Origin of the sequence: Bradyrhizobium liaoningense (assembly GCF_018130785.1) — a bacterium.
GTDB lineage: Bacteria > Pseudomonadota > Alphaproteobacteria > Rhizobiales > Xanthobacteraceae > Bradyrhizobium > Bradyrhizobium liaoningense_A.
Window position 1 is genome coordinate 56,709 of the sequence record NZ_JAFCJT010000018.1, and the last position, 102,048, is coordinate 158,756.

Consider the following 102,048-nt stretch of genomic DNA (forward strand, 5'->3'; position numbering starts at 1 on the left):
GCGCCGAAAGATCCTGCCGCATGCCTATCTCGCGGCCGAGGAGAAGATCGTGCTCGAGCCGGGCGCGCTCGACGCGCAGCTCGCCGAGTGGAAGAGGCAGGGCCTGCGCGTCGGCTTCACCAATGGCTGCTTCGACATCCTGCATCCCGGCCACGTCAAGGTGCTGACCGCGGCGCGCGCGGCCTGCGATCGTCTGATCGTCGGCCTCAACAGCGATGCCTCGGTGCGCCGGCTGAAGGGCGCCGATCGCCCGGTTCAGGACGAGCGGGCGCGTGCGGAAGTGCTCGCGGCGCTCGAAGCTGTCGATCTCGTCGTCCTCTTCGAGGAGGACACGCCGATCGAGCTGATCACCCGGATCAAGCCGAGCGCGCTGATCAAGGGCGGTGACTACACCCGCGAGCAGGTGGTCGGCCACGAGGTCGTCGAGGCCGCCGGCGGAACGGTCGTTCTGGTCGACATCCTCCAGGGCTTCAGCACGACCGCACTGGTTCATCGCGCGCGGGGAGGTGGCAAGTGACGACGCTCGCAGGCGAGACGACTGTCCAGATGCTGCGGCGGCGCTTTCGGAGCCCGGCGGCGTGGTGTGAGGCGGTCGACCTGTTTGCGATCCTGACCGTGGCGTCACTGCCCTGGTCGACCTCGCTCGCGGCGATCTTCAACGTTGCGTTCCTGCTCTGCATGGTGCCGTTTCTCGACGTCCGCGCATTCCTGCAATCGCTGAAGCGCCCGATTGCAGCCGCGCCGATCGCACTGGTCCTGCTCGCACTGGCGGGAACGCTGTGGTCGGATGCGGCCTGGGGCGCGCGCCTCTATGCGGTCAACCCGACCGTCAAGCTGCTCGTGCTGCCGGTCTTCCTCTATCATTTCGAGCGCTCGCCGCGCGGGCACTGGATATTCATCGCGTTCCTGGCGTCCTGCGCGCTATTGTCGGTGATGTCGTGGCTGGTCGCCTTCTATCCTGGCTTGTCGCTGAAACCCTATGATCCCCTCGAGCGCGGTATCTTCGTCAAGAACTACATCGACCAAAGTCAGGAATTTACGCTGTGTGCAGTCGCGCTCGCTTATCCGATCGTGATGCTGCTGCGCGAGAAGCGTGTCTGGCTCGCCGGGTTGCTGACCGCGCTTGCGCTCAGCTTCTTCGTCAACATGGCTTTCGTGGTGGTGTCGCGCACCGCGCTCGTGACCGTACCCATCATGCTCGGCGTGTTCGCGATGCTTCACCTCAAGTGGCGCGGCATCGCGATCATCACCGCGGCCCTCCTTGCCGGGGCAGTTCTCGCGTGGCAGGCCTCGCCGCAATTGCGCAAGACTGCCGATACCTTCGCCAGCGACTATACGCGTTATAAAGAGAAAGGCGAGGCAACCTCACTCGGCCTGCGGCTTGAATTCTGGCGGAAATCGCTCGGCTTCTTCGCGGAGGCGCCGATCAAGGGGCACGGCACCGGCTCGACGCGCGGATTGTTCGAAGCGGTCGCGACGCCCAGCGGCCACTACCAGGCCTCCGCCGAGGTGATCGGCAATCCACATAACCAGACGCTGAACGTCGCCGTGCAATGGGGCGTCATTGGCATTGCCGTTCTCTACGCGATCTGGATCCTGCATCTCCTGTTGTTCCGCGGCGACGGACTGGCCTATTGGGTCGGCCTGCTGGTTGTGGTGCAGAACGTCTTCACCTCGCTGTTCAACTCCCATCTGTTCGACTTCCACGAGGGCTGGATGTATGTCATTGGCGTCGGCGTCGCCGGCGGCATGGTGATCCGGGCACAACAGGCCGAGGCGAAGGTAGGGGAAGCCGGTTCTTGAACGGCCGAGCGGCTGGCAACTCCTGCAGAGATGGGCTATCAGCGCGGTCAGGTTGCAATCACTGGATTATCATCGGTCGGCGGATGACGCGTCTTTCGCATCTCACTTTGCGCAATTTCATAATTGCGATCCACGACCTGCTGGCGACCACGGCGGCGCTGTTCGTCGCTTTCTATCTGCGATTCGAGGGCGGCGAGGGATTCTTCGACCGCCTGCCGCTGCTGTTCCTGATCCTGCCCTACTTCCTCGCTTTCAGCATGGTCGTGTTCTTCGTGTTCAACCTGACCACGACGAAATGGCGCTTCATTTCGCTGCCCGACGCGATGAACATCATCCGCGTCACAACCGTGCTGACGGTTGCCCTCCTGGCGCTCGACTACATCTTCGTCGCCCCCAACGTCCGCGGCGCCTTCTTCCTCGGCAAGGTGACCATCGTCCTCTACTGGTTCCTTGAGATCGCCTTTCTCAGCGCGCCGCGCATAACCTATCGCTATTTTCGCTATACGCGGGTGCGTCGGCATGCGCGGGGCGAGGATGCCGCGCCGACGCTGCTGATCGGCCGCGCCGCGGACGCCGAGGTGCTTTTGCGCGGCATCGAAAGCGGGGCGATCAAGCGCATCTGGCCGGTTGGCGTCTTGTCGCCGTCGAGTTCCGATCGCGGTCAATTCATCCGCAACGTACCGGTGCTGGGCGGGCTTGACGATGTCGAGGACGTCATCGCCGACTTCGCCAAGCGCACCAAGCCGATCGCGCGCCTCATCATGACGCCGTCGGCGTTCGAGCCGGAGGCGCATCCGGAATCGATCCTGATGCGAGCGCGCAAGTTAGGGGTGATCGTCAACCGCATGCCATCGCTGGAGAGCGGCGATACGCCGCGACTCACGGCCGTCGCGGTCGAGGACCTCCTGTTGCGGCCGAGCGAGACAATCGACCATGCGCGCCTCGAAGCCCTGATCAGGGGCAGAGCGGTGATCGTGACCGGCGGTGGCGGCTCGATCGGTTCCGAGATCTGCGAGCGGGTCGTCGCCTTCGGCGCCGCGCGTCTTCTGATTGTGGAGAATTCCGAACCCGCGCTCTATGCGGTCACGGAAGCGCTCGCTGCGCACAGCGCTGCGGCAGAGATCGAAGGGCGGATTGCCGACATTCGCGACCGCGAGCGCATCATGCGCCTGATGGCCGAGTTCAAGCCGGACATTGTATTTCACGCTGCCGCGCTCAAGCATGTGCCGATCCTCGAGCGCGACTGGAGCGAGGGTATCAAGACAAACATCTTCGGCTCAATCAACGTCGCGGATGCGGCCCTTGCCGCCGGCGCCATGGCAATGGTGATGATCTCGACCGACAAGGCGATCGAGCCGGTGTCGATGCTCGGCCTGACCAAGCGCTTCGCCGAGATGTACTGCCAGGCGCTCGATCACGATCTTGCCGCAGGCAGCGGCGGCGCCAGGCGGCCGATGCGGCTGATCTCGGTTCGGTTCGGCAACGTGTTGGCGTCGAACGGTTCGGTGGTGCCGAAGTTCAAGGCCCAGATCGAAGCCGGCGGTCCCGTGACTGTGACGCATCCCGACATGGTCCGCTACTTCATGACCATCCGCGAGGCCTGCGATCTCGTCATCACGGCGGCAACGCATGCGCTCGGCGCCGCGCGTTCGGACGTTTCGGTTTACGTGCTCAACATGGGCCAGCCGGTGAAGATCGTCGATCTCGCCGAGCGCATGATCCGTCTCTCCGGTTTGCAACCGGGCTACGACATCGAGATCATGTTCACGGGCATGCGGCCGGGCGAACGCTTGCATGAGATTCTGTTCGCCTCCGAAGAGCCGACCCGCGAGATCGGTGTCGCCGGCATCATGGCCGCGCAGCCGAATGAGCCGCCGATGCACACCTTGCGCAAATGGATCGCAGCGCTGGAGCAGGCGATTATGCGCGACGATAGCGCCACCATCCGCGCCATCCTAAAGGATGCGATCCCGGAATTCGGGTCGACTGCGGCTTGACCATGCAGTCTCAAGGCAAGATCGTCGTCGCGAGCCAGCATTACCCGCTGATCCGCGCACGACCGCGGCGATCATGGCTGAGATCGCCTGCCGCGTTGCCGTCGACCACGAGGTCGTCGTGCTGTCGGGCTCGCCCGGCGAATTGCCGGCGTCGCAAACTGGCCCAGGCAAGCCGCGCGTGATTGCCATCAAGAACCGGAGGGGAAAGGCCGCGCTGGTGCGGCGTGGATTGTCCGAGCTGCTGTTCGCGGCGCGCACATTCTTCGCACTGATCCGGGAATTTAAGGCAGGGGACGTCGTGCTCACCGTCACCGCACCGTTCATGCTGCCTTATGCGGTGGCGGCGGCAGCAAGATACAGGGGCGCGCGCTCAGCGCTGATCATGCACGACCTCTTCCCCGACGTGCTGGTGATGGCGGAAATCCTGAAGCCCGGCTCGTTCGTGACGCGGACGATGCGTGCGGCCAACAGCCTGATGTTTCGCGCGCTCAATGCCGTCATCACCATCGGCCGCGATGCGGAGCGGCGGCTCTTGAGCTATTCCGGCATGACGCGAAACAAGATCCGCTTCATCCCGAACTGGGCGACGCTCGTACCTGCGGCAGGTCCCCTGTCGCAGGACAATCCGTTCCGCAAAGCGCTTTCCGCGCACTTCGTTGTCGGCCTGTCGGGCAATCTCGGCTTCACCCATGATCCAGACATCGTGTTCGAGGCGGCACGCCTTTTGAAGGACGAGCCGGACATCCACTTCCTGCTGTCCGGATGGGGCATCGGCTTCGAGCGGCTGAAGCAGTTGCAGGCCGAAGCGAACTTGCCGAATGTGTCCTTCGTGGCGCGGGTCGAGGTTGCCGAGCTTGAGGCCTTCCTGGCGGCTGCCAATCTCTGGATCATTCCGTACCGGAAGGACGCGGCGGGGGTGTCGGTGCCGAGCCGGTTCTACAATCTGCTGGCGGTCGGCCGTCCCGTGGCGCTGATCTCCGAGCCGGAGGCCGAGGCTGCGTTGACGGTGGTGGAGAACGGGCTCGGCTGGGTCGCGACGCCGGGCCGCGCCGATCAGCTCGCAGACGCAATCCGCGCGGCATCCCGTTGCGACGCCGCCGCCATGGCCGAACGCGCGGTGAAGGCGGCAGCGAGATTCGACCGGACGACTGCGATGAATGCCTATGCCGGGCTGGTCGACGAATTGCTGCGCAACCCCGATCTGGCGGAGCAACGATGAGCGAACGAAAAGCCGGTCGTGTTGGTGACAGGGGCGAGCGGCTTCGTCGGCCGTCATGTCGCGCCTGAGCTGGCGCGCTAAGGATGGTCGGTCCACCGTGCCGTCCGCAGCCCTTAGGGTATCGTATCGACGACGAGGTCGTGATCGAATCGATCGGTCCGATACCGATTGGCGGGCCGCGCTCGAAGGCGTCGACGCGGTGGTCCATCTCGCCGCGCGCGCGTGCATCACAAGCACGAGGAGCACGCGGTCCAGCTGTACCGCAACGTCAACATCGCTGGAACTCTGCACCTCGCGCGCCCGGCGGCGACGGCGGGCGTGCGCCAGTGCATGTTCGTCAGCACCGTTCTCGTGCACGGCCGCAGCAATGAAGGCCGCGCGCCGTTCAGCGAGGAGGACATCCTCACGCCGCGCGGCCTCTACGGCATGTCCAAGGCCGCCGCCGAGGCGGGCTTGAGGACGCTGGCGCGCGACGGCGACATGAAGATCTCGGTGATCAGGCCGCCGCTGGTCTATGGCGCCGGCGCCAAGGGCAGTTTCGCGCTGCTGACGCGTGCGGTGAATCTGGGACTGCCGCTGCCCTTTGGCGCGATCCGCAATCAGCGCGCGTTCCTGGCCGTGCAGAATCTGTCGTCGTTCATCCCGCGCCGGCTGGCTCATCCCGATCCCGCGAGCAATTTCGAGATCTTCCTGGTCGCGGACAGGGAATAGGTCTTGACGCCCGAATTCATCGAGCGCTGGCCAAGGCGGCCGGCAAGAACTCGCGGCTGTTCGGCATGCCGCCGGACCTGCTCTCAACGCTGCTCAGCGTGATGGGCCGGCAGGATAACCATGACAGCCTGATCGGCTCGCTCGAGCTCAACCTCGCCAAGGCAATCGCGACCGGCTGGCAGCCGGCGGTCTCCCTCGACGAGGCCTGCGGCTCGCGCTGTCGGTTCAGGACGCCTGAGGGCGAGCGAAGCGGCGCAGCACGAATGCGCTCGCGACCGCGCCTGCGACGAGCGCGAGCAGCGTGATCGCCGTCGAGCCGGCGTGAACGGTGACGACGGCAAGCACTGCCAGCGCCAGATTGAGCGCGAACACCTCGCCGATCACGCGGCGGACCGAGAACCCGTTGTCGGTGGCGCGCTGGTAGAAGTGCGAGCGGTGCGCCGACCAGAATTGTTCGCGTCGCGCGATGCGCCGAAACAGCGTGATGGTGGAATCCACGAGGTAATAGGCCGGCAGCAGCAGCGCCGCAGCTGGCTGCCCATGCCAGGCGAGCTCCAGCAGGCACCAGCCGAGCAGAAGGCCGATCGGCAGGCTGCCGACATCGCCCAAGAATACCTTTGCGACCGGCTTGTTGAACGGCGCAAAACCGAGCATGGCGCCGCACAGCGCCGTGGCGATCAGCGCGGCCGGCCACGAGAGATCACCGAGCAGTCCCAGCAGCAGCAGCGCCGCGGTGACCGGCACGACTTCCGCAACCGTCATCAGGTCCAGCCCGTCCATGAAGTTGACGAGGTTCACGAACCAGACGCCTGCGAGCAGGATGAGGCCGCGCTCGAGCGGAAGCGGCAGCGCCGGCACGATGCGCGCGGTCTCGGGCGCGGTGAACACGATCGCGCCGACGCAGGCAGCTTGCAGCGCGAGCCGCACCAGCACGGGCAGCGACACGATGTCGTCGGCGAATCCGACCAGCGCGATCACGATCGTTGCAATGACCAGCGCCGGCGGGATCGCAACGTTCGCCCAGGCGGCCCAGGCGGATGCGACCAGCAGCGTGGTGGTGATCACCGCGATGCCGGCGCCCTGCGGGGTCGGGATCCGATGCGAGGACCGCGCATTGGGCCGCGCCAGGGCGTAGCGCTGGAGCAGGGGACGGCTGGTCCAGGTGATGAGGGCCGACATCAGCGCAGCGACCGCGACGGCAAGCAGCGAGGGCATGGCGGCAACAGCATCGATGGCAGGGCTCACTCCGGCACTCCGAGCGGCGCCGACCCTTGCGCGGCCTTCTCCGCGCTGAGGATCCAGACCAGGCCGCCGATCGCGCCGACGATGAAGAGCACGGCGCCGAACAGCAGCGAGACGTTGACGCCTTCATTGGCGGAAAGCCCGGCGAAACCGAAGGCCAGGCCCATCGTCGCCTCGCGCACGCCCCAGCCGGCGATCGAGATCGGCATCAGGGTGATCAGCATGATCGGCGGAATGAGGAGGAATGTCTGACCGAAGCTGACCGGCGCGGCGATCGACTGCACCACGCACCACGCAATGACGACGGCGAGCACGTGAACCAGGAGCGACAGGATCGCGACGATCGGTCCGCGCTTGGCGTTGAAGATCACGCGATTGGCGATCACGGCGCAGGCGTGGATGTGATGGGTGGCCCACCAGGTCTTCAGCCACGACCATTTCAGCGCGCCGAAGATCAGGAAACCGAGCCCGCCTGCGAGCGCCGCGAGGTCGACGAACAACAGCGCCGAGCGTCCGTGCGGATCGGTGATGAGCTCGTAGCTCCAGGGCAGGCTCGCGACGACGACGATCGCCAGCGCGACGAGGCCGATCGCGCGGTCGACGAAGATCGAGTAGGTGGCCGCGCGCCATCCGGCGCCGGCGCGCGCGACCAGCCACAACCGGACCGCATCGCCGCCGATCGCAGACGGCAGCGTCTGGTTGAAGAACGCGCCGATCACGTTGTAGCGCATGGCGCGGCCGAGCTCGAGCGGCGCGCCGCATTCGGCGCTGATCTCGCGCCAGCGCAACACGCCGACGAAGATTTGCAGGAACGTGACCGCGATCGCCATGGCGATCCAGAACAGGCTGGTCGCGGTGAGGCGCGAAAGCAGCTCGGACAGATCGACCTTGCGCAGCGCCAGGTAGAGCAGCGCTCCGGAAATCAGGATTTTGGCCGTCGAAAGCAGGATTCGGCGCATCTCGCCCGCATGAACAGGGTTTGCGAAGATTTGAGGCAACCCGACGCGAGCGCCGAATTCGGCCGCTTTGGTATGGTTTTGGCGCCGATCTTGCAATAGCGGTGATCAAGAGAGGTAATGAACAGCGGCGGAGCTATTGCGACCCCCTCGATACCGCGGCTAAAGAGGCGCCGCGGGACCGGCTTGGGCATCCCGTGGGAACACATCGCTTGGGAACAGGATGACGGATCAGGCGATTTTGGTCACGGGAGCCGCCGGGTTCATCGGCTTTCACGTCGCCCGGCAGCTTCTGGCCGAGGGCCGGCCCGTGGTCGGACTTGACAATCTCAACAGCTATTACGATCCGGCGCTGAAACAGGCACGCTTGGCGCTGCTTCGGAACGATTCCCGCTTCGCCTTCGTCGAGGCGGATCTTGCCGACCGCGAGACTATCGCGGCACTGTTTGCGCGACACCGATTTGCCAAAGTCGTGCATCTCGCGGCGCAGGCGGGCGTGCGCTACTCGATCGACCATCCGCACGCTTACGCCGATTCCAATCTGGCGGGCTTTCTCAACGTGCTGGAGGGCTGCCGCAACAATTCTTGTCGTCATCTCGTCTACGCCTCGTCATCCTCCGTTTATGGCGCCAACACTAAACTGCCATTTGCCGTGCAGGACCGGACCGATCATCCCGTGAGCTTCTATGCCGCGACCAAGAAGGCGAACGAATTGATGGCGCAGTCCTACAGCCATCTCTACCGCCTGCCGGTCACGGGCCTGCGCTTCTTCACCATCTACGGCCCGTGGGGACGGCCGGACATGGCCCTGTTTCTGTTTGTGAACGCCATCGTGGCCGGCAAACCGATCCGGCTCTTTAACCATGGCAAAATGCGCCGCGACTTCACCTATATTGACGACGTCACCCGTGTAGTGTCCAAGCTCATCGATCGGGTGCCCGCGGATGACCCGGCTGCCGCAAATGCGCCGTCTAAGGTCTACAATGTCGGCAACCACCGTCCGGAAGAGCTGATGCATGTCGTCGGACTTCTGGAGCGGGAGCTGGATCGGACGGCGATCAAAGAATTGCTGCCGATGCAGCCGGGAGACGTTTTGGAAACGTTCGCGGATGTCGAGGATCTGATGCGCGACACCGGCTTTGCACCGTCAACGCCGATCGCGCACGGGGTTCGTAATTTTGTCACCTGGTATCGGGACTACTTCAAGGTTTGAAATGACGATGGACAAACGCATTATCCCCCTGATCATGTGCGGCGGTGCCGGCACGCGGCTTTGGCCGGCTTCGCGCGAGGTGCGCCCCAAGCAGTTCCTGCCGCTGTTCGGCACGCGCTCGACCTTCCAGGACACGCTGCTGCGTGTCTCCGACGCTTCGCTGTTCGATCGTCCGATCGTCATCACCAATGCATCCTATCGCTTCATGGTGCTGGAGCAGCTCGCCGAGATCGGCATCGAGGCCGACGTCATCCTCGAGCCGATGCGCCGCGATTCCGGCCCCGCGATCGCCGCGGGCGCGGTGTTCGCGCAGAACCGCTCCAGTGAGGCGATCGTGCTCGCGCTCGCCGCCGACCACGTGGTGCAGGACAGCGCCGCCTTCGTGGCCGCCTGCCGCGAAGGCCTCACCGCCGCGAGCGCCGGACGCATCGTCACCTTCGGCGTCAAGCCGGAGCGGCCGGCGACCGAATACGGCTATATCAGCCCGGGGGAAGTGATCTCCGGCGAGGTGCACGCGGTCGCGCGCTTCGTCGAGAAGCCTGATGCCGTGAAGGCGGCCGACTACGTCAATTCGGGCTATCTCTGGAACAGCGGCAACTTCATGTTCCCGGCGAGCGTCCTGCTCGACGAGTACCGCAAGGTCGACGCGGCGAGCGTGGAGACGATTTCCAATGCTGTCACCAATGCCGGCCGCGACCTCGGCTTCGTGACGCTGGAGCCCGAGGCGTTCGGCGCGGCGAAGGCGATCTCGATCGACTACGCGGTGATGGAGAAGACCTCGCGCGCCGCGGTCGTGCCGGTGTCCTGCGGCTGGTCCGACGTCGGCTCCTGGCGCGCCGTGTGGGAATTGTCCGACAAGGACACGCAAGGCAACTCGGCACATGGCACCGCTGTGTTCGAGGATTCGCGCAACTGCAACGTCACGACGGATCATGCGCTGGTCGCGCTCGAAGGCGTCGACGATCTCGTCGTGGTCGCGACCGCGGATGCAGTGCTGGTGTCGCGCCAGAAGGATGCCAACGGCCTGAAGCGCCTGGTGACCAAGCTCAAGGCGGTCGCGCCGAAGGTCACCGAGGAGCATCTCAAGGTGCACCGGCCCTGGGGCAGCTACCAGTCCGTCGACAATGGCGAGCGCCATCAGGTCAAGCGCATCGTGGTCAAGCCGGGCGGGCGGCTGTCGCTCCAGAAGCACCATCATCGCGCCGAGCACTGGATTGTCGTTCGCGGCGCCGCCCGGGTGACCGTCAACGAGACCGTGAAGACGGTGCACGAGAACGAGTCCATCTACATCCCGATGGGCGCGGTGCACCGAATGGAGAACCCCGGTAAAATCATGCTGGAACTCATCGAGGTCCAGACTGGAAGCTATCTCGGGGAAGACGACATCATCCGGATTGAAGACGACTATCAAAGGTCGTAACCAGCAACCTCTGAATCACGCGACCCGGGCCGAAAAGGCGGTCTCTTTTCCGGTTAAGGCCCGGGGAACGTGTAACTTTTTGAATCAAATCGTGTCCGGACCGTCAGGTCGGCATTCGCCACAAATGTGGCGCCCGTGCTAGAAGCGGCCCGGGGATTTGCGTTGAATCGAGGTTTGCTCAGATGAGTTCCAAAGGGTTTGCACCGGCAAAGGCCGGCTTGCGCGTTGGCGTCATTGGCGCGGGCGTGATGGGCAGCAACCACGCGCGCGTGCTTAGCGGTCTTCCGGGCGTCAGCCTCGTCGGTGTGGTCGATCCGTCGCCCGCGCACCTGGCGCGGACCATCGAGCTTGCCAGCTGCCAGGGTTTCGAGACGCTCGACCAGCTCTTCGCCGAAGGCGTCGACGCCGTCACCATCGCCGCGCCGACCCACCTTCATCACGAGGTCGCGCTCGCCTGCATCGCCAAGAACATCCACGTTCTGGTGGAAAAGCCGATCGCGTCCACGGTTGAAGAGGGCCGCGAGATCGTCGCCGCCGCGCAAAAGGCCGGCGTGACGCTGATGATCGGTCATGTCGAGCGCTTCAATCCGGCGGTCGCCGCCGTCAAGCAGGCGATCGCAGGCGAAGACATCCTCTCCATCGCGATCACCCGCGTCGGCCCGTTCCCGCCGCGCATGTCCAATGTCGGCGTCGTCATCGACCTCGCCGTGCACGACATCGATTTGATCCGCTGGTTCACCGAATCCGACATCGTCGAAGTGCAGCCGCAATTGTCGAGCGCGGTCGCCGAGCGCGAGGACATCGCGCTCTTGCAGTTCCGCACCGCCAACGGCGTGCTCGCGCACATCAACACCAACTGGCTGACGCCGTTCAAGGCGCGCAGCGTCACGGTCGCGACCCGCGGCAAATACGTGATGGGCGATCTGCTCACGCGCCAGGTCACCGAATGCTTCGGCTTCAAGCCGGACGGCAGCTATTCGATGCGGCATCTGCCGGTCGGCCATGATGAGCCGCTCCGCGCCGAGCTGATCGCGTTCCTGCAGGCCGTCCGCAACGGCGAGACGCCGGCGGTCACCGGCGACGAGGGCGTCGCCAGCCTCGAGATCGCCACGCGGTGCCTGGAAACGCCGTCGCGGCCCGCGGCCAAGGCACCCGCCCGCACAGGCCCGCGCCGCGTCGCCGGCTGATCCCTTTCCATGTCGACTTCTCAAACTTCGCAAGGCGCCATGAACCAGCATCTGCGTTCCGAACCCATTCCCTTCATCGACGTCGCCTCGCAGCGGCGCCGGCTCGGCGACTCGCTCGATGCAGCGGTCAAGCGCGTCCTCGACCACTGCCAGTTCGTCAACGGCCCCGAGGTCGTCGAGCTCGAGAAGCAGCTCGCGGCCTATAGCGGCGCCAAGCACGTCATCGGCTGCGCCAGCGGCACCGATGCCATTCTGATGGTCATGATGGCGAAGAATGTCGGCCCCGGCGATGCCGTGCTGTGCCCGTCCTTCACCTTCATCGCAACCGCATCGCCGGTGGCGCGGACCGGCGCGACGCCTGTTTACGTCGATGTCGATGAAGCCACTTTCAACATGAGCCCGGAGTCGCTGAAGCGCGGCATCGCGACCGCCCGCAAGGCCGGCCTCAAGCCGGTCGCGGTGATTCCGGTCGATCTGTTCGGCCAGCCCGCCGATCACGATTCCATCGCCGAGATCGCCAAGGCCGAAGGCCTGTTCGTGCTCGACGACGCCGCACAGGGCTTTGGCGCAAGCTACAAGGGCCGCAAGCTCGGCACCCTCGGGCTCGCCACCGCGACCAGCTTCTTCCCGGCAAAGCCGCTCGGCTGCTTCGGCGACGGCGGCGCAATCTTCACCGATGACGATGAGCTTGCCGCGACGCTGCGCAGCATCCGCGTGCACGGGCAGGGCGTCGACAAATACGACAACGTCCGCCTCGGCCTGACCGGCCGGCTCGACACCATGCAGGCCGCGATCCTGATCGAGAAGCTGAAGATCTTCGACGACGAGATCGTCGCCCGCAACAAGGTCGCGGAGCGCTACGCGCGTGGCCTGTCCAATGTTGTGACTGTGCCGCGCCTCGCACCGGGCAACACCTCGGTCTGGGCGCAGTACACCATCCGTCTTCCGGAGGGCACCGACCGCGAGGGCTTTGCCGCCGCGTTGAAGGCCCAGGGGGTGCCGACCGCGATCTATTACGGCAAGTCGATGCACCAGCAGACCGCCTACAAGCAGTATCCGGTGGCCGACGGCGGCCTGCCGGGCTGTGAGAGCTTGTCGCAGGACGTCATCAGCCTGCCGATGCACGCCTACCTGACCGAAGCCGACCAGGAACGAATCATCGCCGCCGTGCGCGGCGCGATCGCGGGCTGATTTCGCCGTTTTACTGCGCTGGTCGTCATGCCCGGGCTTGTCCCGGGCATCCACGTTCTTTGTGTGCGCGGCAAGGCGTGGATGGCCGGGACAAGCCCGGCCATGACGCTGTGGAGACTGTCGGCACGTCTAGCGCACACCTTGTGTGCGATTACCCTGCCCGCAAGCAGGGGAGGGAGCAAACCTTCCTTGCGGCTAGCACCTAGACCTAATCTCGCCATGCTCTAAAACAGACGCATGCTCGGACGCATCTTCACGGTCGGTGGTTACACCCTGCTCTCGCGGCTGACGGGATTTGCCCGCGACATCATGCTCGCGGCGATCCTGGGCGCCGGCCCCGTGGCCGACGCCTTTTTCGTGGCGCTGCGGCTTCCCAATCATTTCCGCGCGATCTTCGCCGAGGGCGCCTTCAACGCCGCCTGGGTGCCGGCCTATGCCCATGTCCATGGCGAGCGCGGGGAGGGGGCGGCAAAACTGTTCGCCGACCGCATCTTCACGCTGCTGCTGGCCTCGCAAGTTCTGCTGCTGATCGTCGCATGGCTGTTCATGCCGCAGGCCATGAGCATTTTGGCGCCGGGCTTTTCCGAGGATGCCGAGCAGCGCAAGCTCGCGATCGAACTGACCCGGATCACCTTTCCCTATCTGCTGCTGATCACGCTGGTGACGCTCTATGGCGGCATGCTCAACGTGATGCAGCGCTTTGCCAGCGCCGCCGCCGCGTCGATCTTCCTCAACGTCTCCATGATGATGACGCTGGCGCTGGCCGCATGGTTTCCCAGCGCAGGCCACGCCGCGGCGTGGGGCGTCCTGATTTCGGGCTTCCTGCAATATTTCCTGCTGGCGGGCGATCTCGCCCGCCATGGCGGCCTGCCGCGCTTTGCACCGCTCAAGCTCGACGAAGACGTGCGCGGCTTCTTCAAGGCGCTCGGTCCGGCGACGCTGGGCTCGATGGGCACGCAGGTGGCGATGTTCGCCGACACGATCATTGCGACCTTCCTGCCCGCCGGCGCGCTGTCGGCGCTCTATTATGCCGACCGGCTGTATCAGCTGCCGATCGGCGTGATCGGCATCGCGATCGGCACGGTGTTGCTGCCCGAGATGTCGCGGCGGATCACGGCCAACGACCAAGACGGGGCGATGAAAGCGCAGCGCCGGGCGTTCGACTTCACGCTGCTGTTCTCGGTGCCCTTCGTCGCGGCCTTCATCACGGTTCCCGACGCAATCATGCGCGCATTGTTTGCCCACGGCGCCTTCTCGAGGGCGGACGCGGCCGCCGCCGGTGCAACGCTCGCGGCCTATGCGATTGCCTTGATACCGGCTGTGCTGATCCGCAGTGCGGTCGCAACCTTCTACGCGCGCAAGGATACGGCGACGCCGGTCCGCGCGTCGCTGACCGGCATCGCCGTCAACGTCGCGCTGAAGTTCGCGTTGATGGGGACGCTTGCCCAGATCGGCCTTGCGCTTGCGACCGCCGTCGGGATCTGGACCAATCTGCTGCTGGTCCTCTTCTTTGCCGTGCGGCGAGGCTTTCTCGTGCTGGACCGCGCCTGGCTGATGTCGCTCGCCAAATTCCTGCTGACCGGAGTCATTATGGCGGCCGCCTTCTGGCTGATCGCGCACTTTAGCGCTTCGTCTCTGGCTTCGGTGCGCTTCCACGACGAACTGACACTGGCCTTGTTGGCTGTCGGAGGCACGATCGTCTACGCGCTCGCGATCCTCATCCTGTTCGGCCGCCGCTGGCTGGTCTCGCTGGTGCGCGGCTAGACGCGTCCCAAGAGATTAGTCATGTCTGCTCTGCCCACGAAAGGCGAGCCCGCTGTAGACGTCAGTGCGCTTTGGCTAAGGGCTAGCAGTCGACCTTAGCGAGACATCACGAGGCAGTCTCAGTTGGAGAGCCGGAAGCGCGGCAGCAACTTGCCAAGCCCGGTTTTGCGATTCTCGTCGGCTCGCGTTCTCAACGCCGACATCACGGCATCGGCTGGTACAGTCAAAATCGTCAACCTTGGTACTTTTTTATAGCAATGCGCAACGCATCTACTCGCTACGACCATGGATCGGAGCGAGCCCGATCCATGGGGCTTAGCGGAAGTCCCGGTCAGTATCGCTGACACGGAGACAGGAGTTCCACGCTGCCTGGCATTTTGTGGAAAGCCGGCTGGTGCGCGCTTCCTCACATTTCCATCGAAGAGACAAATGACCAAGGAGAAAATTCCATGAAGGCGATCGTTGTGACGGAGCAAGCCGCGGGAACGGCCGGCATGAAGCTGATGCACCGGCCCGAGCCGCAGGCAGCGATAAACGATGTCGTCGTCCAGGTTCATGCGTCGAGATTTATCCCGACTGAGCTTGCGTGGCCCTCGAGCTGGGCCGATCGCCTTGATCGCGACCGAACGCCGTCGATCCCTGGCCACGAACTGGCCGGACTGGTCTCCGCCCTTGGATATGGAACGACGGGGCTGTCGGTGGGACAACGGGTGTTCGGCCTCGCGGACTGGTATCGCGACGGCGCGCTGGCCGAGTACGTGGCAATCGAGGCGCGCAACCTTGCGCCGCTTCCGGGCGACGTCGACTTTACCGTCGGTGCGAGCCTGCCGATCTCGGGCCTCACCGCGTGGCAAGGGCTGTTCCAGCACGGTCGCCTTCAGGCGGGGCAGAGCGTGCTGGCACACGGGGCGGCCGGCGCAGTCGGGTCCATGGTGACGCAACTCGCACGAGCGGCCGGAGCCTACGTCATTGGTACCGGACGTGCCGCCGATCGTCAGACAGTGCTCGACCTCGGGGCGAAGGAGTTCGTCGACCTCGACAACGACGCGCTGGAGGACATCGGTGAAGTCGATCTGGTGTTCGATATCATCGGTGGTGACATCCAGAAGCGATCCGCAGGACTCATTCGAGCCGGGGGAACACTGGTGTCCATCGTCGGGCCGGCGGAGGCGCGGCCTTCCAACGGGCTGGCCATCGACTTCGTCGTCGAGGCTGATCGTGCCCAACTGAGTGAGATCGTCCAGCGGGTGCGGGATGGACGACTGCGGACAAACATCGGCAACGTCTCGACCCTCGACGATGCCGTCGCCGCCTTAAATCCGACCGAGCGACGTAAGGGGAATACGATTATCCGCGTTCGTCCCTGAACGACGCACGTCCGTTGATTCGCGCAGCCGGCCGGCTCGTCCCGATCGGCCGGCTGTTGAGAATGTCCGAGCGGGTCAATGGCCGCCCTCTCAAAGCGGCGCAAAAACATCCGCTTTGCTGCCATCGGCTGACGCTGGACGGCGCGATCAATATGCTTGATGTGGGCCGCAGGGGGAGCGCGCCGAGGACGCCCGCCGGGTCGGGAGCGATCTTTCACTGACAATGCCCGTCTAAACCCGTTTGCCTTGCCACTTTTTCCACGGCAATATGGTCCGCAAAACAACCATAGGACGGGACAAGACCATGGCGGCTCCCATCAAGTTCGGCGTTGGCCAAAGCGTGCTGCGCAAGGAGGATGACGCGCTCATCCGCGGCAAGGGCCGCTATACCGACGATTACGCGCCGCAGGCTGCTCTGCGCTGCCTGATGCTGCGCTCGCCGCACGCGCATGCCAAATTCACCATCGATGCGAGCCGCGCCCGCGGGCTCCCCGGCGTCGCGCTGATCCTGACCGGCGATGATGTCAAAGACCTCGGCAATTTGCCCTGCCTGTTCAATCTCGAGACCGATCCGTTCACCGGCCCGCCTTACCCGATCCTCGCCAGGGACGAGGTGCGGCATGTCGGCGATTCCATCGCCTTCGTCGTCGCCGACACCATCGACCAGGCCCGCGACGCGATCGAGGCGATCGACGTCAAATGGAGCCCGCTGCCGGCGGTGACCGGCGTCGTCAACGCCGTGAAGAAGGGCGCGCCGCAGGTCTGGCCCGACAAGGCCGGCAACGTGCTGTTCGACGTCTCGATCGGCGACAAGGCCGCGACTGAAGTGGCCTTTGCCAAGGCGCATGCGGTGGCCGAGATCGCCATCGTCAATCCGCGCGTGGTCGCGAGCTTCATGGAGGCGCGCGCGGCGGTCTGCGAATACGACGCAAAGCGCGATCATCTGACGCTGACGGTCGGCAGCCAGGGCAGCCATCGCCTGCGCGACATCCTGTGCCAGAACGTGCTCAATATCCCCACCGACAAGATGCGGGTGATCTGCCCCGACGTCGGCGGCGGTTTCGGCACAAAGCTGTTTCCGTACCGCGAATACGCCCTGATGGCGGTCGCTGCGCGGCAGCTGAAGAAGGCGGTGAAATGGGCGGCCGACCGCACCGAGCACTTCATGGGCGATGCGCAGGGCCGCGACAACGTCACCACCGCGAAGATGGCGCTGGCCGAGGATGGCAAATTCCTCGCGATGGATTGCGACCTGATGGGCGACATGGGCGCGTATCTGTCGACCTTCGGGCCCTACATTCCGCATGGTGGCGCCGGCATGCTGCCGGGCCTCTATGACATCCAGGCCTTCCACTGCCGGGTGCGCACCATCTTCACCAACAGCGTGCCGGTCGATGCCTATCGCGGTGCGGGGCGGCCCGAGGCCGCTTACGTCATCGAACGCCTCGTGGACGCGTGCGCGCGAAAACTCGACATGACGCCGGACGCCATCCGCCGCAAGAACTTCATTCCGCCGAAGGCGCTGCCTTACAAGACGGCCACGGGCAAGGTCTATGATTCCGGCGACTTCGCCGCGCATCTCAAGCGCGCGATGGAGATCGGCGAGTGGAAGGAGTTTGGAAAGCGCGCCAAGGCGGCCAAGAAGAATGGTCTGATCCGCGGCATTGGGCTAGCGAGCTATGTCGAGATCTGCGGCGTGATGGGCGAGGAGACCGCCAATGTGCGGCTCGATCCCAGCGGCGACGTCACCGTTCTGATCGGCACACAGTCGAGCGGGCAGGGCCACCAAACGGCCTATGCACAGATCGTTGCCGAACAGTTCGGTCTGCCTCCGGAGCGCGTGCACGTGCGCCAGGGCGACACCGACGAGATCGCCACGGGGCTCGGCACCGGCGGCTCGGCCTCGATCCCGTCAGGCGGCGTCAGCGTCGAGCGCGCAACGCGCGAGCTTGGGCAGAAGCTGAAGGAGATCGCGGCGCAGGCGCTGGAAGCCAGTGCCGGCGACCTCGAACTCTCCGACGGCGTCGTGCGGATTGCCGGCACCGACCGTTCGATGTCGTTCGCCGATCTCGCCAAGCGCGGGAGCGCCGATCCATCGAAGCTCAACGGCAGCGCGACCTTTGCCAGCGCCGACGGCACCTATCCGAACGGCACGCATCTGGCGGAGGTCGAGATCGACCCGGCGACCGGCATCATCAAGATCGTCAACTACGTGATCGTCGACGATTTCGGCAAGACGCTCAATCCGCTGCTTCTGGCGGGCCAGGTGCATGGCGGCGCCATGCAGGGCATCGGCCAGGCGCTGATGGAGCAGGTGGTCTATGGCCCCGGTGACGGCCAGCTCATCACCGCGACCTTCATGGACTACGCGCTGCCGCGCGCGGCGGACGGCCCGGCCTTCGTGTTCGAGACCAGCAACGTTCCCTGCACGACCAATCCGCTGGGCGTGAAGGGGGCAGGCGAGGCCGGCGCGATCGGCTCCTGTCCAGCCGTCGTCAACGCCATCGTCGACGGGCTCTGGCGCGAATACAAGATCGACCACATCGACATGCCGGCGACGCCGGAGCGGGTGTGGATCGCCATCAACGAGCACCACCGCCGTCACAGCCTGTAATTTCAAGCATCAACCAAATAATCCAAAGTGCGACGATTTATCGTCGCGCTTTGGATGGAATGAAATCTGCCAAACGGTGTTGGCCCAGTGTGGGGTCAGCACGATCCTGTCTCAGCGAAAGGGATTTTGCGAATGAAACGAGTTTTGGTTGTCGGGGGCGCGCTTCTGCTCGGCATGGGCGCGGTTTGGGCGCAGCAGGACTCCGTCAAGGAAGTCCAGACCCTCATGAAGGGCAACGGCAAGAACGCCGGCGCGGTCGCCGCGATAGTCAAGGGCGAGAAGCCCTACGATCAGGCCACGGTGGACAGCGCGCTGGCGCAGTTCGCGGACACCGCCAAGAAGCTGCCGAACCTGTTTCCGGCGAGCGCAAAGGGCGTGAAGCCCGAGGGCGATTACAGCGCCTCGCCGAAGATCTGGGAGGACAGGGCCAGCTTCGACGCCAGGATCGCGAGCTTCGCCAAGGTCGTCGGCGAGGCCAAGGGCAAGATCAAGGATCTGGATACGCTCAAGGCGAATTTTCCCGCGGTCGGCAAGGAATGCGGCGGCTGCCACGAGACCTTTCGCGTGAAGAACGGCTGACGCGGAGCCGGCAAAAAGGCGGGGGCGGATGCGCGCAGCATCCGCCCCCTTTTGCCTTGTGTGCAGGCGCCTCGCTTGACCCGTACGCCTCGCTCAGCCGGCTCCCGAAGCTTTGCGAGCGGCGGGCCGGTGGGTCTCTTTTTCGAGTAACCACCCCAAAGCCTTCGCTGGGTTCGACCAGCGCAGCTCATCGATCTGTTCGGCGAGCGCCAGCGCATGAACGGTCAGCACCTCAATGTCCTGAGGATTGGCGTCAGCCTCTTCCAGCACGTGTATGCACCGGTTGATCGCTGCCAGATCGAGCTGAAGTTGCTCGACACTGGAGTGGTGATGTTTGGCCCCCACGACTTTCCATGCTCTCCTTGCGCGCACTTTTTTCTCCCCATACGCGGTCACGCCTTCGTGAGTGCTGTTTGTGGCGGCAACACGAAAATGGATGGACGGAATCGGGGATGTTTGCGGGCGGCCCGTCAAAGGTAGGGCCGCAGCTGGGGAGGCTCGGACGATTGCGTGGAGGCGCCTCGGTTACCGAGACATCGCCTCGTCGAACCACACCAAAGGCAAAATTTGTCTGCGAGGCCTGGCTGATCGCTGTCAGGGCGCCACGTATGAGCTTATCTTCAACCGCAGCCGCTGCGACGTTGACGAGTCGGATGCAGGCGCATCCGAGTCCTGTGCTTCGATCGCGGAGTCCAACACGCGGCGAGGATCTGAATCAAAACAGCGAGACAGGCCATGGTCAAACCGTTCCCGTCGAAGACGCACATCGGCAACCACATGCTGCATCCGGAAACGCTGATGCTGACCTATGGCTATGATCCGCAATTGTCGGAAGGCGCCATCAAGCCGCCGGTTTTCCTGACCTCCACCTTCGTGTTCAAGACGGCCGATGACGGGCAGGACTTCTTCGATTTCGTGGCGGGCCGGCGTGAGCCGCCGGAAGGGATGGGCGCGGGGCTGGTCTATTCGCGCTTCAACCATCCCAACAGCGAAATCGTCGAGGACAGGCTCGCGATCTACGAGCGCACCGAGAGCTGCGCGCTGTTCTCGTCCGGCATGGCGGCCATTGCAACCACGATCCTGGCGTTCGTCCGCCCCGGCGACGTCATTCTGCACTCGCAGCCGCTCTATGGCGGGACGGAAACCCTGCTGACGAACACGCTTGCGCGTCTGTCGATCGGCGCCGTCGGCTTCGCCGATGGCGTTGATGAAGCGGCCGTCAACCAGGCCTCGGAGGAGGCCATGCGCAAGGGTCGGGTTTCGATGATTCTGATCGAAACCCCGGCCAACCCGACCAACGGGCTGGTCGACATCGCAATGATGCGCCGTGTTGCCGACGCCATCGGAAAGGCCCAGGGACATATTCCAATCATCGCCTGCGACAATACGCTGCTCGGACCGGTGTTTCAGCGGCCGATCGAACATGGTGCGGACATTTCCCTGTACTCGCTCACGAAATATGTCGGCGGTCATTCGGACCTGATCGCGGGTGCCGCGCTCGGCGCGAAGCCGATCGTGAAGGGCATCAAAGCGCTCCGGGGCGCCATCGGCACCCAGCTCGATCCGCATTCCTGCTGGATGATCAACCGGTCGCTCGAAACGCTGAGCCTGCGCATGGAGAAGGCTGACAGCAACGCGCGCCTCGTCGCGGACTATTTGCGCGACCACCCCAAGGTGGACAAGGTCCACTACCTCGGCCATCTCGAGCAGGCCTCGCCGGCCGGAATTGTGTTTGCGCGGCAATGCGTAGGGGCGGGCTCCACCTTCTCGTTCGACATCGTCGGCGGCAAGGAAGCGGCGGTGAAATTTCTCAACGCACTGCAAATCCTTAAGCTGGCGGTGAGTCTTGGTGGAACGGAGTCGCTTGCGAGCCTGCCTGCAACCATGACTCATTCCGGCGTTCCCGCCGACATCCGCCGGAAAATCGGGGTCCTCGATTCCACGATCCGGCTGTCGATCGGCATCGAAAACCCGTCGGACCTGATCGCCGATCTCGCGCAGGCGCTGAACGCGGCCTGAAGGCGCAGGCCCGACATTGCCGGAGCGTGCCCAGTCAACGCAATGAGGTCGGCCGTGCCGCCCCGCGCGAATGGCGCACGATGTTTCGTGGGTCGAGATCGCAGTTGGAGGCAACGTAGTCGATCTCGCCGCGCGTCGTGCCGATGTCCATCAGCTCCCGGTCACTCAAGCCGGACAACGTGCCGCGCAATCTCCGGCGATCGCGACGTGCCTGAAGGACATCCCAGCACTTCCGGATCAGGCTGTGGACATGCCGGATCGATACGGACGCCCGTTCCGGCCACATTGTACCTTGGATCATGGTCATGGCAGTGCCTCCGGAGGGTGTTTTTCACCCCGAGAAGGTGCCCGAAGACCGACGCGCGTGCTTGACCGGCAGCTTACATTTTCCCTACCGACAGCTTATTCTTGCGACGTCCAGCGGGCCAAAACGCCCACCCGGGTCGCCCCGGAGGGCTCATCCAAGGGATTCGCATCTTGCGCTATCTCTTTGAGGAGTATGCATTCGACGCCAGTCGGCGAGAGTTGCATCGCGGAGCGGATCGGATCTCCGTTGCGCCGCAGGTGTTCGATCTCCTCGATTACCTGATCCGCAACCGGGAGCGCGTCGTAGGCAAGGATGAACTCATCGATGCCGTTTGGCAGGGGCGCTGCGTGTCCGATGCTGCGCTGACGACCCGCCTCAACAGTGCGCGATGCGCGATCGGGGATTCCGGCGAAGCGCAGCGGCTGATCAGAACACTGCCGCGCAGAGGTTTCCGCTTCGTGGGGCAGGTCCGGGAAACGCTTGCCGCCGAGGGCGCAGCAGTCGCCGACGGCGGCGCCGGGACGCCGAAACCCGCTCTCTCGCTTCCCGACAAACCCTCGATCGCGGTCCTTCCGTTCGCCAACCTGTGCCCGGATCCGGAGCAGGACTATTTTGCCGACGGTATGGTCGAGGACATCATTGCGGGACTGTCGCGTTCGAAGTCTCTCTTCGTCATCGCGCGACATTCGACTCTGGCCTACAAGGGCAGGGCGATCGACGTCAAACAGATCGGTCAGGAGCTGGGCGTTCGCTACGTGCTCGAAGGCAGTGTGCGCAAGGCCGGCAATCGAGTCCGGATCGCCGGTCAGTTGATCGACGCGGCGACCGGCCTGCATCTCTGGACGGACCGGTTTGACAGTGAGATCGAGGATATTTTCGACTTGCAGGATCGGCTGACGAGCAGCGTCATCGGCGCAATCTCCCCGCGACTGGAGCGCGCCGAAATCGAGCGCGCCCAACGCAAGCCCACCGACAACCTGCAGGCCTACGACTATTATCTCCGGGCGTTCGCCGCCTTCTTCAGATTCACGGAGGAGGCAAGCATCGAGGCGATGGAGCTCGCAAAGACGGCCCGCGGCATCGATCCGGAATTTGCACGCGCATATGCGCTCGGCGCCCGTTGCCATGTCCTGAGGAACGTTTTCGACTGGGTCACTGATGCGGCCCACGAATGCAGTGAAGCCCAGCGGCTGGCGAGGCGGGCGGTCGAGCTTGACCCGAATGATCCGTCGGTGCTTGCGATGGCCGGACACGCGCTCTCACAGGTGGCGGGCGAGGTCGAGGAAGGCGATGCTCTTCTCGTGCGCGCGATAAAGCTGGATCCCAATCTCGTTGTCGCACGTCATTGGAACGGTTGGAGCCAACTTTGGCTTGGTCGTGGTGACGCCGCGATCGAGCAATTCGGCACCGCATTGCGTTTGAACCCGCTTCATCCGCATGGGAGCGCCAACGCCCAGACGGGCTTGGCTTACGCGCATTTTCTTGCTGACCGTCATGATGACGCCCTGGCTTGCGCGGCAGCCGCCATCAGGCTGATACCGATCTTTCCGCCTGCGCAATTCATCCTGGCGGCATGCCATGCGGCGTCGAACCAGGTTGAGCAAGCTCGGCGGATTTGCGACCGTGCGATGCAATTATTTCCCAACAAGCGTATCGATGCGTACACGTGGCGATACCGCCGACGGGAAGATGTCGAAAAGCTGACGCAAGCGCTCCGGGTTGCCGGCATGCCGGAATGAGCCTGCGTGGTCACCTCGCGGCGTGCGGAATCGAAAAGGCCGGACGCTCCCTCTCTGCGTCCGGCCTTCGCGTACGAAGCAGCCTTGAGGCTTACTTCGTCACTACTTCGTCACCTGGCCGCGGATTTCACCGCCCGGATTGGCCGCGGTGTGAATGTTGACGTAGAGCTTGCCGGCGAGCAGATCGGCGGCCTGGGCGTCGGTCAGCGTCGCCGAGCCCTCGACCGGGCTCGAGGTCGCGTTCGGGATTGCGACCGCGACGCCGGCGTTCTTGCCGGCCTCGGCCGGCCCGTGGAAGTGGGCGGCCGTTGCCGGGCCGGACAGACCGGAATAGGTGACCTTCCAGGACAGCTTCTTGCTGGCGGCGTCATAGTCCAGATCGGCGGTTCCGGTGCCGCTGGTGGTGGTGGCGGGCACCTCGGACTTGCCGTCGAGCGTTGCTTTCAGCTTTTCGGCGCCGGCGGGGGCTGCAAAAGCTGCGGCGCCCAGCGCGACCATGGCGATAACGGTCTTGTTCATGACATTCTCCCTGAGACCTCGTTGGCCTGCCAAACTTCCAACATTGGCCGTTTCAGTTTATTCCCGTTGCCGGCCGGGGCGGGCTAAATTCTTCGTGGCTGGAGCTGCGTCGACATCGGTCATAAGTTCGCGGCAAGCAATGAATGGATCTACATGTTGCAACGAACAATTCTCGTGGCGCTGCTTGCGGCGGTCACGGCTGCCGGCGTCTATTGGTGGCTCAGCGCGCCGGTGGTGGCGGCCGGTGCCGCCACCACGCCTGCCCATGTCCCCAATCTCGCCAATGGCGAGGTGATGTTCAACGCCGGCGGATGCGCGTCATGCCATGCCGTCCCCGACCAGCCGGATCGCACCAGGCTCGGCGGCGGCGTCGCCATCAAGTCGCCGTTCGGAACGTTCTACGCGCCGAACATCTCCTCCGATCCGACCTACGGCATCGGCAAATGGACCGACGCCGATTTCGTCAACGCGGTCATGCACGGGGTCTCGCCGGACGGACAGCATTATTTCCCGGCCTTTCCCTACACGTCCTATCAGCGCGCCAGGCGCGAGGACGTGCTCGACCTCTTTGCCTATCTGAAGACGCTGCCGCCCGTTGCAGGCAAGGTGCGGGACCACGACGTGCGCTTTCCGTTCGACATCCGGCGCAACATCGGCATCTGGAAATTCCTGTTTATGGACGGAAAGCCCTTCGTCGCCGACGGCACGAAGTCGCCGCAATGGAATCGCGGCGCCTATCTCGTCAACAGTTTCGGCCATTGCGCCGAATGCCATAGCCCGCGCAACGCGCTTGGCGGCATCATCACCGGAGAACGCTTTGCCGGCGGGCCCAATCCGGAAGGCGAGGGCTGGGTGCCCAACATCACACAGAAGCGTCTCGGCGAATGGAGCGCGAAGGATATTGCCTATTTCCTCAAGACCGGCGAATTGCCCGACGGCGACAGTGTCGGCGGCGCGATGACGCGCGTGATCAAGAACACTTCGCAATTGCCGGACGAGGATCTCGCGGCGATAGCGGATTACATCAAATCGCTGCCGCCGGTGGACGGGCCGCCGCGGCCGAAACGCAAGGAAGCCAGCTAGTCTAGGGTATGTAGCGGAAGTACGCGGCTTTTTGGGGAGGCTCAGGGAAGCCCCTGATTTCAATCAGCCGTGGTGGAGGTTTGCCTTCCATCAGTAGTATCGCAAGATCGTTGAGCACATTTCGTGTGGTGGCGAACGTGTTATGATTTAGTCCGAACAGTTCATCTCCAATCAGACTGACATCAATCGTCCAAAGTCCAGGCAAAACAACTGGCCCGGCGTCAGGTACATCTCCTGCGCGCGGGATACCTCCGGCAATACGCTTCGATAGCTGCAAGGCCTTGTCGTTCTTGGATGCGTAAAGTGTAAGCCCCTTAGTGACCTTTGCGACGCCGGAAATGTCTTGAACAAACATGTCTCGGTCCACATCGGGGGCGACCATAATCAACTGCGCGATAGCCGTGGGCGATCGTGTCGCGGCGCTATTTGATAGGGCCTCAACTGCGATCAAGTTCCCCATACTGTGAGCTATCACATCGATGTTGTCATATCCGGCCTTGTAAAGATCGTCGATCACGCGAAGAAAGGCCGTGCGCGAACCTAACGCGCTTTCCTTGTCATAGAGATAGTCCGCGATATCCCCGCGAGACGGCCATGAGAATAAGATTGTGGTGCCTCTGAACTGAAGATCCCAAGTTATCTGCGCTGCCCGGAAGACGGCGTCGCGGAATTTGGTGTTGAAGCCATGGACGAACACGAGAGCCTTTTTCTTCTTCGTCGACGCTAGCGTTCTTATCCATTTCGCTTCGTCTGTTTTCTCGATGCTGCGAATTGTAAACTGCTTCGTTGGGTCAAGTGTGTCTCTTCTCAATTGAAATCCGAAGAGCTTAAGGCTCGGGGGCAATTCTATGTTTCCGATGTGGTGTCCTTCAGGCACCCGGACGCGAACGATCCCGACACTCAGGTCAGGGTTGCGCTCGCCTGTGTAGCCGCTGACAGCAGTCCAGCCGTTCAAGCTGTAGACAGGAGGTCCATCGCTTGTGAATGGGGGCTGGGGATGGCCTTCGACATCGGGGGGAGTGTCCGACTGTTTGCGGTTCGTTGCATAGAAAAACTCAACAATACGTGTGTCGATTCCGGAGTCTTGAATCGCGCCGCCTTGGATATTTGGGTCTATTTTTATGCCGCCGGGTTTAATCGTTGGCCTGATCGGGGCTGCTGTCACATCAAAAGGCGTGCGCCATGGCTCGTCATCTGCCAGCGTGACGGGCCTAAACCTCTCGATAGAAATCCATTGAACTGAGTTGGAATCAGTGAGGAACTTCCAGTAACTCTCATACTGTGTGTTCTGAATCAGAAAAGTCACGCTATTTGCTTCGCGCTCGCGCTCCGATGCCGATAGGCAGCCTCGTAGCCGGTCCGAAAAGCGAGCGTATCTCCCAACGAAATTTTTGGCAGCTTCCGGCTGAACAATTGCCGGCATTCGCTCCGGGGCCTTCCGCGAAAACGCTTCGCAAATTTGAAGAACGTCTCGCTCGGCGACGATCGGTTGCGCGTAGCTGCTCCCGAAGCTCGTTGCGAAAGCAATTGACCAAACAGCCAGGTATTTTAACCAATGCTGGGGCATGGCAATCCCCTCAGAATGAAAATGCAGGAGACCGAGCAGGCGTTCGTCGCGGAGTTTCTCTTCGTCCAGTGGTGGCTCCCCAGCGGCCCCGCTCGGTAGTAGCAGTCGTCGTCGGACATCGGCTGTTGAGAGTTGGGAAGGTCGGGCCTCATTGCCGCGCTCCAGCAAAGGTGTTGCAGCTCTTCACCAATCCAGTTGCGTAACCGACATCGAACCAATGATGGCGCTGCGCAGCGCTGCCATGAGTGAACGAGTCAGGCACTACGTACCCCAAGGCACCTTTCTGCAGGGTGTCGTTGCCTAGTGCTTCCGTCGTTCGAATTGCCGCTGCTATGTCGCTCGCGTTGATCTTCGCTTTCTCTTTGATTTTACGCGCCCAAATGCCGGCGAGACAATCGGCCTGCAACTCGAGAAGAACTTGCAACCGGTTTCTCTCCGCCTCCGTTTCCATGCTCCCTTGAAGCTCGCGCACTTTTGGCATAATTCCCAGCAAGTTCTGAACGTGGTGTCCGATTTCGTGGGCTATCACATAGGCCTGGGGAAGTTGACAGTCGGCGCCGCTCGAATCGCAGGCGTGAAGTTCAGTCTGCATCTCTTGGAAGAACGAAAGGTCGAGGTAGACCTTCTGATCGCCAGGACAATAGAATGGTCCCATGATTTTCTCGGCTAATCCGCAGGCTGCGTAGGTGGCGCTTGTGTACAGGACGAGACGGGGTGGCCGATAAGTCAGGCGATCGGATGCGAAGATCGCCTGCCAGACCTCCTCCGTGCTGCCCAGAACTCGCGAAACGAAGAGATACATCTTGTCGCGCGGTGCACCGGTCTGGTCGCCCGACTTCGCCGGAAGCTCAGCGTAAAGCCACTCGGCTTGCGCGTCATCGCTACTCGTTGTTGCCGTGAGTCCTTCACCGAGGCGAGCCCGCATGAAGCTGCCAACCTCGATCTGTTCAGTTTGAGCCACGCCATGACGTTGGAGCGGCTGGACGGTTGTTGGCTCGTGATAGCCGACCGTCATTTCCGTCGGAGGATTAAAGACAACTGAACCCGGACCAATCTTGTCGACTTGGTTACGGAGGATGGCAGCGGGGTCTATCGGTGCTGGGCGAACTGCCCACGCTAAGCCGCCTGTGCAAAGCACCCAGACAGCAACTGCTATCGAAACAAGCGGTCCTTTGGGCATTGCCGGCCCCTGACGCTCACGATCCGTGCGAAAAGAGCATTCCAGGGTTGTATGTTCAATGAAATTTCTCACACTTTGCGCGCGGCAAAAGTGCACGCGATCGGGCCGCCGAATTGTTCCTCCGCGGACCTAAGCGCGTGGGTTACGAAGCAAAGGCCCCAACCACTTGGAGACTATCCGTCTTTTGACTGGACATTGGCGCGATGTCGACGCGGCCGTCATCGATGAAGCGCGTTGAGCCTTGCAAGGGCGAGAGGGGGGCGAGCGCTGGAGGATGATGCGATGGTCAAAATCCGAAGAACTCACTTTGAGCACAATTGGTCCGCTGCGCTGTCTCGGAAGCGGACTTCCCATCCGGCCCTCTGTGAGTGCACGCCCTAGCTCGCCCCAAACGCCTTGAAGGTGATGATGGTGAGGGTGTCCTGGATGCCCGGCAGCACCTGCACCTTCTCGTTGATGAAGTGGCCGATGTCGGTGTCCTTGTCGACGTAGAACTTCACCAGCAAATCGTAATGGCCGGCCGTGGAGTAGATCTCGGAGGCGATCTCGGCTTCGGCAAGCGCGTTGGCGACCGTGTAGGACTGGCCGAGCTTGCATTTGATCTGGACGAAAAAAGGAACCATTGCAGTCACTCCGAAGCATATCTGGCGGCTAGAGCCATTTCCGTTCCGATGAAATCGGAACGGGACTCTAGATTCTAGTTTTGACGCGTTTTCTTCAGCGAACCGGTATCCACTTCGCTCGAAAACGCTCTAATAGGCCAAAACCGGCCGGATTTAGCAAGCGAACTTGCGGCCCGCCGGGGTGCGCGCTAGGACGGGCGATGGCCTCAAAAACGCGGAAAATCGCCCCATGACGACGCCCGTGGCGCTCACCATCGCCGGCTCCGATTCGAGCGGCGGCGCCGGCATCCAGGCTGACCTCAAGACCTTTGCCGCGCTCGGCGTCTATGGCGCCTCCGCCATCACGGCCCTGACCGCGCAGAACACGCGCGGCGTCACCGGCATCCACGCGGTGCCAGCCGAATTCGTCACCGCGCAGATCGATGCCGTGTTTTCCGATCTCGAGGTCGGTGCGGTGAAGATCGGCATGGTGGCGCAGGCCGCCAGCATCGATGCGATCGCGGCCGCGCTGTCGCGCTGGAAGCCTGGGCACATCGTGCTCGACCCCGTGATGGTGGCAACCTCAGGCGACCGGCTGCTTGCCTCGGAGGCGGTCGATGCCCTGCGCAAGAAACTGATGCCGCTGGCGTCGGTGATTACGCCGAATTTGCCCGAGGCCGCGGCTCTGCTCGACGAGCCCGTTGCGGCGAGCGAGGCGGAGATCGAAAACCAGGGGCGCCGCCTGCTGGCGCTCGGCTGCGGCGCGGTCCTGATCAAGGGCGGGCACGGCGAGGGTGCCGAGAGCACGGACTACCTCGTCGATTCGGAAAAGACGATCGCACTGGCCGCGCCGCGCGTCGCGACCCGCAACACCCATGGCACCGGCTGCTCGCTGTCCTCGGCCGTCGCGGCAGGGCTCGCCAAGGGCGAGACGCTGGAGCTGGCTGTGCGCAACGCCAAGGCCTGGATCAGCGCGGCGATTGCGGCCGCCGACCGCTTCAGCGTCGGCCACGGCCACGGGCCGATCCATCATTTCCACAAGTTTTACTGACGCCGGCTTCGCGCGGCGCGGCCGATCCCGCTGTTAACCAATGAAGCCAGCGGTTCCGCGTCTTTGCGGAGGCCGCTGCGGCGCCATGTCGCCTGATTGTCGCATGCGACTGATATTCGCGGGGAGGGCGAGGCAAGGTCTGATTCGTATCTGAGGGTGCCTCAAGGGTTCAATCTGTCATCCCCCTGTCACGGGACATTTGTTACAGGCTGGCGCATGGGAAGCTACGATGTGAGTGACGAGAGCCCGGAACGGCGCTTTCGCACGTTGTTCATCTCCGACGTTCATCTCGGAGCCCGCGGTTCTCAAGCCGACCTTCTACTGGATTTCCTGCGCTACCACGATGCCGACACGATCTACCTCGTCGGCGATATCGTCGACGGGTGGGCGCTGAAATCGAGCTGGCACTGGCCGCAATCGCATAACGACCTCGTGCAGAAGCTGCTGCGCAAGGCGCGCAAGGGCGCCAAGGTCATCTACATTCCCGGCAATCACGACGAATTCCTGCGCAACTATTACGGCACGCATTTCGGCGGCATCGATGTCGTCGAAAACACTGTCCACACCGGCGTGGACGGCAAGCGCTATCTCGTCATCCACGGCGATATCTTCGATCTCGTGGTGCAGAACGCGCGCTGGCTCGCCCATCTCGGCGACAAGGCCTACGACTTCGCGATCCAGATGAACCGCTTCGTCAACTTCTTCCGGCGCATGTTCGGCGTGCCGTATTGGTCGCTGTCGCAATGGGCCAAGCAGAAGGTGAAGAACGCCGTCAACTATATCGGCGCGTTCGAGCAGGCGCTCGCCGCCGAGGCGCGGCGCCACGACGCCGACGGCGTGATCTGCGGCCACATCCACTACGCCGTGATCCGCGACGAGGGCGGCATCCGTTACATGAATTGCGGTGACTGGGTCGAGAGCTGCACGGCCCTGGTCGAGCATGACGACGGCCATTTCGAGATCATCACCTGGGCGGATCAGGCGCAGAAGCCGGCACAAGTCCCGCAGGTCGCAGCCAGAGCTGCATAACAGAGGCCGCTTGATGCGCATCCTGGTCGCGACCGACGCCTGGCACCCGCAAGTCAACGGTGTGGTTCGGACGCTGACCAAGCTCGCTGATGCCGCCAAAGGGCTCGGTGTCGAGTTCACATTCCTGACGCCGCAATCGTTCCGCACCTTCGCGATGCCGAGCTATCGCGACGTGCGGCTGGCCATGCCGCGACCTGCGCGGATCGCCAAGCTGATCGAGGACGCACGACCCGACAGCATCCACATTGCGACGGAGGGGCCGATCGGCCTGATGGTCCGCCGCTACTGCCGCCAGCGCAAGCTGCCGTTCACGACCAGCTTCCACACCCGCTTCCCCGAATATGTCCGCGCCCGCGTGCCGGTTCCGGGCTCGCTGATCTGGCGGGCGCTGCGCCGCTTCCATGCGCCTAGCCGTGCCGTGTTGGCGGCAACCCCGGCGCTCGCCCGCGAGCTGACCGAGCGCGGCTTCGACAATGTCCTGCTGTGGCCGCGCGGCGTTGACACCGGCCTGTTCCATCCTCGCGCCATCGACCTCTGCCTGCCGGCCCCGGTGTTCCTGTCGGTTGGCCGCGTTGCAGTGGAGAAGAATCTCGAGGCCTTCCTCGAGCTCGATCTGCCCGGCACCAAGGTCATCGTCGGCGACGGCCCGGCGCGCGCCTCGCTCGAAGAAGCCTATCCCGATGCGATCTTCTTAGGGGAGAAGCACGGCGAGGCGCTGGCGGAGATCTATGCGGCCGCCGACGTGTTCGTATTCCCCAGCAAGACTGACACGTTCGGCCTGGTCCTGCTCGAAGCGCTCGCCAGCGGCCTGCCGGTTGCGGCCTTTCCGGTGAAGGGGCCCCGCGACGTGATCGGAGACGCGCCGGTCGGGGCGCTGGATCATGATCTGCGAAACGCCTGCTTCGCGGCGCTCGGCGTCTCACGGCAGGACTGTGTCGAGTTTGCCGCCAGCCACACCTGGGAGGCCTCGGCGAGGACTTTTGTCGACAGCATCGAGGCTGTCGGCGCGGGGTTTTCGGGCCGGAATGGGGCGGAGCCGGTTAGTTTCGTAGCCTGAAAACCACGGTTCATCGCGCGGAGGTGTCTTGCCCGTGCCGAGGCTGCCGCGATAAAGTTCGGCCATGACAGAACAGCTCCTCCCGATCGGCCCTGCCGATATCGATGCCGCTGCGCGCGTGATCGCGCCCTTCGCCATCCGCACTCCGCTGTTGTCCTTTCCCGTGCTCAACGAGCGCGTCGGTGCAAAGGTGTTCCTGAAGCCCGAGATGCTCCAGCGCACCGGCTCGTTCAAGTTCCGCGGCGCCTTCAACAAGGTGTTCTCGATCCCGCAGGACAAGCGCGCCGGCGGCGTCGTTGCGTTCTCGTCCGGCAACCACGCCCAGGGCGTGGCAGCGGCGGCAAAGATCCTCGACATGCAGGCGACCATCGTGATGCCTGCCGATGCGCCGCTGTCGAAGCGCGAGCGCACCAAATCCTACGGCGCCGAGGTCGTGCTGTACGACCGCGACCGCGACGACCGCGAGGCGATCTCGCGCGGCATCGCCGAGAAGCGCGGCGCGACACTGGTCAGGCCCTATGACGATCCCTTCGTGATCGCGGGGCAGGGTACTGCCGGCCGCGAAATCGCCGAGGACATGGCGACCCTTGGCCTTGCGCCCGATATCGTGGTGGCGCCGGCCTCCGGCGGCGGCCTGATCGCGGGCGTCGCCACGGCCGTGAAGGCGCGCTATCCGCAAGCGGAGATCGTTGTGGCCGAGCCCGAGGCGTTCGACGATCACGGCATTTCGCTGAGCGCAGGCCATCGCGAGCCGCACGGGCCTGCGGGCCGCACCATCTGCGATGCGCTGATGGCCCTGATCCCCGGCGAGATGACGTTCGCGATCAACAGCAAGCTGCTAGCGCGCGGCGTGACGGCATCGGACAAGGAAGTCGGGGCTGCCGTTGCCTTTGCTTATCGCGAGTTGAAGCTCGTGGTCGAGCCCGGCGGTGCTGTCGGTCTTGCCGCGCTGCTGGCGGGACGTCTCGACGTCGCCGGCAAGAACGTCGTCATCGTGCTCTCCGGCGGCAATGTCGATGCGGACTTGTTCGCCGAGCTGGTGGCGTAGCCGTCGTTCTTTGGATGCTGACACGACGAAGGGGCAGAGCATTGCCGCTCTGCCCCTTTGTCGTTTCGCTTGTGGCGATCAGTGCATGAAGCCGCCGCGGCGATTGTTGCCGCCATTATTCGTGCTCGGCGCCTGGTTCATCGACTGGCGGAAGTTGTTGCCGCCGTTGTTGACCATGCGGTTCGTTGTGTTGAACTGCGGGCGGTTGTTCTGCTGGTTGTTCTGGACCTGCACTTTGTTCACCGGGTTGTTGTTGAGCTTCACGATGCCGGTGTTGCCGTTGGTGATGCGGATCGGGTTGTTCTGCGTCTGAACCTTGACCGGCTTCGCATCGACGTTCGGGCCGCCCTTGCCGACATTCACCGGCATGCTCACGATCTTGCCAGGAGTGCCGTTGGTCGTGCCGTTGGCAGTGCCGGCATTGTTGCTGCCATTCTTCGTATTGTTGGTCGCGGGCAGCGTCACGATCTTGCCGACGCCGCCATTGCTGTTGGTCGTGTTGGTCGGCGCAGGCAGGGTGACGATCTTGCCCGGGGTCTGCGACGGCGTGCCGTTCTGCGGGTTCGGCTGGTTGTTGCCCGAGGGCAGGTTGACGATCTGGCCGCCATTGCCGGGCTTGCCGATACCGTTGTTGTCGCCCGGCTTCTGCACGATCGGCAGGTTGCCGTTGATCTGACCACCACCATTGCCCTGCTGAAGCGGCATGTACTTCGGCTGGCCGAGATTGCCGATCTTGAAGCTCGGGGTCACGTTCTGCGGAGCCAGGAATTTGGTCGCCTGCATCAGGGGGATCAGCTTCGGCTGCACCTGGAGCTTCAGCGCGGATTGGCCATAGGGGCTGTTGCCGTAGCTATCATAGAAGCTCTTGTAGCCGAGCGGGGAGTTCGCGAGCACCGCCTTGTGCCAGGCCTGCGTGATCAGGAGGTTCGAGAGCAGCCAGCGGATGTGGTCGCACAGCGGGTCGTGCGGGTACATCTGGATGAACTCCTGATAGTACTCCGGCCGCCCCTCGGACACGACGTAGTCATAGGCCTGGCGCGTCGAACGGCTCGGCAGGTTGGAGGCCATCTGCACCACCGGCGCATTCACCGGCGCGCGGTTGGCGGCAATTGCGGTGTCGCCGAAGAAGGTGAAGTCAGACGTCAGCGACGAGCTTTCCCACGGGATCTGCGCGCCGCTGGTGGTCTGGTTCACTTCGAGACGCACGCGCTTGAACAGCTGCTCGATCGGGACGTTGGGCTCGCGCGCGACGTTCAGGAAGGCCTGCGTGTAGGGGCTGTGGCCGCCGGTGCCGTCCTGCGCTTCGGCGCCCGGCGCGGTCGAGTAGCCGACGATCGAGCCGTTCGGCGCATCGACGATGGCGAGGCCGCGGCCGGCGTCGTTGACGGTCGGGAACGGATTGTTGCGGCAGGCATCGAGGATGACGATGCGCATGCGACTCGGGATCGTCTCCAGCGTCGACATCACGTCGACGAGGCGCACCGAGTTATTGACGAGCTCGGTGGGGTTCGAGACCTTGGCATCGACCGGAACGAGGTAGTTCTCGCCGGCGAGCTGCACGCCGTGGCCGGCGTAGTAGACCATGGCGACCGTGTTCGGACCACGCGTGGAAACCTTGGCGGAAAAGTCCTGGACGACGCGGAGCATGTCGTTCTGGGTCAAGTCGGTCGCGGCGACCACCTCGAAGCCGGCCGAGTTCAGGAATTGCGCCATCGATTGCGCGTCATTGTCAGGGTTTTGGAGCTGCGGCGCGTTCCGGTAGTTGGAATTGCCGATCACCAGCGCCACGCGCTGCTCCGGGCCTTGCAACGCGGTCGGGGCCGGTGCGACCGGGGCGACTTGCGCGGAAACAGGGCCGCAGGCGAAGCCGAACAGGCTTCCCAGTAGGCTCGCAGTCATCAGGAAAGGCTTTAGGCGGAACATGGCGTGCTCCTCTGGCACTGATCTCGATGCGAGATTGGTTGCGAGGAAGCTTGGCCGCGTTCGAGCCTGTGGTCCGTGATCGCAATCACCATGGTAGGCTGCGTGATCTGAATCACGCTTGGAACCTGCTATGGTTAGCGCCGGTTGCCAGGCTAGGCCGGTTTTGCCGGCGCAGGACATGGTTTGGGGGGGAATGCCGTCACATGCTGAAATCGATCGATCCGATCCTCACGCCCGATTTGCTCTGGCTGCTGGCTTCGATGGGCCACGGCGACGACCTCGTTTTCGTCGATGCCAATCACCCGGCCACCCGCATCGCGCACAGCACGACGTCGCAGCGCCTGATCCAGCTGCCGGGCATGAGCATGGAGACCGCGATCCGCGCCATCATGTCGGTCTACCCGCTCGATGATTTCGATCCCGATCCGGTGCGTGTGATGGCGCCGGTCGACGATCCCGACCGCGTCCCCGACGTGCAGCGCGCGGTGCTGGCGGAGATCGAGCGCTCGGTCGGCCGGGCCGTTGCGCCCGGCAAGCTCTCGCGCCCGGAATTCTATCGCGCGGCGGCGGCAGGGTTTGGCGTCGTGCAGGTTGGCGACAGCAGGGGGTATGGGTGCTTCCTGATCAGGAAGGGCGTGATCTGAATCGCGATGAGATTGGGGCGAACGGTCATCGCGCTTCAGGCTGCTGTTTGAACATATCTCCGCGCCAGCCCCGCCCGATCAGATGAGCCGCCGAGCGCCAGGCGTGCTGCGACAGGGCTTCGAGGTTTCGCACCGCCTCGACACGAAGCAGGGCGGCGTCGGCGGTCAGGGTTCCATTGGCCACCGCACCGAGCGTCGCACTGCGATGGATGCGTAGCATTTCGGCGAGCTGTGTCGTGCAGCGCTCGAGTTCGGCGATCGCCTCGTCGGGCGGGTCGGCGCGCGGACCGGCCATGGCGTCGCCGGCACGCGAGGCGGGTACGGCGTGCGGCGATCCGTCGACGCGGGGCGGCGCCGTCACGCCGCGCGCAATCGCAGCCGCGCTTCGCATGACTTCGGCACATAGCTCCCGGGCGCGGATGTCCTCCGGTCCGCCTGCCACCGAAGCGAAATTGTTTCCTCCACTTGCGAGGTCCGTCAGCCGAGACGCGTGGTCGAGGGCGTGCAGCGTGCTCGTCAGACGCCGTTGCTCGTCGTCGGTCTCAGGCGGTCCAGCTACATCCGACAGGAATATTTGTGTCTGGCGCACGGCATCGGCCGCCTGCTCTACGGATACAGCGTCCTTCCCCAGGCGTATCGATCCCGCGCGGCCGGCAAGTTTCGCCTCGACCGAACTGCACACCGTCAAGAGCACGCGCGCGATCGTACGCCGTACCGCTTCCACCGCCACGATCGGGGTCTCAAGCGCCGAAGGATCGAGACATCGCGTCAGCGGCGAGCCGCGCTCGGGCAGAATCCGCTCGACCAGTCGCGTGAACGGGTTGATCAGGGGCAGCAGGACCGCGACGCCGACGACGTTGAAGGCCGTGTGGTAGCCGGCCAGCAGCGTGACGCCGTCGATCGTGTCAGAGGCGTGCAGCAGCAAGGGCGTTACTATGGGAAAAGCCACCAACGCGATGAGTGCGGCAATCAGCTTGAAAAGAACGTAGGCGATGGCCAGCCGCTTCGCGGTCGGGCTCGCGCCGATCGCGGCCAGGGCGGAACTCGTCGCTGTTCCGATGTTCTGGCCGATGATCAGGGCGCAGGCCTGGTCCAACCCGATCGCACCCGCGAAATAGGCGGATAGGGTCACCGCGATCGCGGCCGTCGACGATTGCATCAGCGCTGTCATGACCAACCCGATCACGACCAGCGCCAGCACGCCGAAGAGGCCCGACCACCATGACACCCCGGGACTGCCGAGGACTGCGGGCAGGTCCGCCGGGTGCAATCCTTCAGCCAGCCCCGCCATGCCCTGCTGCAGGGTTGTCAAGCCGAACAGCACAAGTCCGAAGCCGGCGAGCGCGGCGCCGACCCCGGAGATTCGTCCCTTGCCGAGAAGCTTGGTCAGCGCGCCGACGAAGATCATCGGCAGCGCCGCGGCCGTGAGCGAGACGCGGACGCCGATCAGCGCGACCAGCCAGCCGGTCCCGGTAGTGCCGATATTCGCGCCGAAGACGAGGCTCAACCCTTGCTGGAAGGTCAAGAGGCCGGCGCTGACGAGACCGATCGTCGTCATGGTCGTTGCGCTGGAGGACTGCACCAGCAGCGTGACCACGGCCCCCCAAAACGAGCCAAGCAGCGGCGTCGACGCAGCGTTGCCGAGCACAGTGCGTAGCGCAGAGCCGGCCAGCGTCTTCAGGCCCTCCGTCATCACGGTCATGCCGAGCAGGAAGAGACCTACCCCGCCGAGCGTCGAGATCGCCGTGGACATGCGTGCTCCTTCCGACAGGGCACCACGAATAGCGAAGCAGACAGTACAGCAACGGAGTGCTGAAAGGTCGGATCAATTATTGCACGATGGTCGGGCTTCCCGCGTTTCGGATGGGCGTGATCAGCCGGGGAACGTCATCAGATCGGTCCAGCCGCCCGATCGCCGCGCGCCAACGCATAACGATTCCGCGAAAGCCGGCATGGCCGCGTGTGCGGGATATTGATCGAGGCGGCGAAAAGCCTCGCACTCGAATTTGAGTGGCCTGTTTGAACCTGACTGTTTATGGTCAATCCATGTCGCGCCTTATGTGTCTATCCATTGCTGTCGTCCTGTCGCTGCTGCCCGCCATCGCGTCTGCTGCGTCATCTCAAAAACGCCCCAAGCCGGTCTGGCATGGCTACGGCTTCCTGCCGGGCTATCGCCAGCCGCTCAGCAACAGCATTCCACTCTACAAGCAGAAGGAAGCGATGCGGCGCCTGTCGCGCAGCGATCGCCGCCATTGGTACATCGATCCGGTCCCTCAGTATTACGGCTGGGACGGCGAATGGCGCTATTTCGGCCGGCCCGGCTTCGGCGGCGGCCGCTACAATGGCGGCAGCTTCGGTCCATGCTGGACGCGGACGCCGATCGGCGCGGTCTGGAATTGCGGGTGATCGGCCTCGCATCGATTCGCGGAACGCTTCGCGCGACAGATTTCAATCGTAGCCGAATCCGGTTCGGCTGAAACCAAGCTGTCTTTCCGGTGTCCTAGCTCTTGTCCGGACCTTGCGGGTTCGGATGGAGTCATTGGCATGAATGATCGGTTCAAGGACAAAGTCGTCATCGTCACGGGCGCCGGCAGCGGAATCGGTGCGGCAACAGCCAGGCGCTTTCATGCGGAAGGCGGCATTGTCGTCCTCAACGGACGCCGCAGGTTCAAGCTGACCGAAGTCAGCGAGGGGCTGGGCACCGATCGCTGCATGATCCGGCCTGGCGACGTCTCGATCGCCGCCGATGTCGAAAGCGTCGTCGCCGACGTGATCCGCAAACTGGGCAGGATCGATATTCTTGTCAATAATGCGGGGACGGGTGCTGTCGGGAACTTCCTGAGCATGCCGATCGAGCACTGGCGCGATGTTTTCGCGGTCAATGTTGACGGCGTCCTCAACATGACGCGCGCGGCACTTCCGCACCTGATCGAACGCCGCGGCTCGATCATCAACGTGTCGTCCCTGAGCGGGCTCGGCGGTGATCGGGGCCTGAGCTTCTATAACGCCACGAAGGGCGCCGTCAGCAATCTCACGCGCAGCCTTGCCCTCGAATTGGCGCCGAGAGGCGTGCGCGTCAATGCGGTTTGCCCGTCGACGACCTTTACCGACCTGACGACGCCGGTCTTCGAGCAGCATCCCGAAGTGCTGGCGCGACTGCTGCAACGTATCCCCATGGGCCGTGGAGCCCAGTCCGAGGAAATCGCAAGCGTCATTGCGTTCCTCGCAAGCGACGACGCGAGCTTTGTAAATGGGGTGAACCTGCCGGTCGACGGCGGCGTCGGTGCGTCGAACGGGCAGGCCTTCTTCATGTAACAGGGATTGCTGTTGCCGATTGTCCGGCGGAGCCAACACCTCCGTCATTGCGAGCGTAGCGAAGCAATCCAGGATCTCTCCGCGGAAAGAGTCTAGATTTGCTTCGCTGCGCTCGCAATGACGACTGAGAGAGTGTGCCTGTACTCTCCTTTCGTGCCCCGGACGCAGCGCAGCGTCTCTTCGACGGTGCGCTGCAGAGCCGCGGGGCCCATGTTGCGAATGAGGTTGTGGCTACTGGGTCCCGGATCTGCGCTTCGCTTGTCCGGGACACGAGAATGAGTAGGCCGCGCCCCTTACGAGAAGAACGCGATCTTCTCGGCCTGGGTCATGCGGCGGATTGGCGCCATGGGGTCGTTGGCCGCTGCGCGGGGCTTTTGCAGGATGCCGCTGGCGAGGATGGTGGCGCCGAGCGAGGTCTCGGCGAGGGGCGAGGGCATCGGAAGCGTCGCGGTCGGCGTTGCGCCGAACGTCGCCGTGGCTGCCATAGCCGGGGCCGGCTGCTCCATCACTTCGGCGGCGGCCTCCGCAATGGCGTCTGTGAGGCGCGCGAGCGAGTCCATCGCGATCGGCGCGTCTTCGGCGGGCTCCTGCGCGACTGCGGTGGCGGCCGGCTCGGCTGCGACCGGCTGCGGAAGCTCGGCGGAAATCGGGGCTGCGACTTCCTCGATCATCGGTTCCGGAACGGCCACCTTCATCTCGACCGGCTCGATGATCTCGTCGAACTCCGGATCGGGCGCGGCCATCTCAAGCGCGATGGCCTCGAGCACGGCTTCGTCCTCGGCTTGCGCGGCAGCGTCGAGCGAGAACTCGTCGGTCACCTCCGCGAAGGCGGCGGGTTCGGCTGCCTCCTCGTCGGGCCCGGCGTGGTTGTCGGCGATCACCTCCGGCTCGATGGCGACGTCCATTGCCTCTTCGGCAACGGCGCGTGCTTCGGCGGTGCTGGCCGCATCAATCGCTGCTTCCGGCGCGGGAGTCGCTGCGATGTCCTGCGGCGTCTCCGTCAAAGCCACGGATGCTTCGGTTGCCATCGCGGCAGGCGCGGCCTCGACAGGCGCAGACGCCGCGACGAGCGCCTCCTGCACCGGCGCAGCCGCGGAATGCACCGCCGCTTGCGGCGCTGTGTCGCCCTCACCATCAAGCTGCTCGACCCGATCCCTGAGCAGATCGAATGCGGCCTTGAGCTCGACGCGGGGGTCGATGGTCGATAGCTGTCCGCAAGCGGCCTCGATGGAGGCGAGCTGCGAATCAATGAGGTCGCAGATTCGCCCGTCGGCGCCGATCTCGCGCCAGCGCCAGGAGATCTCCTTGATGATGCGCACGCCGCGCGGAATCGGCGCGAGGCTCGCCTCGATCGCCGCGGGATCGAAGGCGGCGATCGCGATCGTCTCGGCCTCGCGGATGGCGCGGCGGATCTCGACCAGCGCCTCGGGCAGGCGATCTTCGACGACGGGTTGTCGCTGTGCCGCAAGGGTTTCTTCGATTTTCGCGACCGCATCGAGCACCATGCGGGTATCCGCATTGCGGTTGCGCTTGGCATATTCGCCGAGGAACCAGCGGCCGCGCGCGGTCTCCATGAAGGCTTCGCGGATCGCGTCGTAATCCTGCTCGTTCGGCTCGGCCGCACGGGCAGACATAGGCGAGAGGGCGAATGCTTCGTTGGCCATGTCAATCTCGTCGCGCAAATCAGTGCGCGTTACTGTAACGATCACCACGATATCGACCGAATCGCAATTGGTTTGATGCCACCCGAATCACAAATCCCCACGCAAGCCACCGTGAAGCGGCGATTCGCCGTGAGCCTGGCGCTGTTCTATTCGGCCATCTTCGCGGTTGCGGGCACGCATCTGCCGTTCTTTCCGCTCTGGCTGAAGGCGATCGGCATCGACGCGGCCTGGATCGGCATCATCAACGCGCTGCCGGCGATCACGCGCTTCACCACGCTGCCGCAGATCACCGCCCTTGCCGAAAAGCGCCATGCCATTCGCGCTGGCATGATGGCGTCGGTGCTGGCGACGGCGATCGGGTTCACGGCGGTCGCCTTGCAGCAGCAGCCGCTGGCGCTGTTCCTGATCTATGCGCTGACCTGCATGATGTGGACGCCCACGACGCCGCTGACCGACGCCTATGCGCTGCGCGGCGTTGTGCGCTACGGGCTCGATTACGGACCCCTAAGGCTGTGGGGCTCGGCCGCGTTCGCCGCGGGGTCGCTCGCCTGCGGCTACCTCGTAGACCACATCGCGGCGCGCGATCTGATCTGGATCATCGTCGCGTGGGCCGTCGTTGCGGTCGCCGCCAGCCTGCTGCTTCGGCCGCTCGACGACGTCAGGCGAAGGACGACGGAGACGCATGCCGGCAAGGCCTTGCTGCGCGATGGCGGCTTCTGGGCCGTCATCGCGTCGGCCGCGCTGATCCAGGGCAGCCACGTCGCCTATTACACGTTCTCGGCCATCAACTGGCAGCTCCACGGCTTCGGCGGGCTGACGATCGCGGGCCTCTGGACGCTGGGTGTGATCGCCGAGATCGTCGTCTTCGCGCTGTCGCCGCGCTTCACGCTGTATCCGTCCACGCTGATCGCGATCGGCGGCGTGAGCGCGGTGGTGCGCTGGATCGTCACCGCGCAGGAGCCGCCGCTCGCGCTGCTCGCGATCGTGCAGCTCGGCCACGGCCTCACCTTCGGCATGACCATCGTCGGCACCATGAATCTGCTGGTGCAGCGCGTGCCATCGCATCAGATCGCGCGGGGGCAGGGCTATTATGCCGCGTGCAACGGGCTGTTGGGGGCGGCGACCTCGATCGCGTCTGGCGCGATCTACGCCCGCATCGGCGATAGCCTCTATTACGTGATGGCGGCGATGGCCGCGGCCGGCGCGCTCGTGATCTGGTCGGCGCGGCATCGGCTCAAGGCTCATCCCCAGAGCGAGGAAGCGGGCGGATAGACCAGGCTGTCGTCGTAGCGAAGCCCGTGATCGCGGTCGCGCGCCAGCAGCAGCGGGCCGTCGAGATCGACAAAGCGCGCCTGCGGCGTCACCAGCATTGCGGGGGCCATCGACAGCGAGGTCGCGACCATGCAGCCGATCATGATCTCGAAACCCAGCGCCTGCGCCGCATCGGCCATCGCCAGCGCCTCGGTGAGGCCGCCGGTCTTGTCGAGCTTGATGTTCACGGCGTCGTAGCGCTCGCGGAGCGGCGCGAGCGATGGGCGGTCATGCACGCTCTCGTCGGCGCAGACCGCGAGCGGCCGCTTGATCCGCGCCAGCGCGTCATCCTTCCCGGCCGGCAGCGGCTGCTCGACCAGGGTGACGCCGACGGCGTCGCAGGCGGCGAGATTCTGCTCCAGATTGGCCTCGGTCCAGGCCTCGTTGGCATCCACGATCAACTCGGATTCGGGGGCGGCTTTGCGAACCGCGGCGATCCGCTCCGGATCGCCGTCGCCGCCAAGCTTGATCTTGAGCAGTGGCCGATGCGCGGCCTTGGCCGCCGCCGCCGCCATGGCTTCGGGGGCGCCTAACGAGATCGTGTAGGCCGTTGTGCGCTCGCCCGGGGTCGGGCGGTCCAGCAGGTTCCAGGCCCGCAGACCGGCCGCCTTGGCCTCGAGGTCGATCAGGGCGCAATCCAGCGCGTTGCGGGCCGCTCCCGGTGGCATGGCGCCTTGCAGGGCCTCGCGCGAGAGGCCGCCCGCGACGGCCGCCTGCATGGCCTGGATCGCGGCAAGGGTCGCCTCGGGCGTTTCGCCGTAGCGGGGATAGGGCACGCACTCGCCGCGGCCGGTCAGGCCGTTTTGGATGATTTCGGCCACGACGGTCACGGCCTCGGTCTTGGCGCCCCGGCTGATGGTAAAACTGCCGGCGATGGGAAAGCGCTCGATTCGCGCGGCCAGGGCCGGAACTTTGCTGGAAGTCATTTTGAACTCTGGCGAAATCTGAACCTGCTAGTTACCTCTAGCAACTAACATTAACCAGTTGGGGATACCTTCTCTGGGTAAGGGCGTGTGCGCAACCATCTGATTCTATCCGTTTCTTGCGCCCCGGCACGGGAGCGGACACCTTGAGCGGCGATCCGAAGCTGGAACGGATTGCCAAAGGCAACGGGCTGGCACTCTGCGCCACCGGAACCTGGACCGCGAGCTTCGCGCCGGTCCTGGAGCGGATGGTGGCTGACGCCGAGAAGCTCGCCGGCGGCTCGCAAAGCATCTTCATTGACGTCTCCGAGGTCGCCAAGCTCGACACCTTCGGCGCCTGGCTGATCGAACGGCTGCGCCGCAGCCTGACCCAGGGCGCCGTCGAAGCGCAGATCGCGGGGCTCTCCGCCAATTATTCGAGCCTCGTGGACGAGGTGCGGCGGGTCAGGGCGACGCCGGTCGTCGACAGCAGCGCGGTCACCATCACCGGCATGCTGGAGCAGATCGGCCGGGCCGTGGCCGGGGTCGCCGGCACGGTTGCGGGCCTCGTCGACATGCTCGGCGCGGTGCTCGCGGCGGGATTTCGCGTCTTGATCCACCCGCGTTCGTTCCGCCTGACCTCGACCGTGCACCACATGGAGCAGGTCTGCTGGCGCGCGGTGCCGATCATCGTGCTGATCACGTTCCTGATCGGCTGCATCATCGCCCAGCAGGGCATTTTTCATTTCCGCAGGTTCGGCGCCGACATCTTCGTTGTCGACATGCTCGGCGTGCTGGTGCTGCGCGAGATCGGCGTCCTCCTGGTCGCGATCATGGTCGCGGGTCGCTCCGGCAGCGCCTACACGGCCGAGCTCGGCTCGATGAAGATGCGCGAGGAGATCGACGCGCTGCGCACCATGGGTTTCGATCCGATCGAGGTCCTGGTGCTGCCGCGCATGCTGGCGCTGGTGCTGGCGCTGCCGATCCTCGCCTTCCTCGGCGCGATGGCCGCGCTTTATGGCGGCGGTCTTGTCGCCTGGCTCTATGGCGGCGTCGATCCCGAAGCCTTCCTGCTGCGCCTGCGCGACGCCATCTCGATCGACCATTTCATCGTCGGCATCGTGAAGGCACCTGTCATGGCGGCCGTGATCGGCATCGTCGCCTGCGTCGAGGGCCTCGCGGTGCAAGGCAGCGCGGAGTCGCTCGGACAGCACACCACGGCCTCCGTGGTGAAGGGCATCTTCTTCGTCATCGTCATGGACGGCGTGTTCGCCATCTTCTTCGCCTCGATCGGGATGTGACGATGGCGCAAGAAACTCAAAACGCGATTCAAGATCCGATCATCCGCGTCCGCGACATCACGGTGCAGTTCGGCGCGACGCGCGTGCTCGATGGCCTCAACCTCGACGTCAAGCGCGGCGAAATCCTCGGCTTCGTCGGCCCGTCCGGTGCCGGCAAGTCGGTACTGACGCGCACCATCATCGGCCTCGTGCCGAAGGTCGCGGGCTCCATCGAGGTGTTCGGCGTCGACCTCGATTCCTCCAGCACCTCGCAGCGCCGCAGCGTCGAGCGCCGTTGGGGCGTGCTGTTTCAGCAGGGCGCGTTGTTCTCCTCGTTGACCGTCAGGCAGAACATCCAGTTTCCGATGCGCGAATATCTCCGGGTCTCGCAGCGGCTGATGGACGAGATCACCCTGGCCAAGCTCACCATGGTCGGGCTCAAGCCGGAAGTCGCGGATCGCTTTCCCTCGGAGCTGTCGGGCGGCATGATCAAGCGCGTGGCGCTGGCGCGCGCGCTGTCGCTCGATCCCGATCTCGTGTTCCTCGACGAGCCGACCTCGGGCCTCGATCCGATCGGCGCCGGCGATTTCGACGAGCTGGTCAGGACGCTCCAGCGTACTTTGGGCCTGACCGTTTTCATGGTAACCCACGACCTCGACAGCCTTTACACAGCTTGCGACCGTATCGCCGTTTTAGGGAACGGTAAGATCATTGCGGCAGGGTCGATCGCCGACATGCAGGCCTCGCAGCATCCCTGGCTGAGACAATATTTCCACGGCAAGCGCGCCCGTGCGGTGATGGGCTGAGGTGCCGGAGTAGCTGATGGAAACGCGGGCAAATTACGTCTTGATCGGGTCGTTCACGCTGGCCGTGATCGCCGCGGCGATCGGCTTCGTGCTGTGGTTCCAGTCACTGCACACCACCAAGCAGCGCAGCCCCCTGCGCGTCGTGTTCGAGGGCCCGGCGGCGGGCCTGCGCAACGGTGGCAGCGTCAATTTCAACGGTATCAGGGTGGGTGAAGTGGTCTCGGTGAAGCTCGACAACCCGCGGCGGGTTGTCGCACTCGCCATGGTCGAGAACAACGCGCCGATCCGCAAGGACACCCTGGTCGGCCTCGAATTCCAGGGCCTGACCGGTGTTGCCGCGATCTCGCTCAAGGGCGGCGAGGAGACGGCTCCGCCGCCGCCTCTCGACGAGGACGGCATCCCGTCGCTGACGGCCGATCCCAACAAGCTCCAGGACGTCACCGAGGCGATCCGCGGCACGCTCCAGAACATCAACAAGATCGTGGCCGACAATCAGGAGTCGGTGAAGAACTCGCTGAAGAACCTCGAGACCTTCACCAACTCGCTCGCACGCAACTCCGAGAAGATCGACGGCGTGATGGCCAAGGTCGACGGCGTGATGCTCAAGGCCGACAGCCTTATGCTCGGCCTCAACACGCTCGCCGGCGGCAAGGACGGCGGCGAGTTGTTCCAGGCTGTGAAGTCGATCCGCGAGCTGGCCGACGATTTCGACAAGCGCTCCGGTGCATTGATGACCGACGGTCGCCGTACGCTCGGCGACATCAGCCGCGCCGTGAACAATTTTGATCGCAACCCGACCCGCGTGCTGTTCGGCGCCAGCAACAGCACGCAACCGGCTCCGCCGCCCGAGCCGCCGAGAGCGGCGCCTTCGAACGAGCGCCGGCGGCAGTAGGCGTTTAGTCCACGTCTCTCTCCTCGTCATTGCGAGCGACTTGTCCGCCGTAGCTCGAAGAGCGAAGGCGGAAGCGAAGCAATCCAGACTTCCTCTGAGGAAGCAGTCTGGATTGCTTCGTCGCTTCGCTGCTCGCAATGACGAGTTTGGGGTGGCTGCGTCAATCTTCAACACGCATTGAGTTGCCGGCGCAATGGCGACCCAAAACAAAACGGAGCCCGTGAGGGCTCCGTTTTTCATTCGCTATTCGCTACCCGCCATTTGTGCGCCTTGCCGCTCACCCCAGCCGGCCCGCCGCGTGGGCGAGCAGCGTGTACACGAGGCCCGTCTCCGAGGTCAGGTGGTTGCGCAGCTCCTGCGGACCACGGCCGTCGCGGGCGACTTCGTCGAGCAGGCGCTCGAACTCGGCCACGTAGCGGTCGACCGTGCCCTTGAAGTTGCGATCGGCGCGGTACTTGCGGGCGACCTCGTCAAAGGCCTTCTGGCCGGCGGGCGTGTAGAGGCGCTTGGTGAAGGCCTTGTTCTCGCCGCGCTGATAGCGGTCCCACATCTCGGCAGCGAGGTTGCGGTCCATCAGCCGGCCGATGTCGAGCGACAGCGACTCCAGCGGATTGCTGCTGGCCTGCGGCTGCGGCGCGGGTGAGGCAGGGCGGCCACGGGGAGCCTCACGACCCGTCGGCGCGCCCTGGTTGGCGTCCGTGCGGTTCAAGAGGTCCGACAGCCAGCCGTCGCGGCCCTGGTCGTTGCCTGCGGGCGCGGCAGGCGGCGCTTCGGTGCGGCGCGAGGCGGCCGGCATGCCGAGGTCCGGCGGCGGCAGCGTCGAGGCGCTACCGGTGTCGCGGCCGCGGGTCTCGGTGTTGCGCGCGCCGACGCTCGCCATCATCGGCTCATCCTGGCGCTGGACGGCGGCAGAAGCGCGGCCCGTCGCGGAGACGTCGAGACCACGGCCATGCTGGGCCACGATGCGGTTGAGCTCGGCGAGGGCCTCGATCTGGTCGACGATCACCTTGCGCATCTGCGCGGTGCTCTCGGCGGCCTCCTGCGGCATCTCGAGCACGCCGCGGCGCAGCTCGTTGCGGGTGGCTTCGAGCTCGTTGTGCATCTCGAACGCCATCTGCTTCATGCTGGAGACGAGGTTGGTGAACTTCTCGGTCGACTGCTTGAACATCGTATCCGCCTCGTCGGTGGTCTGGCGGTAGATGTCGTGCATGGCATCGATGGTCTGGCGGTGCTCTTCCTCGGACGCCGCGCGCACCGCCTCGAACTGGCGGGTGATCGCGGCCGAACCTGCGCCGGCGGTCTCCGCGACGACGCGGGCGATGTCGCGGGCACGCTCTTCGGCAGCGGCCAACGATTCATCGAGCAGGCCGGTGAAGCGCGACAGACGCTGGTCGAGATCGGTGGTGCGCAGGTCGATGGTGGTGACCAGCGATTCCAGCGCCTGCTTGCGCTCGGCGAGCGAGGCGGTGGTGTTCTTGTTGCTCTGCTCGACGACCTGCGCGGCATCGACCAGCGCCTTGCCGTGCGCGTCGAACTGCGTCGACAACTCACCGAGATCCTGGAGCGCCCGCGTGGTCTTCGTGTTGAAGACGTTGAGCTGGTCTTCCAGGTTCTGCGTCGCAGCGCCGTTGCGCGAGGTGACGTCGTTCATCGCCGAGACGAAGTCGGCGACGCGCGTCACCAGCGCCCGCTCGAGCGAGTTGAGGTTGTCGTGCGCACCGGTCAGCACCTCCTGGAGGAGGATGTTGCCTTCGCGCAAGCGCTCGAACAGGGCGACCGTGTCGGTGCGCAGGATCTTGCTGGTCTCCTGCATCTCGGTGACGGCCGCGATCGAGACCTGGCGCGACTGGTCGATCGCCGAGCGCGAGGCCTGTTCGAGGTCCTTGAGCGACTTGCCGACTGCGCCGGTGGCGATCTCGCTCGCCGCGTTGATGGTGCGGGCCACTTCGGAGCCGTTGCCCATCATGGTCTGCGAGAACGCATGGCCACGCGTCTCGATCGACTTCAGCGCGTCGGAGGTGACGCGGTCGATGTCGAGCGTGAGCTGGCTGGTCTTCGAGCCGATCGCATCGACCAGCGCGCCGCGCTTGGCGTCGATCATGTTCGACAGACGGTCGGCCTGCTGCTGCACGTAGGTGACGATCTCGTCGGTCTTGCCGGTCATAGCATGGCCGAAGCTGCTGCTCGCGGCGAGCACCGAACGCTCGACGTCGGCCGAGCTCGACTTGACGCGCGAGCTTGCCTCGTTGGAGGCGTTGATCAGCGCATTCTGGGCGTTGAGCGCGCTGGTCTGGATGTCGTTGGTGGCGTTGGTCGTGGCCGTGCTCAATGCGCGCTCGATCTCGGTCGAGATCGTGCGGATCTGGCTTGCGGCATCCGCCGACGTCGAAGTCAGCGAGGTCTGTGCCTCACGCGCGCTGTTGAGGATGGTCGAGGCGGTGTCGGCACCGACCGAGGTCAGCGTGCGCTCGATGTCCGTGGTCAGCGACTTGATCTGGCTTGCCGCATCCGTCGAGGCGGAGATCAGCGTGCCCTGGGCCTCGCGCACGCCGCTGGTGAGCGCCTCGATGGTGGCGCCGCCGGCGGTCGCCAGCGCGCGCTGCATCTCGGCCGCCAGCGAACGCACCTGACCGGTCTGTTCGGCCGAGACTGAGAGCAGGGTGCTCTGGGCGTCGCGGGCGCTGGTCGTGATCGTCTCGGCGGTCGACTGGCCGACCTGCGAGAGCGACCGATGCACTTCGGCAGCGAGCGACTTGACCTGGCTCGCCGCATCCGAGGACGCGTTGACGAGCGTGCTCTGGGCTTCGCGGGCGCCGCTCATGATGGTCTCGGCCGTCGAGGTGCCGGCCATCGAGAGCGAGCGCTGTAGGTCCGAGGACAGCGCCTTGATCTGGTTGGCGGTCTCGGTCGAGGCCGCGATCAGCGCGCTCTGCGCATCGCGGGCGCCGGCGGTGATCGATTCCGCCGTGGTGGTGCCGGCCAGCGACAGCGAATGCTGCACGTCGGCGGTGAGCGTCTTGACGTGGTTGGCCGCGTCCGAAGACGCCGTGACGAGGGTGGTCTGCACCTCGCGGGCGCCGGCCAGGATCGAGGCTGCGGTGGCAGAACCGGCCGCCGACAGCGTGCGTTCGACGTCGGTCGACAGCGACTTGATCTGGTTGGCGGCCTCGCCCGAGGCTGAGACGAGGGTCGACTGCGCCTCGCGGGCGCTGGTCAGGATCGAGGCTGCGGTGGCAGAACCGGCCGCCGACAGCGTGCGTTCGACGTCGGTCGACAGCGACTTGATCTGGTTGGAGGCCTCGCCCGAGGCTGCGACCAGGGTCGACTGCGCCTCGCGCGCGCTGGTCAGGATCGAGTTCGCAGCACCGGTGCCGACCGCGGTCAGCGCGCGCTCGACCTCTGCGGAGGTCATCTTGAGCTGGGCGTTGACATCGGAGGAGACCGTCATCAGCGACTGCTGGGCGGTACGCGCACCGGTCTGGATCGTCTCGCTGGTGTTGACGACGAGGTTGGTGAGCGAGCGCTCGGCGTCCTCGACATGCGAGCGGATCGCGGTCGAGATCATCTCGGCGCGGGACATCATGTTCTCGCTGGCCTGACGGCCGCTGCTTTCGATGCGGCCGGCGACGGCTTCGACACGCGAGCCGAGCAGGTCCTCGAATTGCGCCACGCGCACGTCGATGTCGCTCGCGACCGAGCCGACCTTGGTCTCGATGGCCTGGTGGATGTCCTGGAAGCGTGCCGTGACCGAGTCGGTCAGATGCATGCTGCGGCCGTCGATGATCTCGGCGACGCTGGTGATGCGGCGGTCGACCGCCTCGATCGCCTGCGCAGTGCCGTCGGTGAGCGTCGAGGTCAGCAGGGTGAGGCGCGTGTCGATCGACTGCACGGCCTGCGAGGCGCCGTTGGTCACCGCAGTCGTCAGGTAGGTGAGGCGCGTGTCGATGGATTCGAGCGCCTGCGAGGCGCCGCCCGTGAGCGTCGTCGTGAGGTGCGTCAGCCGCGTATCGATCGACTGGATGGTCTGCGATGCGCCATCGGTGAGCGAGGTCGCGAGATCATTGAGGCGCGTATCGATCGTCTCGATCGCCTGCGATGCGCCGTCAGTGACCGACGTCGTGAGATGGGTGAGGCGGGAGTCGATCGACTGGATCGCCTGCGCGGCACCGTCGGTCAGCGACGAGGCAAGGGTGTTGAGGCGTCCGTCGATGGTTTCGGTCACCGACTTGGCGCGGGTGTCGAACGACTGTTCGAGCGCGGCGACGCGGCCGACGAGCTGGTCGTCGAAGGTCCTCATGTGGCCTTCGATCGTGCCGTCGAGACTGACGATCTTGTCGTTCAGCGAGGCGTCGAGGTTGGTGACACGTTCGCCGACCGTGGTCTCGAACTGCACCAGGCGCTGGTCGAGCACGGCCGTGATCGCCCCGCCGTTCGAGGAGAAGCGGGTATCGAAATTGTCGACATAGGTCTTCAGGCTCTCGGCGATGTCCTGGGTGCGCTGGCCCATGCGATCGACGATATCGCCGCCGAACGTCTTCACGGTGCGGTCGAACTCGGAGATGTGGCGTGTGATCAGCGCGCCCAGCGTGCCGGAGTCGCGGGCGAACTTCTCGACCAGCTCGCTGCCCTGGTTCTTCACCAGCTCGTCGAACGCGCTCATCTGGAGCGACAGCGAGTCGTGTGCGGTCTCGGTCTGGCTGACGACCTTGGCGACGAGGGTGTTGACGGTGGCGTCGAGCGCCTCGCTCGCCTTGTCGCCGGAGTTCATGATCTGGCCGGCGAGCCGGTTGCCGGCGTCGTCGATCTTGGCGGAGAGGTCGTTGGAGCGCAGCTCGAGCTCGAGCAGCAGCGAGTCCGACGAATTCTTCAGGCTATCGTGCACCTGCTCGGTGCGCTCGGAGATGCCGTCGACGATCGCGGCCGAGCGCTGCTCGAACTCGCCGGTGATGCGGTCGATTCGCTCGTTCAGCATCTCGTGGACGCGATCGGCGAGATCGACGAACTCGTTGTGGACGTGGCCCGTCTTGAAGTTGAGGCTGGTGGTCAGCCGCTCGCTGGCATCGAGCACGGCGCGCGTGGTCTCGTTGCTGGCCTCCTCGAGGCGGTCGAGCAGGTCGCCGCCGCGCTCACCGAGCGCGAGGATCATGTTGTCGCCGGCGTTGCTCAGTGCGCCGGTGATGTGGGCGCCGCGTTCTTCCAGCGCGCCGGTGATGGACTTGGCGACTTCGTCGACGCGCGAGGCGATCGCGTCCGAGATCAGCGCGATGTCGTGGCGCAAATCGATCTGCACGCCGGAGATGGCGCTGCGGACCTGCTCGGCCTGGCCGACCAGATTGTCGCGCTGGTGCGCGATGTCCTGGAGCAGGGCGCGGATGCGCACTTCGTTGTCGGAATAGGCGCGTTCGAGCGCCGCGACCTCGTTGGCGACCAGCGTCTCGAGCTCGCCGGCGCGCGCGATGGCGCGCTCGATGCCGTCGCCCATCGCCGCGACCTCGCGACGGATGGCCTGGCCGACGGTGACCATGGAATCGGAGGCCGAGCCCTCGGGCTCGGAGAAGCGGATCGCGACCTGCGCCATCGCCTGCGCGATCATGCGCATTTCCTGGCCGCGCCAGACCAGGCTCGCCAGGAAGTAGAACAGCATGATCGGCGCGAAGAACATCGCGATCAGGCCGGCGATGACGAGCACGCCGCCGCTCTGGCCCATGGCGGCCTGGATCGAGGGCAGGAAGCCGACGGTGAGCGCGGCGCAGGCTGCGAGCCACACGCCGGCGAAGATGGTGGCGAAGGTGTAGACGCTGCGGGCAGGGCGGCCCTTCTGAAGCGCCTGGAGCAACTGGCCGATGGTCTCGCGGTCGTCATTGGCGGCGCGACGCGTCGCGCGCGGCTCCTCGATCGGGTCGAACACCGCCCGCTCGTTGGCGGCAGGACGCGGCTCGAAGGTCGGCTCATCGAAGATCGGGGGAGCCGGCGGCGTCGCCGGAGATGATGTCTCGTTGCGCATCGAGGCGTTGCGGCTGGTGTCCGCGGCCGTGTCGCTGATGTTCAGGGCTTCCTGGATCGCAGAAAGCGCAACTTCTGTGGGGTCTTTGACCTTCTTCGGAGTGTTCGCCATGTTCAGTCCGAGCCCTCGTTACTTGTACGCATCCCCCCGCGAGCCCCGCGCGCTACGCAAGCTCACAGACCGGATCATGCCGCTTGGGCGGATTCCGAGCCGTCCCCACCCGGACGGCTTGTCCGCCAATTTCCGCAACATCCTATTGGCAGAGCGTTGCGAATGAAATGCCCGCGATTAAGACAATCTTAATCATCGTTAACAGGATTGCGCCGTAACGCCTTAGCAATAAATGCAATTCTCCACTGGACTCGTCAGATTGCGACAACTTTTCGTCAAGAAACGGGCGGATTTGCGTAAAACGGCCCAAACACTTCGTTAACCATTTCCATGCTTCGGTGGGAGGAACCTGACCGCCGGACCGGCGGACATCGCGCGATGCCGGGGCCTGCGCCATGACGCCTGAACTGCAACGGATGGACTGGATGCCTTCGCCCCCGCTTGCACCCATCGACAGCCCGCTCGACCTCGAACACCTCTCGCGCATGACGCTCGGCGACACTGAACTGGAGCAGGAAGTGCTCGCGATGTTCGCCGAGCAGGCGGTCCGCCTGATCGCGGCGATGGCAGCTCTGCCGGCCGAGTCGGGCGCACTCGCGCACAAGCTCAAGGGCTCAGCGCGCGGAATCGGCGCCTTTGCGGTGGCGGATGCCGCAGCCAGCCTTGAGACCGCGGTCCGGACCGGCCATGGCCAGCCCCACGCCTTCACCGCGCTGAAAGAGGCGGTGACCGAGGCCCGCGCCGCCATCGAGGCGATCCTGAAGCCCTAGGGCGACAGGGTCAGAACCGTGCTCTAGTCTTTTGTTTTGACGCGTTTTCTTCCCACGAAGCGGGATTCACTTCGCATCAAAACGCTATGGCGCCGGGCGGATCGACCCGTTATAGGACAGCCCGGACCCTCCTTCATTTGCAACATCGCGGCAGCACGAGCACACATGGCCAAGATTAACTTTGTCGACCACAAGGGCGAAACCCGTACGGTGGAAGTCGAGAACGGCGCGACCGTGATGGAAGCCGCCATCCGCAACAGCATTCCCGGCATCGAGGCCGAATGCGGCGGCGCCTGTGCCTGCGCAACCTGTCATGTCTATGTCGACGAAGTCTGGCGCGAGAAGGTCGGCAGCCCGACGCCGATGGAAGAGGATATGCTCGACTTCGGTTTTGACGTGCGCCCGAACTCGCGCCTGTCCTGCCAGATCAAGGTTTCCGACGAACTCGACGGGCTCGTCGTGGCGACGCCGGAACGGCAGGCCTGATCGTCCCTCAAGATACTAGATGCCCGGCGGCGCGACCTCGATACCGCGCTTGTGCCAGGGTCTGAGCTTCTCGATCACCTCTGCGGTCAGCGGTGCCGGTCGCCGCGTCGCCTCGTCGATCATGACGCCGACCGACATCGCCGATGCGATGCACTTTCCTTCCGAAAACACGACCTGTTCGAAGGTCACTGACGTCCGTCCCAGTTTAACTACGCCGAGGCCGAGCTCGATCGTGTTCGGCCAGTGCAGCTCGGCGCGGAAATGGATGTCGAGCCGCACCATGATCCAGGCGAGGCCCGGCGGGGTCAGCCCGTATTCCGGGCTCTTCATCAGCGTGACACGGCCGGTCTCAAAGTAAGTGGCGTAGACCGCGTTGTTGACGTGCTGGTTCGGATCGAGATCGCCGAAGCGGATATTGTCGCCGAGACGATAGGGATAGTCCTCCAGGCGCGGCGTCGTATCGAGGCGGCTTGGTGCGTTCACCGGTTGATCTCCGTCATATCGCATCCCGTTACAGCCCAGTTATTCTGGCCCGGCAAGTGGGCGCGGCTGCGGGGCGCTACCGCTTTTATGCCTTCCCTGATCCATCCCCGTTGGCTAGACAGGCGGGGTCACTTCTGCCCGCCGGGCGCCGTCCAACCGATAACGATCGATAAAGAGACGACATGAGCGACGTGATCAAAACCGATGTGCTGATTATTGGCGCCGGCCCGTGCGGCCTGTTCGCCGCCTTCGAGCTTGGCCTTCTCGACATGAAGGCGCATTTCATCGACATCCTCGACAAGGTCGGCGGGCAGTGCGCCGAGCTCTATCCGGAAAAGCCGATTTACGACATTCCCGGCATTCCGCAGGTTTCGGGGCAGGGCCTCACCGACGCGCTGATGGAACAGATCAAGCCGTTCCATCCGACCTTCCATCTCGGCGAGATGGTGGAGACGGTGGAGAAGATCGGCGACCCGCTGTTTCGCTGCACCACCGACGCCGGCAAGGTGTTCGAATGCAAGGTGGTGGTGATCGCGGCCGGCGGCGGCTCGTTCCAGCCCAAGCGTCCGCCGGTGCCGGGTATCGAAGCCTATGAAGGCACCTCGGTGCACTACGCCGTGCGCAAGATGGAGACGTTCCGCGACAAGAGCGTTCTGATCGTCGGCGGTGGCGATTCCGCGCTCGACTGGACCCTCAATCTGCATCCGCTCGCCAAGCGCATCACGCTGCTGCACCGGCGCGACGATTTTCGCGCCGCGCCCCACAGCGTCGAGCAGATGCGCGCGCTGGTGGCCGGCGGAAAGATGGATCTGCGGCTCGGGCAGGTCACCGCGCTTTCCGGCACCGAGGGCAAGCTGACCGGCGCAACCGTCAAGGGGAACGACAACAGCGTGAGCGAAGTTTCCTGCGACACGATGCTGCCGTTCTTCGGGCTGACCATGAAGCTCGGTCCCGTCGCGAACTGGGGCATCGCGCTGGAGAATAATTTGGTGCCGGTCGAGACGTCCGCGTTCGAGACCAACGTGCCCGGCATCTTCGCCATCGGAGACATCAACACCTATCCCGGCAAGATCAAGCTGATCCTATGCGGCTTCCACGAGGGCGCGCTGATGTCGCAAAAAGCCCATCGCTACGTCTATCCGGAGAAGCGGCTCGTGTTCCAGTACACGACCTCGTCCTCCAGCCTGCAAAAGAAGCTCGGTGTCAACTGACGGCAGGGTTCGGCAGGCGATGTCCCATGTTCCTGATGCTGGAACCGTTCGCGAAATCGCCGTAGTCTGCGGCCATTGCAGTGGCGGCTTAGCAAGGTGATCATAATGCGGAATCTCGTTTCCAGCTTTCGGCTGCTCTCGCTCCTCGCGCTTGGCTTTGTGCTGACGCTTGGCGCGGTGAGGCCGGCTGCCGCACAGGCGCAGCAGCCAACCGCCGCGGGTCTTTGGCAGAAGACCGAGGACGGCAAGACGGTGGGATGGTTTCTCTTCGTCGACCACAACGGCATCTTCGAAGGCGTGATCGCAAAAACCTTTCCGCGCCCCGGCGACGACCCGAACGAGGTCTGTGCGAAATGCACGGACGATCGCAAGAACGCGCCGGTGCTCGGGCTCTCCTTCATCCGCGACATGAAGCGCGAGGGCTTGAAGTATGACGGCGGCAACGTGGTCAATCCGCGCGACGGCAATATCTGGAAGGCCAAGATGTCGGTCAGCCCGGACGGGCAGACGCTGACCATGCGCGGCTTCCTCGGCATTTCCCTGTTCGGCAAGGACGAGACCTGGACGCGTCTGCCCGACGCCAACATCGCCCAGGTCGATCCCGCCATCGTCGCCAAATATCTCCCGGCACAGGCCGCGGCGACGACGAAGCCCGCGCCCGCAGCGAAGAGGGGCGGCGCGATGATGGCGCCGGCGCCGAGGCAATAGGCTGCCTCTACGCAGCGTCGCCGTCGTCGCAACTGCTGCCTAACATGCCGCTGTCATTCCCCGCGAAGGCGGGGAATCCAGTTTACGCTGCGGCTTCTCCGTATTCTCGCGCTGCCTCTGGAGTACTGGGCGGATTCAACCGTTCGTCGCAACACTTCAGCAAAGGAGGTTGCGATGGAGAACTGTGTGCGGGTAGGTCGTCCTCGAGAGATCTTGCGAGAGGATTATAGGCCGTTCTGGACTGCGATTGCCTCGGGGCGATCGAGCGAGGATGCTGCGGTTGAGGCCGGAGTGTCGCCGGCGGTCGGAGTACGCTGGTTCCGGAGGGCGGGCGGTATGCCGCTTGGCAATACGCGCGTCGGGGGAGGCGGGGCAGGGGTGACCAACTCCGGCTTGGCGACCGTGATCGTCGTCTCCGGCTTGGGGGATACCTGCGCGATCTCCTGGGCCTGGGACGAAATCTGCCGGCGCAGCGCGGCGATGTTGTCTCGCTGCGAGACGATCAGTATGACTGCGCCAACGGCAAGCAGAATGGCCGCCGTACGCTTGATCACCGGTAGGAGCGGGCCCGAGATCGCAGGCAGCTTGCTGCGGGAGATCTCGATCCCTGATCGCAAAACGGTCGCCTCGCCGGACACCAGAAGACCGCCTGTCTCAGTCGCCTTTGACGAGGTGAGGTGTTGTGACGGCAAGCGCTCCAGCGGCGCCTCGTCACGCGAGAATTTTTCGACCTCGTCGATCGCGACCTCGAGCGCCCGCTTCATCTGGTCGATGTTCCTGGCGTCGGCGTAGGTGAACTGCTCCTGGAGCTTGTAGCGGGCAAGGTCGTAGACCATCTGCCGCCTGGCTTCCGCGTCGTCCTTCACCGTCTCGAGCATGCGAGAGATCACGAGCGCGAACTGCACTTCGCTTGCGGCCAAGTCGGTCGGATCCTGCTGGCCAGGAAGCAAGTCTCTCGAACTCATAGCGCTGACGGTCCAATGCCAGTCACGCCAACACCCGATTTCTCTAATTAAAACAGTTGATTAAACGATACGGCTCGCGTCCGCGGCCGTTTCGTACACGTCCTCGCGCAACAAGGAAAGCCTCCAGAACGGCTGCGGCAAATTGCCGGCGCGTTGACATGCAGGACGTGCGCGCTGGCCGGCGTAACTCCGTGCGGCCGTAGTTCTCCGGAATGCACGCTGGCGCCGGATTTGCATAGCTGTCGCAAAGTTGCTGGGGGAGCGAGTCGCGGTCTGTCTGCCCGTCCGAAGGCGCAGAAGGCGGACGACGTCGTCTGTCCCTCGCGGCGAGGATTGCGATCCGCGGGAGACGACATGCGATCTGGACGATTATGTGCAGCGACGCTGCTGGGATTAACAGTGCTGCTGGCGACACCGGCAACGGCGCGCGACGACGGGCGCTACGCCAACTCGCCGCTAAAACCCTGGTTCGAGAGCCTGCACAGCCAATACGGGCAATGCTGCTCGGATGCCGACGGCTACGTCATAGCTGACGTCGACTGGGAATCCGATAGCGGCCACTACCGCGTGCGCATCGACGACGAATGGGTCGTCGTCCCGGACGGCGCGGTGATCACCGAGCCGAACAAGATCGGTCGCACCATGGTATGGAAGCACTATGTCGACGGCCATCCGCGCGTGCGCTGCTTCATGCCTGGCAGCATGACGTGAGCGCGCGTGTCATTCCGGGCGACGCTTGGCGTTGAACCCGGAATGACGGCATGAGGCTCAGCGCGCCGCGCTTTCCGAATCCGCGCTGGCCAGCCGCTTGACGCGCGGCGACAGCACCGAAACTTGCGCGGGCGAGGCGGGCATGCCGGCGACGATCATCGCGGGCGCAGTCGACTGCTCCTCGACCCCGGCGTCGCGCTAGCTCCGCACCGTCGGGCAGGCCCGCGCCGTCATCGTCAATCGAGATGTTGCCGCGACTGAGCGTGGCGACGATGTGCCGCGCGCCACGGGCGTGGATGAGCGTGCGTACGGTCGCTTCGTCGCGGCCCAACTTTGAACAGTACCGCTTCCGGTGCGTTATCCGCCGCAGCAAACAGGCGCAGCACGATGGCTGTCGAGACGGAACTGAAACTCCGCGTACCCCTGCGCCATTTCAGAGCGCTGGCAAGCGGACGCATGGCTGACGGCAAGGTCGGTATACGCTCCGAAAGCGCGATCTGAGGTCGACCTACTTCGATACCGGTAAACGCAAGCTGAAACGGAACGGCTTCACGCTGCGCGTGCGTCAAGACGATGCGAAGCACCTGCAGACTGTCAAATCGGCCAATGGAGCGCAATTCGGGCGCGGCGAATGGGAGACGGAGATCAAGGACAGCACGCCGGACTTTGGCAAGATCGATGGCACTCCGCTGGAACCGTTTGCATCCAGGAAGTTGCGCCGCAAGCTCAGGCCGGTATTCGAGACCTCGGTGCACCGCATCACATTGCCGCTCCGGACCCGACGGAGTGAGATCGAGCTAGGCGACCACCGCCCGGCTTTCGCTTTGAAAGTTCAGCAGAAATCGGCGTAGCTGCGTGGCTGTTCGTACCACTGTTTGTGACCACCGACAAGCGCGGTTGCGTGACGGCTGTCGGGCATCCGCAGTCACATTCCCTGCGATTGAGCTTCGCTCTACCTCTTTGCTGGTTCGCTCCGCAGGAGAAGCATCTTGTGCGGCGCTCCTTTTTAGGAAGCACGACCTGAAACGCAGCCGAGAAACAGGGACGCATCTTTAAGAAGGGGACGGAGGCACTCTCTGATTATGAATGGCCGCAAACGTCCGCGGGCACATGGCGCGGCTTAGGGCCTTGCGATTGCCAAAGAGGCTGCGGATCAGGCCGCTGCACACACCGCAGCGAAGCCAATACCGAAGATGGCACCCACGAGCATCTCCAGAAGCGGAAAACCGCGCCTTTCTTGACAAGGCTCGACGTGAGCGTCGGTCCGGAACTGGCCCGTTGACCCTTAAGAGCGCGGTGCAGAGGCCGGTCCATCACGACCAGATCATGATCTCGCTAGCGCTATTTTTGAGGCCCGCCACTTCAGCGCTGGTTGCTCGATGAGAATGGCCGACGAGATTGCTAGTCCAGTCGTTATCGTCAACGAAAGAGCGAGCGAGGGCCAGAAGAGCAAACCGTAGCTGGCAATCACCTGCTGTACCGGAAAGGCAAAAAGGTAAATTCCATAAGAAATGTCGAGCTGAGGGTGCAACCATACTGGCGGCTCAATTTTACCAACAAGGATTGTCGCGAGCGCAAAGGCTGGCAAAAGCGCCACGGCACTAGTTGAGATGGCTGCAAGAATAGCGAGCCCGAACAAGACAATAATTGCTATCCTTAGCCCGCGATGGCGCTCGATAATGGCGAGAGCAGCACCAGAGATGAAGACGATGGCAAATTTCTGAAAATAGGCTGTCTCGACCGTCGTTGATGTGACGTGAAACCACACCAGGAAACCCAGGAAAGCGGCCAAAAGAGCTACTAGTAGAAATCGAGGTCGATATCTGACGGCGACCGCGATTATCGCGAGGTAGATGTATAGCTTGATTTCACTTGGAAGTGTCCACAGTGAACCATTCATTGCGCTCGGGAATGGGTTCGTTTCAAAAACGCCGGGCAACGTGTAGCGGATACCGAATAGGATAGTCGAATTCCTGAAGAGAAAGTCAGGAACACGTTCCCAGAACTCCGATCCGGCTGCTGTAAACGAGGCACCCACGAGCACGCAAAAAACAGCCAATCCGACGAGTGCTGGGTATATCCGACACGCTCGTCGAACTAGAAAACGCCAGCTTGATTGCCCTTTAAGAAGACTTTGGGCATTTAAGTAACCACTGATGGCAAAGAAGATGTAGACACCGACGGCACTGGGGCTTGCGCCATAAACAAATGTCTCCGGCACGCCGAGCAAGGCGAACTGATGAGACCAGAGCACCATGAGCGCCGCTGCCAATCGCAAAAGATCAAACGAGCCTACTCGAACGCGCATCGTACGTACGATCAACGCATCATTCTCGAGTGCCTGACTTGTCATCCCCTCGAACCAATCCCTCACAGGAACGCAGCGTCCGGGCCGTCCTGATTGGCCATGATTAAGCATTGTTTAGCGGAGGGCGCAATTCTGCCGTGTCCCCCTCTGCACCCCGCGTGCGGCGGGTTGCGACCTAATCCGCTCTGAGAAGCGCAGCGGCACTACCACCCAGGCCGCGAGGAGCTTCGGACTGTGCTCGACTTACTCTGCACCGGAGACGTCCACATGGTTACACGCATCGACCGCCTCGCGCGCAGCACCGGAGACTTGCGGGACATCGTGCGCATAGTGAAATTGCGTGGTGCATCGCTGCGGGCCACTAACAATCAATCGACACCAGCACGGCGGCCGGCAAGTGCTTTCTGGATATGCTCGGTTGTGTTCGCAGGGTTCGAGACAAATCTTCGTAGAGAGCGACAGCTTGAGGGTATTGACCGAGGCCAAAGCACGCTGCCGTCTACCAAGGTCACAAAGCGTCCATCGACACCGCCAAAGTGAAGGCGCTCAAAGCCGAGGGTATGCAGCGCGTCTGATCGCCTCTTCCACCATCGCCTCATGCTCCGGCTCAATCCATTCTTTGGTCGGCCTTAGTCCCAACGTGGAGGGCTGACCTAAAGGCAGCGTCGAATAGGCCGCTGTACTGGATCGCGTTGACGTTGGAAATGTGGGCTGTATCGCGGAAATTGGCCTGCCCGTTCCTGACGAGATAACATCGGTTTTGCTCGCACACCACCGACTGTGGATCAACCATAACTAGTCGCGGATTGTCCCTGTGTTTGTGGAGGTTTTGAACGATTTCGGAGCGGAGGCTGCTCATCGTCAGATCAGGAGCGGCGTCCACGCTCCATTCACCGATGGCTCCGCCAGCGCGGACCTGTTTCTCAATCCATCGCTGTGGCAGGTCGAAACCAATATTGAGTAGCGGCATGATCAGCACAACGGTCTTGCCGGAGGAAAGCAGTCGGTCAGCTAGCGCGGAAGCCTCAAGAGCGTTTCCCCAATTACCCCCGACGACAACGATGCTTGGTTCAGTGTGGTTCAGCACGAAGTCCAGCGCGCTGCGGTTAAAATCCCGGCACGCCTGCTGATCTGTGGAGTTTCTGACAGGATCGTCAATGAAGGGCCTGCACGCGCTCTGGGTCGCGATCAATCCATGGATTCCGTTGGCAAGCGCAGCCGAAGAAATCGGCTCAAGGTACTGGTTAGCAAACGAATCTCCCCACAGCATTGCGGAAGGCTCCCCGCCGACCTCGGCACTACCGAAATTGCAATAAGTCTCGCCCGCCTTCTTGGTGGAGTTGGCGTTCCTGAAACACTCGTCACGCGGCGTGTTGGTCCTTCTCGCCAGTTCGGCTGGCAACAGGTAGTCCGGCAACCTATTTGGGAAACCATTGTTCAGGAAAGCCAGCGCGATGAAGCCGAGTAACAACGCAAAGGTAGCGCTGAAGCTCGTCAGTAGTGTGCGCGGTGTCCAGAAATCCCGCCGCAATCTAACTGGTTGCTCCACGTAACGATGGGAGGCAATGCTGAGCGCGAGCGACGCCAACACCATCAGCATCTTGTGCGAACCGTCTACGCCATATCCGCGCGTAGACAGCCAACCCAGCGCGAATACCCAAATCGGCCAGTGCCAAAGGTAAATCGAGTAGGACCAGTCGCCTAAGCGCTGAATGGCAGACATTCCGAGCAAGCTCTTTTCCCCGGTCCACCGCCGCGCCCCGACTATCATTGCTGCGCCAAGGATCGGCACGATTGTAAGCAAGCCCGGCCATCGCGATTCGGGGAGGGGATAGGCGATACAGCCCACGACCAGCGCCCAGCCCACGGCGGCGCTTATCCCAGTTTCCAGCCACGGAATTTTGGTAACACCGCGGGATCGCCGCCTGATTTCTGCGATAGCGATCAATCCACCGGCCAGAGGTTCCCAAGCTCGGGCACGCAACGAGAAGAAGGAAGAGCCCATCGCGTCGCTTCGGGTCTCCCATACGCACCACGCCAAGGAGAGGACGGCGACGACCTGAAGCGCAATCATCACTGTGCTGATTTTAGACTTCGAGCCGGAAGCGAAACGCCATATCAGCGATACGACCAAAGGCATCCAGATGTAGAACTGCCATTCCACCGAGAGAGACCAAGTATGCAAGAGAGGCTTGGTCTGGGCGGCCATAGCGAAATAGCCATTGTCGCTATCGAAAGCAAAATTCGACACGAATGTCAGCGCAGACAACGCCTGTAGTAGGTGCTTCAGGTATTCGCGCGGCAAGGTCACGAACCAGCCTGCGACGACCGATGAAGCAGCCATGACCGCAAGCGCAGGATAGATGCGGCGCATTCGCATAATGCAGAAGTCACGGACAGAAAAACGATCCAAAGTGAGGTCGGTCAGCACCTTTCCCGTCATCAGGTATCCGGTTATCACCAAGAAGACATCGACGCCGACAAATCCCCCAGCGAACCCTGATATCTGGAAGTGATAGCCAACGACAGCGATCACTGAAAGCGCCCGAAGCGCGTTGATATCTACACGGAAGGCGTCGCCCCTTGCATTCTCCATTCGAGGAGGCAGTGGGCCAAACCCAAACAACGAACGGCGAAAGCCAACTTGGACGGGCAACGAGGCACCGCGCCGCAACTGCGGCTCAGCACCGTATGGCGAATAAGACAATGTAAGGCCCCCCGGCCCTTTTCGAATGCGCTGGTTAGCATAGACCGCAGCGTGAAACCTGGACAAGCAGGGCTTGAGCCGCGATGCAATCCGTAAGCATACGGACCTATCAGCAGGTCTCTAAGTTTCCAACGCCCACGGCCGGCGTGGGAAGAGCTATGCAAAACCGAATCGCAGTGATTCCGAAACGCGCGTTGTATATAACATAAATGCTCGATAAGGTTTTTTACAGATGCTTATAGAGGCCGCTGTGACGAGCGAACGCACCCTAATCACCTACATCCGTGTCTCGACTTCCCAACAGGGGCGCTCAGGGTTGGGCATAGAAGCGCAGCGGCAGACGCTCGCTCACTTCGCTCAGGCTGAGAGGTTCACGGTGGCGCGCGAGTTTGTGGAGGTGGAGACTGGCAAAGGAGCGGACGCACTGGACCGCCGACCTCAGCTAAAGGCCGCCCTCGCTGCCGCAAAGAAGCTCAGGTGCCACGTAGCTGTAGCTAAGCTCGACCGTCTGAGCCGCGACGTTCATTTCATCTCGGGCCTCATGGCCCACAAGGTGCCCTTCGTGGTCGCTGAGCTTGGCCCCGACGTTGACCCGTTCGTGCTGCACCTCTTCGCCGCACTGGCCGAAAAGGAACGCGCGCTGATCTCCACCCGCACCCGCCAAGCCCTCTCGGCTGCTAAGGCTCGTGGGGTCACCTTGGGCAACCCCAAGCTCCATATGGCCCGCAAGAGCGCCGTAGAGGCCGTGAAGGCCGAAGCTGACCGCTACGCGGCCAACGTCCTGCCAATCATCCGCGAGGCACAGAAGGCGGGTGCGAGCACGCTCAGGCAGGTGGCAGAAGCATTGAATGCGCGCGGTATCCCAACGGCGCGCGGCGGGCGCTGGTACGCGCAGTCAATCGCCAACATCCTGGAACGGGCTTGAGAGTGGGCACAGCGGACTGAGCTGGCTTCCCGGGCGCTTCTAGGCCCGCAGCTAATGCAACGGCAGAAGGAACTCCGGTGGGCGCGTGGCTGACTATGATGTAGCGGTGATCTTCGGCCTCCCGTACCGGGATCGAGCGACATTCCCCAACAACGTCTTCTTTGCGCTCCAGGGGCCCCAAGGAGACGAGTGGTTAGACAAACCGACATGGAAGGGGCAGGTGAACTTGCGCGAGCACATGGTTCGAAGGCAGCTATCGGCCTCGGTCATTCAGGCGATCAACCGTATCCGGTGCCGCCATGTCACCGATGATCGCGGTGGGTGCCCGCCTGCCGACGTGTTCATTGTGCTCCCTTCAGGCGACCAAGGTGATGACATTCTCGCTGCTATCCGACGCGAGATGCCGGGGCTTCAGGTCGTTGATTGGCCCTTTGAGCCTGATGGTCCGAAGGTTCGCAGGGGAAGCGCGGGGGCGCCTCATGAGCGCTTGTTGACCTTCATGGACAATCGGGCTCCGGGACGAACCTCGATGACTGTGGTGGCCCGCGAACTGGGGCTCAAGCCGAACGCCAAGAAGGATTTGCAAAAGAACCTTCGTAACCAGGACCATCCGACAACGTTAGCTCTAAAGGCGATTGGCGTGGGCTACGCTGTGACTGGCAAAGGCCGGAGCGCAAGGAGCGAACTCGTGAAGGCAGCGTAATAAGAAACAGGCCGCACACAGGTTTCACTTCGGGATGCACGGGTACAACGCGCTCGGATGCGTCTGTCTTGACGCGCTTTCCCCGTGCCCGCTCGGTCATGAAATAGAGTAAGGGCACTCGCGTTTCAGCGTCCACCCGCACATTAGCAGCGGTGAGGCTTCCCAGCTCAGCCTGCCGTGCGCCTGTGAAGAGAGCCAGCACCGGTAACCAGAACCCAGCGGCCCCATGTGACCCTAGTGGAAATTCGTGCTCGGTAAACACCGACGCATTGAACAGCGATTGAAGCTCCGCAATCTCAAATGACGTTCGCTCGGAGCGCTCCTCGGGAAGCCTGAGTTTGCTGAAGGGATCGGTCCACAGCGTGTCATCGGGCACAAGCCCGTTGTCGCTGGCCCAGATGCAGATGGACTGCACAGCGCCAAGTTGCTTGTTGATCGTGGCGGCAGTGATCCTTGGGCTCTTCTGGGTGCTCGCGACCCCAAGCGGCCTGGGCAGGAAGCGTTGCGCGCAGCAAGTCGCCAGTTCGGTGGCGGGGCACGTCCTGTAGAGCTTTGCGATACTCCAGCGCGTGGCCCTTTTTGATCGCCGTTACGGGCATGTTGCCGTGAAGCTGGATAAACATATCCACGCTGCGGCTGAACTCGTCCACCGTCCGCTTGGGCCTAGCTCGGTGCTTCTTCCAACCTTCCAGCGCCTCTTGCAGTGTCCCGCCTTCTCCATGGCCGTCTAAGGCTTTGGAAACAGGTTGGCGCGGAGTTTCAATAACCGCACCCACATAACGCAGCCCAATGTCATCAAGGGCATTAAGGAACGCCTTGGCGCTTTCGATGCACAGCTTGTGATAGGCCGGGCAGCTTTGGTCTAGTGTGATGTCAAAGCTGGCCAGAGCGTTTTGGGCGCGCTGTTCGGCGAAAGAAACATCACCGGCGGCAAACTGCTGCTGACAATCGCGTAAGATGTCCGCCAGCGCATCGGCGTTAACATTCTCGCCGTGTGGTCCGATTGTCTCTAGCCTGCCCGAAAACCTTAGCGCTTCATCTTCCTTCAGCGCCGTGGCGTACACCCACTCGGCCATACGCTTTATTTCGGTGTCGTTCAGGCTGGTGCGCTTGGCTATGGGCACAGTGGCTGCCGCAAGGTTTTGCCTTGGCCTTGGCTATGATGCGGTCAAACTCCGCTAGCACCGGCTTGGCCCGGATGTTGGCCTCACGAAGGTCCTTGGTGCCGAGCGACTTCTTCAGGTGCTTCTGGACAACCTTCCCGTTGCCCAGCTCCAGCGCGACTGCTCCCTGAAGTCCCTCTGGCTTCTCTGGCACCGTCTTTCGGGCACAGTAGGTCCCGTGTCTGTCCTTGATAACACCCATCAAAACACGCACGATTAGCACCACCGCTTGTGACCACCACGCGGCAGCTAAGCGCTTGTATCTGCGTTACTTCTTGATTCTCAATGAGAACTTGTGCGACTGGCGCGCCCGGAACGACGGCACTCCAGCCCGATCCAGGAGCTCGAGCTGGAACTGAAGAGCGGCCGGCTGGTCGATTTGTTCCGAATTGCAAAGTCGATCGAACAGGAATCGCAGGCCGAGCTTGATCTGCGATCGAAATCCGACCGGGGTTACGCCCTCGCACGGGGCGACGAGCATCCGGTGCTGTTCGCTGAAACTATCGTGTTGACGACCGGCCTGAAGGCGGGCGAGGCCTTCCGGATCATTGCTCGCGCTACCGCGCGCCATTTTTCAGGCAACGCCGACGCGGTCCGCAATGGCGATGCGGAAGGCATTCATCAGATGCGGGTGGGATTGCGCCGGTTGCGTGCGGCGATCTCGTTGTTCTCGAAGGTCCTGTCAGGGACGGGAACGGAGAGGAAAAAGCAGGAATTGAAATGGCTGACAAACGAGCTTGCCTCCGCGCGCGAGCTCGACGTCTTCGTGAAAGAGAACATCGAGCCCGCAACGCGCGATGCCCTGCTGCGCAAGGGGGCGAGGCCATCAAGAAGCAGTTTGCGGCACGGCGGGACCGGGCCTTCGCGCGCGCAGCAGCGGCCATAAACTCGCAGCATTACCGCTCTCTGTTGATCGATACGCTGCGATGGATCGAGGCCGAGCAAACGATTGCGACTGAAGGCGCGAAGGCGCCGATCCGCAAATTCGCCGCGGGACTATTGCGCCGCCGCGTCAAGAAAGTGCGCAAGCAGGCGCGGTATCTCGATCGGATGCCTCCCCAGGAACGGCACAAGCTGCGCATCAGTGCCAAGAAGATCAGGTACGGGCTGGACTTCTTTGAAAGCCTCTTTCAATCTAGGCGCGAGCAGAAGCAGCTTGCTGGGCTGTCAAAGCATCTGAAAAAGATCCAGAACGCGCTTGGCTCGCTCAACGATTTCGTCGCGCATCGCGATATGGCGGTTGACGCTGCACTCAGGGCGCCGGCGTCAAGCCGGGAGGCGCGCGCACGCGCATTTGCCGAAGGCGTGATGCTCGGCCGGGAGGATCAGGCGGTCAAGCCGCTGGTGAAGGTCGCGGTCAGGGTAGCGCGCAGCCTGGAAGTGATTTGAGAAAGCGCGCGGTCAACGTGCCGCTTCGTTCCGGGCCTGCGTGCTCCGCACACATTCACATTGCGCAATTGCGCAACGTGGAATGACGACGGTGAGACGCGAGTCAGGTCACCGGCGCCGGGTTGAATAGCGTGAGGTCGTTGTGGATGCCCCAGCGATCCGACCACGGTTTCGTGCGGCCAGAGGCGACGTCGAGGATCAGGCGGAACAGGTCCCAGCCGGTTTCCTCGATGGTCTTCTCGCCGGTGGCGATACCGCCGGCATCGAAGTCGATCAAATCCTTCCAGCGCCGTGCGAGCTCGGTGCGGGTCGCGACCTTGATCACGGGCGCGGCGGCAAGACCGTAAGGCGTGCCGCGGCCAGTAGTGAACACTTGCAGAGTCATGCCGGATGCGAGCTGAAGCGTGCCGCAGATGAAGTCGGAGGCGGGCGTTGCCGCGAACAACATGCCCTTCTGCGTCGCCTTCTCGCCGGGCGAGAGCACGCCGGTGATCGCGGACGAGCCGGACTTGACGATCGAGCCCAGTGATTTCTCGACGATGTTGGCGAGGCCGCCCTTCTTGTTGCCGGGCGTGGTGTTGGCGCTGCGGTCAGCGCCGCCGCGGGCGAGATAGGAATCGTACCAGGCCATCTCGCGCACCAGCGCGCGGCCGACGTCCTCGTTGATGGCGCGCCGGGTAAGCAGCTGGATGGCGTCGCGGACTTCGGTCACTTCCGAGAACATCACGGTCGCGCCGGCGCGGACCAGCAGATCGGCGGCGAAGCCGAGGGCGGGGTTGGCCGTGACGCCGGAGAAGGCGTCGCTGCCGCCGCATTGCAGGCCGATGACGAGGTCAGCCGCGGGGCAGGTCTCGCGGGTGCGCTTGTTGAGGATCTTCAGGCGTGCCTCAGCCTGGGTCATGATCGCATCGACGATCGCGCCGAAGCCGTCGAAGGCTTCGTCCTGCATCCGCACGATGGCATCGCTGACGCCCTCCGGCACCAGCCGCTCGGGCGCGAGCTTCTCGCAGCCGAGGCTGATGACCAGAATCTCGCCGCCGAAATTCGGGTTCTGCGCGATGTTCTGCAGCGTACGGATCGGCACCACCGCGTCGGGTGCGGTGATGGCGACGCCGCAGCCATAGGCGTGCGTCAGCGGCACGACGTCGTCGACGTTCGGGTATTTCGGCAGCAGCTCGGCGCGAATGCGCTTCACCGCATATTCCATCGTGCCCTTGACGCATTGCACGGATGAGGAGATGCCGAGAATGTTTTTCGTGCCGACCGAGCCGTCGGTGTTGCGAAAGCCTTCGAAGGTAAAGCCTTCGAGCGGCGGCAGCGGCGCGGGGACTGCGGTCGAGATTTCCAGCTTGTCGAGGGCAGGGGCCTCCGGCATGCGGATGCGCGCTTCATCCACCCATTCGCCGGCCAGGATCGGCGAGAGCGCATGGCCGATCACCTCGCCATAGCGGATGATCGGCTGATCTTGCGCGATATCGACCAGCGCCGTCTTGTGGCCCTGCGGCACGAAGGCGCGCAGCGTCAGCCCGCTGGCAAAGCGGGAGCCGGCGGGAAGCCCGAAATCATTGACAACGATCGCGACATTGTCGCGCTCGTTGAGCTTGATGTAGCGGGGCTGCTCTTTCGCTGCGACGTCCTGGTCCATGCGCTTGCCTCCGAAGCCGTAGGGTGGGCAAAGGCGCAACGCGCTGTGCCCACCATCTTTCCCGATTGAGACCTTGGTGGGCACGCTTCGCTTTGCCCACCCTACGATATCTTCCCCGTGGTTAACCCGGATAGGTATAGGCGGTCTTCACCGTGGTGTAGAATTCGCGCGCATAGGAGCCTTGCTCGCGGGCACCGTAGCTCGAACCCTTCCGGCCGCCGAACGGCACGTGATAGTCGACGCCAGCGGTCGGCAGGTTGACCATCACCATGCCGGACTCGCTGTTGCGCTTGTAGTGCGAGGCGTATTTCAGGCTGCTCGTGCAGATGCCCGAAGCGAGGCCGAACTCGGTGTCGTTGGAGATCGCCAGCGCCTCTTCATAATTCTTCGCACGAATGACGGCGGCGACCGGGCCAAAAATCTCCTCGCGAGCGATGCGCATGTTGTTGTTGGCTTCGGTGAACAGCGCCGGCTGGAGGTAGTGGCCGGGCGTCTCGCGCTTGAGCAACTCGCCGCCCCAGGCAAGCTTTGCGCCTTCGTCCTGACCGATCTTGATATAGCGCAGGTCCTGGTCGAGCTGGCTCTGGTCGACGACCGGGCCGATATGCACGCCGGCCTTGAGCGCGTCGTCCACCGACAGGCTGTTGAGGCGCTCGGACACCGCCGCGACGAAGCGATCGTGGATGCCTTCGGTGACGATCAGGCGGGAGGAGGCGGTGCAGCGCTGGCCGGTCGAGAAATAGGCGCCGTTGACGGCGATCTCGACGGCGGTCTTGAGGTCGGCGTCGTCAAGCACGACCAGCGGATTCTTGCCGCCCATCTCGAGCTGGAACTTCTTCATCGGGTTCGAGAGCACGCAAGCCTGCGCGATCTTGCGGCCGGTCTGCACCGATCCGGTGAAGGAGATCGCGGCAACGTCGGGGTGATCGAGCAGGGTCTGGCCGACGACGGAGCCGGAGCCGACCACGAGGTTGAACACGCCGGCTGGAATGCCGGAGCGGGTGATGATCTCGGACAGCGCATGCGCGGAGCCCGGCACCAGCTCGGCCGGCTTGAACACCACGGTGTTGCCGTAGCAGAGCGCGGGCGCGATCTTCCAGGCGGGGATCGCGATCGGGAAATTCCAGGGCGTGATCATACCGACGACGCCGACCGGCTCACGGGTCAGCTCGACGTCGAGGCCGGGACGCACCGAGGCACCCTTCTCGCCGATCAGGCGCAGCGCCTCGCCGGCGAAGAACGCAAAGATCTGGCCGGCACGGGCGACCTCGCCGATGCCCTCTGGCAGGGTCTTGCCTTCCTCGCGGGCGAGCAGGCGGCCGAGCTCTTCCTTGCGGGCGAGAATCTCGAGGGAAATCTTGTTCAGTGCGTCGTAGCGCACCTGGGGCGTCGACTGCGCCCAGGCCGGGAAGGCGGCCTTGGCGGCGGCAATCGCCTTCTCGGTCTGCGCCTTGTCGGCCTTGGCGTATTCGCCGACGAGGTCGTTGGTGTTGGAGGGGTTGATGTTCTTGGTGACGCCGGAGCCGTCGACCCATTCGCCGCCGATGAAGTTTTTCAGGATCGCAGTCATGTTGTCCTCCGAGATTTTCTCAACGCACGAGGCAGGGACGCTTGTCGTCAAAGGTCCAGCCGGGGATCAGGTCCTGCATGGCAGTAGCGTCATCGCGGGCGCCGAGTCCATGCTTCTTGTAAAGCTCATGCGCGGTTTCGATGGCCGGGCGGTCGATTTCGATGCCGAGCCCCGGCCGCTCGGGCACGGCGATCTTGCCGCCCTTGATCTGGAGCGGCTCCCTGGTGAGCGCCTGGCCGTCCTGCCAGATCCAGTGGGTGTCGATCGCGGTGACCTTGCCCGGTGCGGCGGCGCCGACATGGGTGAACATGGCGAGCGAGATGTCAAAGTGGTTGTTGGAGTGCGAGCCCCAGGTCAGGCCGTTGTCACGGCAGGTCTGGGCAACGCGTACCGAGCCCTGCATGGTCCAGAAATGGGGATCGGCCAGCGGAATGTCCACCGCGCCCAGGCGCAGCGCGTGGGAGAGCTGGCGCCAGTCGGTCGCGATCATGTTGGTCGCGGTCGGCAGCCCCGTGGCGCGGCGGAACTCGGCCATGATCTCGCGGCCGGAGAAGCCGGCCTCGGCGCCGCAGGGATCCTCGGCATAGGCAAGAATGCCGTGCATGTTCTTGCAGAGGCTGATCGCCTCATCCAGCGACCATGCGCCGTTGGGATCGAGCGTGACGCGTGCGTTGGGGAAGCGTTTTGCGATGGCGGTAACGGCCTCGATCTCCTGCTCGCCGCGGAGCACGCCGCCCTTGAGCTTGAAGTCGGCGAAGCCATAGTGGTCGTGGGTGGCTTCCGCGAGCCGCACCACGGTCTCCGGCGTCATCGCCTCCTGGTGGCGCAGGTTGAACCATTCGGGCTTGCCGGTCTCGCCCTTGGTGTAATCGAGCTTCGACCTGCGGCGATCGCCGACGAAGAAAAGATAGCCGAGCGTTTCGACGCTCTTGCGCTGCTGGCCTTCGCCGAGCAGCGCCGCGACGGGCAGGTTGAGGTGCTGGCCGAGCAGGTCGAGCAGTGCGGACTCGATCGCCGTGACCGCATGGATCATCACGCGCAGGTCGAACGTCTGCTTGCCGCGGCCGCCGGCGTCGCGGTCGGCGAACGCGGTGCGGATATCGGCGAGGATGTTGTTCATCGCGCCGACGGTCTTGCCGATCACGAGATCGCGCGCGTCCTGGAGCGTCTGCCAGATCTTTTGCCCGCCCGGCACCTCGCCGACGCCGGTGTGTCCGGAATTGTCGGTGAGGATGACGATGTTGCGGGTGAAGAACGGCGCATGCGCGCCGCTCAGATTGAGGAGCATGCTGTCACGGCCGGCGACCGGGATCACCTGCATCGATGTGACGACCGGTGCGCCAGAGATGTCAGTCTGGGCCATCGCACGCTCCTCCCTGTTGTTGTCTGTTATTCTGCAGCCTGTTGTGACGATCGGATGGCGGGCAGATTCTTGACCAGCGCGGTCAGCTCCGCCATCTCCTGCTCGGTGAGATCGGTCAGCGGCGGGCGGACCGGGCCGGAATCGCGGCCGATTACCTTCATGCCGGCCTTGATGATCGAGACCGCATAGCCCTTCTTGCGATTGCGGATCGCGATCAGCGGCAGGATGAAGTCCTTCAGGCCCGCATGGATCGTCGCATGGTCGCGCTTGCGCACCGCGGTGTAGAAATTGGTGGCGAATTCCGGAACGAAGTTGAACACGGCCGACGAGTAGGTCGTCACGCCCATGTCGAGATAGGGCAGCGCGAAGGTCTCGGCCGTCGGCAGGCCGCCGACATAGGTCAGGCGATCGCCGAGCTTGGTGTAGACGCGGGTCATCAGCTCGATGTCGCCGATGCCGTCCTTGTAGCCGACGAGGTTCGGGCAGCGCTCGGCGAGGCGGGCCAGCGTATCGGGCTGGAGGATGGCGTTGTCGCGGTTGTAGACGATGACGCCGATCTTCACGGCGGCGCATACCGCTTCCACGTGGGCGGCAAGGCCCTCCTGCTCGGAATGGGTCAGGTAGGGCGGCAGCAGCAACAAGCCGTCGGCGCCGGCCTTCTCTGCGCCGATCGCGATCTCGCGCGCGGTGGCGGTGCCGTAGCCGGTCCCGGCGAGCACGGGCACGCGACCCTTGGTCTCGTCGACGGCGACCTTGACCACCTGCGGAACCTCGCTCGGCGTCAGCGAGAAGAACTCGCCGGTGCCGCCGGCGGCGAACAGGCCGGCAACATCATAGCCGCAGAGCCAGTCCATGTTGGCGCGGTAGGTCGCCTCGTCGAAGGAATAGTCCGCCTTGAAGGGCGTGACGGGGAAGGAGAGGAGGCCCGATCCGATCTTCTGGGCCATTTCCTGTGGGGTCATCTTGCTCATGGGCGCTGCTCCCTTATTGCGTGTTGTGGAGGACGCGGGCCGAAGCCTGCGCGTCCATGCGCCGTTGTTTAGGAGACCGTTCGATGCGCGTCCAAGCCAAAGCCTATATCGACCGATGCGGATTGAGCATCAATCGTCCGCCACCTCCGCGGAGGACAATTCGCCTGCGATTTTGACCAGCGCGGAGAGCAGCGGATTCTCGTCGTCGCGGCGCCAGACCATGAACAGCTCGACGGGAACGCGCGTGCGCAGCTTCAGCGGCCGCAGCCGCACGTCGGAGATCTTCAGGCTCGCAGCCGCGGCCGGCACGATGGCAAGGCCGAGGCCGGCGCGGACCATGGCGAGGATCGAATGGATTTGGCTCAAATGCTGCACATAGCGCGGCAGCACATCGGCGCGGGTGAACAGCGCCACCAGGAGATCGTGGAAATATCGGCTCTCATACGGCGAGTACATCACGAAGGGCTGGTCGTCGAAGTCCTTGATGGTGATGCTCTCGGCATTTGCCAGCGGATGCTTCTTCGGGATCGCGGCGAGCAGGGGTTCGGCGACGACGCGTCGGCTGGTGAGCTCGGGGCGCGCGATCGGCGGCCTGAGCAGGCCGGCATCGATCTGACCGGAAGTCAGCGCCTCGAACTGGTCGCCAGAGACCATTTCCTTCAGCGAGAAGTCCACCTCGGGCAGCTTGGCGCGGCAGGCCGCGACGAGCTCGGGGAGAAAGCCATAGGCTGCGGCCGCGGTGAAGCCGATCTTGAGCGAGCCGATCTTGCCGAGCGCGATGCGGCGGGCGACCTGCGAGGCACTTTCCGCAAGCTTCAGGATGCGCCGTGCCTCGGGCAGGAAGCTGCGCCCCGCCGGCGTCAGGCGCACCGAGCGGCTGGTGCGCTCGAGCAGCGGCGCGTCGATGATGTGCTCGAGCACCTGGATCTGCCGCGACAGCGGCGGCTGGGTCATGTTCAGCCGCGAGGCGGCGCGGCCGAAATGCAATTCCTCCGCGACTGTGACGAAGCAGCGGAGCTGGTTGAGGTCGAACATCGATACATGCCTTAGATGGATAAGGCGTTTCCCCGGCACTTCTAGCATCGATCATCCCCAAAAACAAAGACGGCGGCTGAGAAGCCGCCGTTGAGTTGCCTGGTCAAGCTCCCGTGGGAGCCCTCAGGAGGAACGTTTGAGCACCACCCGCTCGATCTTGCCGACCACCACGAGATAGGCGAACGCGGCCACCAGCGCGTTGGCGCCGACGAACAGCAGTGCGCCGTTGAATGAGCCGGTCGCGGCCAGGATGTAGCCGATCACGATCGGGGTGCTGATCGAGGAGAGGTTGCCGAAGGTATTGAACAGACCGCCGGAGACGCCGCCGGCTTCCTTGGGCGAGGTGTCGGAGACGACCGCCCAGCCGAGCGCGCCGATGCCCTTGCCGAAGAAGGCGAGCGCCATGAAGCCGACCACCAGCGCCTGTCCGTCGACATAGTTGCAGGCGATGATCGACATCGAAAGCAGCATGCCGCCGACGATCGGGATCTTGCGCGCCATGGTCAGCGAGCCGGTCTTGCGCAGGATGGCGTCGGAGATGACGCCGCCGAGCACGCCGCCGATGAAGCCGCACAGCGCCGGCAGCGTCGCGACGAAGCCGGCTTGCAGGATCGACAGGCCGCGCTCCTTGACGAGGTAGACCGGGAACCAGGTCAGGAAGAAATAGGTCAGCGTGTTGATGCAGTACTGGCCGAGGTAGACGCCGAGCATCATGCGGTTGGAGAGCAGCTGGCGGATGTGATCCCATTTCGGGCCGGAGTCCGGCGCGCGCTCATCCTTGGGCGCGTCGAGATCGACCAGCGCCCCGCCTTCCCTGATGTAGTCGAACTCGGCCTCGTTGATGCCGGGATGTTCTTTCGGACCGTAGACGGTCTTGACCCAGGCGATGCCCATGATGATGCCGAGCGCGCCCATCACGAAGAACACGAAGCGCCAGCCGTAGTCGTGCGCGATCCAGCCCATCAGCGGTGCGAAGATGACGGTCGCGAAATACTGTCCGGAGTTGAAGAAGGCCGATGCGGTGCCGCGCTCGTTACCGGGAAACCAGGCCGCGACGATGCGGGCGTTGGCGGGGAAGGACGGTGCTTCCGCGATGCCGACCAGGAAGCGCAAACCGAACAGCACAGCGATAGCGGTGCCGGCGCTGAAGAAGCCGACCCAGCCCTGCATCATCGTGAACAGCGACCAGACGATGATGCTGAAGGCGTAGACGACGCGCGAGCCGAACCGGTCGAGCAGCCAGCCGCCCGGCACCTGCGCGATCACATAGGACCAGCCAAAGGCGGAAAACACCCAGCCCATGGCGACGGGATCGAGATGCAGCTCCTTGGAGAGCGCGGGACCTGCGATCGACAGCGTGGCGCGATCGGCATAGTTCACAGTCGTGACCAGGAACAACATGGTCACGATGAACAGCCTGACGCGAGACCTCCTCACGTCCGCTGCGGACACCACTGCGCTCATCACGCGCCTCCTTAGAACTCGGAATGTTTCCTCAAGGCGACTCCTAGAGGCGCGCGCGGCAAAGTGTCCAAGTTCAAGGGAGTATCGATCGATGCCGTTTTTGGATTGATGGAACGGCAAGTGCGGGGAACGATCACGAGGTGACGAGAATGTGCGATGGTGATGCGCGAGGTCGTGCTCCGCACACCACTTGTCATTCCCCGCAAAAGCGGGGAATCCAGTACACTGCAGCCTCTCGATTCAATCACCGCTGTCACGGAGTACTGGATCGCCCGCCTTCGCGGGCGATGACCCGAGTATGTGGGAGCAGTGTCGTGCTACTGCCGCGCGCTCGGCAACAGCGGAGCCAGAAGGCCGCGCGTCACGCCGGGCGGCACGGCATCCAGGCCGAGCACGCTGCTCGCGGCCGGCAGTGCGGCGTCCGCCATCGCGGCGTGGCCTTCTGCGCTTGGATGCACGGCACCGCCATAGACGGCGGAGAGCACGCCCCAGGTGGCGTCGTGGATGTCGGTCGGCTGGCTCGCCGCCGGCAGACCTTGCGGATAGGTCATCGCGGCAAAATAGCTGTCATTGGCATCGCGGATCCAGCGCGCGCGCGGCAGGTAGGCGCGATACTCCGAGGCGCCGCGGCCGCACAGCATCGGCTGGCTCGCCGCGCTCACGATATCGGGATTGAAGCTCTGGCCGTTCTCGGCAAAGCACGTGCGGTCGAATTCGGGATCGTTGCCCGCATGGGCGCAGAAGCCGTGATCGGCGAACGCCGCCTGGTGCGAGTCCACGAAGGTCATGCGGTCGGCTTCGGGATCGCGGCACAGCGCCCCGCGCGTGCAGGTGGCGAGCCCCTTCAGCTGCGGCAGGAATTCGGTGTCGACGAAGGTCGAGACGCGGGCCAGGCGTTGCGGATCGGCGTTGAAGGACGGATGGATGTCGAACCCGGCGCGGCCGCCGCGGCAGGGCACGCCGCCATCGGCGAGCGCGGGATTGGCGTAGGAGACATAGACCACGTGCGAGAGGTCGCCGCCGACCAGCGGCTTCAGCGCCTCGCGCAGCTTGACGAAATTCTGTGGCAGCTCGCGCGCCAGCGCATCGCGGGAATCGTCGACGCTCGCCATCACGCCGGAGCGGCGGAACAGCGCGCGCTCGGTCGCGGTGTCGACGATGACGTCGGCGACGAGGCCGGAGAAATAGACGTCGTTGGCACCGACCGAGAGCAGCACGAGATCGAGCGTGCGGTCCGGCTGGCGCTTTTTTGCCGCGGTGAGCGCCTCGCGCAGCTCGGCGACCTGTGCGTTCACGCTGGTGTTGCAGACGCCGGTCTTGCCGGGCGGGCATTCGCGGGCGCGCTGCGAGCCCAGCAATCCGTCGCCGATGCTGGCGCCGGTGCAGGCGAGCGGCAGAAAGGTCACTGCGATGTGGGTGTAGCGCACCGCGAGCGCGAGAGCCGTGCGGGCCTGGTAGCTGTAGAGCGAGCGGTGGCAGGGCGAGTTGAACCAGAGCGCGCCGTAATGCTGCCAGTTGGCGAGCGTGTCGGGTGCCTCGCAGGCGCGGCCACCTTTATAGCCGGCGCGGCTCGGCCGGTAGTACTGCGCACCGGCGGTGCCGAGATAGGAGCGGAAGCAGAACCCCTCGTCCGACAGCGCCAGCGGCCGGTCCGGATTGCCTTCGCCGGAGGCGATGCTGTCGCCGAGCCCGGCAACGAAGATGTCGCGGACCTGGATCTCGGCCTGGACGCGCTGGGTCGGATCGGAACCGGAGGAGACGTCGACGCTCGCGACCGTCTGCTTGCCGTAGCGAACGCGCAGATTGATCGGCTCGGCGCAATCGAAAGTCGAGGTCTGCGGCCCGTCGCCGTCGTCGAACGACCAGGCGCAGGTGGCGCCGACCGGCACCGCGCCGGTCAGGCGCACCGTCACCGGATGGTCGATCGGGGTGAGATAGTTTTCTTTGACGTTGTCGCGGGTGCAGGGCTGGTTGACCCGGCCCTGGAGGTCGATGCAGAGCCGGTTGACCATGTTGCGGGCCCAGCCGCGGCCCTCGCTCTGGAGCTCCAGCGACTGCTCTGCGGCGAGGATGCTGCGGTTACGCGCGTTCTCGACATGGAGCAGGAAGTCGCGCTCCTCGCGGAACAGGCGGAAGCGGTTGCGCACCTCCCAGGATATTTGCATCGCACCCGCGTCCTGCGCGGCGGCGCGCTCGGGCGGCAAAGACGTCAGAATCCCGGCGAGCAGCAGGAGGCCCGCGGAGAGGGTACGAAAGGAGAATGGGATCATGGCCCGCGTGTTCAACGGCAAAGTTGAGGCGGAAATAAGAGAGCATAGCTGCCCCGCCTGCAACTTCTGTCTGACGGTCGCGCGCCCGCTTACCGCTTGCTGGCCTGGCGCAATGACCGCTCCCGTTCCATCGCTGCCACCTGCTTGGGCAGGTTGGCCTGCGCGCAGGCCTCGGCCAGCCGCCGCCGCTCCTGCCAGGGCTCGACCACGTTCATCCAGAGCTCCCGCGCGCCCATGATGGAGATCGCGAGGCCGAACGGGATCACGAAATAGAGGATGCGGAAGACCAGCAGGGTCGCCAGAAGCTGCTCGCGGCCGAATTCGGGCAGCGCGACCAGCATGGCAACATCGAACACGCCGATCGAGCCGGGCGCGTGACTGGCAAAGCCGATCAGCGTCGCCAGGATGAACACCACCGCCAGCGACATGAAGTCGATCGGCGGATTGGCCGGCATCAGCAGGTACATCGCCGTGGCGCAGAAGCCGAGATCGACCACGCCGATCAGGATCTGGACCAGCGTCAGCGGCGCCGAGGGCAGCACCACCTTCCAGCCCTTCTGGCCGAGCTCGCGGCGCTTCTCGCCCATGCAGAGCCAGACCAGATAGGCGCCAATCGAGGCGAGGCCGCCGAGCCCGATCAGCCGGTTGATCGACGACGGCAGTTGATCCATCGATGAGGCGGCGTCCGGATGGATCACCATGCCGATCGAGAGCACGAAGATGTTACCGAGCCAGAACGTCAGCCCTGACAGGAAGCAGATTTTCGCAACGTCGATCGCGTTCAGCCCGTAATCCGAATAGATCCGGAAACGGATCGCGCCGCCGGTAAAGACGGTGGCGCCGATGTTGTGGCCGATCGAATAGGACGTGAAGCTGGAGAGTGCTGCGATGCGATAGGGCACATGCTTCTTGCCGATCGTTCGCAGTGCAAAATAGTCGTAGAAGGTCAGTGTACAGAACGCGAAGACGACGCAGATCGCCGCCAGCCCGATATTCCCGCGGGGAATCTCGGTCAAAGCGGTCAGGATGACGCCGGTATCGATGTCCTTGAGAGTACGCGCAAGCGTGGTGATCGCGAAGGCGATGATGAAGACGCTCGCGGCAACGCCGAGCCGTCGCCAGCCGATCCATCTCTTGAAGCCGCGCTTCAGCGCGGGCAGCAGTCCGTGCATTCATCCTCCCGGCGGGGGGCAAGACCGACCGGGCCAGACATTGGCCGGTCGGGTGCGATCACTGCCCGAAATGGGTTTCGATCGCTAGGCATGATGTAGCTCATTTAAGGCAAAAACAGCGACTTGTGCAGCCCTTGACAACGATTGGTTCTGCGTTGGACCGGCCGCTTTTGTCATATGTGGTTCATATCGGGCGCGTTAAGCATATGAGTCGAGGCACTTGCCCGGATCGCGCGTCCGCATGTTGACATGGTTTCATATGCGCCCGCAGCCGGCATTGTTCCAACGCAAGCGATGCGAGCTTTTTTGGAACGTCGCTGCTATGCGCCGGTTAGCGCCCCATCAGCAATCGAACATGGCGGAATAATCGGCTTTCCTTGCGAGCCGACGCCTCCGTGTTCCCGAAACCGAGAGGATCGGAACGATGGGACTGTTCACGAAAGACATCAAGACCATGAACGACCTGTTCGTGCATCAGCTTCAGGATATCTATTATGCCGAGCAGCAACTCACCAAGGCGCTGCCGAAAATGGCAGATAAGGCCACCGATCTGCAGTTGAAGCAGGGCTTTTTGACGCACCTCGAGGAAACCAAGCAGCACGTCGCGCGCCTCGAGCAAGTGTTCAAGATGCACGGCGCGCAGGTGAAGGCGGTCGACTGCCCGGCCATCGACGGCATCATCGAGGAAGCCGACGAGACCGCCGGTGAGGTCGCCGACAAGGCGGTGCTGGACGCCGCCCTGATCAATGCGGCCCAGGCCGCGGAGCATTACGAGATCGTCCGCTACGGCAGCCTGATCGCCTGGGCCAAACAGCTCGGCCGCAACGACTGCGCAACCGTGCTCGCCAAGACGCTGGAAGAAGAGAAGGCGACCGACAAGAAGCTGACCACGCTCGCCGAGAGCAAGGTGAACCTGCGCGCGGCGAGCTAAAGCAACGCGCAGTGACGAAGGCGTCGCGCGGTCATCCGCGCGGCGTTCGCATATCACGCATCCATCATTCGGTCATTGTCGAAGCATGACGGCGGGCGGGTAGCGTATGTTTCGCATGGGGCTGCAACCAAGGTGGCAGCATGCGAGCCAGCACCATCAAATATGAAACCCTCGACGACGGAGCCGGCGCGCAACGTGCCGGCTCGCGCCTTGCAACCTCTCTCACGCTTGCCGCGATGAGCCTCGGCTATGGCGTGGTCCAGCTCGACGTCACCATCGTCAACACCGCGCTGGATACGATGGGTAAAACGCTCGGCGGCGGCGTCGCCGAGCTGCAATGGGTGGTCAGCGCCTATACCATCGCCTTTGCCGCTTTCATTCTGACCGCCGGTGCGCTCGGCGACCGCATCGGCGCCAAGCGCATCTTCATGGCGGGGTTCGCCATCTTCACCGCGGCCTCGCTCGCCTGCGCAATGTCCCCCAATGCAGCCGTGCTGATCGCAGCGCGGCTGGTCCAGGGGCTGGCGGCGGCGATTCTGGTGCCCAATTCTCTGGCGCTGCTCAATCATGCCTATGCGGACGACCGCGAGCGCGGCCGCGCCGTGGCGGTCTGGGCCGCCGGGGCGAGCCTGGCGCTCACAGCCGGTCCCTTCGTCGGCGGCGCGCTGATCACGCTGGTCGGCTGGCGCGCGATCTTCCTGGTCAACCTGCCGATCGGTCTTGCCGGCTTGTGGCTGAGCTGGCGCTACGCCAGCGAGACCACGCGGTCGCGCTCGCGCGAGATCGATCTGCCCGGCCAGCTCGCCGCGATCGGTGCGTTGGGCGCGCTTGCCGGCGCGATCATCGAAGGTGGCGCGCTCGGCTGGAGCCATCCTGCCGTGATGGCGGCATTCGTTGCCTCAGCCGCATTCGCGGTGCTCTTCGTCTGGCGCGAAAGCCGCGCCGTACAGCCGATGCTGCCGCTGTCGCTGTTCAGTCACCGGCTGTTTACCCTGACCACGGTCGTCGGCCTCCTCGTCAACATCGCGATCTACGGCCTGATCTTCGTGCTGAGCCTGTATTTCCAGAGGATCAACGGGCTGTCGGCCTGGTGGACCGGGCTCGCCTTCGTGCCGATGATGGGTGCGGTGCTGCCGGTCAACCTGCTGGCGCCGCGTCTGGCCGAGCGCATCGGCTCGTGCCCGACCATCGTGGTCGGCGCCTGTATCTCGGCGCTCGGCTGTCTCGGGCTGCTCTGGATCGAAGCCGGGACCAGCTACTGGACGATCTTTGCGCAGATGATCGCGATCAGCGGTGGACTTGGCCTGCTGGTGCCGCCGCTGACCTCCACCTTGCTCGGCAGCATCGACAAGGCACGCTCCGGCATCGCCGCCGGCGTTCTGAACGCGACGCGGCAGACCGGCAGCGTGCTCGGCGTCGCACTGTTCGGCTCGCTGGTGGCCTCGGACAGTGCATTCATGACGGGCCTTCACCAGTCGCTAATCATATCCGCGGCAGTCCTGCTGCTCGCCGCCGCCGTGATCGGCCTCGGCGCAAATGCACCTGACGCAAAGGCGCAAGGGCGCACAATGTGAGCAACCCCACACATTCTCTGTTCACCATTCCGGAAGCCGGCACATAGCCGGTTACCGACTGTCCATCTCTGCCGGTTCTAGTGCGATTGGAATAGGGGCCGGCAATGTATCAAGTTCTCTACTGCCTGACGGATCAGCATGATTGGCGTCTGGTCGCACTCGGCGGAGCGGTGTGCCTGCTCGCCAGCGCGGCGGCGGTCAGCCTGTTCCACCGCGCGCGTGCGGCGAGGGGAGGGGCTCGCGTATCGTGGGTCGCGCTTGATGCCGTTGTCGCCGGCGGCGGCATCTGGGCAACCCATTTCATCGCGATGCAGGCTTACGGGCCTGGTGCGGGCGGCGCTTACAATATTCCGTTGACGGTCCTGTCGCTGATCTTCGCGATCGCGGTCACCTTCATCGGGCTGAGCATCTCGGTGTCGGTGACACGGGCGGGCCTGGTTGCGCTCGGTGGCGCCGTCGTTGGCGGCGGCGTTGCCGCCATGCATTACACCGGCATGATGGCGCTCGAGATTCCCGCACACATCGGCTGGGCGACCGGCACGGTGACGGTGTCGATCGTCCTTGGCATCGTCCTTGGGGCGCTTGCCCTGGTCGTTGCGGGGCGGCGCGACAGCCTCGCGGGCGCGCTCAGCGCGACGGTGCTGCTGACGCTTGCCATCGTCTCACATCATTTCACCGCCATGGGCGCCGTGGAGCTGACGCCGGATCCTGCGGTCGTGATCAGCGGCCTGTCGATCCCGCCGGCCTCATTGTCCATCCTCACCGCCAGCGCCGCCGCCGCGATCATCGCGATCGCGCTCGCGGCGGCTGTGCTCGACCGCCGCGCCAAGGGCGAGCTGGGACGCCAGCAAGTCGTGCTGGATACCGCGCTCGAGAACATGTCGCAGGGACTGTGCATGTTCGATGCGGACGGCAAGATCCAGCTCTTCAACGAGCGCTACGCAGCGATGCTCGGCCGCACCGACATTCCGCTCGCCGGCCGGCTGCTCGTCGACGTGTTGCGGGAAGAGCAGGCCAAGGGCCAGTGGCAGGGTGATGCGGGCGAATTCTTCGCGCGCCTCGTGGTCGACGCGCGCGAGGGCCGCACGACCAGCCAGGTCGTCACCCGGTTCGGTCGCTCCATCCGCGTCGTCAACCAGCCGATGCACGGCGGCGGCTGGGTCGCGACCTTCGAGGACATCACCGAATGGCTGGAGGCGCAGGCCAAGATCTCGCACATGGCGCGCCACGACGCGCTGACCAATCTGCCGAACCGCGTGCTGTTCCACGAGCAGCTCGAGCAGGGACTGCGCCGTGCGAAGTCGGGCGACCAGCTCGCGGTGCTGTGCCTCGATCTCGATCACTTCAAGGACATCAACGACTCGCTCGGCCATCCCATCGGCGATGCGCTGCTCAAGGAAGTCGGTCGCAGGCTGAAGGCCACTGTCGGCGCGAGCGACACCGTGGCGCGGCTCGGCGGCGACGAGTTCGCCGTGGTCCAGATCGGGCGCTCCGAGGAAGCCGCGGCGCGAGCCCTTGCCGGCCGCCTCGTCGAGGTGATCTCTGCGCCTTACGAGATCGACGACCATCAGATCGTGATCGGCGTCTCGATCGGGATCTCGCTGTCGCCGCAGGACGGCGATAATCCGGACGAGCTGTTGAAAAACGCCGACCTCGCGCTGTACCGCGCCAAGGCGGACGGCCGCGGCACCTATCGATTCTTCGAGACCGGCATGGATGCGCGCGCGCAGGCGCGGCGGCTGCTGGAGATGGACCTGCGGGCGGCGTTGCTGCGCGACGAGTTCGAGGCCTATTATCAGCCCATCCGCGACGTCGCCAGCGGTCGCGTCGTCGCCTTCGAGGCGCTGCTGCGCTGGAACCACCCGCAGCGCGGCCTGATCGCTCCCGCCAACTTCATCCCGGTGGCCGAGGAGACCGGTCTCATCGTCCAGCTCGGTGAGTTCGTGCTGCGCAGCGCCTGCAGCGACGCGGCCACCTGGCCGGACGATGTCGATGTCGCCGTCAACCTGTCGCCGGTGCAGTTCAAAAGCCCGAACCTGATCGCATCCGTGACCGACGCGCTGGCAGCCTCGGGCCTCGCGGCGCGGCGGCTCGAGCTCGAGATTACCGAATCGGTGCTGCTCCAGAACAGTGAGGCGACGCTGACCACTTTGCACGAGCTGCGCGCCATGGGCGTGCGGATCTCGCTCGACGATTTCGGCACCGGCTATTCGTCGTTGAGCTACCTGCGCAGCTTCCCTTTCGACAAGATCAAGATCGATCGCTCCTTCGTGTCGGAGCTTGCGACGCGCGAGGATTCCATGGCGATCATCCGCGCGGTGACCGGCCTCGGACGCAGCCTCGGCATCGTCACCACGGCGGAAGGCGTCGAGAACGACGCGCAGCTCGAGCTGTTGCGTCGCGAGGGCTGCACCCAGGCGCAGGGCTATCTTTTCAGCAAGCCGCGGCCTGCATCCGATGTCGCGTTGATGCTGGACCGGCCGCGGCTGCGCGTCTCGGCTTGATCTTTAGCCGCGGCGCAGCGCGAAATGCGCGCCGCAAAACGCCATCACGGCGCCAAGACATAGCGCGGCAAGCCCGGCGAGCACGCCCGAAACGGTCGGGATCGGGCTCGGCGCCGAGGCCACCTGGCCCGCACCGGCAAGCAGCAGCACGCCGACCGCGATCAGGAACTGCCGCATCCGCTGCGGGATCTGCCCGGAGACGGCGCTCTGCATCAAGGTCGCCGTGAAATAGCCGCCGGAAAAACCGACCGTGGCAATCAGCCACCAGGCGATCGCTGCGCCCGCGGGTATGAACTCATGCGTGTCGGAGTGCCAGAGCCCGCCGAGGTCGAGCCCGTAGCGCGCGCCCAGCATGTGCACCGCGAGCGCGAGCAGCACGCCGGAGATCACGGCGGCGCCGAGAATCAGGCGGCGCGGAAAAAAGATCGTCTCAGCCATGCCCCGCTTGTAGGATGGTCGAGGGCGATCACGCAAGCGGATCGCGGACGGGATTGATGGGGAAGATGCAGGTTTCGGAAGCGCAGGGCGCCTCGGTCACGAGCTACGCCTACAAGGCGTCGCTGATCGGCTCGGCGCATCGTTTCGAGCTGACGGACGAGGGCCTGTCCTGGCACATCGCCGGCCGCTCCGGCCTGTGGCGCTACGATGAGATCAGTGCAATCCGATTATCGTTTCGCCCGGTGTCGATGCAGCAGCATCGCTTTCGCGCCGATGTCAGCCACGCCAGTGGCGGCCGCATCAGGATACTGTCAACGAGCTGGCAGACCGCAGCGCTGATGGCGCCGCAGGACAACGGCTTTCGCGTGTTCATCGTCGAATTGCATGGGCGGATGGCCAAGGCGGGCAGCCACGCGGCGCTCACCGCCGGCCTCGGCCGCAAGACCTATGCGGCGGTGCTGGCGTTCTTGGCGGTGCTGACGGTCGCGATGGCGGGGCTGCTGATCCGCGCGCTCCTGATCGGCGAATTCGCAGGCGCGCTGTTCATCATCGGCTTTGCCGCGCTGTTCGTCTGGCAGGTCGGCGGCTTCGTCCGGCGCAACCAGCCGCAGAGCTACGGCTTTGATCGTGTGCCGAAGGCCTTGCTGCCCTAGGTGCAATCGGCCGCAATCAAACGTGACTTCGCGCCCCTGCGCCGGTGTCGCATCGTGGGGCCATGTCAGACATGCATCGTGCCACGCGTCCGCTTGCGGCGCATGAGATCGCCGAGATCAACCGGACGCATCTGATCGATACGCCGCTCCGGCCGGCCGACCTGTTGTTCATGTTCGGCACCCGCGAGGACGTCGGCTTGCGCGCCGACACCGCCGCAAGGCTGTGGCGCGAGGGCCTGTTCCGCTGGTCGATCGTCAGCGGCGGTGTGACACCGGGCTCGGAGCAATCCGAGTGCACCATCATCAAGGCGGCGATGGCCAAGGCGGGCATTCCGGCGGACCGGATCCTCGAGGAGCATCTTGCAATGAACACCGGCGAGAACGTGATCTTCTCGCTGCCGATCATCGATGCGGCGCTTGGCCTGCAAAATATCCGCAGCGTGATCTGCCTCGGCAACAGCTGGACCGCGCGGCGCTATCCGATGACGCTGCACCGGCACTGGCCGGAGGTTGAGAAGATGCTTCTGACCGTGGACAGCTTTGCCACGCCGCGCGCGCTCTGGCACACCGATACCGAGTTCCGCCGTCGCGTGCTGCACGAATGGGACAAGATCGAGCCGTACAAGGCGAGGGGTTTTATCACGGAATGGCCGGATGCCTGACCGGCAAAGGGAAGCTACTCCGTCGAGTCGAAGTCCTCTTCCTTGGTGCCGAGCAGCGACACGAGCGTGCGCAGGCCGGAATCGAGCTGCTCGGGCGAGGGCGGGGCGAGCGCGAGCCGCACCGCGTTCGGTGCATGTCCATGCGCAATTGCAAACGTCGAGGACGGCGTCAGCGCGATGCCGCGCCGGGCCGCTGCGGCGACGAAGGTCTGCGAGCGCCAGTGTGGCGGCAGCGTGAGCCAGAGATGATAGGAGCGCGCGTCGGCCGCGATCTGGTAGCCGGCAAGCAGCCTTGCAGCGGTCTGCTGCCGGCGCGCAGCGTCGATCCGTTTCAGCCGCGTCAGCTCGGCGACGGTGCCGTCGGCCATCAGCCGCTGCCCGGACGCAAGCGCGTGGCCCGAGGCGATCCAGCCGCCGGTCCGGACCGCGCTCATCACGCTCTCGCGCAGATGCGGCGGGGTGACGAGGATGCCGAGCGCGAGGCCCGGTGCGACCTTCTTGGACAGGCTGTCGATCACGATGCAACGGTCCGGCCCGAGCGCTGCCAGCGGCGTGTCGTCGGCGAGGAAGCCGTAGACGGCGTCCTCGATGATGGTGAGATCGAGCTTCTCGGCGACGCGCATGATGTCGGAGCGCCGCGTCGCGTTCATGGTGACGCCGAGTGGGTTCTGGATGATGGGCTGGAGATACAGCGCCGACAGATGCGCCTCGCGATGCGCCTTCTGGATCGCATCGGGGCGCGCGCCGTATTCGTCCATCGGAATCGGGACCAGCGTCACGCCGAGCCGCGCCGCGATGCTCTTGACGTAAGGGTAGGTCAGCGCCTCGACGCCGCAGCGGCCGCCGGTGGGAACGAGGGCGGCGAGCGCGGCAGCGAGCGATTGCTTGCCGTTGGCGGTGAAGACGATCTGCTCGGCCTGCGGCGCAAAATCCTTGCGCGCGAGATAGGCGACGGCAGCATTACGCGCGCTCTTGGTGCCGGTGCTGGTCGAGACGCGCAGGGCGGATTCGAGAGCATCGACGCGCTCGAGCCCGGCAAGGCTCTTGGCGATCATCGCCCATTGCTGCGGCAATAACGGATAATTGACTTCGAAATCGATCCGCGCGTCGCGCGGCTCGCTCAACGCCTCGACCTCGCGCTTGATGTCGCCGGAAATGAAGGTGCCGCGGCCGACCTCGCCGACGACGAGCCCGCGGCGAAGCAACTCCGTATAAACCCGGCTCGCGGTCGAGACCGCGATGCCGCGGTCATAGGCAAAGTTGCGCTGTGGCGGCAGCCGGTCGCCGGGCCTTAACGTGCCCTTAGTGATATCGGCCGCAATGGCATCGGCAAGCTTCACGTATTCGAACTTGGACATTATTGCACCGAGAGCAATGTTTTACTTGCTCCGAGCAGTGTACTGGAGCATTTAAGTTCCATCAAGTTCCGCGATTGAGCCGAGGAGAGCGAGAGCAATCCGATGGCAAATGAGGTGCAGGCGTTCACAGCGTCCGCGCCAACGGCACCTGCTTCGCTGCGCGGACAATAGGCCGGAGAAGAAAAATGACCACGATCTCGCAAACTGCCGGGCGGAGTTTACGCCCATCCTCATCGAGCGGTTTTTTCCGCACGCTCGCCAATTTCGCCTATGCGCTGTTCGATCGCCTCGAGCATCGCTCGGCCGTCAAGACGTTGAACGAGCTCGACGACCGCGCCTTGCGCGACATCGGGATCACGCGCAGCCAGATCGAGGATGCCGTCTACGGGCAGTTCAAAGCCGAGCTGACGCGGTATCTGTAAGGATGATCGTCATGGCCGGGCTTGTCCCGGCCATCCACGCACCACCGCATGTGAGGAGAGATGTGGACGCCCGGGACAAGCCCGGGCATGACGACTGAAGTTGCGGCTTTTCAACAGCGCATGCGCGTCGCTACGATCAGTGCCTGACCACCAGCACCGAGCACTTCGCGTATCGCACGACATGCCCGGCGTTGGAGCCGAGGAAATAGGTGCGCATCGCAGGTCTATGCGAAGTCATCACGATCAGATCGGCCTTCATGTGCACGGCCTCCTCGAGGATCTCGTGATAGATGCCGCCCTGGCGCACCACGCTGGAAATGCGTCCTGCCTCGATGCCGGATTCGCGCGCGACGATGGCGAGGGCTTCCTCGGAGGTCTGGCGCTGCTGCTCGTCGAAATCGGCCGGCACGTATTCGGCGAGCATCACCGGCGTCATCGGCAGCACGTTGAGCAGTCGTATCGATCCGCTCCAGGTCTGCGACAGCGTTACCGCGGTCGCGAGCGCCGGCTTGGCCAGATCGGTATCGGCGAGGTCGATGGGCACGAGGATGGACTTGAACATCTGCGCCTCCAAATCTTCCAGTCAGCTTGTGACCAAGCTGGATCGACCGGTCGAGACGGCGCCCGCGCGTCTCAACCCGATCGAAGCAGCTTGGGGCTGACGAACAGCACCAGTTTGCCGCGGCGGTAGGCCACGTGACTCCAATCCTTGACGTCAAAGTCGAAGATCGCAAGCCCTGACGTGGGGAGGTTGTGGGCGAGCGCCTTGGCGCCGGCCGAATCGCCGCCGCCCATCAGCATCAGCGCGGCCTCGTGCATGCCGGGATTGTGGGCAATCAGCAGCAACCGCTTTGGGTCGGCCGGAACGGTTGCAGTGCGAACGGATTCCAGAATCTGCGCGGGATCGGCGCCGTAGAGTTCCGGCAGGACCTCGACCTGCGGGGCGGCGACGCGGTCCTTCATTGTCTGCCAGGCGATGTCCCAGGTCTGCCGGGCCCGGACGGCATGCGACACCAGCACCGCGTCGGGGAAGGGAGGATGGGCGGCGATCCAGTCCCCGATCTGCGCGGCGTCCTTGTGGCCGCGTTCGTCGAGGCGGCGATCCTGGTCACGGCCGCTCGGCGCGTCAGTCTCGGTCTTGGCGTGACGCAGCAGCATCAAACGGCGCATGGCATTCTCGAATCGTTCCACGTCCAGAATAATCTACGGGCGCCGGTTGAGGACAAGGTAACAAGCACCAGATCGGTCCTTCAAAGCGCGATGACATTAGAACGAATCGTCATTGCGCTTTAGGTTGTTATTTTGAGCATGATCTGTTCGGAAAACCGCTGCACACTTTTCCGGATCATGCTCTAAGAAAACGACATGAGCGAGACTTTCACAAGCGTGTCCCAGGAAGAAGCCGGCTTTCGCGAGCGCACGCGGCTGTCGTTCGATCTCGATGCCGACATCTGCGTGATCGGGGCCGGGCTGGCCGGGCTCTCCATCGCGCTGGAGGCAGCCCGGCTCGGAGCCAGCGTCGCGGTGCTCGAGGGCCGCCATATCGGCTGGAACGCCTCCGGCAACCAGCTCGGCACCGTGGCGCCGGGCTTTGCGCTGCCGCTGACCGATCTGATCGAGCGCATCGGCTTCGAGGACGCACGCGAATTGTGGACGCTGTCGAAGGCGGGCGCCGAGTTCGTCCTTGCCAACGCCACCGAGGAGAACATGCCCGGCATCGGCCCGAGCCATGGTGTGCTGGAGGTCTCCAACGTCGATGCCGGCGACCGGCTGATCAGCCGGTTGCAGATGTTGAACGAGGATTTCGACACCGAGGTCGAGGGCTGGCAGGTGGCTCGCGTCCGCGAGGTGCTCAAGACCGACCGCTACTTCCACGGCGTCTATTATCCCCAGGCAATCCAGGTCGACGGCCGCAAATATGTGCACGGCCTTGCAGCGTTGGCGCGGCGGGCAGGCGCCCGGATCTTCGAGGACACGCCGGTCGTCAGCATCGATCATTCCGGCATCCGCAAGCGGATCGTCACGCCCTCGGCGCGGCTGCGCGCCACGCACATCGTGCTCGCCGGCAACATCCACCTCGGCGCGCCCTTGAGGCGCCTGTCGGAGACGCTGCTGCCGGTCTGGCGCTATGCCGGGATTACCGCGCCGCTCGGCGAGCGGGTGCACGAGATCATCGCGTTCAAGGGATCGGTGATGGATTCCGACGGGGTCGATCACTTCCGCATCGTCGACGGCGACCGGCTGATGTGGGAGAGCCCGGAGACCACTTGGGCTGCGCGGCCGCAGCGCTTTGCGGGGAGCGTCAAGCGGCGCATCCGCACGATCTTCCCTGAGCTCGGCGATGTCGAGATTACCGATATGTTCGGCGGCGCCACCGGCCAGACCGTGCACGGCATGCCGCAGATCGGTCAGCTGCGCAAAGGCCTTTGGGTGGCGAGCGGATTCGGCCGCCAAGGCATGAACACCTCGGCCATGGCCGGCCAACTGATCGCGCGCAGCATCCTGTGGGGCGACGAGCGCTGGAAGCTGTTCTCGCCGTTCGAGCTGGTTTGGGCGGGCGGAGCGACCGGGCGGGTTGCGGGCCAGATGGTGGGAATGTGGGGCAGGGCGAGTTCCGCCGCCGCCGGTTCGCTCGCCAGGTACCGCGAGCGGGCGCGGGTCAAGGACCGGGAACGCGAGGCACGCCTCGCCGCAGCCAACCGGGCCGCCGGGACCGGTCCGCGCCGTCCGCCGCCCGGTGTCCGGCCGCGTCCGGCCCCGCCGCCGGAACCCGCGGCTGCAGCCCCGGAACCGGCGCCGGAGGACACCGTCTCGCAATAAGTTGAGAAAAACTCCGCCTGGAAGTGTAACGTCGGCCGTTAGAGCCCGTATCTCAGGGCGTGGACTCCCCGCGCACGGAGAATGAGATGTTTGACCGCCGCATCCTGTTGACGACTGTCGCCGGCCTGTTCGGCCTTTCGGCCTTTCGCTGGCTGAGAGGAACGCCGGCCGAGGCTGGAGAGAAGGCCGCGCAAAAATTTGAGATCGAGAAGACGGACGCCGAGTGGCGCGCCCAGCTCACGCCGCAGCAATATGAAATTCTCCGCAAGGAGGGCACCGAGAGACCGGGCTCCAGCCCGCTGCTCAAGGAACACCGCAAGGGCATTTTCGCCTGCGCCGGCTGCGATCTTCCGCTGTTCTCTTCCGACACCAAATTCGAGAGCGGCACGGGCTGGCCGAGCTTCTACCAGCCGATCGAGGGTAATGTCGGGAAGACCGAGGACCGCACCTTCGGCATGGTGCGCACCGAGGTGCATTGCCGGCGCTGCGGCGGCCATCTCGGGCACGTCTTCGACGACGGTCCGAAGCCGACCGGATTGCGCTACTGCATCGACGGTTTCGGGCTGGTCTTCCACCCCGCGGCGGCGTCGGCCACGTAGGCTGCGCTTCTGTCATTCCGGGGCGATGCGCCCCGGCAATTGTTGCCGGCCCGGCAATTGTGCCCCGGTCATCTGGCCGGGGTATGTTTATTTAAGTCATTGATTTCATGAGAATACCCGCATTGGCATAGCCTTTGCGACTGTCTCCCCGACTGCGGCCATGCGTTGGCGCCGCCGAGATCGGATTTGGAGACAAAGTTATGGGTATCTTCGATGCAATGAACACCTCGGTGGGTGGCCTGCAGGCGCAGTCCTACGCGCTGCAGAACATTTCAGGCAACATCGCGAACTCATCCACCACCGGTTACAAGGGCATCGGCACCAGCTTCGTCGATCTCATTCCCGACTCCTCGGTGCCGAGCAAGCAGGTCGCCGGCGGCGTGACGGCCAACGCCAAGGCCACCATCACCACCCAGGGCACCATCTCGGGCTCCTCAGTCGCCACCAACATGGCGATCACCGGCGACGGCTTCTTCTCGATCCAGAAGGCGACCGGCGTCGTCGATAACGTGCCGGTGTTCAGCGGCGTCACCTATTACACGCGGCGCGGCGACTTCCAGCTCAATTCCAACGGAAATCTGGTCAATGGCGCCGGCTACTATTTGATGGGCGTCACGGTCGACCCGAAGACCGGCAACCCGCAGGGCAACGTTGCGACCGTCCTGAAATTCCAGAACAACTTCATCCCGGCGCAGGCGACCACCTCGATCCAGTACGCGGCGAACCTGCCGACCCAGCCGAACACCGTTGCGAGCACGACGGCGTCGACCGGCACGCTGCTGGCGGCTGGCGGACTTAATCCGTCGGACTTCTCGGCCAACCCGCTGCCGGTCGGCACGCCGCCCGCGCCCTATGCCAACGCAATGGTTTCCGGTGCGGCCGCCACAGGCAACATCCGCTCCGCTTACTCGTCGACGACCGGGACGGGTACGGTTGCGCTCCAGAACAACTCTTCGGCGGTGGCCTCGACCACCACGTCCCTCGATAATTCGGTGGGTACCCATCTCGCCCCGAGCATCCTCACCGCGCTGAGCGGTCAGACCCTGACGATCAACGGTCACACGATCACTTTCGACAACAGCACGACCGTCACGCCAAGTGGCAGCAACACGACAATCGGCCTCGGTGCGGGCACGACTGCCACGGTGGCCAGCATCCTGAACGCGATCCAGACCGCAGGTGGCGCTGGCGTCACGGCGTCGCTGAATGCCAGCGGCAACATCCAGATCTCGAGCGGCACCGGCACCGACGTGGCGATCGGCAGCGGCACGGCAGCCACCGCGCTCGGCATCAGCAGCGTGACGCGCGGCGGCAACGTGCTGTCCTCGCCCGCGATCTCGGGCTCCACGGTGCTGAGCGGAACCGCGACGGCCGGCGGCGCCCAGGTGCTTTCGTCGGGCTTTACGGCGGGCCCCCCCGCGGACACGATCACCGTCAACGGTCAGACGCTGACCTTCGTCGCCTCCGGTGCGTCCGGTCCGAACCAGATCAACATCACCGACAACATCACGACCCTGCTCGGCAAGATCGACGCTCTCTCCGGCGCCTCGGGGTCGTCGATCAGCAGCAGCGGCGTGATCACGCTGAACACCGGCACCGTCTCCAACCTGTCGGTGTCCAGCTCGAACAGCGCGGCGTTTGCCGCCCTCGGCTTCACCTCGACCATCACCAAGAATCGCGATGGCGGCGGCACCGCCGGCACGGGCGGCGTAGTCGGCAACGACGTCGCGACCTTCACCAAGGAGTCGATCAGCGGCGGCGCGGTCACCGCCTACAACGCCGCCGGTACGCCGGTGAATCTGCAATTGCGCTGGGCCAAGACCGACAGCGCCTCGCTCGGCGCGGGCCATTCCGATACCTGGAACCTGTTCTACCAGACCGATCCGAATGCGACCGGCACGACGGTCGGCTGGGTCAATACCGGACAGGCCTTCACCTTTGCCTCCGACGGCTCGCTGACCTCGCCGAGCGGCTCGGGCATCACCATCAACAACGTCAGCGTCAGCGGCCAGTCGCTCGGCTCGGTCGCCTTCAACATCTCCTCGGGCGGCCTGACGCAATATGCCAGCACCAGCGGCGCGGTGACCATCAACACCATCACCCAGAACGGCTACGCCGCCGGTCAGCTTCGCTCGGTCGCCGTCAACAACAACGGCCTCGTGGTCGGCACCTTCTCCAACGGCCAGAACCTCGATCTGGCACAGGTATCGTTGTCGCACTTCAACGGCACCAATTACCTCAAGGCCCTCGACGGCGGCGCTTACGCTGCGACCGAACAGTCGGGGCCCGCGATCGACGGCGCTTCGGGCACCATCAGCGGCTCGTCGCTGGAAGGCTCGAACACCGACATCGCCGACGAATTCACCAAGCTGATCGTGACCCAGCAGGCCTATTCGGCCAACACCAAGGTGATCACGACGGCGAATTCGATGGTGCAGGACCTCTTGAACGTGTTGCGCTGATCGGCGCGTGACGTAACCAAAGGCGGCCAGTGACATGGGTTTGAGTTCAGCCCTCGCCAGTGCGATGAGCGGTCTGCGTGCCAACCAGGCCGCGCTCTCGATCGTCTCCTCGAACGTCGCCAACTCGCAGACGCCGGGTTACGTCGTCCAGACGCCGAACCAGATCGAGGTCACCACCGGCGACTTCGGCTCGACGGCGATGACAACCGGCGTCAGCCGGGAGCTCGACACCTATGTGCTGAACCAGCTGCGCACCGAGACCGGCGGCAGCGGCTACGCCGACCAGATGGCCAACATCCTGAAGCAGCTTCAGAATGTCTATGGCACCCCCGGCAACAGCGGCACGCTCGAAACCGCGCTGAACAATTTCACCACGGCGTTGCAGGCACTGTCGACCAGCGCGGGCTCGTCGTCGGCGCAGACGGTTGCCCTCGGCGCGGCGCAGGCGCTGGCCCAGCAGCTCAACGTGACCACCAAGGGCATCCAGTCGCTGCGCTCCAACGTCGAGCAGGATCTCGGCACTTCGGCCCAGCAGGCTAATGCGGCGATGCAGAAGGTGGCCGACATCAACACCAAGCTTCAGGGCCTGTCGGCAAACGACCCGTCCGCCGCGACGCTGATGGACCAGCGCGACCAGGCCATCAACACGCTGTCGAAATATGTCGACGTTCGCGTCACCACCGACGGTTCGAACCAGGCCAACATCTACACGACCACCGGTATCCAGCTCGTCGGCGCCGGGCTTGCTTCGCAATTCACCTTTGCTTCCGCCGGCGCCCTTTCGGCGACCTCGCTCTACAACATCGATCCGGCCAAGTCCGGCGTCGGTGCGCTCAACATCAAGCTGCCGAACGGCTCGCAGCTCGACGTCGTCGCCAACAACGTGGTCTCCTCCGGCCAGATCGCGGCTGATCTGAAGCTACGCGACCAGACGCTGGTGCAGGCGCAGAACCAGATCGACCAGCTCGCCGCCACGATGTCGAGCGCGCTGTCCGACAAGACCACGGCCGGCAGCACGGTGTCCGGCCCGCCGGCCGGTTTCGACATCGATCTCGCCGGCGCGCAGCCGGGCAACACCGTCAACCTCACCTACACGGACACGACCACCAATACGAAGCGCCAGATCACGCTGGTCAACGTGACCGATCCGGCAGCGCTGCCGCTCCAGAATGCGACCAACGCCAACCCGATGCAGATCGGCGTGAATTTCTCCGGCGGCATGGGCGCGATCGCGTCCGCGCTCAACACCGCGCTGAACGGCACGCATCTGACATTCGCCGCCGCGCCGTCGCCGGCCACCGCTACGACGCTGCGCGTCACCGACGACAACACCGGCCTCGCCAAGGTCAATTCGACATCGAGCACCAAGACGATCTCGTCGCTGACCTCGGGCAATCCGCAACTGCCTCTGTTCACCGACGGCGGACAGGCACTCTACACCGGCGCGATCACCGCGTCGGGCTCGCAGATGACCGGCCTTGCCGGGCGCATCGCCGTAAACACGCAACTGGCCGCCGATCCGACCAGGCTGTCGGTCTACAGCACCTCGCCGGTGACGCCCGCGGGCGATACCACGCGCTCGGATTATCTCTATTCGCAGCTCACCTCGGCGGTGTTCTCCTATTCGCCGCAGAGCGGTCTGGGCTCGGCGAGCCAGCCCTTTACCGGCAGTGTTTCGAACTATCTCCAGCAGTTCCTGAGCGTCCAGGGCAACGCCGCGACGCAGGCGACCCAGCTCCAGCAGGGCCAGAGCGTCGTGGTCTCGACGCTTCAGGCGAAATTCAACTCCACCTCCAGCGTGAACCTGGATTCCGAGATGTCGAACCTGATCCAGCTTCAGAATGCCTATGCCGCCAACGCCCACGTCATGTCGGTGGTGCAGAGCATGATGAACACGTTGATCCAGGCTCAAGTGTAACCAGTACAGGGCTCTGAAACATGTCGATCAGCAGCATCAACTACTCTTCGTCGGTCCTCGGCTCGCAGATCCGCAACATCAATCAGCAGCTCACCGACCTGTCGACGCAGCTCTCGACCGGCAAGCTGTCGCAGAACTATTCCGGGATGGGCACCAACGAGGGCTTTGCGATCGCCGGACGCTCGCAGATCTCCAACATCGCCGCCTATACCGACACGATCACGAACGTGAACGTCAACATCAACCTCGCCAATACCGCGCTGCAGTCGCTGACGACGATCCGCAACACGGTGCAGACCGGCTCGGCCAGCACCGCGCAGGATCTCAACGTCAACGGCCAGACCGTCGCGCAGAACACGGCCGCCGCGCAGTTCGGCTCGATGGTCGGTGTTCTCAACACGCAGTCGGGCAACCGCTATCTGTTCTCCGGGACGGCGTTCAACACGCAGTCGGTTGCCAATGCCGGCGACATCATCAACGGCACGACCACGCAGGCGGGCTTCAAGACCGTCATGGCGGAACGCCAGGCCGCCGACCTCGGCGCCAACGGCATGGGGCGGCTGGTGCAGACGCAGCCGACGCCGAGCTCGGTGCAGGTGTCCGAGGACGTCGCTGGATCGCCGTTCGGGCTCAAGCTCTCTGCGGTGTCCTCGACGCTGACTGGCGCGACCATCACCGGGCCGAGCGGATCACCTGTGTCGTTCACGGTCGATCTCAACGGCGTCAACCCGAACAACGGCGACAAGCTAAGCGTCCAATTCACGCTGCCGGATGGTTCGACCGAGCAGATCGACCTGACCGCATCGACGGCCACGCCAACGCCGCTCGGCAGCTTTGCGATCGACGCGAGCGTCCCGGTCAACCCGAACAATACCGCGGCCAATCTCAACACGGCGCTGAACGCCGCGATCACGAAGCTCGCCAATACCTCGCTGGTGGCGGCGTCCGCGATCACGGCCGGCGACAATTTCTTCAACACCGCAAGCTCTGCGATCGGTACACCCGTCAACAACCAGGCGGCGCCGCCGGCTCCGATCACCGGAGCAACGGCGCTGTCCGGCGCGAGCCCCTCGAATTCGATCTCGCCGGGCTTCGTCGCCGGTGACACCATCACCGTGAACGGCACCACGCTGACCTTCGTCAGCTCGGGCGCGACCGGCAACCAGCTCAATGTCGGCGACGGCATCCAGACGCTGATGAGCAAGATCGACGCGATCACGGGCACGTCGAAGCCTTCGTCCGTGCATGGCGGTTCGATCACGATCAACACGGACGACGCGGCGAGCCTCAACATCACGACATCGAACACGGGCGCACTCAACGCGCTCGGTTTCAGCTCGACGCCGGTCACCGCCACGCAGCCGCCACTGCGCGTCGGTTCTTCACCGGCGAGTTCGGCGACGACGCTCGTCAACGGCTCGGCCAATACGGTGAAGTGGTACACCGGCAATGACGGGCCAGGCTCGCCGCGCTCCACGGCGATGGCGCGGGTCGACGATTCAGTCACGGTGCAATATGGCGCGCAGGCCGACGAGGACGCGATCCGTCAGCAGTTGCAGGCGATCGCCGTGTTCGGGACGTTCTCGACCTCGCCGACCGGGCAGTATGCGGGCGGGCAGGTTGCGGCGCTGAGCTTGAGGGTGACGCAGGCGCTGACGAAGCAGCCCGGCCAGCAGCACCTCGAGGACATCCAGACCGACCTCGCGATGGCCCAGAACACCATGAAGGACGCAAGCACGCGCCAGACCCAGGCCAAGGCGCAGCTGCAGTCCATCATCGACCAGGCGGAATCGGCCTCGCCGGACCAGGTGGCGAGCGAGATCCTGTCGCTCCAGAACGCGCTTCAGGCGTCCTATCAGGTTACCTCGAACCTCGCGCAGCTCTCGCTCGTCAAGTTCCTGTAGGTGCGCATTAAGGCGCCGTTAACCATGCCTCTTTACCTCTTGGTGAGGATTTGAGCGGGGGCGGAGCCGTCAATGTCGGACAAGATGCAGCTGGTGGTGGCCACGCCGTGCTTCGGCGGGCAGGTCTCGAGCATCTATGCGAGCTCGATCTTCGCGCTCCAGCGCGCCGTGCACGGCATGTCCAATCTTGAGCTCAAGGTGCTCTTGCGCGACGGTGACGCGCTGATCACGCGGGCGCGGGCCAATCTGGCTGCGATGTTCCTGGACGATCCAAAGGCGACCCATTTCCTGTTCATCGACGCCGACATCGGCTTCAAGCCCGAGCAGGTGTTCCGGCTGATCGAGTGCGGCGCGGATGTTGTTGCCGGCTGCTATCCGATCAAGCGGGTCAACTGGGACAAGGCGAAGCGGGCGATCGAATCCGGCCGCGCCGATGTGCCGGCCGCCTCGCTCGACTATGTGCTCGAGATCGAGGACCCCGACCGCATCGTGGTGGTCAACGGGTTTACCCGCGTGCGCTACGCCGGCACCGGCTTCCTGATGATCCGCCGCCACGTGCTGGAGGCGATGTGCCGTCATCCGGCCTATGCGGGCCTGCAATTCTTCCGCGAGCATTCGCACGATACGCTGGCGGCGAGCCAGAACCGCTTCGCCCTGTTTGAATGCATGATCGACCCGGCGACCGGCACCTATCTCTCAGAGGACTTCGCTTTCTGCAAGCGCTGGACGGACATCGGCGGCGAGATCTGGGCCGACATCCAGAGCTCGCTCGATCACGTCGGGCCGTCGGTGTTCCACGGCGACATCGCTTCGCAATTCGCAGCCGCGCCCGCGGCGGCGGCCGATGCGGCGTGAGCCTTCCGGGATGAGCGCCGGCGCATCCAGTCTGTCGGACACGGAGCGCGCGTTCGACGGCGCCTCGCGCTACCGCCTGCGCGATCTCTTCACACCACTGGACACGCTTCTCGTCTCCGGCGGAGATCCGCGGCTGGCGCTCGACGCTGGGGATCGCGTCAACGCCTATGGTTGTGCGGCCGCGCCGGAGCCGGAAATCTGGAATTTCGCCTCCTCGACGGCATCGACGATCTCGCAATTCGCCTATGACCGCGCCGCGCTGGCACGCGAAGAGCTGGTGCACAGGTGCCTGTTCGACGAGGTCGAGATTGCCTTCGATGCGCGCTGCGAGGACATGCGCGAGGAGTTGCGCGGCCATCTCCAGCTCTCGCCGCGCGTCGACGTCATTTTCTCGCCGTCCGGCACGGATTCCCAGCTCCACGCCCTGTTCCTGGCGCGTGCGGTGCTCGGCGCGCCTCCCGTGACGATCGTGGTCGGCGCCGACCAGACCGGCAGCGGCACGGTTCATACCGCGCGCGGACATCATTTCAGCTCGATGACGGCGAGCGGCTTTGCGGTCCGCAAGGACGGCGCAGTCGCGGGGCTCGCCGGCGACAGCATCGCGGTGCCGCTGCTCGATGCCGTATCCGGCATCGCAATGCGCACCGATACGGACGCCGAGGTAATGCGTGCAGTCGAGAACAGCCTCGCGCAAGGCCGGTGCGTTCTTCTCCACATCATGGATTCGTCAAAACTCGGCTGGCGCGCGCCGAGTGCTGCCTGCCTCGATGAGATCGCGCGGCGCTGGTCGCGCAAGGTTCAGGTCGTCGTCGATGCCTGTCAGGCGCGGCTGAGCCGCCGCCGGCTGCGCTCCTATCTTGATCTCGGCTACATGATTTTGATGACTGGCTCGAAGTTTTTCGGCGGGCCCGCTTTCAGCGGCGCGCTGCTGGTGCCGAAAGGGCTGTCGCGATCGCTCGACCGGATCGAGGGGATTGCGCCGGGCTTCTTCGACTATGCGGGCCGCAGCGATTGGCCGATGGCGTGGACGGCGCTGCGCTCCCGCTTCGAGCGCCGGCCGAATTTCGGACAATGGCTGCGCTGGGAGGCGGCGCTGGCGGAGATCGGCAGCTATTACGCCGTGCCCGGGGCTTTTCGCGTCAAGGCGCTGGCCGAGCTGGCCGCCGGCATCGACAGCATGATCGCGCTGTCGCCGTCGCTTCAACCCGTTCCAACCGCGACCGGGAAGACTGCCGCGGACGACGAGGAGTTCGCGCACGCCACGATCTTTCCGTTCACGCTGCTGCGCGACGGCAAGCCGGTCCCGATTGCCGAGACCGGCGCCGTTCATCGGGCGCTGGCGCGTGACATGAACGAGGAGATCAACGGCAGCGCAGCGGACCGGCAGGTCGCCGCGCAGCGCTGCCTGATCGGCCAGCCGGTCCGGCTGGAGCGGCCGGACGAGGGGCCGCAGGCCGTGCTGCGGCTCTGCGCCGGCGCCCGGCTCGTGACCGAGGCCTGGTCGCCGGATCCGGTGCAGGCCCAACGCAATGTGCAGCACATCCTCGATCGCATCGCCCACGTCCTGGTGAAGATCGAGCTGCTGCTTGACCGCGGCATGGCTGTGCCGGGGAAGTTTGTGCTCGAGGCCTGAAGATGCTGCATCCTGTTTCCGCGCCGAACGGCGTGACTACGCCAAACTATTCCGACCGCATCGGCTTTGCGCAGCTGACGCGGCGGGCCTTCGAGGGCGGCGATCTGCATCCGTTGCGCGAGCATCTTCTGTCGCGGATCGCGGAGGGAACGGCGGAGGCAGGCGAGGGCCTCGATCTGTCGCTGATCGCCCAGCTTCTCGGCGAGAAGGAAGCCGGGCTCGTGATCCAGACCGAGGTGCTCTCCTTCCACCAATTGTTTCGTACGCCGTGCGCGGTTTCGAAACCGCGCCTGCGCGTGCTCGCGCTCGCGGCCGATATCGACATGGGTGGCAATACCCCGATCGAATTCCTGCTCGAAGGTTCCGACATCGAGCTGCTGACGCTGTACGTGGTCAAGGGCGTCGGTCTGCCCGAGACGTTGCCCGATCACGATGTCGCCATCGTGGTCGCCTCCGATTCCGAGGAATGCCGCGAGACGCTCGCCGTGATCGAACAGGCTGCGCCGCGCTGGCCGCGGCCGCTGCTCAATCGCGCTGAGCTGATCGGAAATCTCGATCGCGACAAGCTATTCCGGTTGCTGGCGGGTATCTCTGGTCTCGACATTCCCGTGACCGCGCATGCGACGCGCGCGCAATTGTCGGAGCTTCTGGAAGGCAAGATCGCCTGTGCGGACATCACGGGCGAATTGCGCTTTCCGATGATCGTGCGGCCGCGCGGGACGCATGCCGGCGTCGGACTCTCGAAGGTTGACGATGCTGCGGCGCTCAAGGCCTATCTTGTCGAGCGGCAGGAGCAAGACTTCTTCGTCGCGCGCTTCGTCGATTATGCGAGCCCCGACGGGCTTTACCGCAAATATCGTCTCACCATGGTGGACGGCAAACCTTACGCCTGCCACATGGCGATCGCCGACCGCTGGGACATCTGGTATCTCAACGCCTATATGGCCTTCAGCGAAGAGAAGCGAGCTGAGGAGGCCACCTTCATGCTGGACTTCGACAGCGCTTTCGCTGCGCGTCATCGCAATGCGCTCGACGAGATGAGCAAGCGCGTCGGTCTAGACTATTTCATCGTCGATTGCGCCGAAAACCAGAGCGGCGAGCTGCTGGTGTTCGAAGCCGACAACACCGCCGTCGTGCACAACATGGATCCGCCTGCGGTGTTTCCGTACAAGCCGCCGCAGATGCGCAAGATCTTTGCTGCGTTCACCGCGATGCTGTCGCGGCATGCAAAGGCCGGCGAAGGGCGTGCAGCATGAACGAGATCATCCGCAACACGCAAAGCTCCGTCACGCATACCTCGCTCGATCCGCAGGACTGGAGCGAATTCCGTGCGCTTGCCCATCGCATGCTCGACGATGCGATCGACGGCATCGCCAATGTTCGAGCACGCCCGGTGTGGCAGCCGATTCCCGATGCGACCCGCGTTGCAGTTAGGACCGACTTGCCGCGCGAGGCAAACGATCTTGCTGATGTCTATCGCGAGTTCACTGAACATGTCGCGCCATACGCGACCGGCAACGTCCATCCCGGCTTCATGGGCTGGGTGCATGGCGGCGGCACCGCGGTCGGCATGGTCGCAGAGATGCTCGCAGCCGGCCTCAATGCCAATCTAGGCGGACGCGATCACATGCCGGTCGAGGTCGAGCGCCAGATTGTCGAATGGATGCGCCATCTGTTCGCCTTTCCGCAAGACGCGAGCGGCATCTTCGTCACGGGCACGTCGATGGCCAATCTGATGGCGGTGCTGGTGGCGCGCACCGCTGCGCTCGGCACGCTGGCGCGGCAGCACGGCATCGGCAATGATGGCGCGCTGCTCACGGCCTACACGTCGCAGGCGGCGCATGGCTGTGTCTCCAGGGCGATGGACATTGCCGGGCTCGGCGCCGATGCGCTGCGCAAGATCGATGTCGATGCCGATCATCGCATCGACGTCGCCGCGCTGCGCGCGCAGATCGCGACCGATCGCGAAGTCGGCTTCAAGCCGTTCCTGGTGGTCGCATCTGCCGGCACGGTCGATATCGGTGCGATCGACGATCTCAAGGCGGTCGCGGAGCTGTGCCGCGAGGAGGAAATCTGGTTTCACGTCGATGGCGCTTTCGGTGCGCTAGCGATCTTCTCGCCCGAGCTTGCACCAATGCTCGGCGGCATCGAGCTCGCCGACTCCATTGCGCTCGATTTCCACAAATGGGGACAGGTGCCCTACGACGCCGGCTTCCTGCTGGTGCGCGACGGCGAGCAGCACCGGCAGGCCTTTGCGCAGCCTGCGGCCTATCTGCGCCGCGAGGCGAGGGGACTTGCGGCGGGCGCGGTCTGGCCGTGCGATCTCGGCCCCGACCTGTCGCGCGGCTTCCGCGCGCTGAAGACCTGGTTCACGCTGAAGACGTTCGGCACCGACAGGCTGGGCGCGGTGATCGCGCGAAGCTGCGCGCTGGCAAAATATCTCGAGGCGCGCGTTATCGCCGAGCCGCGGCTGGAATTGCTGGCGCCGGTCAATCTCAATATCGTCTGTTTCCGCTACCGCGCCGATGATGCGGTCAACCGCGAGATCGTCGCCGACGTTCAGGAGTCCGGCATTGCGGCGCCGTCGAGCACGACGCTGGACGGCAAGTTCGCGATCCGCGCCGCGATCGTCAATCACCGGACCGACGAGACAGATATCGACGCACTTTTGGCAGCCGTGCTTGAGTTCGGCGCGCGGCGGCTCAGCGACGCGGTGATCGAGGTCGAGGCGCCGCCGCTCGCGGCGCAGTGAGTAGGACGCGCAAGTCGAAACGACAACGGCCCCGGAGATGATCCGGGGCCGGTTTCGTTTGAGGTGTTCGGATGCGCGTGGATCAGGCGGCGGTGCTGACGTCGTTCTTGGCCGCTTCGTCCTTGGGATGGGTCGCCTGGAACTGCTCACGCAGCTTGTCTTCATAGGCAATCAGCTTGCGGGCGTCTTTCAGTGCCCGGTAGAGATCGCCGCTCATGATGTTGTTGTTGATGCTTTCGATGATCGGCCAGGCGCTCGGCACGGCGGTGACGATGTCGCGCACCAGGTTGAAATAGGTGCCGTGCTGGCTCTGCGGATCCGGCGAGATGTACATGAGCTGGACCGCCAGATAGACGAGCTTGGCGGGCGTATCGGCGGTCTCCGGCGTGAGGATGTCGCGTTCGCGCAGGATCGGCACGTTGTCGCCGTCGATCAGGAGGCGGGCGCGCTGGTCGGTGTTGGTTATCACGCAGTTACCGACGATGATGCGTTCGTGCGGTCTGAGCTCGACCTTGAGGGCCATGCCTGTTCTCCATCAACGCTTTCGTAACCGAGCGTGTGTTGCGGCGGATCAGGGCGCAATACTCCATCAAGACTAGTTAACGAGTTGTGAATCTCCGGCGCTCACGCGAAAAACATCAATCTTTTCAAAGATAAGATCGCGCGGCAATGCAGCGGCAATCGCGTCCGCGCGCCCCGAATCGCGCCGCGACTCAGCAAAAGCGCCGATTTCATTTCATGCTTCGTTAGATTCTCGGCGCCACGGTCCGCCGGTCGCTGGGTCCATCTCGATCCAAGCAGACGCGTAACAGTAGCGTTTACCAGAAAGGTAACAGCGTATGTCCGGTATCGTCCTTTCCTCCTCGGTTCGTCAGAACCTGCTCTCCCTCCAGTCCACCGCTGACCTCCTCGCCACCACGCAGAACCGTCTGTCGACCGGCAAGAGCGTCAATTCGGCCCTGGACAATCCCACCAACTTCTTCACCGCCCAGTCGCTCGACAACCGCGCCAGCGACATCAACAACCTGCTCGATGGCATCGCCAACGGCGTGCAGGTGCTTCAGGCCGCCAACACCGGCATCACCTCGCTGCAGAAGCTGATCGACTCCGCGAAGTCGATCGCCAACCAGGCGCTCCAGACCACGGTCGGCTACTCCTCGAAGTCCAACGTCTCGACCACGATCGCCGGCGCGACCGCGTCCGACCTGCGCGGCACGACGACCTATGC

At 64.2% G+C, this 102,048-nt stretch carries 83 protein-coding genes and 2 pseudogenes (1 of these 85 cut by a window edge); 53 read left to right on the top strand and 32 right to left on the bottom strand.

Annotated elements, in window-relative coordinates:
* From rfaE1 to JQ627_RS39205, 5 genes are all read left to right on the top strand, one after another.
* A protein-coding gene (gene rfaE1 / locus JQ627_RS28180; RefSeq protein ID WP_212487562.1) for a D-glycero-beta-D-manno-heptose-7-phosphate kinase crosses the window boundary here: on the top strand, positions 1 to 517 show its 3' portion. The gene continues 968 nt to the left of window position 1, outside the view; only the last 517 of its 1,485 coding nucleotides appear in the window; the start codon falls outside the window, past its left edge; its stop codon occupies positions 515 to 517.
* Positions 514 to 1,803 (top strand): O-antigen ligase, encoded by a 1,290-nt coding sequence (locus JQ627_RS28185; RefSeq protein WP_212487564.1) that lies wholly within the window; start codon positions 514 to 516, stop codon positions 1,801 to 1,803. The genes rfaE1 and JQ627_RS28185 overlap by 4 nt, the downstream gene beginning before the upstream one ends.
* An 83-nt stretch (positions 1,804 to 1,886) precedes the next feature.
* The gene (locus JQ627_RS28190) at positions 1,887 to 3,800 is read left to right on the top strand and encodes an SDR family NAD(P)-dependent oxidoreductase (protein ID WP_212487566.1); all 1,914 of its coding nucleotides are present in this window, start codon (positions 1,887 to 1,889) and stop codon (positions 3,798 to 3,800) included.
* A gap of 73 nt (positions 3,801 to 3,873) precedes the next feature.
* Positions 3,874 to 5,019 carry a glycosyltransferase family 4 protein gene (locus tag JQ627_RS28195; RefSeq protein WP_249143446.1) on the top strand — a complete coding sequence of 382 codons (1,146 nt, stop codon included), beginning with the start codon at positions 3,874 to 3,876 and terminating at the stop codon, positions 5,017 to 5,019.
* Between the two features lie 222 nt (positions 5,020 to 5,241).
* The gene (locus JQ627_RS39205) at positions 5,242 to 5,730 is read left to right on the top strand and encodes an NAD-dependent epimerase/dehydratase family protein (RefSeq protein WP_312015815.1); all 489 of its coding nucleotides are present in this window, start codon (positions 5,242 to 5,244) and stop codon (positions 5,728 to 5,730) included.
* A gap of 225 nt (positions 5,731 to 5,955) precedes the next feature.
* Here JQ627_RS39205 and JQ627_RS28205 read toward each other — a convergent pair whose 3' ends face one another.
* The gene (locus JQ627_RS28205) at positions 5,956 to 6,975 is read right to left on the bottom strand and encodes a glycosyltransferase family 4 protein (RefSeq protein ID WP_212487568.1); all 1,020 of its coding nucleotides are present in this window, start codon (positions 6,973 to 6,975) and stop codon (positions 5,956 to 5,958) included.
* Positions 6,972 to 7,931 carry a lysylphosphatidylglycerol synthase transmembrane domain-containing protein gene (locus tag JQ627_RS28210; protein ID WP_212487570.1) on the bottom strand — a complete coding sequence of 320 codons (960 nt, stop codon included), beginning with the start codon at positions 7,929 to 7,931 and terminating at the stop codon, positions 6,972 to 6,974. Before JQ627_RS28210 ends, JQ627_RS28205 begins: the two co-directional genes overlap by 4 nt.
* Positions 7,932 to 8,151: 220 nt before the next feature.
* On the opposite strand from JQ627_RS28210, the gene JQ627_RS28215 reads away from it, so the two are divergent.
* The 8 genes from JQ627_RS28215 (at position 8,152) to JQ627_RS28250 (ending at position 19,263) form a co-directional block, all read left to right on the top strand.
* The gene (locus JQ627_RS28215) at positions 8,152 to 9,141 is read left to right on the top strand and encodes an SDR family NAD(P)-dependent oxidoreductase (RefSeq protein WP_212487572.1); all 990 of its coding nucleotides are present in this window, start codon (positions 8,152 to 8,154) and stop codon (positions 9,139 to 9,141) included.
* Between the two features lie 7 nt (positions 9,142 to 9,148).
* Positions 9,149 to 10,561 (top strand): mannose-1-phosphate guanylyltransferase/mannose-6-phosphate isomerase, encoded by a 1,413-nt coding sequence (locus JQ627_RS28220; RefSeq protein WP_212487574.1) that lies wholly within the window; start codon positions 9,149 to 9,151, stop codon positions 10,559 to 10,561.
* 182 nt (positions 10,562 to 10,743) lie between these two features.
* Positions 10,744 to 11,748: a Gfo/Idh/MocA family protein gene (locus JQ627_RS28225; protein WP_212487576.1), complete on the top strand. Its 1,005-nt coding sequence runs from the start codon at positions 10,744 to 10,746 to the stop codon at positions 11,746 to 11,748.
* 39 nt (positions 11,749 to 11,787) lie between these two features.
* Positions 11,788 to 12,939: a DegT/DnrJ/EryC1/StrS aminotransferase family protein gene (locus JQ627_RS28230; RefSeq protein WP_212487578.1), complete on the top strand. Its 1,152-nt coding sequence runs from the start codon at positions 11,788 to 11,790 to the stop codon at positions 12,937 to 12,939.
* Between the two features lie 237 nt (positions 12,940 to 13,176).
* Positions 13,177 to 14,703 carry a murein biosynthesis integral membrane protein MurJ gene (gene murJ / locus JQ627_RS28235; RefSeq protein ID WP_212487580.1) on the top strand — a complete coding sequence of 509 codons (1,527 nt, stop codon included), beginning with the start codon at positions 13,177 to 13,179 and terminating at the stop codon, positions 14,701 to 14,703.
* Between the two features lie 449 nt (positions 14,704 to 15,152).
* Complete coding sequence (locus tag JQ627_RS28240) at positions 15,153 to 16,070, top strand: NADP-dependent oxidoreductase (RefSeq protein WP_212487581.1); 918 nt, start codon at positions 15,153 to 15,155, stop codon at positions 16,068 to 16,070.
* Positions 16,071 to 16,374: 304 nt separating this feature from the next.
* Positions 16,375 to 18,684, top strand: a complete 2,310-nt coding sequence (locus tag JQ627_RS28245) for a xanthine dehydrogenase family protein molybdopterin-binding subunit (protein ID WP_212487583.1) — start codon at positions 16,375 to 16,377, stop codon at positions 18,682 to 18,684.
* Between the two features lie 132 nt (positions 18,685 to 18,816).
* On the top strand, positions 18,817 to 19,263 hold the full coding sequence (locus tag JQ627_RS28250; protein ID WP_212487585.1) for a cytochrome c: 447 nt from the start codon (positions 18,817 to 18,819) through the stop codon (positions 19,261 to 19,263).
* Between the two features lie 93 nt (positions 19,264 to 19,356).
* Here JQ627_RS28250 and JQ627_RS28255 read toward each other — a convergent pair whose 3' ends face one another.
* A complete protein-coding gene (locus tag JQ627_RS28255; RefSeq protein WP_212487587.1) occupies positions 19,357 to 19,635 on the bottom strand; it encodes a hypothetical protein in 279 nt (92 codons plus the stop codon).
* Positions 19,636 to 19,998: 363 nt separating this feature from the next.
* Here JQ627_RS28255 and JQ627_RS28260 point away from each other — a divergent pair, with 363 nt between their 5' ends.
* Positions 19,999 to 21,282, top strand: coding sequence for a cystathionine gamma-synthase family protein (locus JQ627_RS28260; protein ID WP_212487588.1), 1,284 nt, complete (start codon positions 19,999 to 20,001; stop codon positions 21,280 to 21,282).
* Between the two features lie 34 nt (positions 21,283 to 21,316).
* Here the strand turns inward: JQ627_RS28260 and JQ627_RS28265 are convergent, their stop codons facing one another.
* Positions 21,317 to 21,589, bottom strand: coding sequence for a DUF1127 domain-containing protein (locus tag JQ627_RS28265; protein WP_212487591.1), 273 nt, complete (start codon positions 21,587 to 21,589; stop codon positions 21,317 to 21,319).
* 170 nt (positions 21,590 to 21,759) lie between these two features.
* Here JQ627_RS28265 and JQ627_RS28270 point away from each other — a divergent pair, with 170 nt between their 5' ends.
* Positions 21,760 to 23,328 (top strand): winged helix-turn-helix domain-containing protein, encoded by a 1,569-nt coding sequence (locus tag JQ627_RS28270; protein ID WP_212487593.1) that lies wholly within the window; start codon positions 21,760 to 21,762, stop codon positions 23,326 to 23,328.
* Positions 23,329 to 23,430: 102 nt separating this feature from the next.
* On the opposite strand, the gene JQ627_RS28275 is transcribed toward JQ627_RS28270, so the two are convergent.
* Positions 23,431 to 23,847 (bottom strand): CHRD domain-containing protein, encoded by a 417-nt coding sequence (locus JQ627_RS28275; RefSeq protein ID WP_014493929.1) that lies wholly within the window; start codon positions 23,845 to 23,847, stop codon positions 23,431 to 23,433.
* Between the two features lie 153 nt (positions 23,848 to 24,000).
* Here JQ627_RS28275 and JQ627_RS28280 point away from each other — a divergent pair, with 153 nt between their 5' ends.
* Positions 24,001 to 24,930, top strand: coding sequence for a cytochrome c (locus JQ627_RS28280; RefSeq protein ID WP_212487595.1), 930 nt, complete (start codon positions 24,001 to 24,003; stop codon positions 24,928 to 24,930).
* Between the two features lies 1 nt (position 24,931).
* Here the strand turns inward: JQ627_RS28280 and JQ627_RS28285 are convergent, their stop codons facing one another.
* The 3 genes from JQ627_RS28285 to JQ627_RS28295 all read right to left on the bottom strand — a co-directional run bounded on the left by JQ627_RS28285 (position 24,932) and on the right by JQ627_RS28295 (position 28,300).
* A complete protein-coding gene (locus JQ627_RS28285) occupies positions 24,932 to 26,497 on the bottom strand; it encodes an alpha/beta hydrolase (protein ID WP_212487597.1) in 1,566 nt (521 codons plus the stop codon).
* A 148-nt stretch (positions 26,498 to 26,645) separates the two neighbouring features.
* Entirely contained in the window at positions 26,646 to 27,677 is a 1,032-nt protein-coding gene (locus JQ627_RS28290; RefSeq protein ID WP_249143449.1) for a neutral zinc metallopeptidase, read from the bottom strand.
* Positions 27,678 to 28,054: 377 nt separating this feature from the next.
* The gene (locus tag JQ627_RS28295; protein ID WP_014493934.1) at positions 28,055 to 28,300 is read right to left on the bottom strand and encodes an Lrp/AsnC family transcriptional regulator; all 246 of its coding nucleotides are present in this window, start codon (positions 28,298 to 28,300) and stop codon (positions 28,055 to 28,057) included.
* Positions 28,301 to 28,529: 229 nt separating this feature from the next.
* Here JQ627_RS28295 and thiD point away from each other — a divergent pair, with 229 nt between their 5' ends.
* The 4 genes from thiD to JQ627_RS28315 all read left to right on the top strand — a co-directional run bounded on the left by thiD (position 28,530) and on the right by JQ627_RS28315 (position 32,464).
* Entirely contained in the window at positions 28,530 to 29,330 is an 801-nt protein-coding gene (gene thiD, locus JQ627_RS28300; RefSeq protein ID WP_212487599.1) for a bifunctional hydroxymethylpyrimidine kinase/phosphomethylpyrimidine kinase, read from the top strand.
* Positions 29,331 to 29,546: 216 nt separating this feature from the next.
* A complete protein-coding gene (locus JQ627_RS28305) occupies positions 29,547 to 30,359 on the top strand; it encodes a UDP-2,3-diacylglucosamine diphosphatase (protein ID WP_212487601.1) in 813 nt (270 codons plus the stop codon).
* A gap of 13 nt (positions 30,360 to 30,372) precedes the next feature.
* Entirely contained in the window at positions 30,373 to 31,416 is a 1,044-nt protein-coding gene (locus JQ627_RS28310) for a glycosyltransferase family 1 protein (RefSeq protein WP_212487603.1), read from the top strand.
* A 64-nt stretch (positions 31,417 to 31,480) separates the two neighbouring features.
* Positions 31,481 to 32,464 (top strand): threonine/serine dehydratase, encoded by a 984-nt coding sequence (locus JQ627_RS28315; RefSeq protein ID WP_212487605.1) that lies wholly within the window; start codon positions 31,481 to 31,483, stop codon positions 32,462 to 32,464.
* A gap of 78 nt (positions 32,465 to 32,542) precedes the next feature.
* Here the strand turns inward: JQ627_RS28315 and JQ627_RS28320 are convergent, their stop codons facing one another.
* Positions 32,543 to 34,387, bottom strand: a complete 1,845-nt coding sequence (locus tag JQ627_RS28320; protein WP_212487607.1) for a caspase family protein — start codon at positions 34,385 to 34,387, stop codon at positions 32,543 to 32,545.
* 203 nt (positions 34,388 to 34,590) lie between these two features.
* Here JQ627_RS28320 and JQ627_RS28325 point away from each other — a divergent pair, with 203 nt between their 5' ends.
* Positions 34,591 to 35,031, top strand: a complete 441-nt coding sequence (locus JQ627_RS28325) for an RbsD/FucU family protein (RefSeq protein ID WP_212487609.1) — start codon at positions 34,591 to 34,593, stop codon at positions 35,029 to 35,031.
* A 25-nt stretch (positions 35,032 to 35,056) separates the two neighbouring features.
* Here the strand turns inward: JQ627_RS28325 and JQ627_RS28330 are convergent, their stop codons facing one another.
* Positions 35,057 to 36,784, bottom strand: a complete 1,728-nt coding sequence (locus JQ627_RS28330; RefSeq protein ID WP_212487610.1) for a Na/Pi cotransporter family protein — start codon at positions 36,782 to 36,784, stop codon at positions 35,057 to 35,059.
* 293 nt (positions 36,785 to 37,077) lie between these two features.
* Here JQ627_RS28330 and JQ627_RS28335 point away from each other — a divergent pair, with 293 nt between their 5' ends.
* Positions 37,078 to 37,437, top strand: coding sequence for a hypothetical protein (locus JQ627_RS28335; protein WP_212487612.1), 360 nt, complete (start codon positions 37,078 to 37,080; stop codon positions 37,435 to 37,437).
* 138 nt (positions 37,438 to 37,575) lie between these two features.
* Positions 37,576 to 38,346 carry an SDR family NAD(P)-dependent oxidoreductase gene (locus JQ627_RS28340; RefSeq protein ID WP_212487614.1) on the top strand — a complete coding sequence of 257 codons (771 nt, stop codon included), beginning with the start codon at positions 37,576 to 37,578 and terminating at the stop codon, positions 38,344 to 38,346.
* 293 nt (positions 38,347 to 38,639) lie between these two features.
* On the opposite strand, the gene JQ627_RS28345 is transcribed toward JQ627_RS28340, so the two are convergent.
* On the bottom strand, positions 38,640 to 40,010 hold the full coding sequence (locus tag JQ627_RS28345) for a hypothetical protein (RefSeq protein WP_212487616.1): 1,371 nt from the start codon (positions 40,008 to 40,010) through the stop codon (positions 38,640 to 38,642).
* Between the two features lie 75 nt (positions 40,011 to 40,085).
* Between JQ627_RS28345 and JQ627_RS28350 the strand changes: the two genes are divergently transcribed.
* Positions 40,086 to 41,282 (top strand): major facilitator superfamily domain-containing protein 6, encoded by a 1,197-nt coding sequence (locus JQ627_RS28350; protein WP_212487618.1) that lies wholly within the window; start codon positions 40,086 to 40,088, stop codon positions 41,280 to 41,282.
* Here JQ627_RS28350 and dgcA read toward each other — a convergent pair.
* Positions 41,252 to 42,247 carry an N-acetyl-D-Glu racemase DgcA gene (gene dgcA, locus JQ627_RS28355; RefSeq protein ID WP_212487620.1) on the bottom strand — a complete coding sequence of 332 codons (996 nt, stop codon included), beginning with the start codon at positions 42,245 to 42,247 and terminating at the stop codon, positions 41,252 to 41,254. The two genes, JQ627_RS28350 and dgcA, sit on opposite strands and share 31 nt — an antisense overlap.
* A 143-nt stretch (positions 42,248 to 42,390) precedes the next feature.
* On the opposite strand from dgcA, the gene JQ627_RS28360 reads away from it, so the two are divergent.
* Genes JQ627_RS28360 through JQ627_RS28370 form a run of 3 tightly spaced genes read left to right on the top strand, consistent with a single transcriptional unit; the run spans position 42,391 to position 45,201 of the window.
* Complete coding sequence (locus tag JQ627_RS28360) at positions 42,391 to 43,524, top strand: ABC transporter permease (RefSeq protein ID WP_212487622.1); 1,134 nt, start codon at positions 42,391 to 42,393, stop codon at positions 43,522 to 43,524.
* Positions 43,525 to 43,526: 2 nt separating this feature from the next.
* Complete coding sequence (locus JQ627_RS28365) at positions 43,527 to 44,309, top strand: ABC transporter ATP-binding protein (RefSeq protein WP_063982229.1); 783 nt, start codon at positions 43,527 to 43,529, stop codon at positions 44,307 to 44,309.
* A gap of 16 nt (positions 44,310 to 44,325) precedes the next feature.
* The gene (locus JQ627_RS28370) at positions 44,326 to 45,201 is read left to right on the top strand and encodes an MlaD family protein (protein ID WP_212487623.1); all 876 of its coding nucleotides are present in this window, start codon (positions 44,326 to 44,328) and stop codon (positions 45,199 to 45,201) included.
* 277 nt (positions 45,202 to 45,478) lie between these two features.
* Here the strand turns inward: JQ627_RS28370 and JQ627_RS28375 are convergent, their stop codons facing one another.
* The gene (locus tag JQ627_RS28375) at positions 45,479 to 51,316 is read right to left on the bottom strand and encodes a negative regulator of septation ring formation (RefSeq protein WP_212487624.1); all 5,838 of its coding nucleotides are present in this window, start codon (positions 51,314 to 51,316) and stop codon (positions 45,479 to 45,481) included.
* 395 nt (positions 51,317 to 51,711) lie between these two features.
* Between JQ627_RS28375 and JQ627_RS28380 the strand changes: the two genes are divergently transcribed.
* Together JQ627_RS28380 and JQ627_RS28385 are read left to right on the top strand one after the other, a co-directional pair.
* Entirely contained in the window at positions 51,712 to 52,086 is a 375-nt protein-coding gene (locus tag JQ627_RS28380) for an Hpt domain-containing protein (protein ID WP_212487625.1), read from the top strand.
* 165 nt (positions 52,087 to 52,251) lie between these two features.
* Positions 52,252 to 52,572, top strand: a complete 321-nt coding sequence (locus JQ627_RS28385; RefSeq protein ID WP_212487626.1) for a 2Fe-2S iron-sulfur cluster-binding protein — start codon at positions 52,252 to 52,254, stop codon at positions 52,570 to 52,572.
* A gap of 15 nt (positions 52,573 to 52,587) precedes the next feature.
* Here the strand turns inward: JQ627_RS28385 and JQ627_RS28390 are convergent, their stop codons facing one another.
* A complete protein-coding gene (locus tag JQ627_RS28390) occupies positions 52,588 to 53,055 on the bottom strand; it encodes a thioesterase family protein (protein ID WP_212487627.1) in 468 nt (155 codons plus the stop codon).
* A gap of 182 nt (positions 53,056 to 53,237) precedes the next feature.
* Between JQ627_RS28390 and JQ627_RS28395 the strand changes: the two genes are divergently transcribed.
* The gene (locus JQ627_RS28395; protein WP_212487628.1) at positions 53,238 to 54,266 is read left to right on the top strand and encodes an NAD(P)/FAD-dependent oxidoreductase; all 1,029 of its coding nucleotides are present in this window, start codon (positions 53,238 to 53,240) and stop codon (positions 54,264 to 54,266) included.
* Between the two features lie 105 nt (positions 54,267 to 54,371).
* Complete coding sequence (locus JQ627_RS28400) at positions 54,372 to 54,974, top strand: DUF2147 domain-containing protein (RefSeq protein WP_212487629.1); 603 nt, start codon at positions 54,372 to 54,374, stop codon at positions 54,972 to 54,974.
* Between the two features lie 224 nt (positions 54,975 to 55,198).
* On the opposite strand, the gene JQ627_RS28405 is transcribed toward JQ627_RS28400, so the two are convergent.
* Positions 55,199 to 55,894 (bottom strand): hypothetical protein, encoded by a 696-nt coding sequence (locus tag JQ627_RS28405; RefSeq protein WP_249143461.1) that lies wholly within the window; start codon positions 55,892 to 55,894, stop codon positions 55,199 to 55,201.
* A gap of 399 nt (positions 55,895 to 56,293) precedes the next feature.
* On the opposite strand from JQ627_RS28405, the gene JQ627_RS28410 reads away from it, so the two are divergent.
* Both JQ627_RS28410 and JQ627_RS28415 read left to right on the top strand, forming a co-directional pair.
* Positions 56,294 to 56,650, top strand: a complete 357-nt coding sequence (locus JQ627_RS28410) for a hypothetical protein (RefSeq protein ID WP_212487632.1) — start codon at positions 56,294 to 56,296, stop codon at positions 56,648 to 56,650.
* Between the two features lie 497 nt (positions 56,651 to 57,147).
* Positions 57,148 to 57,501, top strand: a complete 354-nt coding sequence (locus JQ627_RS28415) for a CYTH domain-containing protein (protein ID WP_409363822.1) — start codon at positions 57,148 to 57,150, stop codon at positions 57,499 to 57,501.
* Between the two features lie 473 nt (positions 57,502 to 57,974).
* Here JQ627_RS28415 and JQ627_RS28420 read toward each other — a convergent pair whose 3' ends face one another.
* Positions 57,975 to 59,003 carry an acyltransferase gene (locus JQ627_RS28420; protein WP_212487633.1) on the bottom strand — a complete coding sequence of 343 codons (1,029 nt, stop codon included), beginning with the start codon at positions 59,001 to 59,003 and terminating at the stop codon, positions 57,975 to 57,977.
* A 222-nt stretch (positions 59,004 to 59,225) separates the two neighbouring features.
* Between JQ627_RS28420 and JQ627_RS28425 the strand changes: the two genes are divergently transcribed.
* Positions 59,226 to 59,498 (top strand): recombinase family protein, encoded by a 273-nt coding sequence (locus JQ627_RS28425; RefSeq protein ID WP_249143451.1) that lies wholly within the window; start codon positions 59,226 to 59,228, stop codon positions 59,496 to 59,498.
* A 67-nt stretch (positions 59,499 to 59,565) separates the two neighbouring features.
* Here JQ627_RS28425 and JQ627_RS28430 read toward each other — a convergent pair whose 3' ends face one another.
* Positions 59,566 to 61,554 (bottom strand): acyltransferase family protein, encoded by a 1,989-nt coding sequence (locus JQ627_RS28430; RefSeq protein WP_249143460.1) that lies wholly within the window; start codon positions 61,552 to 61,554, stop codon positions 59,566 to 59,568.
* 343 nt (positions 61,555 to 61,897) lie between these two features.
* Between JQ627_RS28430 and JQ627_RS28435 the strand changes: the two genes are divergently transcribed.
* Both JQ627_RS28435 and JQ627_RS28440 read left to right on the top strand, forming a co-directional pair.
* Positions 61,898 to 62,590, top strand: coding sequence for a recombinase family protein (locus JQ627_RS28435; protein WP_212487644.1), 693 nt, complete (start codon positions 61,898 to 61,900; stop codon positions 62,588 to 62,590).
* Between the two features lie 85 nt (positions 62,591 to 62,675).
* Complete coding sequence (locus JQ627_RS28440; RefSeq protein WP_249143452.1) at positions 62,676 to 63,293, top strand: hypothetical protein; 618 nt, start codon at positions 62,676 to 62,678, stop codon at positions 63,291 to 63,293.
* A 365-nt stretch (positions 63,294 to 63,658) separates the two neighbouring features.
* On the opposite strand, the gene JQ627_RS28445 is transcribed toward JQ627_RS28440, so the two are convergent.
* Positions 63,659 to 64,417, bottom strand: coding sequence for a hypothetical protein (locus tag JQ627_RS28445; protein ID WP_212487646.1), 759 nt, complete (start codon positions 64,415 to 64,417; stop codon positions 63,659 to 63,661).
* Positions 64,329 to 64,658 carry a DUF6538 domain-containing protein gene (locus tag JQ627_RS39810; RefSeq protein WP_409363823.1) on the bottom strand — a complete coding sequence of 110 codons (330 nt, stop codon included), beginning with the start codon at positions 64,656 to 64,658 and terminating at the stop codon, positions 64,329 to 64,331. The genes JQ627_RS28445 and JQ627_RS39810 overlap by 89 nt, the downstream gene beginning before the upstream one ends.
* A 303-nt stretch (positions 64,659 to 64,961) precedes the next feature.
* On the opposite strand from JQ627_RS39810, the pseudogene JQ627_RS28450 reads away from it, so the two are divergent.
* Positions 64,962 to 65,845 (top strand): annotated as a pseudogene (locus tag JQ627_RS28450) (CHAD domain-containing protein).
* A gap of 103 nt (positions 65,846 to 65,948) precedes the next feature.
* Here JQ627_RS28450 and garD read toward each other — a convergent pair.
* The 8 genes from garD to JQ627_RS28490 all read right to left on the bottom strand — a co-directional run bounded on the left by garD (position 65,949) and on the right by JQ627_RS28490 (position 77,335).
* Complete coding sequence (gene garD / locus JQ627_RS28455) at positions 65,949 to 67,490, bottom strand: galactarate dehydratase (RefSeq protein ID WP_212487648.1); 1,542 nt, start codon at positions 67,488 to 67,490, stop codon at positions 65,949 to 65,951.
* 121 nt (positions 67,491 to 67,611) lie between these two features.
* On the bottom strand, positions 67,612 to 69,060 hold the full coding sequence (locus JQ627_RS28460) for an aldehyde dehydrogenase family protein (protein WP_212487650.1): 1,449 nt from the start codon (positions 69,058 to 69,060) through the stop codon (positions 67,612 to 67,614).
* 19 nt (positions 69,061 to 69,079) lie between these two features.
* Positions 69,080 to 70,423, bottom strand: a complete 1,344-nt coding sequence (gudD, locus tag JQ627_RS28465; protein WP_212487652.1) for a glucarate dehydratase — start codon at positions 70,421 to 70,423, stop codon at positions 69,080 to 69,082.
* Positions 70,424 to 70,449: 26 nt separating this feature from the next.
* Positions 70,450 to 71,394 (bottom strand): 5-dehydro-4-deoxyglucarate dehydratase, encoded by a 945-nt coding sequence (gene kdgD, locus JQ627_RS28470; protein ID WP_212487654.1) that lies wholly within the window; start codon positions 71,392 to 71,394, stop codon positions 70,450 to 70,452.
* Positions 71,395 to 71,523: 129 nt separating this feature from the next.
* Positions 71,524 to 72,429, bottom strand: coding sequence for a LysR substrate-binding domain-containing protein (locus JQ627_RS28475; RefSeq protein WP_212487665.1), 906 nt, complete (start codon positions 72,427 to 72,429; stop codon positions 71,524 to 71,526).
* A 123-nt stretch (positions 72,430 to 72,552) separates the two neighbouring features.
* Positions 72,553 to 73,893: an MFS transporter gene (locus JQ627_RS28480; protein ID WP_212487667.1), complete on the bottom strand. Its 1,341-nt coding sequence runs from the start codon at positions 73,891 to 73,893 to the stop codon at positions 72,553 to 72,555.
* A gap of 317 nt (positions 73,894 to 74,210) precedes the next feature.
* Positions 74,211 to 76,163 (bottom strand): hypothetical protein, encoded by a 1,953-nt coding sequence (locus JQ627_RS28485; protein ID WP_212487669.1) that lies wholly within the window; start codon positions 76,161 to 76,163, stop codon positions 74,211 to 74,213.
* Positions 76,164 to 76,252: 89 nt separating this feature from the next.
* A complete protein-coding gene (locus JQ627_RS28490) occupies positions 76,253 to 77,335 on the bottom strand; it encodes a YbhN family protein (protein WP_028158294.1) in 1,083 nt (360 codons plus the stop codon).
* A 424-nt stretch (positions 77,336 to 77,759) separates the two neighbouring features.
* On the opposite strand from JQ627_RS28490, the gene JQ627_RS28495 reads away from it, so the two are divergent.
* The 3 genes from JQ627_RS28495 to JQ627_RS28505 all read left to right on the top strand — a co-directional run bounded on the left by JQ627_RS28495 (position 77,760) and on the right by JQ627_RS28505 (position 82,344).
* Positions 77,760 to 78,266: a ferritin-like domain-containing protein gene (locus tag JQ627_RS28495; RefSeq protein ID WP_212487670.1), complete on the top strand. Its 507-nt coding sequence runs from the start codon at positions 77,760 to 77,762 to the stop codon at positions 78,264 to 78,266.
* A 140-nt stretch (positions 78,267 to 78,406) separates the two neighbouring features.
* Positions 78,407 to 79,840, top strand: a complete 1,434-nt coding sequence (locus tag JQ627_RS28500; RefSeq protein WP_212487671.1) for an MFS transporter — start codon at positions 78,407 to 78,409, stop codon at positions 79,838 to 79,840.
* Positions 79,841 to 79,944: 104 nt separating this feature from the next.
* Positions 79,945 to 82,344 carry an EAL domain-containing protein gene (locus JQ627_RS28505; protein ID WP_212487672.1) on the top strand — a complete coding sequence of 800 codons (2,400 nt, stop codon included), beginning with the start codon at positions 79,945 to 79,947 and terminating at the stop codon, positions 82,342 to 82,344.
* Positions 82,345 to 82,347: 3 nt separating this feature from the next.
* Here the strand turns inward: JQ627_RS28505 and JQ627_RS28510 are convergent, their stop codons facing one another.
* Positions 82,348 to 82,782: a hypothetical protein gene (locus JQ627_RS28510; protein ID WP_212487673.1), complete on the bottom strand. Its 435-nt coding sequence runs from the start codon at positions 82,780 to 82,782 to the stop codon at positions 82,348 to 82,350.
* Between the two features lie 65 nt (positions 82,783 to 82,847).
* Here JQ627_RS28510 and JQ627_RS28515 point away from each other — a divergent pair, with 65 nt between their 5' ends.
* Both JQ627_RS28515 and JQ627_RS28520 read left to right on the top strand, forming a co-directional pair.
* Positions 82,848 to 83,435, top strand: coding sequence for a hypothetical protein (locus tag JQ627_RS28515; protein ID WP_212487695.1), 588 nt, complete (start codon positions 82,848 to 82,850; stop codon positions 83,433 to 83,435).
* Between the two features lie 62 nt (positions 83,436 to 83,497).
* Entirely contained in the window at positions 83,498 to 84,097 is a 600-nt protein-coding gene (locus tag JQ627_RS28520) for a YdcF family protein (protein WP_212487674.1), read from the top strand.
* Positions 84,098 to 84,111: 14 nt separating this feature from the next.
* Here the strand turns inward: JQ627_RS28520 and JQ627_RS28525 are convergent, their stop codons facing one another.
* Positions 84,112 to 85,455, bottom strand: coding sequence for a PLP-dependent aminotransferase family protein (locus JQ627_RS28525; protein WP_212487675.1), 1,344 nt, complete (start codon positions 85,453 to 85,455; stop codon positions 84,112 to 84,114).
* Between the two features lie 185 nt (positions 85,456 to 85,640).
* On the opposite strand from JQ627_RS28525, the gene JQ627_RS28530 reads away from it, so the two are divergent.
* A complete protein-coding gene (locus tag JQ627_RS28530; protein WP_212487676.1) occupies positions 85,641 to 85,877 on the top strand; it encodes a DUF1127 domain-containing protein in 237 nt (78 codons plus the stop codon).
* Between the two features lie 136 nt (positions 85,878 to 86,013).
* Here JQ627_RS28530 and JQ627_RS28535 read toward each other — a convergent pair whose 3' ends face one another.
* A complete protein-coding gene (locus JQ627_RS28535) occupies positions 86,014 to 86,439 on the bottom strand; it encodes a universal stress protein (RefSeq protein WP_014493977.1) in 426 nt (141 codons plus the stop codon).
* A 71-nt stretch (positions 86,440 to 86,510) separates the two neighbouring features.
* On the bottom strand, positions 86,511 to 87,047 hold the full coding sequence (locus JQ627_RS28540; RefSeq protein WP_212487677.1) for a histidine phosphatase family protein: 537 nt from the start codon (positions 87,045 to 87,047) through the stop codon (positions 86,511 to 86,513).
* Between the two features lie 195 nt (positions 87,048 to 87,242).
* Between JQ627_RS28540 and JQ627_RS28545 the strand changes: the two genes are divergently transcribed.
* The 9 genes from JQ627_RS28545 (at position 87,243) to JQ627_RS28585 (ending at position 100,820) form a co-directional block, all read left to right on the top strand.
* Entirely contained in the window at positions 87,243 to 88,697 is a 1,455-nt protein-coding gene (locus JQ627_RS28545) for an FAD-binding oxidoreductase (protein ID WP_212487678.1), read from the top strand.
* Positions 88,698 to 88,783: 86 nt separating this feature from the next.
* Complete coding sequence (gene msrB / locus JQ627_RS28550; protein WP_212487679.1) at positions 88,784 to 89,296, top strand: peptide-methionine (R)-S-oxide reductase MsrB; 513 nt, start codon at positions 88,784 to 88,786, stop codon at positions 89,294 to 89,296.
* 200 nt (positions 89,297 to 89,496) lie between these two features.
* Positions 89,497 to 91,758 carry a flagellar hook-basal body complex protein gene (locus JQ627_RS28555; protein WP_212487680.1) on the top strand — a complete coding sequence of 754 codons (2,262 nt, stop codon included), beginning with the start codon at positions 89,497 to 89,499 and terminating at the stop codon, positions 91,756 to 91,758.
* Positions 91,759 to 91,792: 34 nt separating this feature from the next.
* Positions 91,793 to 93,676, top strand: a complete 1,884-nt coding sequence (gene flgK, locus JQ627_RS28560; RefSeq protein WP_212487681.1) for a flagellar hook-associated protein FlgK — start codon at positions 91,793 to 91,795, stop codon at positions 93,674 to 93,676.
* Positions 93,677 to 93,696: 20 nt separating this feature from the next.
* On the top strand, positions 93,697 to 95,580 hold the full coding sequence (locus JQ627_RS28565) for a flagellar protein (RefSeq protein ID WP_212487683.1): 1,884 nt from the start codon (positions 93,697 to 93,699) through the stop codon (positions 95,578 to 95,580).
* A 72-nt stretch (positions 95,581 to 95,652) separates the two neighbouring features.
* The gene (locus JQ627_RS28570) at positions 95,653 to 96,435 is read left to right on the top strand and encodes a hypothetical protein (protein ID WP_212487685.1); all 783 of its coding nucleotides are present in this window, start codon (positions 95,653 to 95,655) and stop codon (positions 96,433 to 96,435) included.
* On the top strand, positions 96,425 to 98,068 hold the full coding sequence (locus JQ627_RS28575; RefSeq protein ID WP_212487686.1) for a hypothetical protein: 1,644 nt from the start codon (positions 96,425 to 96,427) through the stop codon (positions 98,066 to 98,068). Before JQ627_RS28570 ends, JQ627_RS28575 begins: the two co-directional genes overlap by 11 nt.
* Before the next feature lie 2 nt (positions 98,069 to 98,070).
* Positions 98,071 to 99,324, top strand: coding sequence for a RimK family alpha-L-glutamate ligase (locus tag JQ627_RS28580; RefSeq protein ID WP_212487688.1), 1,254 nt, complete (start codon positions 98,071 to 98,073; stop codon positions 99,322 to 99,324).
* Positions 99,321 to 100,820: an aspartate aminotransferase family protein gene (locus JQ627_RS28585; protein ID WP_212487690.1), complete on the top strand. Its 1,500-nt coding sequence runs from the start codon at positions 99,321 to 99,323 to the stop codon at positions 100,818 to 100,820. Before JQ627_RS28580 ends, JQ627_RS28585 begins: the two co-directional genes overlap by 4 nt.
* Positions 100,821 to 100,902: 82 nt before the next feature.
* On the opposite strand, the gene flbT is transcribed toward JQ627_RS28585, so the two are convergent.
* Positions 100,903 to 101,343, bottom strand: a complete 441-nt coding sequence (flbT, locus tag JQ627_RS28590; RefSeq protein ID WP_212487691.1) for a flagellar biosynthesis repressor FlbT — start codon at positions 101,341 to 101,343, stop codon at positions 100,903 to 100,905.
* 316 nt (positions 101,344 to 101,659) lie between these two features.
* Between flbT and JQ627_RS28595 the strand changes: the two are divergent.
* A pseudogene (locus JQ627_RS28595) lies at positions 101,660 to 102,048 on the top strand (flagellin); the annotation flags it as partial.

Bases quoted from the DNA above. Each gene is read 5' to 3' on its own strand.
- JQ627_RS28190 (WP_212487566.1), top strand. From the start codon at position 1,887: ATGACGCGTCTTTCGCATCTCACTTTGCGCAATTTCATAATTGCGATC.
- JQ627_RS28195 (WP_249143446.1), top strand. From the start codon at position 3,874: ATGGCTGAGATCGCCTGCCGCGTTGCCGTCGACCACGAGGTCGTCGTG.
- JQ627_RS28210 (WP_212487570.1), bottom strand. From the start codon at position 7,931: ATGCGCCGAATCCTGCTTTCGACGGCCAAAATCCTGATTTCCGGAGCG.
- JQ627_RS28215 (WP_212487572.1), top strand. From the start codon at position 8,152: ATGACGGATCAGGCGATTTTGGTCACGGGAGCCGCCGGGTTCATCGGC.
- JQ627_RS28220 (WP_212487574.1), top strand. From the start codon at position 9,149: ATGGACAAACGCATTATCCCCCTGATCATGTGCGGCGGTGCCGGCACG.
- JQ627_RS28225 (WP_212487576.1), top strand. From the start codon at position 10,744: ATGAGTTCCAAAGGGTTTGCACCGGCAAAGGCCGGCTTGCGCGTTGGC.
- JQ627_RS28230 (WP_212487578.1), top strand. From the start codon at position 11,788: ATGAACCAGCATCTGCGTTCCGAACCCATTCCCTTCATCGACGTCGCC.
- murJ (WP_212487580.1), top strand. From the start codon at position 13,177: ATGCTCGGACGCATCTTCACGGTCGGTGGTTACACCCTGCTCTCGCGG.
- JQ627_RS28240 (WP_212487581.1), top strand. From the start codon at position 15,153: ATGAAGGCGATCGTTGTGACGGAGCAAGCCGCGGGAACGGCCGGCATG.
- JQ627_RS28245 (WP_212487583.1), top strand. From the start codon at position 16,375: ATGGCGGCTCCCATCAAGTTCGGCGTTGGCCAAAGCGTGCTGCGCAAG.
- JQ627_RS28250 (WP_212487585.1), top strand. From the start codon at position 18,817: ATGAAACGAGTTTTGGTTGTCGGGGGCGCGCTTCTGCTCGGCATGGGC.
- JQ627_RS28260 (WP_212487588.1), top strand. From the start codon at position 19,999: ATGGTCAAACCGTTCCCGTCGAAGACGCACATCGGCAACCACATGCTG.
- JQ627_RS28265 (WP_212487591.1), bottom strand. From the start codon at position 21,589: ATGACCATGATCCAAGGTACAATGTGGCCGGAACGGGCGTCCGTATCG.
- JQ627_RS28275 (WP_014493929.1), bottom strand. From the start codon at position 23,847: ATGAACAAGACCGTTATCGCCATGGTCGCGCTGGGCGCCGCAGCTTTT.
- JQ627_RS28280 (WP_212487595.1), top strand. From the start codon at position 24,001: ATGTTGCAACGAACAATTCTCGTGGCGCTGCTTGCGGCGGTCACGGCT.
- JQ627_RS28285 (WP_212487597.1), bottom strand. From the start codon at position 26,497: ATGCCCCAGCATTGGTTAAAATACCTGGCTGTTTGGTCAATTGCTTTC.
- JQ627_RS28290 (WP_249143449.1), bottom strand. From the start codon at position 27,677: ATGCCCAAAGGACCGCTTGTTTCGATAGCAGTTGCTGTCTGGGTGCTT.
- JQ627_RS28295 (WP_014493934.1), bottom strand. From the start codon at position 28,300: ATGGTTCCTTTTTTCGTCCAGATCAAATGCAAGCTCGGCCAGTCCTAC.
- thiD (WP_212487599.1), top strand. From the start codon at position 28,530: ATGACGACGCCCGTGGCGCTCACCATCGCCGGCTCCGATTCGAGCGGC.
- JQ627_RS28305 (WP_212487601.1), top strand. From the start codon at position 29,547: ATGGGAAGCTACGATGTGAGTGACGAGAGCCCGGAACGGCGCTTTCGC.
- JQ627_RS28310 (WP_212487603.1), top strand. From the start codon at position 30,373: ATGCGCATCCTGGTCGCGACCGACGCCTGGCACCCGCAAGTCAACGGT.
- JQ627_RS28315 (WP_212487605.1), top strand. From the start codon at position 31,481: ATGACAGAACAGCTCCTCCCGATCGGCCCTGCCGATATCGATGCCGCT.
- JQ627_RS28320 (WP_212487607.1), bottom strand. From the start codon at position 34,387: ATGTTCCGCCTAAAGCCTTTCCTGATGACTGCGAGCCTACTGGGAAGC.
- JQ627_RS28325 (WP_212487609.1), top strand. From the start codon at position 34,591: ATGCTGAAATCGATCGATCCGATCCTCACGCCCGATTTGCTCTGGCTG.
- JQ627_RS28330 (WP_212487610.1), bottom strand. From the start codon at position 36,784: ATGTCCACGGCGATCTCGACGCTCGGCGGGGTAGGTCTCTTCCTGCTC.
- JQ627_RS28335 (WP_212487612.1), top strand. From the start codon at position 37,078: ATGTCGCGCCTTATGTGTCTATCCATTGCTGTCGTCCTGTCGCTGCTG.
- JQ627_RS28340 (WP_212487614.1), top strand. From the start codon at position 37,576: ATGAATGATCGGTTCAAGGACAAAGTCGTCATCGTCACGGGCGCCGGC.
- JQ627_RS28345 (WP_212487616.1), bottom strand. From the start codon at position 40,010: ATGGCCAACGAAGCATTCGCCCTCTCGCCTATGTCTGCCCGTGCGGCC.
- JQ627_RS28350 (WP_212487618.1), top strand. From the start codon at position 40,086: ATGCCACCCGAATCACAAATCCCCACGCAAGCCACCGTGAAGCGGCGA.
- dgcA (WP_212487620.1), bottom strand. From the start codon at position 42,247: ATGACTTCCAGCAAAGTTCCGGCCCTGGCCGCGCGAATCGAGCGCTTT.
- JQ627_RS28365 (WP_063982229.1), top strand. From the start codon at position 43,527: ATGGCGCAAGAAACTCAAAACGCGATTCAAGATCCGATCATCCGCGTC.
- JQ627_RS28370 (WP_212487623.1), top strand. From the start codon at position 44,326: ATGGAAACGCGGGCAAATTACGTCTTGATCGGGTCGTTCACGCTGGCC.
- JQ627_RS28375 (WP_212487624.1), bottom strand. From the start codon at position 51,316: ATGGCGAACACTCCGAAGAAGGTCAAAGACCCCACAGAAGTTGCGCTT.
- JQ627_RS28380 (WP_212487625.1), top strand. From the start codon at position 51,712: ATGACGCCTGAACTGCAACGGATGGACTGGATGCCTTCGCCCCCGCTT.
- JQ627_RS28385 (WP_212487626.1), top strand. From the start codon at position 52,252: ATGGCCAAGATTAACTTTGTCGACCACAAGGGCGAAACCCGTACGGTG.
- JQ627_RS28395 (WP_212487628.1), top strand. From the start codon at position 53,238: ATGAGCGACGTGATCAAAACCGATGTGCTGATTATTGGCGCCGGCCCG.
- JQ627_RS28400 (WP_212487629.1), top strand. From the start codon at position 54,372: ATGCGGAATCTCGTTTCCAGCTTTCGGCTGCTCTCGCTCCTCGCGCTT.
- JQ627_RS28410 (WP_212487632.1), top strand. From the start codon at position 56,294: ATGCGATCTGGACGATTATGTGCAGCGACGCTGCTGGGATTAACAGTG.
- JQ627_RS28420 (WP_212487633.1), bottom strand. From the start codon at position 59,003: ATGACAAGTCAGGCACTCGAGAATGATGCGTTGATCGTACGTACGATG.
- JQ627_RS28425 (WP_249143451.1), top strand. From the start codon at position 59,226: ATGGTTACACGCATCGACCGCCTCGCGCGCAGCACCGGAGACTTGCGG.
- JQ627_RS28430 (WP_249143460.1), bottom strand. From the start codon at position 61,554: ATGGAGAATGCAAGGGGCGACGCCTTCCGTGTAGATATCAACGCGCTT.
- JQ627_RS28435 (WP_212487644.1), top strand. From the start codon at position 61,898: ATGCTTATAGAGGCCGCTGTGACGAGCGAACGCACCCTAATCACCTAC.
- JQ627_RS39810 (WP_409363823.1), bottom strand. From the start codon at position 64,658: ATGGGTGTTATCAAGGACAGACACGGGACCTACTGTGCCCGAAAGACG.
- garD (WP_212487648.1), bottom strand. From the start codon at position 67,490: ATGGACCAGGACGTCGCAGCGAAAGAGCAGCCCCGCTACATCAAGCTC.
- JQ627_RS28460 (WP_212487650.1), bottom strand. From the start codon at position 69,060: ATGACTGCGATCCTGAAAAACTTCATCGGCGGCGAATGGGTCGACGGC.
- gudD (WP_212487652.1), bottom strand. From the start codon at position 70,423: ATGGCCCAGACTGACATCTCTGGCGCACCGGTCGTCACATCGATGCAG.
- kdgD (WP_212487654.1), bottom strand. From the start codon at position 71,394: ATGAGCAAGATGACCCCACAGGAAATGGCCCAGAAGATCGGATCGGGC.
- JQ627_RS28475 (WP_212487665.1), bottom strand. From the start codon at position 72,429: ATGTTCGACCTCAACCAGCTCCGCTGCTTCGTCACAGTCGCGGAGGAA.
- JQ627_RS28480 (WP_212487667.1), bottom strand. From the start codon at position 73,893: ATGAGCGCAGTGGTGTCCGCAGCGGACGTGAGGAGGTCTCGCGTCAGG.
- JQ627_RS28485 (WP_212487669.1), bottom strand. From the start codon at position 76,163: ATGATCCCATTCTCCTTTCGTACCCTCTCCGCGGGCCTCCTGCTGCTC.
- JQ627_RS28490 (WP_028158294.1), bottom strand. From the start codon at position 77,335: ATGCACGGACTGCTGCCCGCGCTGAAGCGCGGCTTCAAGAGATGGATC.
- JQ627_RS28495 (WP_212487670.1), top strand. From the start codon at position 77,760: ATGGGACTGTTCACGAAAGACATCAAGACCATGAACGACCTGTTCGTG.
- JQ627_RS28500 (WP_212487671.1), top strand. From the start codon at position 78,407: ATGCGAGCCAGCACCATCAAATATGAAACCCTCGACGACGGAGCCGGC.
- JQ627_RS28505 (WP_212487672.1), top strand. From the start codon at position 79,945: ATGTATCAAGTTCTCTACTGCCTGACGGATCAGCATGATTGGCGTCTG.
- JQ627_RS28510 (WP_212487673.1), bottom strand. From the start codon at position 82,782: ATGGCTGAGACGATCTTTTTTCCGCGCCGCCTGATTCTCGGCGCCGCC.
- JQ627_RS28515 (WP_212487695.1), top strand. From the start codon at position 82,848: ATGCAGGTTTCGGAAGCGCAGGGCGCCTCGGTCACGAGCTACGCCTAC.
- JQ627_RS28520 (WP_212487674.1), top strand. From the start codon at position 83,498: ATGTCAGACATGCATCGTGCCACGCGTCCGCTTGCGGCGCATGAGATC.
- JQ627_RS28525 (WP_212487675.1), bottom strand. From the start codon at position 85,455: ATGTCCAAGTTCGAATACGTGAAGCTTGCCGATGCCATTGCGGCCGAT.
- JQ627_RS28530 (WP_212487676.1), top strand. From the start codon at position 85,641: ATGACCACGATCTCGCAAACTGCCGGGCGGAGTTTACGCCCATCCTCA.
- JQ627_RS28535 (WP_014493977.1), bottom strand. From the start codon at position 86,439: ATGTTCAAGTCCATCCTCGTGCCCATCGACCTCGCCGATACCGATCTG.
- JQ627_RS28540 (WP_212487677.1), bottom strand. From the start codon at position 87,047: ATGCGCCGTTTGATGCTGCTGCGTCACGCCAAGACCGAGACTGACGCG.
- JQ627_RS28545 (WP_212487678.1), top strand. From the start codon at position 87,243: ATGAGCGAGACTTTCACAAGCGTGTCCCAGGAAGAAGCCGGCTTTCGC.
- msrB (WP_212487679.1), top strand. From the start codon at position 88,784: ATGTTTGACCGCCGCATCCTGTTGACGACTGTCGCCGGCCTGTTCGGC.
- JQ627_RS28555 (WP_212487680.1), top strand. From the start codon at position 89,497: ATGGGTATCTTCGATGCAATGAACACCTCGGTGGGTGGCCTGCAGGCG.
- flgK (WP_212487681.1), top strand. From the start codon at position 91,793: ATGGGTTTGAGTTCAGCCCTCGCCAGTGCGATGAGCGGTCTGCGTGCC.
- JQ627_RS28565 (WP_212487683.1), top strand. From the start codon at position 93,697: ATGTCGATCAGCAGCATCAACTACTCTTCGTCGGTCCTCGGCTCGCAG.
- JQ627_RS28570 (WP_212487685.1), top strand. From the start codon at position 95,653: ATGTCGGACAAGATGCAGCTGGTGGTGGCCACGCCGTGCTTCGGCGGG.
- JQ627_RS28575 (WP_212487686.1), top strand. From the start codon at position 96,425: ATGCGGCGTGAGCCTTCCGGGATGAGCGCCGGCGCATCCAGTCTGTCG.
- JQ627_RS28580 (WP_212487688.1), top strand. From the start codon at position 98,071: ATGCTGCATCCTGTTTCCGCGCCGAACGGCGTGACTACGCCAAACTAT.
- JQ627_RS28585 (WP_212487690.1), top strand. From the start codon at position 99,321: ATGAACGAGATCATCCGCAACACGCAAAGCTCCGTCACGCATACCTCG.
- flbT (WP_212487691.1), bottom strand. From the start codon at position 101,343: ATGGCCCTCAAGGTCGAGCTCAGACCGCACGAACGCATCATCGTCGGT.